At 68.0% G+C, this 109819-nt stretch carries 108 protein-coding genes and 2 riboswitches (2 of these 110 only partly in view); of the genes, 41 read left to right on the plus strand and 67 right to left on the minus strand.

Features of this window, described 5'->3' with window-relative positions; all coding sequences use genetic code 11:
- The 4 genes in view from L3V85_RS22400 to L3V85_RS22415 are tightly spaced (at most 32 nt apart) and all read right to left on the minus strand, a layout consistent with a single transcriptional unit that may run on beyond the window.
- On the minus strand, positions 1-1045 hold the 5' portion of the coding sequence (locus L3V85_RS22400) for an enoyl-CoA hydratase/isomerase family protein (protein WP_237674898.1). The gene continues 71 nt to the left of window position 1, outside the view; the window shows 1045 of its 1116 coding nt (coding positions 1-1045); it begins with the start codon at positions 1043-1045; the stop codon falls past the left edge of the window.
- A 29-nt stretch (positions 1046-1074) separates the two neighbouring features.
- Positions 1075-2229 (minus strand): acyl-CoA dehydrogenase family protein, encoded by a 1155-nt coding sequence (locus L3V85_RS22405; RefSeq protein WP_237674899.1) that lies wholly within the window; start codon positions 2227-2229, stop codon positions 1075-1077.
- A complete protein-coding gene (locus L3V85_RS22410) occupies positions 2226-2588 on the minus strand; it encodes a lysozyme inhibitor LprI family protein (RefSeq protein ID WP_237674900.1) in 363 nt (120 codons plus the stop codon). The genes L3V85_RS22405 and L3V85_RS22410 overlap by 4 nt, the downstream gene beginning before the upstream one ends.
- Positions 2589-2620: 32 nt before the next feature.
- On the minus strand, positions 2621-4144 hold the full coding sequence (locus L3V85_RS22415; protein WP_237674901.1) for a CoA-acylating methylmalonate-semialdehyde dehydrogenase: 1524 nt from the start codon (positions 4142-4144) through the stop codon (positions 2621-2623).
- Between the two features lie 152 nt (positions 4145-4296).
- On the opposite strand from L3V85_RS22415, the gene L3V85_RS22420 reads away from it, so the two are divergent.
- Both L3V85_RS22420 and L3V85_RS22425 read left to right on the plus strand, forming a co-directional pair.
- Positions 4297-5208, plus strand: coding sequence for a LysR family transcriptional regulator (locus tag L3V85_RS22420; RefSeq protein ID WP_237674902.1), 912 nt, complete (start codon positions 4297-4299; stop codon positions 5206-5208).
- A 55-nt stretch (positions 5209-5263) separates the two neighbouring features.
- Positions 5264-6433 carry a pyridoxal phosphate-dependent aminotransferase gene (locus tag L3V85_RS22425; RefSeq protein ID WP_237674903.1) on the plus strand — a complete coding sequence of 390 codons (1170 nt, stop codon included), beginning with the start codon at positions 5264-5266 and terminating at the stop codon, positions 6431-6433.
- Between the two features lie 4 nt (positions 6434-6437).
- Here the strand turns inward: L3V85_RS22425 and L3V85_RS22430 are convergent, their stop codons facing one another.
- From L3V85_RS22430 to L3V85_RS22445, 4 genes are all read right to left on the minus strand, one after another.
- Positions 6438-7514 (minus strand): DUF4241 domain-containing protein, encoded by a 1077-nt coding sequence (locus L3V85_RS22430; protein WP_237674904.1) that lies wholly within the window; start codon positions 7512-7514, stop codon positions 6438-6440.
- A gap of 16 nt (positions 7515-7530) precedes the next feature.
- Entirely contained in the window at positions 7531-8922 is a 1392-nt protein-coding gene (locus tag L3V85_RS22435) for a CoA transferase (protein ID WP_237674905.1), read from the minus strand.
- A gap of 72 nt (positions 8923-8994) precedes the next feature.
- Positions 8995-9633, minus strand: a complete 639-nt coding sequence (locus tag L3V85_RS22440; protein WP_237674906.1) for a 3-oxoacid CoA-transferase subunit B — start codon at positions 9631-9633, stop codon at positions 8995-8997.
- 1 nt (position 9634) lies between these two features.
- A complete protein-coding gene (locus L3V85_RS22445; protein WP_237674907.1) occupies positions 9635-10447 on the minus strand; it encodes a CoA transferase subunit A in 813 nt (270 codons plus the stop codon).
- Positions 10448-10541: 94 nt separating this feature from the next.
- Here L3V85_RS22445 and L3V85_RS22450 point away from each other — a divergent pair, with 94 nt between their 5' ends.
- Positions 10542-11108: a LuxR C-terminal-related transcriptional regulator gene (locus L3V85_RS22450; protein WP_237674908.1), complete on the plus strand. Its 567-nt coding sequence runs from the start codon at positions 10542-10544 to the stop codon at positions 11106-11108.
- A gap of 55 nt (positions 11109-11163) precedes the next feature.
- Entirely contained in the window at positions 11164-12489 is a 1326-nt protein-coding gene (locus L3V85_RS22455; protein ID WP_237674909.1) for an IS1182 family transposase, read from the plus strand.
- Between the two features lie 129 nt (positions 12490-12618).
- Here L3V85_RS22455 and L3V85_RS22460 read toward each other — a convergent pair whose 3' ends face one another.
- Positions 12619-13146: a GNAT family N-acetyltransferase gene (locus L3V85_RS22460; protein ID WP_237674910.1), complete on the minus strand. Its 528-nt coding sequence runs from the start codon at positions 13144-13146 to the stop codon at positions 12619-12621.
- A gap of 239 nt (positions 13147-13385) precedes the next feature.
- Between L3V85_RS22460 and L3V85_RS22465 the strand changes: the two genes are divergently transcribed.
- Positions 13386-13532 carry a hypothetical protein gene (locus L3V85_RS22465; protein ID WP_237674911.1) on the plus strand — a complete coding sequence of 49 codons (147 nt, stop codon included), beginning with the start codon at positions 13386-13388 and terminating at the stop codon, positions 13530-13532.
- Positions 13533-13556: 24 nt separating this feature from the next.
- Here L3V85_RS22465 and L3V85_RS22470 read toward each other — a convergent pair whose 3' ends face one another.
- From L3V85_RS22470 to L3V85_RS22525, 12 genes are all read right to left on the minus strand, one after another.
- Positions 13557-14522 (minus strand): Bug family tripartite tricarboxylate transporter substrate binding protein, encoded by a 966-nt coding sequence (locus tag L3V85_RS22470; RefSeq protein WP_237674912.1) that lies wholly within the window; start codon positions 14520-14522, stop codon positions 13557-13559.
- Positions 14523-14570: 48 nt separating this feature from the next.
- Positions 14571-14951 (minus strand): VOC family protein, encoded by a 381-nt coding sequence (locus tag L3V85_RS22475; RefSeq protein ID WP_237674913.1) that lies wholly within the window; start codon positions 14949-14951, stop codon positions 14571-14573.
- On the minus strand, positions 14948-15931 hold the full coding sequence (locus tag L3V85_RS22480; protein WP_237674914.1) for a hydroxymethylglutaryl-CoA lyase: 984 nt from the start codon (positions 15929-15931) through the stop codon (positions 14948-14950). The genes L3V85_RS22475 and L3V85_RS22480 overlap by 4 nt, the downstream gene beginning before the upstream one ends.
- Positions 15928-17100, minus strand: a complete 1173-nt coding sequence (locus L3V85_RS22485; protein ID WP_237674915.1) for a CaiB/BaiF CoA transferase family protein — start codon at positions 17098-17100, stop codon at positions 15928-15930. Before L3V85_RS22485 ends, L3V85_RS22480 begins: the two co-directional genes overlap by 4 nt.
- 112 nt (positions 17101-17212) lie before the next feature.
- The gene (locus L3V85_RS22490; protein ID WP_237674916.1) at positions 17213-17989 is read right to left on the minus strand and encodes a hypothetical protein; all 777 of its coding nucleotides are present in this window, start codon (positions 17987-17989) and stop codon (positions 17213-17215) included.
- Positions 17986-18714: a phospholipase D-like domain-containing protein gene (locus L3V85_RS22495; protein ID WP_237674917.1), complete on the minus strand. Its 729-nt coding sequence runs from the start codon at positions 18712-18714 to the stop codon at positions 17986-17988. The genes L3V85_RS22490 and L3V85_RS22495 overlap by 4 nt, the downstream gene beginning before the upstream one ends.
- Position 18715: 1 nt before the next feature.
- The gene (locus tag L3V85_RS22500) at positions 18716-23980 is read right to left on the minus strand and encodes a DNA repair ATPase (RefSeq protein ID WP_237674918.1); all 5265 of its coding nucleotides are present in this window, start codon (positions 23978-23980) and stop codon (positions 18716-18718) included.
- A 71-nt stretch (positions 23981-24051) separates the two neighbouring features.
- On the minus strand, positions 24052-26238 hold the full coding sequence (locus tag L3V85_RS22505) for a hypothetical protein (protein ID WP_237674919.1): 2187 nt from the start codon (positions 26236-26238) through the stop codon (positions 24052-24054).
- Between the two features lie 76 nt (positions 26239-26314).
- Positions 26315-26968, minus strand: a complete 654-nt coding sequence (locus L3V85_RS22510) for an OB-fold-containig protein (RefSeq protein WP_237674920.1) — start codon at positions 26966-26968, stop codon at positions 26315-26317.
- 34 nt (positions 26969-27002) lie between these two features.
- A complete protein-coding gene (locus L3V85_RS22515; RefSeq protein WP_237674921.1) occupies positions 27003-27377 on the minus strand; it encodes a hypothetical protein in 375 nt (124 codons plus the stop codon).
- Between the two features lie 2 nt (positions 27378-27379).
- Positions 27380-28093, minus strand: coding sequence for a PspA/IM30 family protein (locus tag L3V85_RS22520; protein ID WP_237674922.1), 714 nt, complete (start codon positions 28091-28093; stop codon positions 27380-27382).
- Between the two features lie 11 nt (positions 28094-28104).
- Positions 28105-28521 carry a YjfI family protein gene (locus L3V85_RS22525; RefSeq protein WP_237674923.1) on the minus strand — a complete coding sequence of 139 codons (417 nt, stop codon included), beginning with the start codon at positions 28519-28521 and terminating at the stop codon, positions 28105-28107.
- Between the two features lie 153 nt (positions 28522-28674).
- On the opposite strand from L3V85_RS22525, the gene L3V85_RS22530 reads away from it, so the two are divergent.
- Positions 28675-29592 carry a LysR substrate-binding domain-containing protein gene (locus L3V85_RS22530; RefSeq protein WP_237674924.1) on the plus strand — a complete coding sequence of 306 codons (918 nt, stop codon included), beginning with the start codon at positions 28675-28677 and terminating at the stop codon, positions 29590-29592.
- A gap of 9 nt (positions 29593-29601) precedes the next feature.
- Here the strand turns inward: L3V85_RS22530 and L3V85_RS22535 are convergent, their stop codons facing one another.
- The 3 genes from L3V85_RS22535 to adh form a co-directional block, all read right to left on the minus strand.
- A complete protein-coding gene (locus L3V85_RS22535; RefSeq protein ID WP_237674925.1) occupies positions 29602-29811 on the minus strand; it encodes a TOBE domain-containing protein in 210 nt (69 codons plus the stop codon).
- A 66-nt stretch (positions 29812-29877) separates the two neighbouring features.
- A complete protein-coding gene (locus tag L3V85_RS22540; RefSeq protein ID WP_237674926.1) occupies positions 29878-30255 on the minus strand; it encodes a DUF779 domain-containing protein in 378 nt (125 codons plus the stop codon).
- Positions 30255-31775, minus strand: a complete 1521-nt coding sequence (gene adh, locus L3V85_RS22545) for an aldehyde dehydrogenase (protein WP_237674927.1) — start codon at positions 31773-31775, stop codon at positions 30255-30257. The genes L3V85_RS22540 and adh overlap by 1 nt, the downstream gene beginning before the upstream one ends.
- Before the next feature lie 228 nt (positions 31776-32003).
- On the opposite strand from adh, the gene L3V85_RS22550 reads away from it, so the two are divergent.
- The 5 genes from L3V85_RS22550 to L3V85_RS22575 all read left to right on the plus strand — a co-directional run bounded on the left by L3V85_RS22550 (position 32004) and on the right by L3V85_RS22575 (position 38649).
- Complete coding sequence (locus L3V85_RS22550; protein ID WP_237674928.1) at positions 32004-33899, plus strand: sigma-54-dependent Fis family transcriptional regulator; 1896 nt, start codon at positions 32004-32006, stop codon at positions 33897-33899.
- Between the two features lie 83 nt (positions 33900-33982).
- The gene (locus L3V85_RS22555) at positions 33983-34891 is read left to right on the plus strand and encodes a nitroreductase (protein ID WP_237674929.1); all 909 of its coding nucleotides are present in this window, start codon (positions 33983-33985) and stop codon (positions 34889-34891) included.
- Entirely contained in the window at positions 34878-35951 is a 1074-nt protein-coding gene (locus tag L3V85_RS37450) for a M24 family metallopeptidase (RefSeq protein WP_337250092.1), read from the plus strand. Before L3V85_RS22555 ends, L3V85_RS37450 begins: the two co-directional genes overlap by 14 nt.
- Positions 35952-36018: 67 nt before the next feature.
- Positions 36019-36855, plus strand: a complete 837-nt coding sequence (locus tag L3V85_RS22570; protein ID WP_237674930.1) for a class I SAM-dependent methyltransferase — start codon at positions 36019-36021, stop codon at positions 36853-36855.
- Between the two features lie 195 nt (positions 36856-37050).
- Complete coding sequence (locus L3V85_RS22575) at positions 37051-38649, plus strand: glucan biosynthesis protein (protein WP_237674931.1); 1599 nt, start codon at positions 37051-37053, stop codon at positions 38647-38649.
- Between the two features lie 13 nt (positions 38650-38662).
- Here L3V85_RS22575 and L3V85_RS22580 read toward each other — a convergent pair whose 3' ends face one another.
- Positions 38663-39073 carry an FKBP-type peptidyl-prolyl cis-trans isomerase gene (locus tag L3V85_RS22580; protein ID WP_237674932.1) on the minus strand — a complete coding sequence of 137 codons (411 nt, stop codon included), beginning with the start codon at positions 39071-39073 and terminating at the stop codon, positions 38663-38665.
- 137 nt (positions 39074-39210) lie between these two features.
- Here L3V85_RS22580 and L3V85_RS22585 point away from each other — a divergent pair, with 137 nt between their 5' ends.
- Together L3V85_RS22585 and eutC are read left to right on the plus strand one after the other, a co-directional pair.
- The gene (locus tag L3V85_RS22585; RefSeq protein WP_237674933.1) at positions 39211-40605 is read left to right on the plus strand and encodes an ethanolamine ammonia-lyase subunit EutB; all 1395 of its coding nucleotides are present in this window, start codon (positions 39211-39213) and stop codon (positions 40603-40605) included.
- Positions 40602-41357 carry an ethanolamine ammonia-lyase subunit EutC gene (eutC, locus tag L3V85_RS22590; RefSeq protein WP_237674934.1) on the plus strand — a complete coding sequence of 252 codons (756 nt, stop codon included), beginning with the start codon at positions 40602-40604 and terminating at the stop codon, positions 41355-41357. The genes L3V85_RS22585 and eutC overlap by 4 nt, the downstream gene beginning before the upstream one ends.
- An 11-nt stretch (positions 41358-41368) precedes the next feature.
- On the opposite strand, the gene L3V85_RS22595 is transcribed toward eutC, so the two are convergent.
- Genes L3V85_RS22595 through L3V85_RS22605 form a run of 3 tightly spaced genes read right to left on the minus strand, consistent with a single transcriptional unit; the run spans position 41369 to position 45296 of the window.
- Positions 41369-42763, minus strand: coding sequence for a c-type cytochrome (locus tag L3V85_RS22595; protein ID WP_237674935.1), 1395 nt, complete (start codon positions 42761-42763; stop codon positions 41369-41371).
- Positions 42760-44532 carry a GMC family oxidoreductase gene (locus tag L3V85_RS22600; RefSeq protein WP_237674936.1) on the minus strand — a complete coding sequence of 591 codons (1773 nt, stop codon included), beginning with the start codon at positions 44530-44532 and terminating at the stop codon, positions 42760-42762. The genes L3V85_RS22595 and L3V85_RS22600 overlap by 4 nt, the downstream gene beginning before the upstream one ends.
- Before the next feature lie 17 nt (positions 44533-44549).
- Positions 44550-45296 (minus strand): gluconate 2-dehydrogenase subunit 3 family protein, encoded by a 747-nt coding sequence (locus L3V85_RS22605; protein WP_237674937.1) that lies wholly within the window; start codon positions 45294-45296, stop codon positions 44550-44552.
- Between the two features lie 176 nt (positions 45297-45472).
- Between L3V85_RS22605 and L3V85_RS22610 the strand changes: the two genes are divergently transcribed.
- On the plus strand, positions 45473-46057 hold the full coding sequence (locus L3V85_RS22610; RefSeq protein ID WP_237674938.1) for a peroxidase-related enzyme: 585 nt from the start codon (positions 45473-45475) through the stop codon (positions 46055-46057).
- Between the two features lie 7 nt (positions 46058-46064).
- Here the strand turns inward: L3V85_RS22610 and L3V85_RS22615 are convergent, their stop codons facing one another.
- From L3V85_RS22615 to L3V85_RS22625, 3 genes are read right to left on the minus strand one after another with little or no spacing between them, the layout of a single operon-like run.
- Positions 46065-47816, minus strand: coding sequence for a phosphoethanolamine transferase (locus L3V85_RS22615; RefSeq protein ID WP_237674939.1), 1752 nt, complete (start codon positions 47814-47816; stop codon positions 46065-46067).
- Positions 47817-47873: 57 nt separating this feature from the next.
- Positions 47874-48455: a phosphatase PAP2 family protein gene (locus L3V85_RS22620; protein ID WP_237674940.1), complete on the minus strand. Its 582-nt coding sequence runs from the start codon at positions 48453-48455 to the stop codon at positions 47874-47876.
- Positions 48442-48987: a phosphatase PAP2 family protein gene (locus L3V85_RS22625; RefSeq protein ID WP_237674941.1), complete on the minus strand. Its 546-nt coding sequence runs from the start codon at positions 48985-48987 to the stop codon at positions 48442-48444. The genes L3V85_RS22620 and L3V85_RS22625 overlap by 14 nt, the downstream gene beginning before the upstream one ends.
- 301 nt (positions 48988-49288) lie before the next feature.
- On the opposite strand from L3V85_RS22625, the gene L3V85_RS22630 reads away from it, so the two are divergent.
- Both L3V85_RS22630 and L3V85_RS22635 read left to right on the plus strand, forming a co-directional pair.
- Complete coding sequence (locus tag L3V85_RS22630; protein ID WP_237674942.1) at positions 49289-49963, plus strand: winged helix-turn-helix domain-containing protein; 675 nt, start codon at positions 49289-49291, stop codon at positions 49961-49963.
- Positions 49960-51315, plus strand: coding sequence for a sensor histidine kinase (locus tag L3V85_RS22635; protein WP_237674943.1), 1356 nt, complete (start codon positions 49960-49962; stop codon positions 51313-51315). Before L3V85_RS22630 ends, L3V85_RS22635 begins: the two co-directional genes overlap by 4 nt.
- 14 nt (positions 51316-51329) lie before the next feature.
- Here L3V85_RS22635 and L3V85_RS22640 read toward each other — a convergent pair whose 3' ends face one another.
- The 3 genes from L3V85_RS22640 to L3V85_RS22650 are packed head-to-tail and all read right to left on the minus strand — an operon-like array spanning position 51330 to position 53442.
- Positions 51330-51752, minus strand: coding sequence for an acyl-CoA thioesterase (locus L3V85_RS22640; RefSeq protein WP_237674944.1), 423 nt, complete (start codon positions 51750-51752; stop codon positions 51330-51332).
- The gene (locus tag L3V85_RS22645) at positions 51749-52639 is read right to left on the minus strand and encodes a DMT family transporter (protein WP_272934813.1); all 891 of its coding nucleotides are present in this window, start codon (positions 52637-52639) and stop codon (positions 51749-51751) included. Before L3V85_RS22645 ends, L3V85_RS22640 begins: the two co-directional genes overlap by 4 nt.
- 20 nt (positions 52640-52659) lie before the next feature.
- Positions 52660-53442: an SDR family oxidoreductase gene (locus L3V85_RS22650; RefSeq protein ID WP_237674945.1), complete on the minus strand. Its 783-nt coding sequence runs from the start codon at positions 53440-53442 to the stop codon at positions 52660-52662.
- 141 nt (positions 53443-53583) lie between these two features.
- On the opposite strand from L3V85_RS22650, the gene L3V85_RS22655 reads away from it, so the two are divergent.
- Complete coding sequence (locus tag L3V85_RS22655; RefSeq protein WP_237674946.1) at positions 53584-55281, plus strand: electron transfer flavoprotein-ubiquinone oxidoreductase; 1698 nt, start codon at positions 53584-53586, stop codon at positions 55279-55281.
- Positions 55282-55341: 60 nt separating this feature from the next.
- Here the strand turns inward: L3V85_RS22655 and L3V85_RS22660 are convergent, their stop codons facing one another.
- Positions 55342-56421, minus strand: a complete 1080-nt coding sequence (locus L3V85_RS22660; RefSeq protein ID WP_237674947.1) for a hypothetical protein — start codon at positions 56419-56421, stop codon at positions 55342-55344.
- 27 nt (positions 56422-56448) lie between these two features.
- Positions 56449-56685 (minus strand): hypothetical protein, encoded by a 237-nt coding sequence (locus L3V85_RS22665; protein WP_237674948.1) that lies wholly within the window; start codon positions 56683-56685, stop codon positions 56449-56451.
- 95 nt (positions 56686-56780) lie between these two features.
- On the opposite strand from L3V85_RS22665, the gene denD reads away from it, so the two are divergent.
- From denD to L3V85_RS22685, 4 genes are read left to right on the plus strand one after another with little or no spacing between them, the layout of a single operon-like run.
- On the plus strand, positions 56781-57800 hold the full coding sequence (denD, locus tag L3V85_RS22670; RefSeq protein WP_237674949.1) for a D-erythronate dehydrogenase: 1020 nt from the start codon (positions 56781-56783) through the stop codon (positions 57798-57800).
- A gap of 44 nt (positions 57801-57844) precedes the next feature.
- Positions 57845-58813: a TRAP transporter substrate-binding protein gene (locus L3V85_RS22675; protein ID WP_237674950.1), complete on the plus strand. Its 969-nt coding sequence runs from the start codon at positions 57845-57847 to the stop codon at positions 58811-58813.
- Entirely contained in the window at positions 58810-59304 is a 495-nt protein-coding gene (locus L3V85_RS22680; RefSeq protein WP_237674951.1) for a TRAP transporter small permease, read from the plus strand. Before L3V85_RS22675 ends, L3V85_RS22680 begins: the two co-directional genes overlap by 4 nt.
- A complete protein-coding gene (locus tag L3V85_RS22685) occupies positions 59301-60578 on the plus strand; it encodes a TRAP transporter large permease (RefSeq protein ID WP_237674952.1) in 1278 nt (425 codons plus the stop codon). Before L3V85_RS22680 ends, L3V85_RS22685 begins: the two co-directional genes overlap by 4 nt.
- Here the strand turns inward: L3V85_RS22685 and L3V85_RS22690 are convergent.
- Positions 60566-61354 carry an AraC family transcriptional regulator gene (locus L3V85_RS22690; RefSeq protein ID WP_237674953.1) on the minus strand — a complete coding sequence of 263 codons (789 nt, stop codon included), beginning with the start codon at positions 61352-61354 and terminating at the stop codon, positions 60566-60568. The genes L3V85_RS22685 and L3V85_RS22690 overlap by 13 nt on opposite strands.
- 91 nt (positions 61355-61445) lie before the next feature.
- Here L3V85_RS22690 and L3V85_RS22695 point away from each other — a divergent pair, with 91 nt between their 5' ends.
- Positions 61446-62639 carry an MFS transporter gene (locus L3V85_RS22695; protein WP_237674954.1) on the plus strand — a complete coding sequence of 398 codons (1194 nt, stop codon included), beginning with the start codon at positions 61446-61448 and terminating at the stop codon, positions 62637-62639.
- 102 nt (positions 62640-62741) lie between these two features.
- Positions 62742-63230, plus strand: coding sequence for a L,D-transpeptidase Cds6 family protein (locus L3V85_RS22700; RefSeq protein ID WP_237674955.1), 489 nt, complete (start codon positions 62742-62744; stop codon positions 63228-63230).
- 6 nt (positions 63231-63236) lie between these two features.
- Here the strand turns inward: L3V85_RS22700 and L3V85_RS22705 are convergent, their stop codons facing one another.
- On the minus strand, positions 63237-63656 hold the full coding sequence (locus tag L3V85_RS22705) for a hypothetical protein (protein WP_237674956.1): 420 nt from the start codon (positions 63654-63656) through the stop codon (positions 63237-63239).
- Positions 63657-63820: 164 nt separating this feature from the next.
- On the opposite strand from L3V85_RS22705, the gene L3V85_RS22710 reads away from it, so the two are divergent.
- The 5 genes from L3V85_RS22710 (at position 63821) to L3V85_RS22730 (ending at position 70004) form a co-directional block, all read left to right on the plus strand.
- On the plus strand, positions 63821-64366 hold the full coding sequence (locus tag L3V85_RS22710) for a hypothetical protein (protein ID WP_237674957.1): 546 nt from the start codon (positions 63821-63823) through the stop codon (positions 64364-64366).
- A 50-nt stretch (positions 64367-64416) separates the two neighbouring features.
- Positions 64417-64507, plus strand: a riboswitch (glycine riboswitch).
- Between the two features lie 12 nt (positions 64508-64519).
- A riboswitch (glycine riboswitch) is annotated at positions 64520-64626 on the plus strand.
- Positions 64627-64671: 45 nt separating this feature from the next.
- Positions 64672-65844 (plus strand): glycine cleavage system aminomethyltransferase GcvT, encoded by a 1173-nt coding sequence (gene gcvT, locus L3V85_RS22715; protein WP_237674958.1) that lies wholly within the window; start codon positions 64672-64674, stop codon positions 65842-65844.
- Positions 65845-65907: 63 nt separating this feature from the next.
- Positions 65908-66279: a glycine cleavage system protein GcvH gene (gene gcvH / locus L3V85_RS22720; RefSeq protein ID WP_237674959.1), complete on the plus strand. Its 372-nt coding sequence runs from the start codon at positions 65908-65910 to the stop codon at positions 66277-66279.
- A 54-nt stretch (positions 66280-66333) separates the two neighbouring features.
- Positions 66334-69243 (plus strand): aminomethyl-transferring glycine dehydrogenase, encoded by a 2910-nt coding sequence (gene gcvP, locus L3V85_RS22725; RefSeq protein ID WP_237674960.1) that lies wholly within the window; start codon positions 66334-66336, stop codon positions 69241-69243.
- Between the two features lie 29 nt (positions 69244-69272).
- On the plus strand, positions 69273-70004 hold the full coding sequence (locus L3V85_RS22730; protein WP_237674961.1) for a Crp/Fnr family transcriptional regulator: 732 nt from the start codon (positions 69273-69275) through the stop codon (positions 70002-70004).
- Here L3V85_RS22730 and L3V85_RS22735 read toward each other — a convergent pair.
- From L3V85_RS22735 to L3V85_RS22745, 3 genes are all read right to left on the minus strand, one after another.
- A complete protein-coding gene (locus L3V85_RS22735; protein ID WP_237674962.1) occupies positions 69947-71530 on the minus strand; it encodes an alpha/beta fold hydrolase in 1584 nt (527 codons plus the stop codon). The genes L3V85_RS22730 and L3V85_RS22735 overlap by 58 nt on opposite strands.
- A 123-nt stretch (positions 71531-71653) precedes the next feature.
- Entirely contained in the window at positions 71654-72565 is a 912-nt protein-coding gene (locus L3V85_RS22740; protein ID WP_237674963.1) for a DUF3014 domain-containing protein, read from the minus strand.
- A 135-nt stretch (positions 72566-72700) separates the two neighbouring features.
- Positions 72701-73813, minus strand: a complete 1113-nt coding sequence (locus tag L3V85_RS22745; protein WP_237674964.1) for a DUF2855 family protein — start codon at positions 73811-73813, stop codon at positions 72701-72703.
- Positions 73814-73862: 49 nt separating this feature from the next.
- Here L3V85_RS22745 and L3V85_RS22750 point away from each other — a divergent pair, with 49 nt between their 5' ends.
- The gene (locus L3V85_RS22750; RefSeq protein WP_237674965.1) at positions 73863-74486 is read left to right on the plus strand and encodes a TetR/AcrR family transcriptional regulator; all 624 of its coding nucleotides are present in this window, start codon (positions 73863-73865) and stop codon (positions 74484-74486) included.
- Here the strand turns inward: L3V85_RS22750 and L3V85_RS22755 are convergent.
- Together L3V85_RS22755 and L3V85_RS22760 are read right to left on the minus strand one after the other, a co-directional pair.
- The gene (locus L3V85_RS22755; protein WP_237674966.1) at positions 74461-75138 is read right to left on the minus strand and encodes an alpha/beta hydrolase; all 678 of its coding nucleotides are present in this window, start codon (positions 75136-75138) and stop codon (positions 74461-74463) included. The two genes, L3V85_RS22750 and L3V85_RS22755, sit on opposite strands and share 26 nt — an antisense overlap.
- 26 nt (positions 75139-75164) lie before the next feature.
- Positions 75165-76217 carry an NAD(P)H-dependent flavin oxidoreductase gene (locus tag L3V85_RS22760; RefSeq protein WP_237674967.1) on the minus strand — a complete coding sequence of 351 codons (1053 nt, stop codon included), beginning with the start codon at positions 76215-76217 and terminating at the stop codon, positions 75165-75167.
- Between the two features lie 102 nt (positions 76218-76319).
- On the opposite strand from L3V85_RS22760, the gene L3V85_RS22765 reads away from it, so the two are divergent.
- Positions 76320-77294, plus strand: coding sequence for a hypothetical protein (locus tag L3V85_RS22765; protein ID WP_237674968.1), 975 nt, complete (start codon positions 76320-76322; stop codon positions 77292-77294).
- A gap of 28 nt (positions 77295-77322) precedes the next feature.
- Here L3V85_RS22765 and L3V85_RS22770 read toward each other — a convergent pair whose 3' ends face one another.
- Positions 77323-78624 (minus strand): UDP-N-acetylglucosamine 1-carboxyvinyltransferase, encoded by a 1302-nt coding sequence (locus L3V85_RS22770; protein WP_237674969.1) that lies wholly within the window; start codon positions 78622-78624, stop codon positions 77323-77325.
- A 264-nt stretch (positions 78625-78888) separates the two neighbouring features.
- On the opposite strand from L3V85_RS22770, the gene L3V85_RS22775 reads away from it, so the two are divergent.
- Positions 78889-79302, plus strand: a complete 414-nt coding sequence (locus L3V85_RS22775; RefSeq protein WP_237674970.1) for a GFA family protein — start codon at positions 78889-78891, stop codon at positions 79300-79302.
- Positions 79303-79475: 173 nt separating this feature from the next.
- Here the strand turns inward: L3V85_RS22775 and L3V85_RS22780 are convergent, their stop codons facing one another.
- From L3V85_RS22780 to L3V85_RS22800, 5 genes are read right to left on the minus strand one after another with little or no spacing between them, the layout of a single operon-like run.
- On the minus strand, positions 79476-79955 hold the full coding sequence (locus L3V85_RS22780) for a hypothetical protein (protein ID WP_237674971.1): 480 nt from the start codon (positions 79953-79955) through the stop codon (positions 79476-79478).
- A gap of 40 nt (positions 79956-79995) precedes the next feature.
- Positions 79996-80439, minus strand: a complete 444-nt coding sequence (locus tag L3V85_RS22785) for a gamma-glutamylcyclotransferase family protein (protein ID WP_237674972.1) — start codon at positions 80437-80439, stop codon at positions 79996-79998.
- A complete protein-coding gene (locus L3V85_RS22790; protein WP_237680628.1) occupies positions 80436-81203 on the minus strand; it encodes a tRNA-uridine aminocarboxypropyltransferase in 768 nt (255 codons plus the stop codon). Before L3V85_RS22790 ends, L3V85_RS22785 begins: the two co-directional genes overlap by 4 nt.
- Positions 81204-81208: 5 nt before the next feature.
- Positions 81209-81898 carry a class I SAM-dependent methyltransferase gene (locus tag L3V85_RS22795; protein ID WP_237674973.1) on the minus strand — a complete coding sequence of 230 codons (690 nt, stop codon included), beginning with the start codon at positions 81896-81898 and terminating at the stop codon, positions 81209-81211.
- A gap of 22 nt (positions 81899-81920) precedes the next feature.
- On the minus strand, positions 81921-82259 hold the full coding sequence (locus L3V85_RS22800) for a hypothetical protein (RefSeq protein ID WP_237674974.1): 339 nt from the start codon (positions 82257-82259) through the stop codon (positions 81921-81923).
- Between the two features lie 369 nt (positions 82260-82628).
- Between L3V85_RS22800 and L3V85_RS22805 the strand changes: the two genes are divergently transcribed.
- From L3V85_RS22805 to arr, 3 genes are all read left to right on the plus strand, one after another.
- Positions 82629-83132: a GNAT family N-acetyltransferase gene (locus L3V85_RS22805; RefSeq protein WP_237674975.1), complete on the plus strand. Its 504-nt coding sequence runs from the start codon at positions 82629-82631 to the stop codon at positions 83130-83132.
- Positions 83133-83215: 83 nt separating this feature from the next.
- Complete coding sequence (locus L3V85_RS22810; RefSeq protein ID WP_237674976.1) at positions 83216-83608, plus strand: YkvA family protein; 393 nt, start codon at positions 83216-83218, stop codon at positions 83606-83608.
- 93 nt (positions 83609-83701) lie between these two features.
- Positions 83702-84097 carry an NAD(+)--rifampin ADP-ribosyltransferase gene (gene arr / locus L3V85_RS22815; RefSeq protein ID WP_237674977.1) on the plus strand — a complete coding sequence of 132 codons (396 nt, stop codon included), beginning with the start codon at positions 83702-83704 and terminating at the stop codon, positions 84095-84097.
- Positions 84098-84099: 2 nt separating this feature from the next.
- Here arr and L3V85_RS22820 read toward each other — a convergent pair whose 3' ends face one another.
- The 13 genes from L3V85_RS22820 to L3V85_RS22880 form a co-directional block, all read right to left on the minus strand.
- Complete coding sequence (locus L3V85_RS22820) at positions 84100-85818, minus strand: tannase/feruloyl esterase family alpha/beta hydrolase (RefSeq protein ID WP_237674978.1); 1719 nt, start codon at positions 85816-85818, stop codon at positions 84100-84102.
- Positions 85819-86001: 183 nt separating this feature from the next.
- Entirely contained in the window at positions 86002-87213 is a 1212-nt protein-coding gene (locus L3V85_RS22825) for a DUF1501 domain-containing protein (protein ID WP_237674979.1), read from the minus strand.
- A gap of 140 nt (positions 87214-87353) precedes the next feature.
- Positions 87354-88919, minus strand: a complete 1566-nt coding sequence (locus tag L3V85_RS22830; RefSeq protein ID WP_237680629.1) for a DUF1800 domain-containing protein — start codon at positions 88917-88919, stop codon at positions 87354-87356.
- A 32-nt stretch (positions 88920-88951) separates the two neighbouring features.
- Complete coding sequence (locus tag L3V85_RS22835) at positions 88952-89431, minus strand: hypothetical protein (RefSeq protein WP_237674980.1); 480 nt, start codon at positions 89429-89431, stop codon at positions 88952-88954.
- A 122-nt stretch (positions 89432-89553) separates the two neighbouring features.
- Positions 89554-90240 carry a DsbA family oxidoreductase gene (locus L3V85_RS22840; RefSeq protein ID WP_237674981.1) on the minus strand — a complete coding sequence of 229 codons (687 nt, stop codon included), beginning with the start codon at positions 90238-90240 and terminating at the stop codon, positions 89554-89556.
- Positions 90241-90292: 52 nt separating this feature from the next.
- Positions 90293-91702 (minus strand): MFS transporter, encoded by a 1410-nt coding sequence (locus L3V85_RS22845; protein WP_237674982.1) that lies wholly within the window; start codon positions 91700-91702, stop codon positions 90293-90295.
- 32 nt (positions 91703-91734) lie between these two features.
- The gene (locus L3V85_RS22850) at positions 91735-93615 is read right to left on the minus strand and encodes a bifunctional sugar phosphate isomerase/epimerase/4-hydroxyphenylpyruvate dioxygenase family protein (protein ID WP_237674983.1); all 1881 of its coding nucleotides are present in this window, start codon (positions 93613-93615) and stop codon (positions 91735-91737) included.
- 133 nt (positions 93616-93748) lie between these two features.
- Positions 93749-94513: an alpha/beta fold hydrolase gene (locus L3V85_RS22855; RefSeq protein WP_237674984.1), complete on the minus strand. Its 765-nt coding sequence runs from the start codon at positions 94511-94513 to the stop codon at positions 93749-93751.
- Positions 94510-95730, minus strand: a complete 1221-nt coding sequence (locus L3V85_RS22860; RefSeq protein WP_237674985.1) for a multidrug effflux MFS transporter — start codon at positions 95728-95730, stop codon at positions 94510-94512. The genes L3V85_RS22855 and L3V85_RS22860 overlap by 4 nt, the downstream gene beginning before the upstream one ends.
- Positions 95727-96161, minus strand: coding sequence for a carboxymuconolactone decarboxylase family protein (locus L3V85_RS22865; RefSeq protein ID WP_237674986.1), 435 nt, complete (start codon positions 96159-96161; stop codon positions 95727-95729). Before L3V85_RS22865 ends, L3V85_RS22860 begins: the two co-directional genes overlap by 4 nt.
- Positions 96158-97372: a 3-carboxy-cis,cis-muconate cycloisomerase gene (pcaB, locus tag L3V85_RS22870; protein ID WP_237674987.1), complete on the minus strand. Its 1215-nt coding sequence runs from the start codon at positions 97370-97372 to the stop codon at positions 96158-96160. Before pcaB ends, L3V85_RS22865 begins: the two co-directional genes overlap by 4 nt.
- A 16-nt stretch (positions 97373-97388) precedes the next feature.
- Positions 97389-98222 (minus strand): shikimate dehydrogenase family protein, encoded by an 834-nt coding sequence (locus L3V85_RS22875; RefSeq protein ID WP_237674988.1) that lies wholly within the window; start codon positions 98220-98222, stop codon positions 97389-97391.
- Between the two features lie 28 nt (positions 98223-98250).
- The gene (locus L3V85_RS22880; protein WP_237674989.1) at positions 98251-99174 is read right to left on the minus strand and encodes a shikimate dehydrogenase family protein; all 924 of its coding nucleotides are present in this window, start codon (positions 99172-99174) and stop codon (positions 98251-98253) included.
- A gap of 199 nt (positions 99175-99373) precedes the next feature.
- Here L3V85_RS22880 and L3V85_RS22885 point away from each other — a divergent pair, with 199 nt between their 5' ends.
- From L3V85_RS22885 to L3V85_RS22915, 7 genes are all read left to right on the plus strand, one after another.
- Positions 99374-100159, plus strand: a complete 786-nt coding sequence (locus tag L3V85_RS22885) for an IclR family transcriptional regulator domain-containing protein (protein WP_237674990.1) — start codon at positions 99374-99376, stop codon at positions 100157-100159.
- Positions 100160-100167: 8 nt separating this feature from the next.
- Complete coding sequence (locus L3V85_RS22890; protein ID WP_237674991.1) at positions 100168-100833, plus strand: hypothetical protein; 666 nt, start codon at positions 100168-100170, stop codon at positions 100831-100833.
- 69 nt (positions 100834-100902) lie between these two features.
- Positions 100903-101913 carry a Bug family tripartite tricarboxylate transporter substrate binding protein gene (locus tag L3V85_RS22895; protein ID WP_237674992.1) on the plus strand — a complete coding sequence of 337 codons (1011 nt, stop codon included), beginning with the start codon at positions 100903-100905 and terminating at the stop codon, positions 101911-101913.
- Positions 101914-101939: 26 nt separating this feature from the next.
- Positions 101940-102605, plus strand: a complete 666-nt coding sequence (locus tag L3V85_RS22900) for a response regulator (protein ID WP_237674993.1) — start codon at positions 101940-101942, stop codon at positions 102603-102605.
- 6 nt (positions 102606-102611) lie between these two features.
- The gene (locus L3V85_RS22905) at positions 102612-104027 is read left to right on the plus strand and encodes a sensor histidine kinase (protein ID WP_237674994.1); all 1416 of its coding nucleotides are present in this window, start codon (positions 102612-102614) and stop codon (positions 104025-104027) included.
- Between the two features lie 18 nt (positions 104028-104045).
- Positions 104046-105062, plus strand: a complete 1017-nt coding sequence (locus L3V85_RS22910; RefSeq protein ID WP_237674995.1) for a Bug family tripartite tricarboxylate transporter substrate binding protein — start codon at positions 104046-104048, stop codon at positions 105060-105062.
- Between the two features lie 19 nt (positions 105063-105081).
- A complete protein-coding gene (locus L3V85_RS22915; RefSeq protein WP_237674996.1) occupies positions 105082-105483 on the plus strand; it encodes a DUF6194 family protein in 402 nt (133 codons plus the stop codon).
- On the opposite strand, the gene L3V85_RS22920 is transcribed toward L3V85_RS22915, so the two are convergent.
- The 5 genes from L3V85_RS22920 to L3V85_RS22940 form a co-directional block, all read right to left on the minus strand.
- Positions 105480-106703, minus strand: coding sequence for an ROK family transcriptional regulator (locus tag L3V85_RS22920; protein ID WP_237674997.1), 1224 nt, complete (start codon positions 106701-106703; stop codon positions 105480-105482). The genes L3V85_RS22915 and L3V85_RS22920 overlap by 4 nt on opposite strands.
- Positions 106696-107493, minus strand: a complete 798-nt coding sequence (locus L3V85_RS22925) for an ATP-binding cassette domain-containing protein (protein ID WP_237674998.1) — start codon at positions 107491-107493, stop codon at positions 106696-106698. Before L3V85_RS22925 ends, L3V85_RS22920 begins: the two co-directional genes overlap by 8 nt.
- On the minus strand, positions 107493-108452 hold the full coding sequence (locus L3V85_RS22930) for an ABC transporter permease (protein WP_237674999.1): 960 nt from the start codon (positions 108450-108452) through the stop codon (positions 107493-107495). Before L3V85_RS22930 ends, L3V85_RS22925 begins: the two co-directional genes overlap by 1 nt.
- Before the next feature lie 33 nt (positions 108453-108485).
- On the minus strand, positions 108486-109493 hold the full coding sequence (locus tag L3V85_RS22935) for a sugar ABC transporter substrate-binding protein (protein WP_237675000.1): 1008 nt from the start codon (positions 109491-109493) through the stop codon (positions 108486-108488).
- A gap of 211 nt (positions 109494-109704) precedes the next feature.
- A protein-coding gene (locus tag L3V85_RS22940) for a pentapeptide repeat-containing protein (RefSeq protein ID WP_237675001.1) crosses the window boundary here: on the minus strand, positions 109705-109819 show its end. It continues 383 nt past the right edge of the window; the window shows 115 of its 498 coding nt (coding positions 384-498); its start codon lies beyond the right edge, outside the window — the gene reads right to left on this strand; the stop codon is at positions 109705-109707.

A 109819-nucleotide genomic window follows, 5' to 3' on the forward strand; every position in this document is an offset into this window, starting at 1 on the left:
TGATTTCTTCGAGCGTGGCCGGGTTCCAGCGCGGATTGCGGTCCTTGTCGACCAGCACGGCACGGATGCCCTCCGCAAAATCCTTGTTCGCGCAAAAGCCCAGCGACGCCCAATACTCGAGCCGGAACACCTCGGCCAGCGACATGCGGTGTACGCGCTGCCACAGCTCGAAGCTCAGGGCCGCCGAGCTGGGCGCGCCCTTGGTGAAAGTCTTGGCGGCAGTCTGCAGCCAGGCATCGTCGCTCTGCAGTTCGCGCAGGCGCTTCGCAATGTCGAGCAAGTCTTCACCTGCCATCAGCGCGTTGATGGTGTCGTAGTGCTCACGCACCTTCGATGCGGGCATTTCCGCGCCCTCGCCCGCCTTGGCAAGAATGCGCGACAGCGTCGCGCGGTCGGCCTTGCCCTCGCCAGCCCACTGGGTCGAAGCGATTGCCTCGATCACATCGCCCTTGCGTTCCTGCGGCACCAGCACGTCGGCCAGTCCGCAGAAGATGGTGTCGGCAGCGTTGATGTTCGCGGCGGTGAGCGCCAGGAACAACCCCGTGCGGCCCGGCGTGCGGCGCAGGAACCAGCTGCCGCCCACGTCGGGGTAGAGGCCGATGTTGATCTCTGGCATGGCAATGCGGCTTTGCAGCGTCATCACCCGGTGCGACGCGCCCGCCAGCAGGCCGACGCCACCGCCCATCACGATGCCGTGGCCCCAGCACAGGAAGGGCTTGGGGAAGGTGTGGATCAGGTAGTCGAGCTCGTACTCCTCGCGGAAGAAGTCCTCGGCGTAGGTGTTGCGCGCGGGGCCGCAGTCCAGCAGCGTCTGATAGAGCTGGCGCAGATCGCCGCCGGCGCAGAAGGCCTTTTCGCCCGCCGCCTGCAGCAGCACGCCGACGACTCCGGCGTCCTGTGCCCATTCGCGCAGCTTGGGCGTCAGCAGGCGCACCATGTCCACGGACAGCGCATTGAGCGACGCCGGCGCATTGAGCGTGGCCACGGCAAAGCGCTGGCCGCCGGCGGTCTTGATTTCGTCGAAGAGAACTACGTTGTCGGTCATTGTTTTTTCAGGTCCTGGATGTTGCGCGCTCAGCGGATATCGCTGTCGCCCTCCAGCAATTTTCGCGCAACGATCACGCGCATGATCTCGTTCGTGCCTTCGAGGATCTGGTGCACTCGCGCGTCGCGCACCAGGCGCTCCAGCGGGAATTCGCTCAAATAGCCGTAGCCGCCGTGCAGTTGCAGCGCGTCGTTGCAGACGTTGAATCCCGCATCGGTCGCGAAGCGCTTTGCCATCGCGCAATAGGTGCTCGCGTCGGCATGCCCCGCGTCGAGCTTCGATGCCGCCAGCCGCACCATCTGCCGCGCGGCGACCAGTTCCGTCGCCATGTCGGCCAGCTTGAACTGGAGTGCCTGGAAGCTCGCGAGCGGCTTGCCGAACTGCTGGCGCTCGTGCAGATAGCGCCGCGCCGCGTCGAGCGCGCCCTGCGCCGCGCCCACCGAGCAGGTCGCGATGTTGATGCGCCCGCCGTCCAGCCCCTTCATGGCAATGCGAAAGCCCTCGCCCTCCTTGCCCAGCAGGTTCTGCGCCGGAATGCGCACGTTGTCGAAGTTGATGGTGCGCGTGGGCTGGCTGTTCCAGCCCATCTTGTGCTCCTTCTTGCCGTAGCTGATGCCCGGCGCGTCGGCCGGCACCGCAAAGGCAGAGATGCCGCTCGCGCCTGCGCCGCCCGTGCGGGCCATCAGCACCAGCACGTCGGTCGAGCCGGCGCCCGAAATGAAAGCCTTGCCGCCGTTGATGACATATTCGGCGCCCTGCAACTCCGCGCGCGTCTTCAGCGAGCCGGCGTCCGAGCCGGCGCCCGGTTCGGTGAGGCAATACGACGCGAGCTTGCGCCCGCTCGTCAGCTCTTCGCCCCATTGCTGCGCCACCGCGTCGGTCGCCCAGGTGCCGAGCATCCACGTCGCCATGTTGTGGATCGTGATGAAGGCCGTGGTCGACGGATCGACCGCGGCCATCTCCTCAAACACCAGCGCGGAATCGAGCCGCGGCAGGCCCAGGCCGCCGATGCGCTCGGGTGCATACAGGCCGCAGAAGCCCAGCTCGCCAGCCTTGGCAATGGCCTCTTTCGGGAAGAAGGCTTCCGCGTCCCACTGCGCCGCATGCGGCGCGAACTCGGCCTGCGCAAAGTCGCGCGCGGTCTGCGCAAAGGCGTTCTGTTCTTCAGACAGTTCGAAGTTCATTGTTCGCGCCCCTTCCAGCGGTCCAGTTCGGCGGTCCGTTTTCGGGTCGATTTCTCCAGGCATGAGTTGAACACCAGCGGCCAGATTGAACCGCCTTCGTTCGCCCTCGAAGCACGCTTGCAACCGGGGTCGCGCCCCTTGAGCCACACCCGCTGCTCGTTGCGCAGCGCGACGCGCATCTGGGGCGAAAGCGTCTTCATCACCTCGCCATACCGGATGTTGAGCGCGGCATCGGCCGCGCGAAAGTCGCGCACCGCGCAGTCGTTCATCTGCTGCTGGTTTCCGTTGGGATTGCAGTCGAGCGGCTCGTCATAGCCGGCCGCTTGAGCCGCACCGGCAATCAACGCAACCGCCGCCACCGCGCCCCAGGCCGCGACACGAAGCCCGTGCCTCATTTAAGACTGATCGTGGTGTTGACGCCGTGCGAGACGGTGCTGTCGTCGAACCAGCGCGCAGTCACCGTCTTGGTCTGCGTGTAGAACATGATGACCTGCTTGCCGTACGGGCCCAGGTCGCCGAGCTTGGAAGCGCGCGAACCGGTGAACGAGAACATCGGCACCGGCACCGGGATCGGCACGTTGATGCCGACCTGGCCCACGTCGATGTCTTCCTGGAAGCGGCGCGCCGCGGCGCCCGACTGCGTGAAGATCGCCGTGCCGTTGCCGTTCGGGTTGCTGTTGATCAGGTCGATGGCCTCGTCGATGGTCTCGGCGTCGGCGATGCACAGCACCGGGCCGAACACTTCCTGCTCGTAGATGGTCATGCCGGGCTTCACGCCGGTGAAGATCGTCGGGCCGACGAAGTTGCCCTTCTCGTAGCCGGGCACGGTGGGCTTGCGGCCGTCGAGCACCAGCTTGGCGCCATCGGCCTCGCCGCGTTCGATCAGCCCATTCACGCGGTCGTAGGCGGCGCACGAGACCAGCGGTCCCACGTCCACGCCCTTCTCGGTGCCCGCGCCGATCTTCAGCGTCTTCGCCTTTTCGATGAGTTCGGGCACCCAGTTGCGCGCCTCGCCCACCAGCACCGCCACCGACACCGCCATGCAGCGCTGACCGGCAGCGCCGAAGCTCGCGCCGGCCAGCGCGTTGAGCGTCTGCTCCTTGTTGGCGTCGGGCATGACGATGGCGTGGTTCTTCGCGCCCATCATGCATTGCGCGCGCTTGCCGGCCAGCGTGGCGCGGTTGTAGACGTGCGTGCCGACCTTGGTCGAGCCGACGAAGCTGATCGCCTTGATGTCCTTGTGGTCGCAGATGCCGTTGACGATGGCTTCGCCGCCATGCACCACGTTCAGCACGCCGGGCGGAATGCCGGCTTCGAGCGCCAGTTCGCACAGGCGCATGGTGACCATAGGGTCCTGCTCGGAGGGCTTCAGCACGAAGGTGTTGCCGGTGACGATCGCCATCGGGAACATCCACAGCGGGATCATGGCCGGGAAGTTGAACGGCGTGATGCCGGCGCACACGCCCAGCGGCTGCAGCAGCGTGTAGGTGTCGACACCGTTGGCCACGTTGTTGGCCAGTTCGCCGAGCTGCAGGTTGCCGATGTTCGACGCATGCTCGACCACTTCGAGCCCGCGGAACACGTCGCCCTCGGCGTCCGGCAGCGTCTTGCCCTGCTCGGCGGTGAGGATGGCGGCCAACTCGCCCATGTTCTCGCGAATGAGTTGCTGCAGCTTCAGGAAGATGCGGGCACGGGTGCCGATGGGCGTCTTGCGCCACGTCTTGAAGGCTTCCTTGGCGGAGGCCACTGCGGCGTCCAGCTCGGCCGGGGTCGCGAAGGGCACGCGGGCCAGCACCTGCTGCGTGGCCGGGTTGACGACGTCGCGCCATTCGGTGGTCTTCGATTCGACCAGCTTGCCGCCGATCAGCAGCTTGACGGTGGCGACCTGGGTCGACGGGGTGGTGGTGGCGTCCATGGGGGTTTTGTCTCCTGTGATCCTGTGAATTCGGTGCCGGCCCGGCCGGTGCAGAGCGACATCCTAGCTTTGCAGATTTGCCATGACAATAGACAAATATGCGCCACGGCTTTGCAAATTTGCAGAGCCGCAACCGGAGGGCAGGCAAGCACATGGACTGGGACAACCTTCGCTATTTCCTGGAGCTCGCGCGCTCGGGCACGCTCATGAGCGCAGCGCGCCGGCTCGAGGTCGACCACACCACCGTGGCGCGCCGCATCCAGGCGCTCGAAAAGGAAGTCGGCGCCCCGCTTTTCTCGCGTGAGGCAGGCGGCCACCGGCTCACCGAGGCGGGCCGGCGGCTGCAGCCGCAGGTCGAGGCGATGGAGAGCGCCTTCCAGGCGGTGGAAAGCACCGCGCCGGCCTCGCAGGAAGGCCTGTCGGGGCTGGTGCGCATCGGCGCGACCGAGGGCTTCGGCACCGTGGTGCTGGCGCCGCGGCTCGCGCTGTTCGCGGTGCAGCACCCGCGCCTGACCATCGACCTGCTGGCCATGCCGCGGCTGGTGCACCTGTCGCGGCGCGAGGCCGACATCGTCATCTCGCTCGAACGGCCCGCGCGCGGCCCGGTGGTCGTCACCAAGCTCACCGACTACACGCTGCGGCTCTACGCATCGAAGCAATATCTCTCGGCGCACAAGCCGATCAAGACGCGCGAAGACCTGCGCGGCCACACCTTCATCAGCTACGTGGACGACCTGCTGTTCAGCAAGGAGTTGCAATACCTCGACGAACTCCACCGCCCCGACAGCTTCGCACTGCGCAGCACCAGTGTGCTCGCGCAGCACAGCGCGGTGGCGGCCAGCGCGGGCATCGCGGTGCTGCCCGCCTTCATCGCCGAGAAAGACAGCGCGCTGCAACCCGTACTGCCCGGGCAGGCGAACTTCACGCGGACCTTCTGGATGTCGATGCCGGCGGAGACCAAGCACCTGGTGCGGATGCAGGCGACTTGGGAATTCCTGTGGCAGACCGCCGAGGCGCACCGCGACCAACTGCTTCTCGACAGCCCGGCCGCCTCGGTGGGCTGACGACAGGTTTCGTGCCATGCTGGCGCTCCCCGCCACGAGCAACGAGGAGACCGGAATGCCACGCCATCGCCCCGCCCGCCTGACCCACATCGCCGGCATCGGCGTGGACCGCATGGGCGCCATCGCCGACGACGCCGACGGGCCGCCGTTCCTGCGCCTGGAGAACCTGGACGTCGACATCCCGCCCGACCCCGAGGCCGTCGCGCGCACCGTGCGCGCGGCTTCCGAGGATGCGGACAACAGCTACCTGCCTTTCGTCGGCCAGTCGCGGTTGCGCGACGTGGCGGCGCGGCATGTGTCGGCGCTGTCGGGCGTGGCGTACAGCGGCGCGCGCAACTGCGTGATCTCGGCCGGCGGGCTCTCCGGCATCCTGAATGCGCTGCTGGCCACCGTCGAGGTCGGCGACGAGGTGCTGGTGACCGACCCGACGTACGCCGGGCTGCTCAACCGCATCCGCCTCGCCGGCGGCACACCGAAGTACGTGCCCTTCCGCTTCACCCCCGGTGGCGAATGGAAGCTGGACCGCGACGCCCTTAAGGCCGCCGTTGGCCCGCGCGTACGAGCGATGCTGCTGATGTCGCCCTCGATGCCCACCGGTGGCTACTTCGACGAGGAAGACTGGCGCGCAATCGCCGCCCTGTGCGTGCGGCACGACCTGACGCTGATCCTCGACACGGCCATGGAACGGCTGCTCTACGACGGCCGCAAGGTGATCCACCCCGCCGGCCTGCCGGGCATGGCCGAGCGCACCATCACCGTCGGTTCGTCGGCCAAGGAACTGCGCATGATCGGCTGGCGCGTGGGCTGGACCGTCGCGCCCGAGAGCTACATGCCCGACCTCGTGGCCGTGTCGCTCGCGAACGTGGTGGTGCCGGTGGGCATCGCACAGGATGCGGTGGCGACGGCGCTGGAGCAATCGCCACGCACGCTCGCGCCCTATGTGAGCGAACTGGAGCGCCGGCGCGACACGGTGCTCGACGAGTTGAAGGGCCTGCCGGTCGGCGTTCCGGCCGGCGGCTGGTCGCTGCTGCTGCGCACCAGCGACTTCGGCATCGACGGGCAAACGCTGTCCGAGCGGCTGTTGAAGTCGCGCGTCTGCGCCACGGCGATGCAGGGCTGGGGCGAGACGCATGGCGCGCAGTACCTGCGCTTCGTCTTCTCCAACGAACCCGTGGAGCGACTGCGTGGACTGGGCGACAAGGTCCGCGCCGCGCTGGGCGCCTGACGGCTCAGGAGAACAGGCGCTTCCAGAGGCTCTTGCCCGCAGCCGGTTCGGCGGCAGTTGCGGCGGCGGCTTCGGAGTTTTCGAGCAGTTCCATCAGCCCCGGCACGCGCGGTTTCTTGAGCCGGCGCGCGTAGACAAGGTAGCTTTCTTCCTCGTCCCCGGTATAGAACAGCGGCGGCATCGGCAGCGATGGCATCGAGCCCAGCAGCACGCGCAACGCTTCGAGCTGGTTCGTGCGGATGGTGCTGGTGATGGCGGTTTCGCCCAGCGACGGAATGATCTCGTTGGCGCCTGCGAGCCCTTCGTCGAGCAACGACCGGACGAGAGACGAGTCGCCTGCCACGGCCGCCGCGCCCAGCGCGTCGAGGGCCGCCAGCTTCTCCGGCGACAGGCTGGCCTTGTAGGCATCGCCGCGCTTGTCGTTCTCGTCGCGCGCATCGCCGCCGGTCATCGTCATGAAGTCGGTCACCAACGCCACGGGCTCGCCGGCCGCATCGAGCGCCCAGAAACTCGGGTAGCTGCCGTCGCCCCAGCCCGAGCTGAAGATCAGGATGTTGTTCGCAGTGCCGGCCCCCTGCGGGTAATGGTCGGCGATGTCGGCCGAGCCCAGTTCCTCCGCGAGCACGTCGTCGTAGTAGTTGAAATGGGCAGACTTTTCGGATTCGCGCGCCTCGCGCTCGGCCATGGCCTTTGCGGCATCGGCATCCATGAAGCAGCCCACGCCGGCATCGACGGGGTAGCCGAAAAACTCGTCGTCTCCGAGCCCCTCCAGCGATTGCCCTTCGAGAAGCGCCGGTTCCCAACGCAGATCGGACACCCGGTGCCCAGCGCGTTCGCTCAGCCAGAGCACCGCCAGCGCATGGCGGCCCTTGTCGTGCAGCACCTCGACGGGGAACGCGCCACGCCGGTTCACGCCGCGCACGAACGCTTCGCGCTCGGGCTGCACCAGGGGGTCACACGCCACGATCCGGCCGCTCGTGATGTTCAGCAAGCCGCAGGGCTGACGATGCAGATGACGCGCGCCGAGTGCGTCATCGTCGAGGAAAACGGATTGAAGGTTGTCGATATCGAGATAGGCCATGCACCCAGTTTCGCACTCATTCCATGACAGCCGGCCAGAGCGCCACATGGCTGCCCGGTGGCATCGAGGGACGCGGCCACGCGGCGGGCGTTCGCTGAAGCATCGCGCTATGGCGCAACGCCGCCAGTTCGCCGAAGCCCGAGGCGGTGGTCTCGATGTAGGGCGCAAGGCTGGGCTTGGCGATGGAAAGCCCTCCTGGCACACGCCCCAGGCCGCGCAGCCAATGCCCCGTCTGCGCCAGCGACACCCGCACATGCCAGCTGCCGCCTTCGCGCTGCTGCCGCCACAGCGCCGCGGCGGCGCCGAAAGCGATCAGGTAACCGGTCGCCTCGTCGAGGATCTGCATGGGCAGCGGCTTCGGCTTGCCGTCCCCGGCGGCCTCGCCTTCGGCGTGGTTGAACCCCATCGCGGTCTGCACCAGCGAATCGAAACCCCGCCGGCTCGCCCATGGCCCCTGCGTGCCGTAAGCGCTCAGCGACACGCACACGATGCCCGGTCGCTGCTCTGCCAACGCCGCCGGTCCGAAGCCCAGGGACTCGATCCCGCCCGGCCGATAGCCCTGAACGAATACATGCGCATCGGCAACCAGCCGTTGAAGCGCCGCCCGGCCTTCTTCGGTCCGCAGGTCGGCATGCGCCGACAGCTTGCCGCGGCTGGTATCGGCGATCGCGGCGATGTTCGGCAACTGCGGTGAATTCACGAGCATCACGTCGGCGCCGTAGGCCGCGAGCGCGCGTCCGCCCACCGGACCGGCCAGCACGCGCGTCAGGTCGAGCACGCGCAGGCCAGACAGCGGCCGCTGGTCTTCGCGCAGCGGCGCCAGCACGAGCGGCGGCGCGTCGCCGATGCGCTCGATGGTGAAAAGGGGCTGCGCCGCGACAGCCTGCCCTTGCGGCGTGGCGTCCCACTCGTCGAAGCGCCGCAGTGCCGTCGCGACCAGCCCTGCTGCGGCAGCCGCGTCCTCGAACTCGCGGGCGCGCCAAGTGGCCATGACGGCCTCGGCATCAGCGCGCGTGGCCGTTGCCGGATCGAGCTTCATCAGCCGCAGCGCGCCGTCGCGGTGATGCGCGAAATTCGCATGCACGCGCACCCATCCGTCGACGCAGCGATAGAGCCCCGAGAACGCATCCCATTGATCCGGTACCTGTCCGTCGAGGCTGAACCAGCCGATGCATTCCAGCGCCGCGTGCAGCATGTCGACACCGACCTGCTGCCGCCCGGTGCCGCGCAGGTGCCCCAGCTCGCAGGCGGCCAGCGCCGCCGCCGCGACGGTGCTCTGCGCCGCGGTGCCGACCGCGAAGGACGACGGCAGCACCGGATCGGCGCCGGTGAGCCGCGCAAAAGACAAGGCTTCCTCGGGCAGGCCCGCGTGCCGCCAGATGCCGGCCAGAGCTTCGCTCGCATTCATTTCGGTTCTCCAATGCAAAAAGGCAGGGCCCGCTTTCGCTGCCCTGCCCTTGTCGTCGTTGCGCCAGTCGCCTTACTGGATCAGCTTGGCGCCCGTCTTGGCCTGCAGCGCGTCGAAGGTGACGCCCGGCGCCAGCTCGACGACCTTCAGGCCTTCGGGCACCACGTCCATCACGGCCAGGTCGGTGATGATGCGGTCGACCACGCCCACGCCGGTCAGCGGCAGGGTGCACTTCTCGAGGATCTTCAGGTCCTCGGTGCCGTCCTTCTTCTTGGCGACATGTTCCATCAGCACGATCACGCGCTTCACGCCGGCCACGAGGTCCATCGCGCCGCCCATGCCCTTGACCATCTTGCCGGGGATCATCCAGTTGGCCAGATCGCCCTTGGTGCTGACCTGCATGGCGCCCAGGATCGACAGGTTGATCTTGCCGCCGCGGATCATCGCGAAGCTGTCATGGCTGCCGAAGATGGCCGAGCCGGGCAGCGTGGTCACGGTCTGCTTGCCGGCGTTGATCAGGTCGGCGTCGACGTTCTCTTCGGTCGGGAACGGGCCGATGCCGAGCATGCCGTTCTCGCTCTGCAGCCACACTTCCTTGGTGCCGGTGTGGTTGGCCACGAGCGTAGGGATGCCGATGCCGAGGTTGACGTAGAAGCCGTCCTCGAGTTCTTGGGCGGCACGGGCCGCCATCTGGTCTTGGGTCCAGGGCATCTCAGGCTCCTTCTTTCTTGTTGGCGGGCACGGTGGGCACGGGCACTTCGCTGCCGGCTGCCGCCTGCGCGATGACGGTCTGGGCCTCGACCTTGGCGGCCGCTGCGTCCACCGGCGCGGCGGCGCTCACGGTGCGCTTCTCGATGCGCTTCTCGGGGTTGGCGTTGAGCACGATGCGGTGCACGTAGATGCCCGGCAGGTGGATGTCGTCGGGGGCCAGTTCGCCCACTTCCACGATCTTCTCGACCTCGACGATGCAGATCTTGCCGGCCATGGCCGCGGCCGGGTTGAAGTTGCGCGCCGTCAGGCGGAAACGCAGGTTGCCCGACTTGTCGGCCACGTCGGCCTTCACCAGCGCCACGTCGGGCACCAGCGAATGTTCCATGACGTAGGTCTCGCCGCCGAACTCGCGCAGTTCCTTGCCCTCGGCCACTTGCGTGCCGACGCCGGTCTTGGTGAAGAAGGCCGGGATGCCCGCGCCGCCGGCGCGCAGCTTCTCGGCCAGCGTGCCCTGGGGCGTGAATTCGAGGGCCAGTTCGCCCGCGAGGTACTGGCGCTCGAACTCCTTGTTCTCGCCGACGTAGGACGCGATCATTTTCTTGATCTGGCGCGTCTCGAGCAGCTTGCCGAGGCCGAAGCCGTCGACGCCCGCGTTGTTGGAAACGACGGTGAGGTTCTGCACGCCGGAATCCTTCAGCGCGTCGATCAGCGCTTCAGGAATGCCGCACAGGCCGAAGCCGCCGACCGCGAGCATCTGCCCGTCTGCGACGACCCCCTTGAGTGCCGCGTCCGCGGAGGGATAAATCTTGTTCACTCGGGCTCCTTGATGGATGAATGGAGAGTGGGTGGGAAAGCCTTGAACGATACTACCTACCCGCATACGTAGTATTTCGTAATGGTGACACCCGATGCCCGAGATCGATTACCGGCTGGCCTTTGAACACGCGCCCGTCGGCATGGTGGTTTCGAGCAACCGCACCATCGTGGCCTGCAATGTGCGCGTGTGCGAGATTTTTGGCGCAACGCCCTCCGCACTGGTCGGGCATTCGTTCAGCATCCTGTACCCCAGCGTGGCCGAGTTCGAGCGCATCGGCAAGCGCATGGAGCCATTCCTGAACGCCAGCGGGCACTACGCCGACAACCGCATGATGAAGCGGCTGGGCGGCCTGCACGGCTCCATTGCCGGCGAGACCTTCTGGTGCCACGTGACGGGCCACGCGCTGAACCGCGCGGCGCCGCACGAAGCCGGCATCTGGACCTTCGAAGATTTGGGCTCGCGCCGCGCGGTGAAGGCCGAACTGACGCCACGCGAACGCGAAGTGGCCGCACAGGTGATGCGCGGACTGACCTCGAAGGAAATCGGCAAGGCACTCGGCATCAGCCACCGCACGGTCGAGCTGCACCGGGCACGGCTGATGCGCAAGTACGCGGCCTCGACCACGGCGGAGCTGGTTCAGAAGCTCATTGCAGGCTAGGAGCGTGCGCGGCAGAAGGCGTGACGAGTGCGCGAAGGCTTGATAGATTTGGCGCATGCCCGTGAGCTACCTGCCCTATGAACCGCAGCAGCAAAGACTGCTTCCCGACGCCCTTCAAGACTGGCTGCCCGAAGGGCATCTGGCGTACTTCATCAGCGACAGCGTCGACAGCCTGGATCTGAGCGCCTTCCACGCCCGGTATGCCAAGGGCGGGCCGCGCAACCAGCCGTTCCACCCGGCCATGATGGTCAAGGTGCTGATTTACGGTTACGCCACCGGCACCTTCAGCTCGCGCAAGCTGGCGGCCAAGCTGCACGAGGACGTTGCCCTGCGGGTGCTGGCCGCGGAGAACTACCCGGCGCACCGCACGCTCTCGGACTTCCGGGCGCTGCACCTGCAGGAGCTGGCGGCGCTGTTCGTGCAGGTGGTGCGCCTGGCGCGTGAGTGCGGCCTGGTCAAGCTCGGCACGGTGGCGGTGGACGGCACCAAGCTCAAGGCGAATGCGAGCCGCCACAAGGCCATGAGCTATGACCGGATGGTCAAGGCCGAGGGCGAGCTCAAGGCGCAGATCGACGGCCTGCTCAACCGAGCGCGTGCCGCCGACGATCTGGAGAAGAACGAACCCGACCTGGACGTTCCCGGGGAGATCAAGCGCCGGGAGGACCGGCTCAAGGCGATCACTGAGGCCAAGCTGCGCCTGGAGCAGCGCCAGCGCGAGGCCGATGCGGCCCGCGGGCGCAGCGCCGACGACGAACGCAAACCCCGCGACAAGGACGGCAAGCCCAAGGGCGGGCGCTACAAGCGCGACTTCGGTGTTCCCAAGGACAGCGCCCAGGAGAGCTTCACCGACACGGACAGTCGGATCATGAAGCGCTCGGGCGGGGGCTACGACTATGGCTACAACGCCCACACGGCGGTGGACGAGAGCGCGCAGCTCGTGGTGGCAGCGGAACTCAGCAACAACGCCGCCGACAGCGACCGCCTGCCGGTGCTGTTGGCCGCGGTGAAGGCCAACCTGGGCGAGGATGCCCGACAGGTGCTGGCGGATGCGGGCTTCCGCTCGGAGGCCGTGTTCGAGCAGCTCAAGGACAGCCCGAGCGAGCTGATCGTGGCGCTGGGCCGAGAGGGCAAGCAGGCGCTGGACATCGACGCCGAACAATACCCGCGCACCGCAGCGATGGATGCCAGGCTGAAGACGCCCCAAGGCCGAGCGGCCTACCGCAAGAGGAAGTGGATCGTGGAGGCGCCCAACGGGTGGATCAAGAGCGTGCTGGGCTTCAGGCAGTTCAGCCTGCGGGGATTGAAGAAGGTCCAGGCCGAGTTCAAGCTCGTGTGTCTGGCGCTGAACCTGCGGCGCATGAGCGCATTGATGGCCAGATGAGGCCCGTGGCCGGGGGTGAATCCGCGCGCCGCTCGCCTGCGGCAGGCCGAGTAGGCGCCCTTGTGGTCGTTCGAGAACAGCCAACGCGCCGCGCGAGTGCTTGCGAGGCGCGCACAACTCAACGTGGGGTCACAGCGGCGCAGAAAAACTTCTGCCGCGCGGACTCCTAGGCGCCGGCAGCTCCAGCGCCAGGCGCACCATGTCGCGCAGCACGATGCCGTCCTGCTTCTGCACCCTCTTCGAGCGGCGTTCGAAGAAACCCACATCGACCCCGACGATGCGAAAACCGAAGCGTTGGTAGAAGGCCAGCTCGCGCAGGCTGCTGTTGCCCGTGCCCACCTCAAGCCGCTGCGCGCCCCGTTCGGCGGCCAGCGCCTTCGCCTTGCGCAGCAGCGCGGTGCCCACGCCCCGCCCGTGCAGTTCGTCGCTCACCGCGATGTTCATCACCTCCCAGATGTCGACGCGGGTCTGCATCAGCACCATCTGGCCCACGACGAGGCCGTCTATTTCCGCGAGCCACTGCTCGCCGCGCGAGAGGTATTTCTCGATCTCCGCGCGCGGGCCGTCGGCGGCGAACAGCAGCTTCCAGGGCGGGGCATCGGCGGGGTTGGCGCGGCGCATCTTCGGCCGCGCTGCGGGTTCTTTCTTCTTCGTCATCCGTTGGTTGGGGTCTGTGTTTCGTCTGTAATCCGCGCCGCTTCATTTGCATCGCGGCCTGGCCGGATGCAATCCGCGCGGAACCCGAGCGGCCGAGAGTACAGCGTGTGCCAGCCCCGACAAGGATCGTTGCGAAAACGGAAACGCCGTGTCGCCGAAAGCGCCGCGCCGGAGCATGCCACGAGGTCTATCGTTGAATCCACGCATGCATCCAGCCCGCAATCACCCAGGAGCCTGAAATGTCCACACGCATCCATTCCGAACAAAGCCTCTTGCTGCAAACCCAGGCCTCCGCCATGCGAGCCCATGTGCTCGTCGTGCAGAAGCTGCCGGTCGCACTGACGCTCTCCGCCATCATCCTGTCGATCATCGGCGTGAAGCTGTAGCCGCGCCAAAGGGCCAGCGCCGCTTCAATCAGGCTTGATGTCAGCCGACTTGATGACCTTCGACCAGGTTGCCAGTTCCTGGTCGACGAATTTCGCGAGCGTCGGCGAATCCATGTAGGTCGCGAAGGCGCCCTGCTCGTCGACCTTCTTGCGGAAGGCCTCGCTCTCCACGATCTTCTTGATCTCGGCGCTCAGCCTCGCCACCACCTCGGGCGGCGTCTTCGCGGGCGCGAACACCGCGAACCACGATTCCACCTCGTAGCCCGGCAAACCTGCCTCGGCCGATGTAGGCACGTCGGGCATCGACGGATGGCGCTTGCTGCCGGTATACGCCAGCGCCTTGATGCGCCCGGTCGCGAAATGCCCGATGACCGAGGGCGGCGTGGTGATGAACATGTCGACATTGCCGGCGATCAGGTCGTTGATGGCCGGCCCCGAGCCCTTGTACGGCACGTGCGTCATGGCCTGCTTCGACTGCCGCGACAACAGCTCGCCCGCGATGTGCTGGATCGAGCCATTGCCCGAAGAGGCGTAGAACAGCCCGCCCTCCTTCTTCTTGCCGTACTCGATGAGTTCCTTCATCGATTTCACCGGCAGCTTGCCGCTGACGGCGACCACGTGCGGCGCGCGCATCACCATCGCCACCGGCACGAAGTCCTTCGTCGGGCTCCACTTGAGATTCGGGTAGAGCGAAGGGTTGCCGACGTGATAGCCCGAGTACTGCATGAGCAGCGTGTAGCCGTCGGGAGCGGCGCGCGCCACGAACTCGGCGCCGATGTTGCCGCTGGCGCCGGGTTTGTTGTCGACCACCACGGGCTGGCCCAGCGCACGCTGAAGCGGCTCGCCAACCAGCCGCGCCATGATGTCGGTGGAACCCGCGGGTGCGGTGGGCACGACGAAGGTGATCGGTTTGGAAGGCCAGGTGTCGGCGCTGGCGGCCGACGCGGCCAGCACGAGGCCGGCCGCGAGCAGGCGGCGAATGGTTTGCATGGTTTGTCTCCGGTGGTTTTTTGTTTGCTGTCTTCGAAACCCGCGCCTTCAGGCCGCGAGTTCCGATATCTCGATCAGGTTCAGGTCGGGGTCGCGCACATAGACCGAGCGGATGCGCGAGGTGGCGCCCGTGCGCATCACCGGCCCTTCGAGAATCGGCACGCCCTTTTCCTCGAGCTGCGCGATCACCGCTTCGAGCGGCATGCTGGCGATGAAGCACAGGTCCAGCGCGCCCGGCGTCGGCAGTTGCGCCTTGGGCTCGAACTCGTGCCCCTTCACATGCAGGTTGATCTTCTGGTTGCCGAAACGAAAGGCCTTGCGCCCGGCGCCGAAGCTCTCGAGCGTCATGCTCATCACGTCGACGTAGAAGCGGATGCAGTCTTCTTCGTGGGCGGTGGTCAGTACCAGGTGGTCCAGGTGATCGATCATGGGTAAAGCTCCTTCCGTGCGCGGGCGTCGGCCCTGGCCGCGATGTCGTTGAAATCCGGGGGTGGTGCGTGCCGCGTCAGGCGATGGCCCGCGCGGGACACCTGGCTCGGCAGTTCGTGCTGCACGAGCACCGCCAGTTCGGCCGACGCAGCGATGAGCCCGCCCAGGTCCATGCCCGTCTCGTAACCCATGCACTGCAGCATGTGGACCACGTCTTCGGTCGCGACATTGCCGGTCGCGCCGGGCGCATAGGGGCAGCCGCCGATGCCGCCGAGCGACATGTCGAGCCGGCGGATGCCCGCCTCGACGGCAGCCACCGTGTTCGCCAGGCCCATGCCGCGCGTGTTGTGGAAGTGGGCGGTCCAGTCCAGCGCCGGGTAGACCGCGATGACCCGCTCGCAGACAGCCTGCACCTGTGTCGGATAGGCCATGCCCGTCGTATCGCACAGCGTCACGCCCTGCACACCGAGCGCAGCAAAGCGCTCGATCCAGCCGAGCACCGTCAGCACCGGCACATCGCCCTCCATCGGGCAGCCGAACACGCAGGACAGCGACACGTTCACCGGCACGTCGGCCTGCCCGGCGAGCGCGAGCACCTCGGCCAGCTGCGCGAACGACTGCTCCCGCGTCATGCGCAGGTTCGACAGGTTGTGCGTCTCGCTCACCGACATCACGATGTTGAACTCGTCGATGCGGCTTTCCAGCGCCCGCTGCGCGCCGCGCACGTTCGGCACCAGCGCCGTGTAGACCACGCCGGGCCGGCGCGCGATGCGATGCATCACCTCTTCGCCATCGCGCAGCGCGGGAATCGCCGTCGCCGACGTGAACGATGTCACCTCGATCTTCGCGTAGCCCAGCCCGCTCAGCCGGTCGATCAGCGCGACCTTGTCGTCGGTGGGAATGAATCGGCTCTCCATCTGGAAGCCGTCGCGCGTGGCCACCTCGTTGATGTGCAGCCGGGTGCCGTTGCCGGTCTTCATGCGGCCTCGCTTTCCGAGCGGCGCGCAGGCCAGCCGCCTTCACGCAAGTCGCCGTTGTGCTGGCCCAGCCGTGGCGCGGGATGCGCGATACGCCCCGGTGTCGCGCTGAGCTTGGGCACCACGCCGGGCACCTTCAGCGTGCCGCCGTTCGACGTGGGCGACTCCACGATCATCCCGCGCGCCAGGTACTGCGGGTCGCTCGCGATGTCGGCCACGGTGTATATGCGGCCGACCGGCACGCCGGCTGCGTCGAGCGCCGCCAGCACCTCGTCGCGGCTGCGCTGCAGCGTCCACGCCTCGATGGCGGCGTCGATCTCTTCCACCCGCCGCACGCGCCCGTCGTTGTGGGCGAGTTGCGGGTCGCCCTCAAGATCCGCCCTGCCGATGGCGCGCATCAGCCGGCGGAAGATGCTGTCGCCGTTGCCGGCCACCAGCACGTAATGCCCGTCGTTGCAGCGGTAGGCGTTGGTCGGCGCGATGCCGGGCAGCGCGCTGCCGGCGCGTTCCCGCACCGCGCCGAAGGCGTCGTACTCCGGCAGCAGGCTTTCCATCACGTTGAACACCGATTCGTACAGCGCCACGTCGATGAACTGCCCCTGCCCGCCATGCGCCGTGCGGTGGTGCAGCGCGGTGAGCACGCCGATCACGCCGTGCAGCGCGGCTAGCGTGTCGCCCAGCGAGACGCCCACGCGCACCGGCACCCGGCCAGGCTCGCCGCTGAGGTAGCGCAGGCCGCCCATCGATTCGCCAAGCACGCCGAAGCCGGGCTTGTCGCGGTACGGCCCCGTCTGCCCATAGCCGGAGATGCGCAGCATGATGAGCCGGGGGTTCAGCGCATGCAGTTGCTCCCAGCCCAGGCCCCAGCCTTCGAGCGTGCCGGGCTTGAAGTTCTCGATCAGCACATCGGCCTCGCTCGCCAGCGCACGCACGGCTTCCTGCCCCTCGGTGCTGCGCAGGTCGAGGCACACCGAGCGCTTGTTGCGCGACTGCACTTCCCACCAGACCGAGCCGCCGTCGCGCAGCAGCCGCCACTTGCGCAGCGGATCGCCGACGCCTTCGGGCTCGACCTTGATCACGTCGGCGCCGAACTCCGCCAGCGTCTTGCCGGCGAAGGGGCCGGCAATCAGCTGGCCCAGCTCCAGCACCTTCAGGCCTTCGAGTGCATTCATGTCCGCGTCTGTCTCCAAGTGGGTATGACCCGACTCTAGGAACAGATCGCGCCGTGCGGAATTGCCGTGATGGCAGCAGGCCTTCGCGAAACGCGAAGGCCCAGGGCGGCGGCTACTTCTTTCGGGCGATGCCGGGGGAAGCAGGGTCGACTGGCGGCGCTGCCTCCGGCGCCTTCACCCATCCGCGCAGCAGCACGCCCATGAAGAGCCCCGCGCCGAAGATCGCCCAGTACACCCAGGCAGGCAGGTTCTCGGCCCCGCTGTGCAGGTTCATGCCGAAGACCGCGCCGATCGCCATCAGCGGAAAGGTCAGCGCCGCGATGGTGTTGAGCTTGTGCTGCGCACGGCTCGCTTCCATGGCCGCGCGCGCCTGCTGCTCGGCCGCGTGCGCGAGGCGGTAGTCGAGCGACATGCGGGTGTCCGCCAGCAGCAGTTCGAGGCCGCGAGCGATCTCGACGGCGCGGTCGCGCAAGTCGGTGACCAGCGAGTCCTGCGGCGCGGCCTCGCGTGCCGCCTGCAGCGCGGCCTGCATGTTCGAGGCGGCGCGCGACAGCGGAATCAGCGGCCCCAGCACCTGGAACAGCGCCTGCGCCGTCTCGGCCGCCTCGTGCCGGATCTCGAAGGTGCTCAATGCCGCGCGATAGCTCTCGAGCAGCTTCGACAACGCCTTCTCGCCCGGGTTGTTGCCCTTGTGCAGCCACGCGCCATCGGGCTTGCGCAGGAACACGGCGGCCTTGCGCTCGGCGCCCGAGCCGGCGGGCGGCTCGTGCAGGATCAGCATCAGATGCTCCTGCTCGTGGATGACGCGCTGCGCGCCGTAGCTGGAGCTGCCCAGCCGCTGGCGCATCTCGGGCGGCAGCTCCCAGTCGTAGTCGATGCGTCTCGTCATCGCGGGGCCTGCAGTTCTTTCCACAAGGTGTCGAATTCGTCCGCGAAGCGGCGCACCAGGGACGGGTCGTTGCTCAGCACCAGGTTCTCCTCGTTGAATTCGCAGGCGCTGCGCGTCCAGTTGTAGCTGCCGTTGAGCAGCCGCGCACCGTCGAAGATCGCGAACTTGTGATGCATGTGGGCATCGGTGCGGTCCACGGCGACCGGGATGCCGGCGGCGCGCAACTGGCCGACGTCGCTGCCGCGGTCGAACTCCTTGTCGTTGTCGGAGATGAAGCGCAGCGACACGCCCCGCCTGTGCGCGGCCAGCACTTCGGCGGTGATGCGGTCGTCCGACAGCGTGAACACGCACAGGTCGACCGAGCGCCTGGCGGCCCGCAATTGCTGGTTGATGGCCTGCAGGCAGGCGGTGCCGGGGCTGAAGAAGGCCTGCGAGCGCACCGCCACGTTGTCGGGCGAGCGCCCGGTGTCGATGGCGCGCACCACGCCTTCGAGCCATTTCAGCAAGGCCAGCTGCTCCGGGTCGGCGGTGCGCGCGCGCACCAGGTCGAAGGCGCGGTTGCGCAACTGGCGCAGGCCATCTTCCGGCGGCGAGGCTTCGCGCAGCGTGTGCACCAGCACCCGGCGCTCGTCGTCGCTCAGGCGGTCGTCGGCCAGCGTGGCGTCGAGTTGGGCGAGCAGTTCGGGCAACGCCGGCTGCGGATCGGCCACGGGGTGTGCGGACATGTCACTCCTCCTTGCCGTTCTTGGGCGTGCGCTTCGGCACGGCCTGGGCAGCCTGCATTTCCGCGGACAGCCGCTTCATGTCGTGCGTGATCGAGCGGTCGAGCTCCAGGCGGCGCTCAGTCGCCGTCACCAGCGGCAGGATCAGCTCGCGGTAGGTCACGGCGATCTGCAGCATGGCGTCGGCCAGGCGCTGGCTGTCGCTCGGCCCTTCGGCGGGCGGCACGGGCACCGGCTTGAGCCCGTCGACCGCGCGCGCCACGTCGAGCATGCTGCTGGCAATGCGCTGGCTGCCGTCCACGTCTGCGCCGCCGAGCTTGCGCTGGCGCACGAACTCCTCGCAGATGACCTGCCAACGCGCGCTCTCTTCCGGCGTGGGGCTGCCGAGCAGCTGCGCGAGGCGCAGCAGGTTTTCCTCGGCGCCGGTGGTCAGCGTCTGGGCCTCGCCGCGGTAGTGGTCGCGCAGCAGCGCGTCGAGCTCGTCGTCGCGCATCAACGCGGTGATCTTGCCCGCCAGCTTGGTCATGTTGCGGTAGCTGCCCTGCAGCTTGAACGGCGGCGCGGTGCGGTAGGCCTCCTGCTGCGCGGCCGACTCGATGTAGGCAAGGTTGACCTTCAGCAAAAGGTCGCGTGCGCGGAAGAGGCGCTGCAGCAGCGTCTTGATCTCTTCCAGCTCGACCGCGCTGTAGGCATGCGACAGTGCGCTGCTGGGCACCTCGTGTCCCTGCGCCATCTGCACCAGCAACTGCACGTCCTTCGGGTCGCGCGAGGCCAGCGGCATCAGCGTCGGGTTCGACGTGAGGCTGTTCTCGATGTAGGACAGCGCAAATGCTGCTTCGCGCCCCGAGAGCACGTCGCCCAGGTTGTAGATGTCGGCGCGGTTGGCCAGCATGTCCGGGATCTTGAACACGTCGCCCGACTCGGTGTACGGGTTGCCCGCCATCACGATGGCGAAGCGCTTGCCCCGCATGTCGTAGCTGCGCGGCTCGCCGTTCCAAACGCCTTCGATGCGGCGCGTGCCGTCGGCCAGCGCGATGAACTTCTGCAGGAACTCCGGGCTCGTGTGCTGGATGTCGTCGAGGTACAGCATCACGTTGCTGCCCATCGCCAGGCCGAGGTTGAGTTTCTCCAGCTCCTGCCGCGCCGCGCTGTTGGGCGCATTGGCGGGGTCGATGGCCGAGACGCCGTGGCCCAGCGCCGGGCAGTTGATGCGCACGAAGATCAGGCCCAGCCGGTCGGCCACGTATTCCATCAGCGTGGTCTTGCCGTAGCCGGGTGGCGAAATCAGCAGCAGCAGGCCCATGCGGTCGGTGCGGCTGCCCTCGCCCGCGGAGCCGATCTGCTTGGCCAGGTTGTCGCCGATGATGGGCAGGTAAAGCTCGTCGATCAGCCGGTTGCGAACGAAGGTCGACAGCGGCTTGGCCTGGAACTGGCTGAGTTTCAGGCGCGCTTTCTCGCGCTCCAGCAGCTCGTGGCGCAGGCTGCCCAGCGCCTCGAAACCCGGCACCACATGCGTGGCATGGAACAGGAAGCGCCGCCAGAAGTCGTTGAGGTTCAGCGTCATGCGGCCGTCGGCCACGCGCGGATGCTCCCCGCGCAGCCCCTCGACCGTGCGGTCGAGCGCCACGTTCACGCGCGTGCGCTGCAGCGGCATCGCCAGCACGCTGGCTGCGTCGTCCACCCAGTCGATCGACTCGGGTGACTGATGCAGCGCATAGGCATGCACCCAGTCGCGCGCAAGGCGCCAGCGCTCGGCAGGCGGGGCGGCATCGAGGTCCGCCTGCCATGCATCGCGGCGACCACCGCGCTCCAGTTCGCGCAGCAGCGTCGCGGCCAGGTCTTCGCCGGCGCCCGACACCACCCAGGTTTCGCCGGCATGCGCCGCCAGCTCGCGCGCAAGGTATGCCGCCGCCTGCTCGCAAAGCGTGGCGACGCGGCCGTCGTGCGTGTCGCGCTCTTGCTGCGTGGCGTTGCCGGCCAACGGCAGCAGATCGGGCAGCACGTCGCGCACGAAGTTGTTGAGCGAGCGCGCCGTGTCGGCTTCGAGTTGCTCGAGCGCGTCGCGCCGCCCGAACATCTCGCTCATCTGCATCGCCGCGCGGGCGCGCCGCAGCAGCGACTCGCGATGCGCGATCAGGTGGCCGTGCTGCCAGTAGAGCAGCGCCAGCGCGCGCTCGGTCGGACCCCAGGCCAGCAGGCCGGCCTGGTCCTGCATGGCGACCAGCGCACCGAGCAGGCGCAGCGCGTCGTCGTCGTGAATGCCCTTCTGGTAGCCCTCCTGGTAGCGCGCGGCGGCAAAGCGCCGCACCATCTCCAGCAGTTGCGGATGCTGCGGGTCTTCGGCCAGCAGCGTGCGCACGTCGGTCCAGCTGCGCTCGGCCTTGCCGTCCAGCAGCGATTCGAGCAATCGGCCCGCCAGGTATTCGGCGCGCGAGAGCTCCGGCGTCTCGGACACGAGCGACTGGTTCCAGTAACCGTGCAGCTCGCGCAGCCGCTCGTCGTCGACCGGGCTCTGGTAGTCGGTGCCGGTGACCTGGTAGGCCATGCCGTCTTCGCGTGCCACCAGCGTCAGGTCGACCGGCTGGCGGTGCACCGTGAAGGCATGGCGACCCAGCCGCAGCGTGTCGCCGCCCTCGCTCACCAGCTCGCGTTTGTCGCGCACCGCGCGCAGGGCCTGGTCGCGCGCGGTCTTCAAGCGCGTGTCCAATTCGTCGGCAGGTACCGCCGCGCCCAGCGTGCGCAGGTCGGCAATCAGCGTGTGCAGCTTGCCGATCATCGGGTCGGCCGCGAAATAGCTGTGGACCTGCGTCAGCTCACCGAACTGCGCGATGCGGCGCGGAATGCCGTCGAGGATGCGGCCGGCCGCGTCGACCACGCCCTGCGCGCGGCGCTGGCGGGCATCGACCAGGCTCTGCCGGCGCGCGGAGAGCGCCTCGTACACGTTCTCGCGCTTCTCGGCGATGTCGCGCAGGAAGTCTTCCTGCTCGGCGAAGCGGCCTTCGATTTCTTCCAGCTGCGCCAGCAGGCGCGTGAGCGCGTCGTCGCACTTCTCCGGCGTGTCGGCGAACTCCAGCGCGTTTTCCACCGCCTGGCTGAACAGCTTGAACTGCGCGCCGAACTCGGCCCGCGCCTCGGTCGCGCCAAGCGACTTGCGCCGCGCGCGCGCATCGGCGCGCATGCGGTTGATGTCAGCGTAGATCAGCGAGATGCGGTCCAGGATCGACGTGCGGATCACAGCGTCGCCGCCCGGCAGGCTGCCGAGCTGTTCGGTCAGCAAATCGAGGCCGGCCGCCTGTTCGTCGAGCGTGGCGAGAAGCTGGCCCAGCGCCGGCGAGGTCGCCAGGTTCGGCAGCTCGAGCGCCAGCTTGTCCAGTGCCTGGCGCTGACCGGCGAAGGCCGTGTCGGCCGCCAGGAACTGCATCGCGCGCTCGCCGATGCGCTGCTGCTCGGTGGCCAGCGCTGCGTCCATGGCGGCGATGCGCGGCAGGTCGGCATAACGCAGTTCCTTGAGCATCTGCAGCGCGCCGCGCCGCTCGCGCAGCCGCGCCAGCGCCTTCACGAAATCGTCAGGGGCACGCCAGATCGTGCTGGCGATGTCGACCAGCAACGCATGCTGCTCGTCTTCCGCGCGGGCCAGTGCGCGCGCTGTCTCGCGGCGGATGGTATCGACCTTCTCGAACTCGGCCAGCGTGCTGCGCGCCACCTCGGCGATGCTGCGCAGTTCGCCCATCAGGCCCGCAGCCTCCGGCGCGTCGAGCCAGAAGTAGGCGTCGCTCACGCGGGTGCATTGGCGGATCAGGTCTTCGTATGCGGCCTTGGTCGGCGCCTGTTCGCGCACCGCGCGGGCGATGCCCATCAGGTCGCTCACCCCGCGCACCAGCTCGGCGTTGCCGATCTTGCCGAAGAAGCCCGTGGCGGGCGGCTGCGCGCTCACGTGCTCTTCGCTGGCGAACGGGGTTTGCCACAGCTGCATCGGATGCACGCGCGAAGGCTCCCCCGAGTTGTCGTGGAACACCAGGATGCGGCCGTCGGCAAAGCGCGCGTAGCCGTTGGCGATGATCGGCGTCGCGAGCTTCTTGTCGATCAGGTTGTAGTTGAAGAGCGCGTAGCGGCCCGGCTTGGGGTCGTAGAAGATGTAGGCCACGTCTTCGCCGTTGGGCGAGCGCAGCATGCGCTTGAAGCGCAGGTTTTCCACCGTCTCGGCCGGCAGGTCGAAGCGCTTGTGCTCGCCCGACTGCAGGTAGTAGCCGCCCGGGAAGATGATGCCGTGGTCTTCCGGCAGCTGCACGCACGAGCCGCCGATGGCGTCGATGCGCTCCACCTGCTGCGTGCGGATGTTGAACACCAGGTAGCGCGTGACCTGCTCGCGGTACGGCTTCACGCGCAGGAGGATCAGCATGCCGAGCTTGGCCCAGGCAATCTCGGCGTCGGTCAGCGACTGGCTCCGGTCTTCCACGGGCTCGCTGTAGATGCCCAGGCCGGTCTCGGTGTTGTTCTCTATCTTGACGGTGAGGTCGCCGCCCAGCGTCTCGACGAACACCGTGTCCAGCACGTTCACGTGCGGATGCTTGCCGCCCACGTGGTCTTCGCGCGTGGCCACGGTCCACTCGAAGTCGTGGCTCGCGGGCAAGGCGATGTCGCGCTCGCCCCGGTTGTCGATATAGCTGATGCGGCCATCGCGCTCGATGGCCCAGCGGAACACGCGCACGTCGGTGATCTGCTGGCCGATCTGGAAAGCCGCGAGCAGCTTGTCCTGCGTCACGCGCAGCTGCACCAGCGTGGCCTGCTTGTAGTAGGCATACAGCTCACGGAAGTCGGACGCGAAGCGCGCGTCTTCCAGGAACGTACCGGCCAGCGGCACGGGCTGCAGTTCGTCGCTCTCGGCACCGGCCTCGTCCGGCGACACCAGCCGGTACAGGCCGAACACGTCGCCGACGGCGGTCTCCTTGCGCAGGCCGATGAACACGTTGTAGCCCAGCAGCAGCAGGTCGCCGATGCGCACCAGGTCGCGCGCCACCGCGTTGTTCTCGGTACGCGCGCGGGTGCGCAGTATCAGGGTCTGGTCGGAGCGGCCGAACTCGGCCAGCCGCTGCTCGTTGAGCTCCTGCGTCTTCTCCTGCAGGCCCTCGCCCTGTGTTTCCAGCCGCTTCTTCAGCAGCTCGTAGCTGCCGCTGCCGGAGACCAGGGCCTCGGTCTGGGCCGACGGGTCGGAGGCGGCCGGTTGCGCTGGAGCGCCGGGCGGTGCGCCCGTTTCATCCGTTGGGTGCATAGGTCGGCGCGGTCAGTCCGCGCGCAGCAGTGACAGCGATTCACTCTGGCGGGAATGGGTCGGGCTCCGGCTCATCGCGCGTCTCCGTTCAGCGGACGGAAACTGGAGATCAGGTTGTGCAGCGCGGCCTTCTGGCTCTCGCTGCCGTCGCTGGAAATCTTCTTCATGAGCGCTGCCACGCTGAGGTTCTGGATTTCGCCCGACGAGCTGCCGAGCGCGCCGACGATGTCGCGCAGGTCCTTCACCACGTCGCGCTCGCCCGAGAGCTGGTCCTTGAATGCAACCTGCAGCGCATTGCTCTTGGAGATGACGCCGTCGATGCCTTTGCCCACCGAGAGCGAGCGCACGAAGCTGTCGAAGTAGTCGCCCTGCCCGCCCACGATGTCGATCTTGGCGTTGGCCAGCGCGGTGCCCAGCACCTCGGCCTGTTCCTTGGCGATGGCGGTCTGCGCGTCGATGCCCTTGAGGGTCTCGATGTGCGACTTTTCCAGGCGCATGCGGAATTCTTCGTGGTCGCGGGTCTCGGGGCTCATGGACTTCATGGCCTCGAACTTCTCGTGCAGGCCCTTGGCCTCGGCACCGAAGCGCGCCTCGATGACCTGTGCATCGGCCTGGCCTGACTTGAGCGTGGCCTCGGCGTCGGCCGTGCGCACATTGACTTCGGCAAGGCCCAGCTTTTCCTTGCCTGAGGCTTCGGCCTCGAACTTGGCGCGCATGCCGGCGGCCTCGGCCTGCGAACGGGCCTCGATGACTTGCGCGTCGGCCTGACCTGCCTTGAGGATGGCGTCCGCATCGGCCTGGCGCACATGCACGTCGGCCAGGCCCAGCTTCTCCTTGCCCGAGGCCTCGGCCTCGAAGCTCGCGAGCTTGGCCTGCGCGGTCGCGATCTCGACCTTGGCGGCCGCCAGGCCCGGCGCCGCCGTGATGGCTTCCACGCCTTCGGCTTCGCGCTTCTTCGATTCGGCGTCGCGCTCGGCGATCTTGAGCTTGGCGTCGGCCAGCGTGAGCTCTTCCGCCGCCTTGTGGCGGGCGCGCTTTTCCTGCGTCTCGGCCTGCTTCAGGTCGATGACCATCTTTTCCTCGGCCTGCCCCTCGGCCATGATCACGACCGACTTCTTGGTGCGCTCGGCCTCGGCCACCACGCGCAGTTCCTTGATGGCTTCTTCCTGCTCGGCCACCGTGCGCTCGACCACGATGCGCTCGCGGATCACGTCGGCAATGGCCTTCTTCTGCACTTCGACGGCCTTGTCCTTCTCGATGCGCTGCAGCGTCACTTCCTTCTCGCGGTCGACGATCTCGAGATCGCGTGCGCGGATGACCTTTTCTTCTTCCACGGCCACGGCGCGCTTGCGGTTGTTCTCGGCCACTTCCTTTTCGCGCTGCACGTTTTCCTGCTGCACCGACACGGACTGTTCGGCCACGAGACGCGCTGTTTCGGACTTGGTGCGCTCCTCGGCCTGGATCTTGGCGGTCTCGGCTTCTTCACGGGCACGCACGCTGGCGATCTCGCGCTGCTGGCGCGCGGTGGCGTCGGCCTGCTGGCGCTCGAGTTCGAGCAGCGCTTCCTGCGTCTCGACGTTCTTCTTCTTGATCTGCATTTCCTCGTTGCGGCGCAGCTCGTTGGTGCGAACGTGTTCCACGGCCGTCAACTCGGTGATCTTCTTGATGCCCTGCGCATCGAGGATGTTGTTGGAATCCAGTTCCGACAGCGGCGTCTGCTCGAGGAAGTCGATGGCCGCGTCTTCGAGCACATAGCCCGAGAGGTCGTTGCCGATCTGGCTGATGATCTGGTCGCGAAACCCGTCGCGCGCCTGGTAGAGGTCGACGAACTCCATCGACTTGCCCACCGTCTTCAGCGCTTCGGAGAACTTGGCGGAGAACAGCTCTTCGAGCGTCTCGTGGTTCGACGCGCGCGCGCAGCCGATGCCCTGGGCCACCTTCAGCACGTCGTCGGCGGTCTTGTTCACGCGCACGAAGAACTTCACCTTGATGTCCGCGCGGATGTTGTCGCGGCAGATCAGGCCCTCGTTGCCGGAGCGGTCGATCTCGATGGTCTTGACCGAGATGTCCATCAGCTCGGCCTTGTGGATGATGGGGTACACCATCCGCCCGGTGAAAGTCACCTCGGGCTCCGCGCGCAGCGTGTTCACGATGAGTGCGTGGCCCTGTTCGATCTTGCGATAGAACTTGGCGAACATCGCGAACAGGCCGAGGATGACCACGGCCAGTATGACGATGGCAAAGATGATGGGCTCCATTTTTTCTCCAGGTGTGCTTTGAGAGCGAAAGAAACAGGTGAAAGGCACGCGGCGCGATGCGGCGCCGCGAAGGCGCTCAGACGGTGGCGTCGTCTTGCGCGGCAATGAGGTAGCGGCCGGCCACCTCGTCGTATTCGAGGATCAGCGCCTGCGAACCGCGCTTGAGGGAGTTGGGCGCGGTGGCCCAGACGCGGATGTTGAGGCTGGCGCCGCGGCGCGCGACTTCCGCGCGGCCGTCTTTCTCGTTCACCACGCCGGTGACGACGCGGCAGAGCTGGCCGACCAGCGCGGCGTTGCTCACGGCCGTGTGGCTCACGAACAAACCGCGCAGCGGACGGATCGCCACCGCGGTGACGGGAATGGCGATCACGGCGCTGGCTACCAGCAGCACGGTACCGGCCAGCAACTGAAGCGGCAATGTCGGTACCAGCGGCAGCAGCCACTCGCCGCCCAGGCAGCAGACCGTCCACGAGACCAGCACCAGCAGGCTCACGGCCACCGAGAACGGAACGCCGTTCAGGCCGAAGGCCACCACGTAGCTCGCAAGATGGCCGACGTCGTTGGCATCGCCGTCCGCGTGCGTGTGCACGCCGACATCGACATCGAGCCCGCTGTGTTCGATGTCGACCATGCCGAGCATCGCGAGCACCCAGTAGATCACCACGACGCCCAGCAGCACCGTGTAGATCGCGGTGGGGTACCCCGTCACCGCTCCCATGAAATCGCCCATTGATCCTCCCGCGTGCGGGTTGTTGTTCGTTGTTCTATTTGCGGCCCGGCCTTCCCGTGCCGGTGCTCTTCTTCTCTGTCACTGTGCCAGAGCCAGCCTTGCTGGCGAATGCGATCAGGTCGCGCGTGGCTTTCTCCTTGATGGCCAGGCGGTCGTCCGTTGCCAGGCCGTAGCGCTTGGCAAGGAATTCGTAGTCGGCCGCGCTCAGCGACACCGTGAGGCGCGGGCGCTTGGGCTTCGACGTGGTGGCAAGGCCCAGCACCTGCCGGATCTGGTCCGAGGTGGACACATGCTGCTCGAAGGCCGCGGTGCGCACGGCTTCGAGCACGGCCTCTTCCACGTCGAACGCCACCTGCACGGCGCGTATCGCCTCGTCGGAGCCCTGCCAGCGAACCGGCTTGGCGCGCATGCTTATTGCGCTCCGGTCCCCGAGGGGTTGGCCTGGCGGGCGCGGATGCGGTCCATCACCTTGCCGGTGCGGTCTGCCTCGTTGCCGATGCCCGCGGCGGCGAGCTTCTTCTCGAGCGCGCCGTGGCCGAACTCGTTCTCGAGCTGCTGGCTGGCCGTCATGCGGTCGGACAGGTCTTCGTGGCGCGCGCGGATGCGCTCCAGCGATTCGCGCGCATTGGCCAGCCGCGAGCCGCCGCTGCCGATGTTCTCGGAGATGGACTGCGTGGCGCGGTAGACGCTCTCGGTGGTCTTGGCGATGCCGATCTCGCGCTCGTGCTCGCGAATGCGCGCTTCGGCCGACTTGATGAGCTCCTTCAGCCGGGACACCTGCAGCGCATACGAGGCATGCGCCTTGGCCTGTTCCTCGAGTTCCTGCTCCAGCAGGCCCACCTTGGCCGCCACGTCGAGCGCCAGGCCTTCCTGCGTCTTGTTGAGGGCTTCGAGCGCCAGGCCTTCGTAGCGTGCGGCTTCGTTCTTGAGCCGCTCGATCTCGCGGGCCGACTGCATCTCCTTGGCCATCACGCCGGTGAGATCGCCCTTGGCCTTCTCGATGCTGTGCTTGGCGTCGATGATTTCCTGCTCGTAGATGCGCGTCGCATTGCTGTCGACCACGCTCTCGCCGATTTCGCGCGCGCTGCCGCGCAGCAGGGTGACGAGCTTCTTGATGACTGTCATGGGACCTCCGCTTAGTTCAGGAATTCGGACAGTGCGTCGAGTGCATCGAGCGCGTTGTCGCTGAGCACGGCCACTTCGCGTGCGATGTCTTCCACGCTCGCATTGCGGCCCAGCGCACCGGTGAGCACGTAGCGTCCGTCGACCCGGCCGAACGAGGACAACGGCACCGACGGGTTCAGGTCGAGCAGCGATTCGAGCAGCTCGGTGCGGCGCGCGGGCTTCACTTCTTCTTCGGTCCAGAGGTAGCAGATGCAGATGATCTGCATGTCCGAACTCGTGACGAAGATCGGAAGTTCGTCACGCCCCTCGATGCTCACCTGGACCACCGGCGTGTGACCCGGAATGGGCTGCAGCTGAACGGGCAGTCCCCCCATCGCGGCACCGGCCAGCGCGTCGAGCCCCTTGAGTTGATCGAGCAGTGATTGCATACCTCTCCTTATGGTTGTGATACCGATGGAAGCGAGCTTTGCTTCGACGGATTCACTATAGGTTTTCCGACATATCATGTCAAATGAGCCCTTTGGTTCTCAGCACGAATGCATGGTGACTTTCGGCACTTGCGCGCTCCCTAGAATCCGCTGATGGCCAACCCGATCAATCCCGCGCGCGTCGACTTCGTCACGCTGCGGCTGTTCTGCGCGGTGGCGCAGTCGGGCAGCATCACCAAGGGCGCGGAGGCCTGCCACCTTGCGTTGTCCGCCGCGAGCCGCAGGCTCTCAGACTTCGAGGCGGCCACCGGTTCGAAGCTGCTCGAACGCAGTGCGCAGGGCATCGCGCTCACGCCCGCCGGCCATGTGGCGATGCAACATGCGATGCGCCTCTTCCAGGGCTTCGAGCAGTTCAGCAGCGAGATCAACGACTACTCCAGCGGCGTGCGCGGCCATGTCCGGCTGTGGGCCAACATGTCGGCGCTCACCGAGTTCCTGCCCACCACGCTCGCGACCTTCCTCTCGCAGCATCCCGACATCCGCGTGGAAGTGGAGGAGCAGCTCAGCGGCGACATCGTGCGCGCGCTGGTCGACGGCCTCGCCGACGTCGGCGTCTTCGCGGAGAACACGCCCGCCTACGGCCTCGACGTCGCGCCGTTCCAGACCGACGAGCTGGTGGTGCTGTGCGCCAGGCAGCATCCGCTGGCACGCACGCGAGCGAAGCAGGTCGATTTCAAGACCTGTCTCGCGCATGAATTCGTGGGGCTGAACCGCAGCAGCTCGCTGCTGGAGCTCACTTCACGCGCGGCCGAGCAGGCCGGCGTTCCGATGCGGCTGCGCGTGCAGGTGCGCAGCTTCGACGCCATGTGCCACATGATCGCGGCCAACCTCGGCATCGGCGTGGTGCCGCTCGCGGCGTGCAAGGCGCAGGTGGCGGCACTCGATCTGAAAGTCGTGCGGCTCAGGGATGCGTGGGCCACGCGGCGATTGCTGATGGCGACGAAGACGGGAGCCATCCTGTCGCCGGCGACACAGCTGCTGGTGAAGCAGTTGTTCGCCTCGTCGAACTAGGCGAGGCCTTCAGTCGGTGCCCACCATCACGCTCGAAGCCTTGATCACCGCATAGGCGTTCGCCCCTTCGCTGAGCTTCAGCGAATCGGCCGAATTGCTGGTGATCGTCGAGACGATCTGCACGCCCGGTGCGATCTCCAGGGTGACTTCGGTCGTCACCGGGCCGCGGACGATGGCGATGACCTTGCCGGACAGGACGTTGCGTGCGCTGATCTTCATGGGGTGCTCCTTGGGAGTGGGTCAAAAAACACCCCAGTCTATCGGCGCCGCAGCGCCCTCTCCGGCTTACTTAGCTTCTTCGGCCTCCAGCACGGCCCATTCCTCGTCCGTGAAGAGCCGCGAGCGCGTCAGGAAACGCACGCCCTCCGGCCCTTCCAGCGAGAACATGCCGCCACGTCCCGGCACCACGTCGATGATCAGCTGCGTGTGCTGCCAGTACTCGAACTGCGGCCCGCTGATGTAGAACGGCATGCCGCCGATGTGCCCCAGCAGGCGGTCGTAGTCGCCGACGATGAACTCGCCTTGGCCGTAACACATCGGCGCGCTGCCGTCGCAGCAGCCGCCCGACTGATGGAACATCAGCGGGCCGTGCTTGGCGGCGAGCCTGTCGATCAACGCGAGCGCGGCATCGGTCGCGGTGACGCGCAGGACTTCGCCGGTCATCAGAAGAAGCCCAGCTTGTTCTCGCTGTAGCTCACCAGGAGGTTCTTGGTCTGCTGGTAGTGGTCGAGCATCATCTTGTGGTTCTCGCGTCCGATGCCCGACTGCTTGTAGCCGCCGAAGGCCGCATGCGCCGGATAGTGGTGGTAGCAGTTGGTCCACACGCGGCCCGCCTGGATGCCCTTGCCCATGCGGAAGGCACGGTTCATGTCGCGGCTCCACACGCCGGCGCCCAGGCCGTAGAGCGTGTCGTTGGCGATGGAGAGGGCTTCTTCCTCGTCCTTGAAGGTCGTCACCGACACCACGGGGCCGAAGATTTCTTCCTGGAAGATGCGCATCTTGTTGTGGCCCTGGAACACGGTCGGCTTCACGTAGTAGCCGTCGGCCAGGTCGCCTTCGAGCTTCTGGCGCTCGCCGCCGATCAGCACCTTCGCGCCCTCCTGCTTGCCGATGTCGAGGTACGACAGGATCTTCTCGAGCTGTTCGCTGGAGGCCTGCGCGCCGATCATCGTGGCCATGTCGAGCGGACTGCCCTGCTTGATGGCCGCCACGCGCTTGAGCGCGCGCTCCATGAAGCGGTCGTAGATCGACTCCTGGATCAGCGCGCGCGACGGGCAGGTGCAGACTTCGCCCTGGTTCAGCGCGAACATCGCGAAGCCTTCGAGCGCCTTGTCGAAGAAGCTGTCGTCGCGGTCCATCACGTCGGCGAAGAAGATGTTGGGCGACTTGCCGCCCAGCTCCAGCGTGACCGGAATCAGGTTCTGGCTCGCGTACTGCGAGATCAGCCGGCCGGTGGTGGTCTCGCCGGTGAAGGCGATCTTGCCGATGCGGTTGCTCGACGCCAGTGGCTTGCCCGCCTCCACGCCGAAGCCGTTCACCACGTTCAGCACGCCCGGCGGCAGCAGGTCGCCGATGAGTTCCACCAGCACCAGGATCGACACCGGCGTCTGCTCCGCGGGCTTCAGCACCACGCAGTTGCCGGCGGCCAGCGCGGGCGCCAGCTTCCACACGGCCATGAGAATCGGGAAGTTCCACGGAATGATCTGGCCGACCACGCCGATGGGCTCATGGAAGTGGTACGCAAAGGTTTCGTGGTCGATCTCGCTGATGCCGCCTTCCTGCGCGCGGATGCACGAGGCGAAGTAGCGGAAATGGTCCACCGCCAGCGGCAGGTCGGCCGCCATGGTTTCGCGGATCGGCTTGCCGTTGTCCCAGGTCTCGGCGGCCGCGAGCATGGGCAGGTTTTCCTGGATGCGGTCGGCGATCTTGTTCAGGATGTTCGCGCGCTCGGTGGTCGAGGTGCGGCCCCAGGCGGCCTTGGCCTTGTGCGCGGCGTCGAGCGCGCGGTCGATGTCGGCCGCGGTGGAGCGCGGCACTTCGCAGAAGACCTTGCCGGTGACGGGCGTGATGTTCTCGAAGTACTGGTTGTCCACCGGCGAGACCCATTCGCCGCCGATGTAGTTGCCGTAGCGCTTCTTGAACGGCACCGCGGTACCGAATTTGCCCGGTTCGAGCATGTCCATGACTTGTCTCCATTTGCTGGTGGTGGCGCCGCGACATGCGGCGACCCGCACGGACAACCGCAAGCCACGTACCCGCCGGGATCGGGACATTCCCTGAGTACTTCCTCTTGGCAAAGGCACCGTGCAGCGGGTTTTCATTCGCAATCTGCGACATGTCCGCGCGAACATAGCGACTAGGATGTCGCACAAGGCGAATGCACCGCGAACGGCAGACAACCGGAGACATGCATGAGTGAAGCGCAGTGGCCATCGGTCAGGGTCGAACAGGCCCGTGAAATGTTCTTCGTGCAGGGCCGCGACCCCGCACCGTGGATCGCGCCGCACATCTCGCGCTCCTGGCAGCGCAGCCGCCCGGTCGACCACCAGTACATCGACCCGGCACCGATGGCGCTGGCCCTCTTGCGCGAGCGGCGCGAGCAGTCGATGCGGCTGCTGGACTGCGCCCAGCCCGAACTCGACGGGCTGGCCGAGCACGCCATAGGCAACGGCTGCGTGGTGATCCTGTCGGACGCCAGCGGGCTGATCCTCGAGGAAATAGGCAGCCCCGACTTCCTGCCCAAGGCCGAGCGCATCGCGCTGCAGCCCGGCGTGGAATGGTCGGAAAACAACCGCGGCACCAACGCCATCGGCACCGCGCTGGCCGAGCGCGAGGCGCTGATGGTGCTGGGCGGCGAGCACTACCTGGCGCAGAACGGCGCGCTGGGCTGCGCGGCGGCCCCCATCTTCACCGGCCGGGGCGAACTGGCGGGCGCGCTCGACATCTCGGGCGAGACGGTGCGCGTGAACACGCATGCGCTGGGACTGGTTCGCATGGCCGCGCAGCAGGTGGAGCACCGCATGCTGCTGGCCGAGGCACAGGGCCATGTGCTGCGCTTCCATGCGCGGCCGGCACTGATCGGCACCGCGCGCGAGGGGCTGATGGTGATCGAGGGCGGCCGCATCGTCGCCGCCAACCGCGTGGCGCTGGAACTGTTCGGCCGCTCGTGGGACGGCCTGCTCGACCTGGAGGCCAGGGACTTTCTCGGCCCGAACTGGCCCCGCATGGAACACCGCCGCAGCCTGCTGACACTGCCGGGCGGGCGGCAGATCGCCACGGTGATGGAGCGCACGAGCACGCGCGGCGGCGCACGGCCGATGGCGCGGCGCGCCGACGCACCGGCGGCTACTGGAGCCGCTCGACCAGAGGCCGACGACATCCTGCCGCTGCTCGACAAGGCCGTGCGCGTGCTGAACGAAGGCGTGTCGGTGCTGGTCAACGGCGAGACCGGCAGCGGCAAGGAAGTGTTCTCGCGCCGCCTGCATGCCGCGAGCCGCCGCGCCGCGGGCCCGTTCGTGGCGGTCGACTGTGCCTCGCTGCCGGAGACGCTGATCGAGTCGGAGCTGTTCGGCTACGACGAAGGCGCCTTCACCGGCGCACGGCGCAAGGGCATGGCGGGCCGAATCCGCGAAGCGCACGGCGGCGTGCTGTTCCTCGACGAGATCGCGGAGATTCCGCTGGCGCTGCAGACCAGGCTGCTGCGGGTGCTGGAAGAGCGCGTGGTCACGCCGCTGGGCGGCGGCCAGGGCGTGGCAGTGGACTTCGACCTGGTCTGCGCCACCCACGGCGACCTGCCGGCGCTGGTAAAGGCCGGCCGTTTCCGCGCCGACCTGATGTATCGCGTGGCGGGCTTCACCGTCGCCCTGCCTCCGCTGAGCCGGCGCGCCGACCGGCACACGCTGATCGCGCGGCTGTTCCTCGAATCGGGCGGCGCGGCCAAGCATCTGCGGCTGGAGAGCGACGCGCTCGAGGCACTGGCCGCCTACCGCTGGCCGGGCAATGTGCGGGAGCTGCGCAGCACGCTGCGCGCGGTGGTCGCGCTGGCCGACACCGGCGATTCGGTGACGGCTGCGGCGCTGCCCGCGCACTTGCTCGGCACGCATGCCGCGCCGACGACCGACGCAGCCACCGAAGCCGCACTGGCACCCCAGGCCGGCCCGCTGCAGGCCATCACCCGCCACGCCATCGACGAGGCGCTCAAGGCCTGCGACCACGACGTGTCCAAGGCCGCGCGGCGCCTGGGCGTGCATCGCAGCACCGTCTACCGCCATATCGCGCGCCAGCGCGGCAAGCCATCCGCCGTCTAGAAACCCGACTCCGGCTTGCGTTTCGCTATGCTTCATAAAATACAGCGAAGCATTGCCGGCACGCCGGCTCGGATACGCACGCCATGGTCAACAGTCAACTTCGCTGCCTCATCGCACTCGGCCAGGAGCAGCACCTCGGCCGCGCCGCGCAGGCCAGCCAGGTTTCCCAGCTCGAACTCTCGGAAGCCATCCGCCAGCTCGAACACGAGTACGGCCGGCCGCTGATCAAGCCCGGCCCGCGCTTCGAGGGCTTCACGCCGCAGGGCGAGCAGGTGCTGGCGTGGGCGCGCAACTTCCTGCGCGACAGCGAGGCGCTGCGCCGCGACCTGCTGGCCGGTCGCAACGAAAGCGCGATCGCCCCGCTGCTGGAGCGCCGCTCCGTCTCGCCGAAGCGGCTGCGTGCGCCCGGCCCGGGGCCGGAGCACATCGACCTGATCCTGCAGGCCGCCCTGCGCGCGCCCGACCACGGCGGGCTGCACCCCTGGCGCGTGCTCGAGTTCCGCGAAGGCCAGCGCGCCGCCCTGGCCGACCGCTTCGAGGAAGAAAAGCGCCGCCGCGACCCGCTCGCCTCGCCCGCCGACCTGCGCCGCGCGCGCGAGCACGCCACGCGCCCGCCCGTGCTGCTGGCCTTCGTCGTCACGCCGCGCGCCCGCAGCAAGGTGCCGGCGCGCGAGCAGTGGCTGGCCGCCGGCGCGGCGCTGGGCAACCTGCTCAATGCGGCGCACCAGCTCGGCTTCGGCGCCATCATGCTCAGCGGCGAACGCTGCTTCGACCCCGTGCTGTCCGCCGAACTGGGCGTGAAGCCCGAGGAGTTCCTGGCCGGTTTCGTGAGCCTGGGCAGCGTGGCCGAGGTGCCGCCGGCGCGCAGCCATGCGCTGCCCGGCCAGGTGTGGTCGGCCTGGATGCCACAGCCGACCCAAGAAACCCGAGACGCGCCGACCCGGCCGCCCGTTGCCCCACTGAACCTGGACATTGCCGATGACAAAACCTGAAGCCGGACGCACCGAAGCCACCGGCGCGAAGTTCTCACTGCGCTCGATGCAGCACGCACGCAGCCTCTCGCAACGCGCGGTGCGGCAGATCGCCTCGGGCATCCGCCCCGGCATGACCCACGCCCAGGCGCACGACCTGGCCCTGGCCACGCTGCACAAGCTGGAGATGGAGCGCAACTGGCACCCCATCGTCATCCGCTTCGGCACGGACACGCTCAAGATCTTCAGGGAGCAATCGGACCCGGCCAGCGTGCTGGGTGCGCAGGACATCTTCTTCGTCGACATCGGCCCGGTCTGGGAAGGCCACGAAGGCGACGCCGGCGACACCTTCGTGACCGGCGACGACCCGCAGATGCACGCCTGCGCCGAGGCCGCGCGCACGCTGTGGCATGACGTGGCCGCGCGCTGGCGCGCCGACCGCCTGAGCGGCGCCGCGCTCTATGCCTACGCCGCCGAGCGCGCCGAGGCCATGGGCTGGCGGCTGAACCTCGACATCAAGGGCCACCGCGTGTGCGACTTTCCGCATGCCATCTACCAGGCCGGCCGGCTCGGCGACTTCGGCCTGTGCCCGGCCACCGGCATCTGGATCCTGGAAATCCAGATCGCCCACCCGACGCGCCCCTTCGGCGCCTTCTACGAAGACCTGCTGATGGACGACGACGTGCAGGCCGAAGCCGCCGCGCCGGGTGCGGCCAACGCAGAGGCCGCCACGGAGCAGCTTTTCTCCTACGGCACGCTGCAGCTGCAATCGGTGCAGCTCGCCACCTTCGGCCGCCGACTGAATGGCCGCCTCGACAGCCTGCCGGGCTACCGGCTGGAGCAGCTCGAAATCAAGGACGCGGCGGTGGTCGCGACCAGCGGCGAGACGCACCACCCCATCGTCGCCCCGAGCGGCGCGGGGGCGGACCGGGTCGAGGGCTCGGTCTTTGCCGTCACCCCGGCCGAGCTGGCCCACGCGGATGCCTACGAGGTCGACGACTACCGGCGCGAACGCGTCACGCTGGCCTCGGGCCTCACGGCCTGGGCCTACGTGGACGCGCGCTCGTCGCCGGGCGGCTGAACAAAAGACTGACTTGCCCATCGATGCCGGAGCGGCCAGACTGATGTCTGGTCTTTCTCCAGCATTCATGACACACAGCAAACCCGCGCGGCGCCTGTCGGCCGTGCCTTCCACCTTGCGGATTCCCCTGGCCGCGCGGGCCTCGGGCGACGCGATGTTTCCGCAGGTGGCCGTGCGGGACGCCTATGCCGCCGGCATCCTCGAGCAGATCCGAGACGACGGCAGCGCGCTGCCCGAAGACCGGGCGACCATCTACGGCATCCTCTCGCGCACGCGCCGCTTCCGCAGCCTCGCGCAGGACTTCCTGAAGGAGCACCCCGGCGCCCGCGTGGTCAACATGGGCTGCGGCCTGAGCCATTACTTCCAGTGGCTGGACGACGACAAATCGCGCATGACCGACGCCGACCTGCCTGAAGTGCTGGAGCTGCGCCGCGAACTCATCCCCGAGACCCACGAGCGCCACGACCTGCGCACGCTCGACCTGACCGCGCCCGACTGGTGGGAGCAACTGGGGCTGCCGCGCAAGCGCAATGCGCGGCCGGTCTTCCTGTTCACCGAAGGCGTGCTGATGTATCTGCAGCCTGAGCAGGTGCAGGCGGTGTTTGCCACCTTCGGCGAACGCGCGCCCGCGGGGTCGGTGCTGGCCTTCGACGCCATGTGCTGGCTGGCCGTGGGCCGCGCGAAGCAGCATCCCTCGGTGCGCACCACGGGTGCCGAGTTCCACTGGGGCATTCGCCGCGAATCCGAATTGACGCAGTCGCACCCCCGGCTGCGGCTGGACGGCACCTACCGGGTGATGGAGGGCATCGGCCTGCCCTACATGCTGTTCGCGCCGATGGTGATGATGCTGCTCGGTGTGCCGCTGTATGCGGTGTATGCGCTGAAGGCCACCGACCCCGCCTAGGGCGCGGCGCCGATACATAAAAGCACAATTTTTCCGATTCCCGGCCTTGTCCGGCCCGCTTTGCGCGGAATGGCTGACGTGGCCCCGCCGCGAGCCGGGTCAAGCTCGGGGTTGTTCCCGGTCGCGGAAAATGCCTGATTCGTTTCCGCCGCTTTTCTTTCTTTTCCCCAGAGATTCGCAACCCTCAAGAACCACATGCTTGATCGCCGATCCTTCCTTGCCGCCGGTGGCGCCGCCGCCGCACTCGCCGCCCTGGGCCTGCCCACCGAGGCACTCGCCGCCAACGGCCTGCAACTGAGCCAGCCTTCCCCCTTCTCTTTCGACGCCCTGGTCGCGCAGGCCAAGGCGCTCGCCGCCCAGCCCTACGTGGCCGCGGCGCCGCTGGCTCCCGAAGTGCTCGACCGCATCGACTACGACGCGCACGGAAAGATCAAGTTCGACCCCGCCAACGCCCTCTTTCGCGACGGACCCGGGGCCTTTCCCGTCACCTTCTTCCACCTGGGCCGCTTCTTCCAGACGCCGGTGCGCATGCACGTGCTCGAAAACGCTGGCGGCGACGCCTTCGCGCGCGAAGTGCTCTACAGCCCCGACTACTTCTCGATGCCGGCCGACAGCCCCGCGCACCAGCTGCCGCCGGGCGCCGGCTTCGCGGGCTTTCGCCTGCAGGAAAGCCGCCTGGGCGACCAGGCCAAGCTCGACTGGCAGAAGAACGACTGGGTCGCCTTCCTGGGCGCTTCCTACTTCCGCGCGATCGGCGAGCTGTACCAGTACGGCCTGTCGGCACGCGGCATCGCGCTCGACGTGGCGGTGCCCGACAAGCCCGAGGAGTTCCCGAACTTCACGCGCTTCTACTTCGAGACGCCCGCCGCGGGCAACACCACCTCGATGACGGTCTACGCGCTGCTGGAAGGCCCGAGCGTCACCGGCGTGTTCAAGTTCGTCATGCAGCGCACCAAGGCCGTCATCATGGACATCGACGCGCGCCTCTTCATGCGCCGCGACGTGTCCCGCCTGGGCCTGGTGCCGCTCACCTCGATGTACTGGTACTCGGAAACCAACAAACCCACCGCCATCGACTGGCGCCCCGAAGTGCACGACTCCGACGGCCTGGCCATCTGGAACGGCGCGGGCGAGCGCATCTGGCGCCCGCTCAACAACCCTACGCAGACGCGCGCCTCGGCCTTTGCCGACACCCGGCCGCGCGGCTTCGGCCTGCTGCAGCGCGACCGCAACTTCGACCACTACCAGGACGGCGTGAACTACGAAAAGCGCCCGAGCCTGTGGATCGAGCCGATGGGCGACTGGGGCGAGGGCTCGGTGCAGCTCATCGAGATCCCGACCGACGACGAGATCCACGACAACATCGTCGCCTTCTGGGTGCCCAAGGCCGACGCCAAGGCGGGCTCTTCCTACAGCCTGCAGTACCGCCTGCACTGGACCGACCAGGAGCCGTTCCCCTCGCCGCTCGCGCACTGCGTGGCCACGCGCATCGGACGCGGCGGCCAGCCGGGGCAGCCGCGCCCGCAGGGGGTGCGCAAGTTCATGGTCGAATTCATCGGCCAGCCGCTGACCACCGTGCCCTTCGGCGTGAAGCCGGAAGTGGTGCTGACGGCGGCGCGCGGCAAGTTCTCTTACGTCTTTGCCGAAGCCGTGCCCAATGGCGTGCCGGGCCACTGGCGCGCGCAGTTCGACTTCACGCCCGAAGGCAACGAGCCGATCGACATGCGGCTCTACCTGAAGAACGGCGACCAGACGCTCACCGAGACCTGGCTGTACCAGTACCAGCCGGGGTGAGCGCCCGCGGGCCTCAGCGCTTGGTGACGGAAACCAGCTCGACTTCGAAGTTGAGCGTGGCGTTCGGCGGGATCACGCCGCCGGCGCCGCGCGCGCCGTAGGCGATCGACGGCGGGCAGGTCAGCTTGGCCTTGCCGCCCGGCTTCATCTTCTGCACGCCTTCGGTCCAGCAGGGAATCACGCCGTTGAGCGGGAACTCGGTGGGTTCGCCGCGCTTGTAGGAGCTGTCGAACTCCTTGCCGGTGTCGGGGAAGGTGCCGCGGTAGTGCACCTTGACCACGTCGGTGGCCGCGGGCGAGGCGCCGGTGCCTTCCTTGAGCGACTGGTAGATCAGGCCGCTGGGCGTGGTCACGGGCGCGGACTGCGCGAACGCGGCGGGAATGGCAAGGACGGACACGAGAGCGGCACAGAAAAAGGACTTCACGAAACACCTCGGAGATTGAGAGGCCCCGATTATGGCCAGCGCCCGTGTCGGCGCCGTTGGAACGGCCCTTGCTTTGCCAGGTGCGCACTGTCACCATCCGCCCTGCATCGATGCCCGATGCACTCCGACGAGAACTCATGCGCTACAGCACCTCCATCGCCGGGCAGGTCTTCCGCTTCGACGACCTGAAGCAGGTCATGGCATTCGCGAGCCCGGCGCGCTCGGGCGACTACCTCGCAGGCATCGGCGCGGCCACCGCGCAGCAGCGCATGGCGGCGCGCCACGTGCTGGCCGACACGCCGCTCAAGCAGTTCCTGACCGAGGCGCTGATTCCCTACGAGAGCGACAACATCACGCGCCTGATCATCGACGGCCATGACGCGGGCGCCTTCGCGCCCGTATCGCACCTCACGGTCGGCGACTTCCGCAACTGGCTGCTGTCCGACGCGGCCACAACCGACGCGCTCGGCGCGCTGGCGCCGGGCCTCACGCCCGAGATGGTGGCGGCCGTGTCCAAGCTCATGCGCAACCAGGACCTGGTGTCGGTCGCCAGAAAGTGTCGCGTGGTCACGCGCTTTCGCGACACCATCGGCCTGCCCGGCCACCTTGCCGTGCGCCTGCAGCCCAACCACCCGACCGACGACCTGCGCGGCGTGGCCGCCTCCACGCTCGACGGGCTGCTCTACGGCGCGGGAGACGCGGTGATCGGGCTCAACCCCGCGTCCGACAGCACGCCGGTGCTCGGCCAGTTGCTGCGCATGCTCGACGAGGTGATCCAGCGCTTCGAGATCCCCACGCAGAGCTGCGTGCTCACGCACGTGACCAACACGCTCAAGCTCATGGAGGCCGGCGCGCCGGTCGACCTGGTGTTCCAGTCGATCGCGGGCACCGAGAAGGCCAACCTCTCGTTCGGCGTGACGCCCGAGCTGCTCGACGAGGCGCATGCGGCGGCGCTGTCGCTCGGGCGCGGCACCGTGGGCGACAACGTCATGTACTTCGAGACCGGCCAGGGCAGCGCCCTCTCGGCCAACGCCAATTTCGGCGTCGACCAACAGACCTGCGAGGTGCGCGCCTATGCGCTGGCGCGGCGCTACAGGCCGCTGCTCATCAACACTGTCGTCGGCTTCATCGGGCCGGAGTACCTGTACGACGGCAAGCAGATCATCCGCGCCGGGCTCGAAGACCATTTCAGCGGCAAGCTGCTGGGCCTGCCCATCGGCTGCGACATCTGCTACACCAACCATGCCGAGGCCGACCAGGACGACATGGACACGCTGCTCGTGCTGTTGGGCACGGCGGGCATCAACTTCATCATGGGCATCCCCGGTGCCGACGACGTGATGCTCAACTACCAGAGCACCTCGTTCCACGACGCGCTGTTCCTGCGCCAGACGCTGGGCCTGAAGCGCGCGCCCGAGTTCGAGGCCTGGCTGCAGCGCATGCGGATCACCGACACCGCCGGGCGGCTCGCCCCGCCCTCCTCCAACCGGCTGCTGGCCGACATGGGCGGCCTCGCCGCGCTGGCCCGATGAGCGATTCGCCCGTCACACCCAACCCCTGGGCGCAATGGCGCGCCGCCACGCCCGCACGGCTGGCGCTGGGCCGCGCCGGCGCCGGCATGCCGACCGACGAAACGCTGCGCTTCGGCTGGGCGCACGCAATGGCGCGCGATGCCATTCACGCCGCGCTCGACGTCGATGCGCTCGATGGCCAACTGCGCAGCCAGCGCTGGGAAGTGGCCCGCGCGCGCAGCCGCGCCGCCGACCGCACCACCTATCTGCGCCGCCCAGACCTCGGCCGCCAGCTAGACGAGGACGACGCCACGCGCCTGCGCGGCGACCGGCGCTATGGCTGCGATGTCTGCATCGTGATCGGCGACGGCCTCTCGTCCCTCGCGGCCGCGCGGCATGCTGTGCCGCTGCTCGCGTCGTTGCGCGCGCAGCTGCCGCCGGACACGCGTTTCTCGCCCGTGGTGATCGCCACGCAGGCACGCGTCGCCCTGGCCGATGAAATAGGCGAGTTGTTCGGCGCGGCGCTGTCGGTGATGCTGATCGGCGAGCGGCCGGGCCTGAGTTCGCCCGACAGCCTCGGCATCTACCTGACGCACTCGCCCCGGCGCGGCCGGCACGACGCCGAGCGCAACTGCATCTCGAACGTACGGCCCGAAGGCCTGACCTACGAGGCAGCGGCGTTCAGGCTCGCATGGCTGATGCGCGAGTCATTGCGGCGCGGTCTGACAGGCGTCGAGCTGAAAGACGAGAGCGACCTTCCCTCGCTCGAGTAGGCAGGCCCCCGTCATTTCTGCTGCTGCGCGTTGGCGGTCGCCACCGGCTTGATTGAGTCGCGCACCTTGGCCACCTGCGCCGCCGTCACGGCTTCGCCCTGGTTGCCCCAGCTCGACCGCGCGAAGCTCAGCACGCTGGCCACGTCGGCGTCGCTCAGGCGCCAGCCGAAGTCGGGCATGGCGATGGGCGATGGTGCCTGGGTCGTGCTCGGCATGGCCGAGCCTGCAAGCACGAGGCGGATCAGCGAAGTCGGGTCCTTGGCATTCACCACGCTGTTGCCGGCCAGCGCGGGGAAGGTCTTGTCGGCGCCCGTGCCGTCGGAGCGATGGCAGGCGTTGCAGTTGTTCAGGTAGACCATCGCGCCGCTGTTGCCCTCGACCGTGCCGTTGCGCAGTGCGAGCGCGGTCGGGTGCTGCGGCGCCGCCGCCACCAGCGAGGTGGGCGACGGCGCGTTCTGCGCGCCGCCCTCCGCGCCGAGCGACTGCAGATAGCTGGCCACCGCCTGCAAGTCTTGCGTCGACAGGTGCTGCGTGCTGTTCTGCACCACGTCGACCATGGCGCCGAACGCGGCCGTGTGGCCGGTGCGCCCCGTCTGCAGGTACTGCACGATGTCCTGCGCCGGCCACTGCGCCATGGTCGGCCGGCCGGTGTGGCGCAGCGGCTGCGCGTACCAGCCGTCGATGACCGCGCCAGACAGGAACACGTCACCCTTGCCGTCGCTGGCCGCCTTGACGCCGCCGAGCATGCTGCGCGGCGTATGGCAGTCGCCGCAATGGCCCAGGCCCTGCACCAGGTACGCGCCGCGGTTCCACTCGGCGCTGCGGGCCGTGTCGGGCTGGTAGACGCCCTTGTCGAGGTAGATCCAGTTCCAGCCGATCATCAGCCCGCGCATGCTGAAGGGCCACGGCAGGTCTGTGGCCGGCGGCTTCTGCGCCACGGGCTGCACGCCGTTGCGGAAGAAGGTGAAGAGCGCATGCATGTCCTCGTCGTTCACGCGAGCGAACGACGGGTACGGCATGGCCGGGTACAGGTGATGGCCGTCCTTGGCGACGCCTTCGCGCAGCGCGCGGGCGAACTCGGCCTCGGTGTAGGCGCCGATGCCGGCCTCGGGGTCGGGCGTGATGTTGGTCGAGACGATGGTGCCGAACGGCGTCTTCATCGGCAGGCCGCCGCCGAAGGCCGGCTTGCCGGGGGCAGTGTGGCAACTTACGCAGTCGCCGGCGCGGGCCAGGTAGCGGCCGCGCTCGAGCACGGGGTCGGATGATGCGGCAGGTGCAGCGGTGGTCACCGGAGCAGCGGCGGGCGCGGCCGGCGGTGCCTCCGCCTTCTGCGCCACGGCCCAGGCCCCGGCGCACAGCAAGGCGGCGGCCACCGCAACGCCGCCATACATGCGACGCGCGTTCATGCCAGTGCTCCCGGGTTCTTCAGGTACTGCTCGCGAATCGCCTTGGCCGACCAGTAGGCCAGCGCGCCCACCATGCCGGTCGGGTTGTAGCCGAAGTTCTGCGGGAAGGCGCTGGCGCCCATCACGAAGACATTGGGCACGTCCCACACCTGCAGGAAGCGGTTCACGGCGCTGGTCGCGGGGTCGGTGCCCATCGGCGCGCCGCCGGTGTTGTGGGTCGACTGGTAGTAGCGCACGTCGTAGTGCGCGCCTGCCTTCTGGAAGTTCATCTTCATCTGCTTCGGCCCCATGGCTCTGGCGATCTGCTCGACCTTGGTGCCGATGAACTGCGTCATCGCCAGGTCGTTGGCCTTCCAGTCGAAGGTCATGCGCAGCAGCGGCTGGCCGTGCACGTCCTTGTAGGTCGGGTCCAGGTCGAGGTAGTTGTCGCGGTAGGCCATCACCGAGCCCTGGCTGCCCACGCCGGCCTGGTAGAGGTAGTTTTCCCGCGCGGCCTTCTTCCAGCCCGCGCCCCAGCTCGGCGTGCCGGGCGGCAGGCTCAGCTGCTGGATAGGCCGGCCGCCGGTGTTGATGCAGTTGATGCTCGCGCCGCCCACGAAGCCGAGCGGGCCGTGGTCGAAGTTGTCGCCGTCGAAGTCATCGATCACGCTGCCGCTGGCACCCGCGCCGACGAAGGGGTTCATCGGCTGGTCCTTGTCGAAGAACAGGCTGGCGCCGCCATTGAGCTGGTAGGCGTAGTTGCGCCCCACCACGCCCTCGCCGGTGGCCGGGTCGTACTTCTTGCCGATGTTCGACAGCAGCAGCAGCCGCACGTTGTGGAACTGGTAGGCGCACAGCACCACCAGGTCGGCCGGCTGCTCGACCTCGTTGCCCTGGGCGTCGACATAGGTCACGCCGGTGGCGCGCTTGCCGTCGGGCGACATGTTCACGCGCAGCACATGCGAGCGGGTGCGCAGCTCAAAGTTGGGCCGCTTCATCAGCACCGGCAGCAGCGTGGTCTGCGGCGACGCCTTCGAATACATGTAGCAGCCGTAGCGCTCGCAGAAGCCGCAGAAGTTGCAGGGACCGAGCTGCGCGCCATGCGGGTTGGTGTAGGCGCGCGAGGCGTTGGCGGCCGCCTGCGGAAACGGGTGGTAGCCGAGCTCGCGCGCGGCCTTCTCGAACAGCTTCGCGCTGTTGACCGAAGCCAGCGGCGGCAGCGGGAATTCGTTGGCGCGTGCGCCTTCGAAAGGATTGCCGCCGGGCTGGATCTTGCCGCCGATGTTGCCGGCCTTGCCGGAGGTTCCGCAGATCTTCTCGAACTGGTCGAAGTGCGGCTCCAGCTCTTCGTAGCTCACGCCGAAGTCCTGGATCGTCATGCCTTCGGGAATGAATTTCTTGCCGTAGCGCTCTTCGTAGTTGCTGCGGATGCGCAGGTCGCTGGGCAGCGGCCGCCAGTGGTGACCGTTCCAGTGCACGCCCGCGCCGCCCACGCCGTCGCCGGGCAGGAAGGACGCGAGCTGGCGGTACGGCACCGCCACCTCGGCCGGCGTGTGGCGGATGGTCACGGTCTCGCGCGAAAGGTTCTGGAACAGCTTGCCGCGGATGCCGTAGCTCAGCTCGTCGGTGATGCGCGGGTAGGCGAAGTCGGGCTGCGTGTCGCGGTTCTCGCCGCGCTCCAGCGCCAGCACTTTCAGGCCGGCGGCGGTGAGTTCCATGCCCATGATCGCGCCGGTCCAGCCGAAGCCGACCAGCACGGCGTCGACACTCGGCTTCTTGATGTTTGCCATGGTGTTGCCGCTCCCCTTCAACCCTGCGGGCCGGCGATGCTCACCGGCGGCAGGTTGTACTTGACGCCGGGCCGGTCGACCCAGTCGGCGTAGTCGGCGCGCGCGCCGGGGAAGCCGATCATCTTCCAGGCCGCGGCGTTCTTGTTGCCGCCGTGGATCGGGTCGCTGAAGTAGCCCTCCTTCGTGTTCTGCAGCAAAAAGCCGAAGAAATCGGTCGCGCCCACGCCGTCGAGCGTGATGGTGCCGCCCTCCAGGCCCTTGAGCACCTCGTCCTGCCGCGCGGGCTCGAGTTGCGCGAAGGTCTTGCCGGAAAACTGCTTGCGGCTGTAGTCATCGGTGGCCGCGATGCCCGCGCGGTACACCTCGCGCGGCGGCATCTTCTTCTGGTAGCCGAAGAGCGGCGACACCTCGACGAACGGCCCCTGCATGTACCAGGTGGCGGCATGGCCGAAGGCGCCTTCCATCTGCCGGTCGATGAACTCCGGCACGCCGGCTTCGATGGCGCCGGGGCCGGCGTCGTCGGAGGGAATGAGCCGGGCCACCGCGGCCTGGACGAAGGCCCATTCGGCGGCGTTGAAGTAGACGGGGGTGTAGGGAGTGGCGGGCGGTGCCGCTGCAGCGGGGGTGGTTGCGGGAGCCGGCGTTGCGGGTTGCGCCAGTGCCGCGCCGGTGAGGCCACCGGCACCGAAGGCCGTGGCGGCCGGCACGATGGCGATGGACCGGCGCAGGAAGCCACGCCGGTCTGGATACGACTCGTCTTTCATCGCGTTATGTGCGGCGCTGGCCGCGTGTTGTTGTGCGAACCTTCATCATGGCGGTGGTGCGCACCCCGCCATGTAGGAAAGCGGCTTGCCTATGATGGAAGCGGCGCGGCGCCTTTCAGAGCGCTTTCAGAAAAGCTTCCGAGGCGCCGCAAACCGACGACCACAACGGAGACGACATGACCCCGAACAACCGCTACCCGCTCGCCGAACTGAAAGACCTGCCGGAGGACATCCGCGCCGCCATCCTCGCGGTGCAGGAAAAGGCGGGCTTCGTGCCCAACGTGTTCCTGGCCCTCGCGCGCCGCCCGGCCGAATGGCGCGCCTTTTTCGCGTACCACGACGCGCTCATGCTCAAGGAAGAAGGCTCGCTCACCAAGGGCGACCGCGAGATGATCGTCACCACCACCAGCGCGGCCAACCAGTGCCTGTACTGCGTGGTGGCGCACGGCGCGCTGCTGCGCATCTACGAGAAGAAGCCGCTGGTGGCCGACCAGGTGGCGGTGAACTACCGCAAGGCCGACATCACGCCGCGCCAGCGCGCGATGCTCGACTTCGCGATGAAGGTCTGCGACCGCTCGCACGAGATCGACGACAACGACTTCCCGCCCCTGCACGCCCACGGCTTCGACGACGAGGACATCTGGGACATCGCGGCCATCACCGCCTTCTTCGGGCTGAGCAACCGCATGGCCAGCTTCAGCGGCATGCAGCCGAACAACGAGTTCTTCCTCATGGGGCGGCTGCCCCGCGAGAAGAAGTAAGGCGGCCTCAGCCCTTTGCCCGGCAGGACGCGAGGGCGTCCAGTGCCGGCTTGTAGGTCGGCGTGGTCACGTCCATCACGCCGAGCACCGTGTGATAGAGGTTGTCGTGCGTGAGCGGCGCGTCCAGCCCCGCTTCCATGCACGAACGCGAGAGCTTGCGCCGCTCGCTCATGCCGTCGCTGAACCAGGTAACCATGGGCACGTGCTTCTGCGCGTCGGGTGCGAAGCTGTAGGGCACGCCGTGCAGGAACAGGCCGTATTCGCCGAGCGACTCGCCGTGGTCGCTCACGTAAAGCAGCGCCGGGTCGTACTGCTTCGTCTGCCCTTTGAGCCAGTCGATGGTCTCGCCCAGGAAGCGGTCGGTCTGCAGGATCGAGTTGTCGTAGACGTTCATCAGCTCGGCATGGCCGCACTCCGCCAATGCGTTGGTTTTGCACTCGGGCACGAAGCGCTTCACGTCGGGCGCGGAACGCTTGTAGTAGGCCGGGCCGTGGCTGCCCATCTGGTGCATGACCAGCACGATGCCCTTGGCGCGGCGCTCGGCCGGCAGCGCGGCAATGCGCTCGTCCAGGCCCTTGAGCATCACGTCGTCGAGGCATTCGTCGCCGTCGCACAGCGCCTTCTTGGTGGCCGCGTCGAGCCCGGCGAACGCGGATGCGTTCGGAATGCGCTCGCAAACGCCCTTGCAGCCGGCCTGGTTGTCGAGCCAGAACACGGCAAGGCCGGCCGCCTGCAACACGTCGACCAGGGTCTCGTAGTCGTCCTTGCGCGATTCGTAGCCCTGCTTGCCCAGCGGCGAGAACATGCACGGCACCGAGGCCAGCGTGTTGGTGCCGCAGGAGCGCACCTCGCGGTAGCTCAGCACGCCGCGCTTGGCGAGCTCGGGGTTGGTGTCGCGGGCGTAGCCGTTGAGCGAGAAGTGATCGGCCCGCGCGGTCTCGCCCACCACCACCACGAACAGCGGCGGCTTGGTCTGCGCGGCGTAGCTCGTGCCCAGCGCCGTGCCGGCGGTGATCGAGATCAGCTTGCCGCTGTGCTTGAACAAGGGCTTGATGACCAGCGCGCCGGCCGAATAGAGGCTGGCGATCGGATTCATCATGTAGCGCAGGTGCACGTTGTTGCGCATCAGCGGCGCCAGCTCGCGGTTCATGGACACCACCGCGCCCAGCGCCAGGATCACCGACAGCAGCAGCAACGCGACGTTGCGCCAGAGCTTCGACAGAAAACGCATCGGCGGGATGCGAACGCGCCAGAGCAGATAAGCCGCGGGCAGCGTGACCACCAGCACGTTGAAGGCCATGCGCCAGCTCATCAGGTCGCGTGCCTCGTTGGGGTCGGTCTGCATCGCGTTGGCGACCATGGTCGGGTCCATGACCACGCGGTACGCGAGCATGTAGTGCTGGACCACCGCGGCCAGCACGACCACCACGAGCCACAGCGGCTTCATCCAGCGCGACCAGGCGGTGAACGACAGGATCGCCAGCGAGCCGCAGAAAGTGAGCAGGCTCATGACCGCGATGGTCGGCATGTAGGTGCTGGGCGCACCGCCGATGCGGGCCAGCTCGCTCCAGAGCGGCCAGTTGGTGGTCAGTACGAGATAAAGGCTGAGCCAGACGACGACCGCGCCAGCGGAACGTGGGCGGCCGAGCCAATGGTTGAAACGTGTCCAGGGCGCTGCCGGCGATGCGGCGGCGAGTGGGTCGGGTTCGGGGAAGCTACCTTGCGGTGCAGATGCCGGGTCGATACGCAAAACAGACATCCAACTAATGTAGGAAGGGGGGCTGAAGATAGCCTGAATCCCCCATTCATGTCATGTTCAGGCTCGCCTTGCGCGTGACCGCAGCCTTGTCATCATGGCCTGCACTGGGGCAGGCGAAATACGGATGCGCGGAATCAGGCGAAGGCCACGCTCCACCAAGATAGAGACCAGAGCTCCGAGCATCGCCGCCGCCACCACGTCGGACGGAAAGTGCAGCCCCAGGTACAGGCGGCTCCAGGCCACCGTGGCCGCCACCGCCAGCGCGGCCAGCATCGGCCAGCGCCTCGGCAGGCACCAGAGCGAGAACGCGGCGGTGAAGGTGCCCGCCGCATGCATGCTCGGGAAACCGGGTCGAACGCCCTGCGGCACCCACTGGATGCCCAGGCCGTAGAAAGCGGGCCGGGGCATCGGAAACAGCCCGCGGAACACGTGCACGATCAGCCAGACGGCCAGCAGGCTGACCATCGCGGTGAAGAAGGCGTGGCGCCAGCGCCGGTCGAGCAGCGCGCCGATGGCCAGCGCCAGCGCCAGCAGGGCCGGCAGGAAATCGGAGGCGAAGCTGGCGAAAGGAAGGCTCCATGCAGGCACCGAAGGGCCCGCATTGACCAGCTCGAACAGGGCGGCGTCAATACCCTGCATGGACGGGTACTGCCGGTTCGAGAACTTTCGGATTGAAGCGTCCGAACACCACTTCGATGGCAAAACCCACCGTCCAGCAGATCCAGGCAGTCCAGAGGGTATGGCTCATGTAGTGCGCGCCGCGCACCTGCTGCGACAGCCCCAGCGCCAACCCGGCCACCACCGCCACCGCCAGCCAGATGCCCGCCGCCCGGGCCGAGACCCGGCGCAGCACGAAGTAGCCACCCATGTAGGCGAACGCCGCGGAGGCATGGCCGGCCGGGAAGCACCCGCCCGGGCCGCCGTCGGACACGTCCCAGGTCCAATGCGACACGTAGCGCGCCACGCCGCCGAACTCCTTCAGGTCCCAGGGGCAGCTGGTGTCGCTGGCGTGCTTGATGAGGCTGACGGCGACCACCGCGGCCAGCGTGGCCAGCGCCAGTTGCACCCGGTCGCCGGTGCCCAGGCGCCGAAGCACGCCGACCGGCCAGCGGATGGCAATGAACAGCGCGGTAAGGAGCGCCCAGCTGAGGTCGCGGGCGCCGTTATGCATGACGTGAACCAGAAAGGGGTTTTCCCGCCATACGAAACCGAACGGGGAGCCGGAAAGGCGCGCCAGCGCCAAGTCCCAGCCGGTTGCGTCCCACGCCAGCACGGCGGCCAGCGCAAAAAGGGTCAGCAACCCCAGGCGAAAATTCGAAGCACGCGTCATGAACGAAGGCAAGACCGAAAAACAGCCGCGAGCCTACGTTTGCGGAATGAACCCAGCCTGAAGACACCTGAACAGAGTCTGACTGGCGGTATGGCCGGAATTCGACGGCGCTAGACTTCTTTTTTTGTTGAAAGGACATGGCGTGCGCATATTGCTGGTCGAAGATGACACCTCGCTGGCAGATGCCGTCTGCAGCTACCTGATCGCCAAGGCTTTCGTGGTCGACGTGGCGCCCAGCCTTGCCGACGCACGCGGCGCGCTGCTCTCGGTCCAGTACGCGGCGGTGTTGCTCGACCTGCACCTGGGCGACGGCGACGGGCTCTCGCTGCTGCCGCAGGTGCGCGCCCTGCCCGAGCGGCCCATCGTCATCGTGCTGACCGCGCGCGACCAGGTCACCGACCGCATCCGCGGGCTGGACGCCGGCGCCGACGACTACCTCATCAAGCCCTACGACCCGGCCGAACTGCTGGCCCGCCTGCGCGCCGTCGAGCGGCGGCGCAGCGCCAGCAGCTCGCCGGTGCTGCAGCTGGGCACGCTGGAGATCGACCTGGCGCACGACATGGTCCGCAAGAACGGCGCGCCCATCACGCTGACCCAGAAGGAATGGGCGCTGCTTCGCGTGATGGCGACCCGGCCCGAGCGCATCCACACGCGCGAGAACCTGGCCGACGCGCTCTACGGCTTCGGCGACGAGGCCGACAGCAACACGCTCGAAGTCTTCATCAGCCGCCTGCGCCGCAAGCTCGGGCGCAGCCACATCCAGACACTGCGCGGCCTCGGCTACCGCCTGTCGTTCTCCGCGGACGACGACGAATGAAGTTCGGCAGCAAGCCCGGCGAAGGCCGCGACTCCCTGGCCGGGCGGCTCACGCGGACGCTGATCGTCTGGGTCGGCGGCGTGTGGCTGATGTGCGTGCTCGCGGTGGTCTGGTACGTGGACCGCGAGATCAACCACAACTTCGACAACGAACTGGTCGAGGTGTCCCACCGCATGTTCGACATGGCGGTGCAGGAACTAGACAAACTCCAGCACACGAGCGGCACCGCCCCCACGGAGCCGCTGATCGCGCCCAAGCAGCTGTTCTCCGAAGACGCGGTGATGTACCAGGTGGTCGACACCCACGAGCATGTGCTGCTGCGCTCGGCCGAAACCCCCGCCGGCACCTTCGACGTGCCGCTGGCCGCCGGCTTCGCCAACAACCAGACCTGGCGCATCTACACCGTGCGGCACCCCACGCTGGGGCTGTACTTCCAGGTGGCCGACCCGCTCGACGAGCGGCGCCGCGCGCTGAACCGCACGCTGTTCGGCCTGATCATCCCGCTGGGCGCGGTGCTGCCGCTGCTTGCGCTGGTGCTGCGCAACGTGGCGCGCGCCGAACTGCGCGTGCTGCAGCAACTGGCCGGAGAAATCGCCAAGCGCAACGGCGCCGACCTGCGGCCCATCACCCTGCCCGGCCTGCCGCAGGAGCTGCGCTCGGTCGGCGACCACGTCAACCGGCTGCTGGAGCGGCTGTCGCAGTCGCTCGACGTGGAGCGCGCGCTCGCGGCCAATGCCGCGCACGAGCTGCGTACCCCGCTGGCCGCCGCGCGGCTGCGCCTGCAAACCGCGCTGGAGCACGACCTGCGGCGCAACGACGTGCAGGCCGCGCTCGACGCGCTTCAGATGCTGAGCCATCGCGCCGAGAAGCTGCTGCAGCTGTCGCGCGCCGAATCCGGGGCCTCGCTGGCGCGCGCGCGGGTCGACCTGGTGCAGCTCGTGGGCACCGTGGCACAGGAGATGTGGCAAGACCCGCAGGTCAACGAGCGCCTGGTGCTCAAGGTGCCCGACAGCGCCGCGCCGGTGGCGCTGGGCGATGTCGACGCGCTGGCCATCGCGCTGCGCAACCTGGTGGAAAACGCCCTGCGCTACGGCGGCGAACGCGTGACCGTCGAAGTGATGGCGCCCTGCACGCTGGTGGTGCGCGACTTCGGCGCCGGCGTCGGTGCCGAGCAACTGCAGACGCTGCGGCAGCGCCACGTGCGGCACGCCTCCGACCGCGCGGGCTACGGGCTGGGCCTGTCGATCGTCGGGACCATCGTCGAGAAGCACAACGCGCGGCTCGAACTGGCGTCGCCGCCGCCCGGCGCGGCGCACGGCTTCGAGGCCCGCATCGTGCTGCAGCCGGCCTGAGCTTCAGCGCCCGGCTACTCGCTCACCAGCGTGCGCAGCCAGTCGGGCAGCGCCAGCGCCTTCTGCTTCGGAAAGTCGACCCAGATGGTGGTCGCGCCGCCGGCCGCGCAGATCTCGTCGGGCGCTTCCTCGCGGGCCATGGTGCCCCAGCTCTCGAAGGTGGTGCGGCCGGGGTCGCTCACGTACATCTTCAGCAGCACCTTGCCGGGGTATTCGATCTGCCGGTAGAAATTGCAGAAGGCGTTGACGATCACCATGCCTTCGCCGCTCGGCTCGGGCTCGAAGCCGATGGAATGCATCCAGTCGATGCGCGCGGTCTCGAGGTAGCGGAAGTAGGTGCCGTTGTTCAGGTGGCCCATGGCGTCCATGTCTCCCCAGCGGATGGGGATCAGGGTTTCGTACACGAGCTTCTTCTTTTCGGGGATTTCGATTCTCATCGGTGTGCCTTGATGGATGCGAGGATGCCCAGCACGAACAGCAGTGCCGCGGCCCACTCGGTGGCCTGCGGCCAGCGGCCGTCCCAGACGAAGGAATAGAACAGCGCGAACAGCGTCTCGCTCACGATCAGCTGGCCGCACAGGCTCGCGGAGAGCCGCTGGCTCGCGATGTTCCAGAGAATGGTGGCCAGCCACGAAGAGCCGAAGCCGCTGGCGAGCGCGATCCAGACGAAGAGCATGCCGTCGGGCCGCGCCTGCAGCGTGGCCACGTCGCTGCCCGCGACCACCCACAACAGCAAGGCGCCCAGTCCGGTCGCCACGCCGAGCCAGTTGGCCCAGTCGGTCGCGTTGAGTTCGGTGTGGCGTTGCAGCCAGGCGGCGTTGAGCAGGCCGTAGACCGTCCAGCTCGCCATTGCGCACAGCGCCAGCGCGATGCCCCAGCCGAAACGCGCGCCGCCGGCGTCGCCCGCGCCATGCTGCGCCGACCAAGCGCCCCAGATCATCAGCGCGATGCCCGCGCCCGTGAGCACGAGCCCCGGCAACAGCGCGCTCAGCCGAAGGCCAGCGGGCCTGCCGAGCAGCATCATCCAGACCGGAATCGTGCCGATGATGAGGCTGGGCACTTCGGTGCCGGCGGCCTCGATGCCGAACGCCAGCAGCAGGTAGTAGCCGCTGAAGCCCAGCACGCTGAGCCCCAGTGCCGCCACCGCCTGCCGGCCGTTCGGCCAGCGCGCGGCGGCCGGCCGCGCGAACACCGCGAGCCCCGAGATGGCGCCGAACACCAGGAAGCGCGCGGCGGTGATGTCGACCATGCCGAAGTGCCCCACCATGCGCGGCGCCACGAACACCAGCCCCCAGAGCGCACCGGCACCCAGGCCGGCGGCAATGCCGACCAAGGCCCGCGGGCTCAGAGCGCGAACCCGTCGTCGGCCGCGATGACGGCGCCGTTCACGAAGTGGCTCTGGCCGCTGGCCAGCAGCACGATCAGGCCGTCCAGGTCTTCGGGCTTGCCCACGCGCTTGCGCGGCAGCATGTTGACCAGCTTGGCGCCGCCCTCGGTGGTCCAGTGCTCCTCGTTGAGCTCGGTCGTGATGTAGCCCGGGCACAGCGCGTTCACGTTGATGCCGAAGCGGCCCCACTCGAGCGCCATGGCCTTGGTCATCTGCACCACGGCGATCTTGCTCATGCAGTAAGTGCCGATCTGCGGCATGACCTTCAGCGCCGCCGCAGACGCGATATTGATGATGCGCCCGCCGATGTAGGTGCCCGGCGCCGTGCCGCGGGCGCGCGCCAGCATGCGCTTGCCGACTTCCTGCGCGACGAAGAAGGAGCCCTTGACGTTGGTGTCGAAGATGTAGTCGTAGTCGTCGGGTGTCACGTCCTGCAGGCGCTGGGTGGTGCTCACGCCCGAGTTGTTGACCAGGACATCGATGGGACCGACCTCGGTCTCGGCGCGCGCGACGGCGGCCTTGATGCTGCCGATGTCGGTCACGTCGAGCTCGACCACGTGGGCGTCGCCGCCCTCGCCTTCGATGCGTGCGCGCAGCTCCTTGAGCTTCTCGACGCGGCGGCTTGCGAGCACCACCGCGGCGCCCGCGCGCGCCAGCGTTTTTGCGAACTGGGCGCCAAGCCCGCTGGAGGCGCCTGTGACAAAGGCGACGCGGCCCGAGAGATCGATGCTGTATGCCATGAACTGAATCCTGTGGAGTCGCGCAGGCGACGCGAGAGAGCCGCGCCCGCAAGTGACGCAGGCCGTCCGCGGACGCCGCATAAAATGCCCCGCAACCCGGGATGCCCCGCGCCTCGAAAAATCATTATCGATCCAACCCAGATGACCCACGACGAAATCCTCGCCCAGTTCGGCCCTCGCGAAGCCATGGAATACGACGTGGTCGTGGTCGGTGGCGGCCCGGCCGGCCTCTCGACCGCGATCCGGCTCAAGCAGCTCGCAGCGCAGCACGAGAAAGAGATCTCGGTCGTGGTGCTCGAGAAGGGTTCGGAGCCCGGCGCGCACATCCTGTCGGGCGCCATCATGGACCCGCGCGCGCTCAACGAACTGCTGCCCGACTGGAAGGAGCTGGGCGCGCCGCTGAACCAGCCGGTCACCGACGACGCGATGGTGTTCCTGGGCGAAAAGGGCAGCCTGCGCACGCCCAACGCCTTCCTGCCGGCGTGCTTCCAGAACCACGGCAACTACATCATCAGCCTGGGCGCCTTCACCAAGTGGCTGGCGCAGCAGGCCGAGAATCTCGGCGTCGAGATCTTCCCCGGCTTCCCGGCCGCCGAGGTGCTCTACAACGAGGACGGCTCGGTGCGCGGCGTGGCCACCGGCAACATGGGCATCGGCAAGGACGGCGAGCCGACCGAGAACTTCCAGCTCGGCATGGAGCTGCTGGGCAAGTACACCGTGTTCGCCGAAGGCGCGCGCGGCCACCTGGGCCGCCAGCTCATCGCCAAGTACAAGCTCGACGCCGGCAAGGACCCGCAGACCTACGGCCTGGGCGTGAAGGAAGTCTGGGAAATCGACCCCAAGCGCCATCAGCCCGGCTTCGTGCTGCACACCGCCGGCTGGCCCATGAAGAGCGACACCTACGGCGGCGCGTTCCTCTATCACATGGAGGACAACAAGGTCACCATGGGCTTCATCACGGGCCTGGACTACAGCAACCCTTATCTGAGCCCGTTCGAGGAAATGCAGCGCTGGAAGCTGCACCCCAACATCCGCTGGTACCTGGAAGGCGACGAGGCCAAGGGGATCAAGCCCGCCAAGCGCATCGGCTACGGCGCGCGCGCCATCACCGCGGGCGGCCTCATGTCGCTGCCCAAGACGGTGTTCCCCGGCGGCGCGCTGGTCGGCTGCGAGGCCGGCTACCTCAACGTGAGCCGCATCAAGGGCAGCCACGCCGCCATCAAGACCGGCATGCTGTGCGCCGAGGCGGCCTTCGAGGCCGTGCAGGCCGGCCGCCAGCACGACGAACTCACCGCATACCCGGAAGCCTTCGAAAAGAGCTGGCTGCACACCGAGCTGAAGAAGGCGCGCAACTTCAAGGCGTGGTTCAAGAAGGGCCTGGGCGTCGCCACGCTCATGAACGGCATCGAGCAATGGCTGCTCAAGGGCAACATCCCCTGGACGCTGCGCCGCAACAAGGCCGACCACCTGTACCTGAAGCCTGCGTCCGAGTGCAAGCCCATCGTGTACCCCAAGCCCGACGGCAAGCTCACCTTCGACCGCCTCTCCAGCGTGTTCATCAGCAACACCAACCATGAAGAGCAGCAGCCGGCCCACCTGACGCTGAAAGACCCGACGGTGCCGGTGAACATCAACCTCGAGAAGTTCGCCGGCCCCGAAAGCCGCTACTGCCCGGCCGGCGTGTACGAGTTCGTCGGCACCGACGACGGCAAGCAGCGCCTGCAGATCAACGCGCAGAACTGCGTGCACTGCAAGACCTGCGACATCAAGGACCCGACGCAGAACATCGTGTGGGTCACGCCCGAGGGCGGTGGCGGCCCGAACTACGTCGGCATGTAAGAACGCCGCACAGGCCATCGGAAAGCCCTCTTCGGAGGGCTTTTTTCTTGCGGCGTCCGCTCAGGCAAGGTAGGCAGCCACCTCGCCCGGTGTGAGGAAGCGCACGAGCGACACGTGCGCGTTCTGCTCCGAGTGGAGCACCTGGTCGAAGCCGTTCCAGCTGCGGCCGGGCTTGTCTGGCGTGTCCAGCGCCACGAGCACCAGGCGCCCCTGCCTGCGGGCGTTCTCGCGCAGCGTGCCCTCGCCCCAGGACCACGCCATGCGGTCGACCAGTTCGCCGTTCTTGAAGGCATGGGCCTGCAGCCAGAGGTATTCGGCGGCATCGCTGTCGCGAGGCTCTCCTTCTTCGTCCGCGTCCGCCTCGCCCGTGGCCGGCTGGATGCCAAGCGCATCCGCATGCTCCCGCATCAGCGCCTGCAGGAGCGAGAACGCATGGAAGTTGTTGTTGACGGCATGCGCCTTCACCAGCATGCCGGCACGCGACGTGGGCAGCAGCACCACCAGTTCGTCCTCGTAGGCCAACTGGGCGGCGCTGCGAATGAAGTGCAGGCCGTCGAACGGCAGGGAGTCGTTCACGGCCATCGCATCGATGCGCGCCACCAGCTCGCCGTCGGCCAGCAGCGCACGGTGGTTGCGCACGTCGCGCATGAGCATGGCCATCAGCGGAAGCACCAACAGATCGACCGCCGCCTGGCGCGCCTCGACCTCGAAGCGCCGGGGCGCGGGCAGTGCGCCGAGCGCCGCATTGGCCGCCTCCCATTCGGCGAGGTCGGGGTCTTCTTCCTCGGAATCCTCTTCTTCCTGCGGCTCCGCCGCGCAGAAGGGTTCGAGCGACACGAGCAGTTCGTCCATGAGCCTGAGGGCGGCGCCGAAAAGCAGGCGCGGATCGGCCCCGTCCTCCACGAGCGCGCCGCAGAACAAGGCCAGCAGCGCGGCCCGGTGCGGATGCAGGACGGGCAGTTGCTCGGCGGCCAGCCGCAGCACCTCGTCCTTGGCGGGGCCCTTCTCATTCACCACGGAGAGGTAGAAACCCCTGACCTCCTCGCGCGAGAAGAAAGAGGACTGGGTATCGAGGTCGGCATCGCCGAGCACCGGCTGCCGCAGCGTTTCCAGGAAATCGGATGGGAGCGTTGTCGTCATGGCCGCCGTTTTTACAGGACTTCCATTTCACGGCCGAACGAACTTGCGCGCGATCAGCCCGGCGACGAGCGCTCCGGCGATGGCGCCCGGCAGCGAGAAAGCCGGTCCGGCCAGCCCCGCAAGGGCTCCCACACATCCGCCCAGGAAGATCCAGGTCAACAGGGCCCGCCTGCGCCGGTAATGCGGCAAAGGCTTCTGGGCGAACATGCCGTTCGCCACGAGCCACGCAATGGCGATGAGCCACAAAACCACGACCGTGAACATCCGGCGTCTCCTGTCGATGAAAGCCGCGTACCCGTCATCGAGCATGCCACATGCCCGGCCGCGCTTATTCTTGGATCTCAAAGGAGACAAGACCCATGCACATCGTCATCACCGGCGGCGCCGGCTTTCTGGGCGCACGCCTCGCCCGCACGCTGTTGAAGCAAGGCAGCCTCGCGCTGGCCGGCGCACCGGCTCGCCCCATCGAACGCGTCACGCTGGTCGACCGCGCTGCCCCGCCGGCCGACCTCGCATCCGATGCTCGCATCAGCGCCATCACCGGCGACCTGAACGCGCAGCTCGCCGCCGATGCCGACGCCACGCCCTGGCGCGAGGCCGATGCCATCTTCCACCTGGCCGCCGCGGTGAGCGGCGAATGCGAGGCCGACTTCGACCTCGGCATGCGCAGCAACTTCGCGGCCACGCATGCACTGCTCGAAAAGGTGCGCACGCTCGGCACGAAGCCGGTGCTGGTGTTCTCCAGCTCGCTCGCCGTGTTCGGCGATTCGCCCGAGCAGCCGTTGCCCAAGGTCATCGAAGACCACACGCTGCCCACGCCGCAGACCAGCTACGGCATCCAGAAGTTCATCGGCGAACAGCTGGTGGCCGATTTCACGCGCAAGGGTTTCGTGCGCGGGCGCAGCGTGCGGCTCATGACGGTGAGCGTGCGGCCGGGCAAGCCGAACGGCGCGGCTTCGGGTTTCTTCAGCGGCATGGTGCGCGAGCCGCTGGCTGGCCTGCGCGCCGCCTGCCCGGTGCCCGACGCCACGCCTGTCGCCATCGCGTCACCCGCACGCACGGTCGAGGGAATCATCCGCGCCGCCGAGGCAAGCGACGCCGAATGGGGACCGCGCACCGCGCTCAACCTGCCCTCGCTCGCCACCACCGTGGGCGACATGGCGGCTGCGCTGGAGCGCGTGGCTGGCAAGGCGGCCACGGCCCTGCTCGACCGCACGCCCGATCCGGCCATCCAGCGCATCGTGAAGACCTGGCCCGGCCACTTCGAGACGGCGCGCGCGCGGGCGTTGGGGCTCACGGCCGACGAGAGCTTCGAGGCGGTGATTCGCGAATACGTCCGTGAAAATCCCGACGCCGTGAAGCTCCCGGTTGCTGCATAGTCCTTTGCGCCTGACGCATTCCTGACCAAACTCCCGGAGACAACATGAAATTCGGCCCCATCGCCGCCGCCTGCCTTTCGCTCGCCCTGAGCTCGGTCGCCTTTGCACAGACGACCATGAAGATCAGCATTTCGACTGCGCAGAACTCGCATCAGGGCGTCGCCATCGACACCTTCGCCAAGGAAGTCGAGAAGCGCACGGGGGGCCGCTACAAGGTGCAGACCTTCTACAACGGCTCGCTCGGCGGCGAGCGCGAGTCGATCGAGGCCGTGCAACTGGGCACGCAGGAGCTCGCGTTCTCGTCGACCGGCCCCGTTCCCAACTTCGTGCCCGAGACCAAGATCCTCGACGTGCCCTTCCTGTTTCGCGACAAGGCCCACGCGCGCGCGGTGCTCGACGGCCCGATCGGACAGGACATGCTGACCAAGTTCGACGCCAAGGGCTTCAAGGCGCTGGCATGGGCCGAGAACGGCTTTCGCCACATGACCAACAGCAAGCGCGACGTGAAGGCGCCCGAGGACCTGAAGGGCCTGAAGATGCGCACGATGGAAAACCCGGTGCACATCGCGGCCTACAAGGGCTTCGGCATCATCACGACGCCCATGGCCTTCCCTGAAGTGTTCACCGCGCTGCAGCAAGGCACGGTCGACGGCCAGGAGAACCCGTTGCCGGTCATCATCTCGGCCAAGTTCGACCAGGTGCAGAAGCACCTTTCGCTCACCGGCCACGTCTACTCGCCTTGCATCTTCGTGATGAACAAGGCCACGTTCGACAAGCTCAGCGCGGCCGACAAGCAGGCCTTCCTCGACGCAGCCAAGGAAGGCACCAAGGCCAACCGCGCACGCGTCGACGAAGACGACGCCAAGGGCGTGGCCGACCTGCGCGCCAAAGGCATGACCGTGGTCGACAACGTCGACAAGGCCAGGTTCGTCGCCGCGCTCGCGCCGGTCAACGCCCAGTTCGAGAAGGACTTCGGCAAGGCCAACCTCGACAAGATCCGCGACTACAAGTGAAAGAAAAGTTCCTTGGCATCGAGCGCTGGACCACCGGCGCCTCGATGGTGGGGGCGTGCCTGATGCTCGTCATCGCGTCCGCCCTCGGTGTGTTCCAGATCGTGACGCGCTTCGTGCTGGAGCAGCCGGCCGAATGGAGCGAGATCCTGATCCGCGTGAGCCTCATCTGGATGGTATTCCTCGGCATCCCCATGGCGTTTCGCCAGGGCGCGATGGTGAGCGTGGACGTTCTCTACCGCTGGAGCCCGCCACGCGTGCGCCGCGTGCTCGACGCGGTGGTGAGCGTCGCCGCGCTCACGCTGATGCTGATCGTGCTGTGGTGGGGCTGGGACTACGCCATGCGCGGACGCGTGCAGTCGATGGCCGGCCTTGAAAGCATCTCGATGGTGTGGGCTTACCTGGCGCTGCCGGTCGGCTCCGTTTTCTGCCTCTTCGGCATTGCCGGCAATTACCTCGACCCGAAGCGGCTCGAATTGGAGACCGCGCAATGAGCGTCGTGATGGTTGCGACGATGGTGCTCTGCTTTGCACTGTCGATCTCGGTGGCTGTTTCCATCGGGCTGGCGTCGATCCTGGGCATTCAGGTCACGAACGCCAACATGCTGATCTCCGTGAAGGAGATGTTCAACTCGATCAACAAGTTTCCGCTGGCGGCCATTCCGTTCTTCATACTGGCCGGCAACCTGATGGAAACCGGCGGCATCTCGCGGCGGCTGGTGGAGTTCGCCAAGAGCATCGTGGGCGGCGTGCAGGGCGGCCTGCCGATGACCTGCGTGCTCACCTGCATGATCTTCGCGGCGGTGTCGGGCTCGTCGGTGGCAACCACCTTCGCGATCGGCGCCATCCTGATCCCGGCGCTCATCAAGCACGGCTACCCCACCTCGTACGCGGCGGCCCTGCAGGCTACCAGCGCGGAGCTGGGCGTGATCATTCCGCCGTCGATCCCGATGATCCTGTACGGCGTGAGCGCCGAAGTCTCCATCGGCGAGCTGTTCATCGCGGGCTTCGGCCCCGGCATCCTGATCAGCCTGGCGCTGATGCTCTTCGTGTGGGTCTACTGCAAGTGGAAGGGCTGGGGCAAGAACGACGGCGAAGGCCGCATGCCCTTCGGCCGCGCCCTCTGGCAGGCGGGCTGGGCGCTGCTGATGCCGGTGATCATCCTCGGCGGCATCTACGGCGGCGTCTTCACGCCCACGGAGGCCTCTGCGGTGGCGGTGTTCTATGCGCTGGTGGTGGGCATGGTGATCTACCGCGAGATCAAGCTGAAGGACCTGTACGTCATCTTGCGCAAGTCGGTGATGTCGTCGGCGGTGATCATGTTCATCATCGCCAACGCGGGGCTGTTCGCGTTCCTGATCACCCGCGCGGGCGTACCCGACGCCATCGGGCACTGGCTGCAGCAGGTGCTGCAATCGCCAGCGATGTTCCTGCTGGGCGTGAACGCGGCGCTGTTCGTGATCGGCATGTTCATCGAGACCAGCGCGGCCATCATCGTGCTGGCGCCGATCCTGGCGCCGGTGGCGGTGCATTTCGGCATCGACCCGGTGCACTTCGGACTGATCATGGTGGTGAACCTTGCCCTGGGCATGATCACCCCGCCCTTCGGCGTGAACCTGTTCGCGGCCTGCACGGTGGCGCGAATATCGCTGGACCGCATCGTGCGGCACCTGGTGCCCTTCGTGCTGGTGATCATGGCGTGCCTGATGGTGATCACCTACGTGCCCTGGGTCTCGCTGGCGCTGCGGGACCTGGTCTACGCCAGGTAGTCCCGTCCAAGGTACTGGCTGGGCGGCACGCCCAGCGTGCGGCGGAACATGGCGGTGAAGGCGCTCGGGCTCTCGTAGCCGTGCGCCAGCGCCACCTCCAGGATCGACGCGCCCGCCGCCAGCTGCGGCAGGCTCAGCAGCAGCCTTGCCTGTCGGCACCAGGCGCCGAAATTCATGCCCGTCTCGCGCTGGAACAGGCGCGCGAGGGTGCGGGTGTTCATGTGCAGGCGCAGCGCCCAGTCGTCCAGCGTGGCGGGCAGAGACGGGTCGCGCACCAGCTCTTCGCACAGCACGGCCAGGCGGGCATGGCGCGGCATCGGCACATGCAGCGAGAGCACGGGCGCGGCCTGGATCTCGTCGAGGATCAGCTCCATCACCCGCTCGTCGCGCCCGCCCGGCGCGTAGTCCAGCGGCAGCGCCACGGCGGTGACGATCAGCTCCCGCAGCAGCGCGCCGACATGAATGACGCGGCATTCGGCGCCCAGGTCCGCGCGCGTGCCGGGCTCGACGAACACGGTGCGCATCTTCACCTCGCCGGCCATGCGGATCTGGTGCTCCATGCCGGCCGGCACCCACACGCCGCGCCCGGTCGGCACCACCCAGCTGCCGGCCACGGCGCTCACCAGCATCACGCCCGAAATCGCATGGATCAGCTGCCCGCGCCGGTGCGTGTGCGGCGGTATGAAGGCGTCGCCGGCGGGGTCGGTCGCCAGCACCGCCACGGCGCGCGGGGTCGACTCGCCCTCTTCGGGGCGCAGGTTGATTGCTTTGTCCATTTCTCGACGATGCTTGTTGATTCGTAGCCAGAACATCTTCTCATGGCTTCCTACGATGCTTTTTTCTCAAGGAAACGAAAGAAGCGATCGAATGAACAAGCGCCGACTCGGGTTGCTCACCGGCACCCATGCCGTCAATGACCTCTACCAGGGCCTCGTGCCCGCCCTGCTGCCGTTCATGGTGCTGGAACGCGGCTACAGCTACACCGCGGTAGCCGGCCTGATGCTCGCAGCCACCGGCCTGTCGAGCGTGGTGCAGCCGCTGTTCGGCCTGTATGCCGACCGCCATCCGCGCGGCTGGCTGGTGCCCACCGGCTTCCTGGTGGCCGCGCTGGGCGTGGTGCTGGCGGGCCTGAGCCAGAGCTATCTGCTGACCTGGATCGCGATGGTGCTGTGCGGGCTGGGCATCGCGGCCTACCACCCGCCGGCCACCGTGGCGGCACGCGCGGCGGGCGGTGCGTCGCAGAAGGCGATGAGCGTGTTTTCCGTGGGCGGCACCATCGGCGCGTCGTTCGCGCCGGTGCTGGCGGCCACCGTGGTGGGCGGCGGCAGCCTGTCGCGCAGCTACCTGCTGGGCGTGCCCGCGCTGGCGATGGGCGTCGTGTGGATGGTCGCGAACGCCGGCAGCGGCGCGGCCTCCGCCGCCAGCGCTGCAGCCGCTGCGCGCAAGGCCGGCGGCCAGGTGCTGAAGCCGCACAACGACTGGCGCGCCTTCAGCCTGCTGGTCTTGACCATCATCGGCTGGTCGATCCCGTACGTGACGGTGCTGTCGATGCTGTCGCTGCGCATCACCCGCGACCTGCACGGCACCGCCTTCCAGGGCGCCGCGGCACTGACCTCGTTCACCGCCGCGGGCGCCGTGGGCACGCTGCTCGGCGGCTGGCTCGGCGACCGCATCGGCCGCATGGGCACGATCCGCGCCGGCTACCTGTTCGCCCTGCCTTCGCTCGCGGGCGTGGTGCTTGCGCCGAACGCAGGCTGGGCGCTCGCCTGCACCGCGCTGCTCGGCATGTGCATGTTCCTGCCCTTCGCCGCGCAGGTGACGCTGGCGCAGGACTACCTGCCGCGCAACCCGGCCACGGCCAGCGGCATCACGCTGGGGTTGGCGCTGTCGGTGGGCGGGCTGGTGTCGCCGCTGTTCGGCATGCTGTCGGATGCGCGGGGCCTCGGCGTCACGCTCACGGCGGTGCTGTGCGTGCTCTGCGTCGCGACGGTGCTGGCACTGAGGCTGCGCAACCGGTCGATGCAGGCAATGCCCGCTGAAGTGGAAGGCGCAGCCGCCTGAGCGGTGGTCTGTGCGGCGGTCTGCGCGGCGCGGGTTCGTTCACTGCCAGAATCGGCGTCGGATTCGACCGACGCCTAAAACTGACAAAGAGGGAACCGCGCCATGAACCGATCCTTGACCTGCCTGCTCGCCAGCGGCCTGCTGACCACGGCCGCTTTCGCGGCTTCGCCACCGGCACCGGCTGCCCCTACGGCCACCACGACGCCTGCCGCCGTGGAGACCCCCGCCGCATCGGCACCTCCCGCCGCGAGCGGCATCGCGGAAGTCGAGGCCGCCGTACGCGCCTGGGCCGCCGCCTGGTCGGCCCGCGACGCGGACCGCTACCTCGCCGCCTACGCGCCCGACTTCACGCCGCCGCGCAACAAGGACCGCAAGCGCTGGGAAAGCGACCGCCGCGCGCGCATCGCTGACAAGTCGAGCATCAGCGTGGGCATCGAAGACCTGGTCATCAGCATCAACGGACAGGCCGCGAGCGCCAGGTTCAAGCAGGTCTACCGCGCCGACAAGGTGAAGGAAACCGGCCGCAAGACGCTGGAACTGCAGCGCGTGGGCAGCCAGTGGCTGATCCGCAAGGAAAGCGCGGGCGGCTGACCGCGCTCACAGCCCCAGCTTCGTCAACGCCCAGGCCACGGTGCCGAGCTGCACCACGTTGAGCGTCATGCCGGCGATGTGAAGGCGGCGGAACTGGCGGGCCGAGACATCGACCGCCGGGATCGTGCCGCGCAGCAGGTCCATGCGCGGAATGATCAGCCAGCGGCGCAGCGAGAACGCCAGGCCCGCAATGAAGGCCATGCCCACGGAAAAAACCGGCCGGCCCGACCAGGCATAGCAAAGCGCCGCCGCGCTCCCCGTGAACATCACCGCAAGGTAGTAGACGTTGAACAGGCCGCGGATGAAGCGCGAGTCCAGCGGCGTGTCGTGCTTGAGGCTCAGCAGCGGCAGCGAGCCCATCATGAAAAAGCCCATCCAGACGAGCAGCAAGACTGTCGCCATGAGTGCAAAAACGATGGGAAGCATGTGGTGGACCTTCCGCGGTGCCGGAGCATAGCGCCGGGCAATGCGGTTGCGGTATCGGGAAATCGACCGGGGCAATCGCCATTTCCTTAAGCGAAAAGGGTTCATGAAGGTGTCACCACATGCAACGATGCTGCAGCCCTCGATCTCCGAAAGCTGTGGCTGCCATGTTTCCCACCAAGACCGACAAGGCGCGCGACGAACTCCAGGGCGGACAGCGCACGCTCAGCCAGCGTGAACGGGCACTGCTGCTCATGGCCGACGGGCGGCGCTCGCTGACCGACTTCAGCCCGCTCTTCAGCAGCCGCGACGAGGCCGAGCGGGCCATCCAGGCGCTGGTGCAGCGCGGCTACCTGCAAGCCCCGACGGCCGCGGTCGCGCCCCCCGCCCCGGCGCCCGTGCAGCCCGCGCCCATTCCCGCCGCCGAACCGATCCAGGTCGCCACTTCGGCCGACACCTTCGACGGCAAGCGCTCGCTGGCCACCACGCGCATGTTCCTGTTCGACATCTGCGAGCGCATGTTCGTGCGCCGCGATCCCAAGTTCGCGACGCAGATGCGCGACGCCCTCCGCGAAGCCCGCGACCGCGAGGCCATGCTGACCATCGCCGCGCTGATGCTCACCGAAATCGAGAAGACCGCCGGCCCCGAACGCGCCGAATCGCTGCGCGAGCGCATCGACAAGCTGCTGCCGCCGGCTGAAGTCGTTCACTGACTCGAATCGCACTCCACGGATACGGCCACCCCTTTCCGTATCAACTACACTCGCCCAGGTCAGGAGAGAGCCCCGCGAGCCGGGGCCGCCGAAGGCGCAGGGGTTTCCCGAACGCTCAGGCAAAAGGACTGACAAGGCGCCGGTGAACACCGGCGTTTCCTTGCTGGAGAGAGGCCATCGCCCACGCGCGGCGGCCCACCGAAGGAGCAAACCCCGATCGTGGGGCGAATCTCTCAGGTAAAGCGGACAGCAGGGGTGGCCCATGGCTTGCGTCATGGATTTTGTCTGCCCCTTTGGAGTGCCCCGTGGCCGCTTCCTCCGCACCCGCTACCGAACTTCTCAAGACGCCGCTTCACGACCTTCACGTGGAGCTCGGCGCCCGCATGGTGCCCTTTGCCGGCTACTCGATGCCGGTGCAGTACCCTGCCGGCCTGATGGCCGAACACAAGCACACGCGCGACGCGGCCGGCCTGTTCGACATCTCCCACATGGGCCAGTTGCGCCTCGTCGGCCCCGACGCCGCGGCAGCCTTCGAGACCCTGATGCCCGTCGACGTGATCGACCTGCCCGCCGGCAAGCAGCGCTACGGCCTGCTGCTGAACGACGAGGGCGGCATCCTCGACGACCTGATGTTCTTCAACGAAGGCAACGGCTCGCTATTCGTGATCGTCAACGGCGCCTGCAAGGTGGCCGACATCGCCCACATCCAGCAGAAGATCGGCGCCCGCTGCGAAGTGCAGCCCCTGCCCGACCACGCCCTGCTCGCGCTGCAGGGCCCGCAGGCCGCCGCCACGCTGGCGCGGCTGTCGCCCGGCATCGAGCGCTTCATTTTCATGACCGGCGGCGCGGTGCGGATCGGCGACATTGCCGCCTTCGTCACCCGCAGCGGCTACACCGGCGAAGACGGCTTCGAGATCTCGGTGGCCGCCAAGGACGCCGAGGCCCTGGCCCGCCTGCTGCTGGCCCAGCCCGAGGTCAAGCCCATCGGCCTGGGCGCGCGCAATTCGCTGCGGCTCGAAGCCGGCCTTTGCCTGTACGGCAACGACATCGACACCACCACCACGCCGGTCGAGGCCTCGCTCAACTGGGCGATGCAGAAGGTGCGCCGTGCGGGCGGCGCGCGCGAAGGTGGCTTTCCCGGCGCCGCGAAGATCCTCGCGCAGCTTGCCGCCGCCACGGCGGGCGCCGCCGGCCACACCGACCACGACACCCTCAAGCGCAAGCGCGTCGGCCTCGTCGCGCTCGAGCGCATTCCGGTGCGCGACGGCACGCTGCTGCAATCCTTCGAAGGCCAGGACATCGGCATCGTCACCAGCGGCCTGCTCGGCCCGACTGCCGACCGCTGCATCGCCATGGGCTACGTGGCCACCGCATTCGCCGAGCCCGGCACCCGCGTGCAGGCCATCGTGCGCGGCAAGCCGGTGCCGATGGAAGTCTCGACCATGCCTTTCGTGCCGACCCGCTACTACCGCGGCTGAACCCGCCGGACCCGGCTAGGCTCTGCACCCCTATCCACTTTTTCCACGAGGAGTTTTTTCACCATGAGCATCAAGTACACCAAGGACCACGAATGGGTGTCGGCCGAAGGCGACGCGGCCACCGTCGGCATCACCGTGCACGCGCAGGACGCGCTGGGCGACGTGGTGTTCGTCGACCTGCCCGAAGTCGGCAAGACCTTCGCCCAGGGCGAGGTTGCCGGCGTCGTCGAATCGGTCAAGGCCGCCGCCGACGTGTTCATGCCCGTGTCGGGCGAGATCACCGAAGTGAACGAAGCCCTGCGCGCCGACCCGTCGCTCGCCAACAGCGACCCGCTGGCCACCGGCTGGTTCTTCAAGGTCAAGCTGAGCGAGCCCGCGCAGCTCGACGCCCTGCTGGACGCCGCCAGCTACGACAAGTTCGCGGCCGAATCCTGATCCGCTGAATTTTTCAGCAGCACCTTTGTTCTTTCCCTCCGAGCCTTCACCGCCATGCCGACGCCCGCCCTTCCTTCTTTGCAAGAACTAGAGAACGCCGAAGAATTCCTTGCCCGCCACATCGGCATCGATGCGGCGGACGAGGCGCGCATGCTGCCGGTGATCGGCTCGGAAACGCGCTCGGAGCTCATCGACGGCATCGTGCCCGCGGCCATCCGTCGCGCTCGGCCGATGCGGCTGCCGGCCCCGGTAACGGAAGCCGACGCGCTGGCCGAGCTGAAGGCGATGGCGTCGAAGAACAAGGTGTTCAGGAATTTCATCGGCCAGGGCTACTACGGCACGCACACGCCGGGCGTCATCCTGCGCAACATCCTGGAGAACCCCGCCTGGTACACCGCGTACACGCCCTACCAGGCCGAGATCTCGCAGGGCCGCATGGAAGCCCTGCTCAACTTCCAGACGATGGTGTGCGACCTCACGGGCATGGCCATCGCCAATGCGTCGATGCTCGACGAGGCCACGGCCGCCGCCGAGGCCATGACGCTCGCCAAGCGCAGCGTGAAGAGCAAGAGCAACGTGTTCCTGGTCTCGGGCGACTGCCATCCGCAGACCATCGAAGTCATCAAGACGCGCGCCGCGCCGCTGGGCATCGAAGTGAAGGTGAGCACGGTGTCGGAAACGCTGCCGCACCTGATGGTGAGCGGCGCCTTCTTCGGCGTGCTCGCGCAGTACCCCGCCACCACCGGCCACGTGCACGACCTGCGCCCGCTCGCGGGCCATGCGCACCAGTGCGACGCGGCTTTCATCGTCGCGGCCGACCTGCTGGCGCTCACGCTGCTGGTCGCGCCCGGCGAGTTCGACGCCGACATCGTGTGCGGCACCACGCAGCGCTTCGGCATGCCGCTGTGCAACGGCGGCCCGCACGCCGCCTACCTGGCCTGCCGCGACGAGTTCAAGCGCTCGCTGCCGGGCCGCCTGGTGGGCGTGAGCGTCGACACGCACGGCCAGCCCGCCTACCGCCTCGCGCTGCAGACGCGCGAGCAGCACATCCGCCGCGAAAAGGCCACCTCCAACATCTGCACCGCGCAGGTGCTGCCGGCCGTGGTGGCCAGCATGTACGCCGTGTACCACGGCCCCGACGGCCTCACGCGCATCGCGCAGCGCGTGGCCGCGCTCACGGCCATCCTGTCGGCGGGCCTGTCGCAGATGGGCCGCGAGCCGGTCAACACCACCGCCTTCGACTCGCTGACCATCCGCACCGGCGACGACACGCCCGCCATCATCGAGCGCGCGCAGGCTGCCGGCGTCAACCTGCGCCAGCGGCTGCAGCAGCACCTGGGCATCTCGCTCGACGAGACCACCACGCGCGCCGACGTCGAAACGCTGTGGACCCTGTTCGCACCGGTCGGCAAGGCGTTGCCGCGCTTCGACGACCTGGCCGCCAGCGCCGCGCCGCTGATCCCCGAAGACCTGCGCCGCGCCAGCGCCTTCCTCTCGCATCCGGTGTTCAACACCCACAAGAGCGAGACCGCCATGCTGCGCTACATCCGCAGCCTGTCGGACAAAGATCTGGCGCTCGACCGCAGCATGATCCCGCTGGGCAGCTGCACCATGAAGCTCAACGCGACCAGCGAGATGATCCCCATCACCTGGCCCGAGTTCGCCAACATCCACCCCTTCGCGCCGGCCGACCAGCAACTCGGCTATGCCCAGCTCGACGCGCAGCTGCGCGCCTGGCTGTGCGAGGCCACCGGCTACGCTGGCATCAGCCTGCAGCCCAACGCGGGCTCGCAGGGCGAGTACGCGGGCCTGCTGGCCATCAAGTCCTTCCATGAAGCCAAGGGCCAGGGCCACCGCAACATCTGCCTGATCCCGTCTTCCGCCCACGGCACCAACCCCGCGAGCGCGCAGATGGTCGGCCTGCAGGTGGTGGTGACGGCCTGCGACGCGCAGGGCAACGTCGACATGGACGACCTGAAGCGCGCCTGCGAGAAGCACAGCGACAAGCTGGCCGCGGTGATGATCACCTACCCCAGCACGCACGGCGTGTTCGAAACCCGCGTGAAGGAGCTCTGCGAGCTGGTGCATGCGCACGGCGGCCGGGTGTACGTGGACGGCGCCAACATGAACGCGCTGGTCGGCGTGGCCGCGCCGGGCGAGTTCGGCGGCGACGTGAGCCACCTGAACCTGCACAAGACCTTCTGCATTCCGCACGGCGGTGGCGGCCCCGGCGTGGGTCCGGTCTGCGTGGTCGAAGACCTCGTGCCCTACCTGCCGGGCCATGCGACCGCCGGCGTGCCCTCGCACGGCGTGGGCGCCGTGTCCGCGGCGCCGCTGGGCAACGCGGCCGTGCTGCCGATCAGCTGGATGTACTGCCGCATGATGGGCGCCAAGGGCCTGCAGGCCGCGACCGAGACGGCCATCCTGAGCGCCAACTACATCAGCGCGCGCCTGAAGGACCACTATCCCACGCTGTACGCGAGCCCCAACGGCCACGTGGCGCACGAGTGCATTCTCGATCTGCGTCCGCTCAAGGACACCAGCGGCGTCACCGCCGAGGACGTGGCCAAGCGTCTGATCGACTACGGCTTCCACGCGCCCACGCTGAGCTTCCCGGTGCCCGGCACGCTGATGGTCGAGCCGACCGAGAGCGAGCCGCTGGCCGAGCTGGACCGCTTCATCGACGCGATGATCGCCATCCGCGGCGAGATCCGCCGCATCGAGGAAGGCGTCTGGCCGAAGGAAGACAACCCGCTCAAGCACGCGCCGCACACCGCCGCGAGCCTGCTGGGCACCGAGTGGAGCCACCCCTACTCGCGCGAACTCGGCGCCTATCCGCTGGCCACGCTCAAGAACGCCAAGTACTGGCCGCCCATCGGCCGCGTCGACAACGTCTACGGCGACCGCAACCTGTTCTGCAGCTGCGTGCCCGTGGGCGACTACAAGGAAACCGAAGAGGCCTGAGCCACGGTGGCCAGCGCGCGCGGTCCGGCATGAACGCGGACGAGGTCGAGTCGCTCAAGTCGCGCTGGCGCGGCTGCGTGTGGGCCTACACGCTCAGCGACGACGAGGCGGCTGCCCTGCTGCCGCAGCTTCGCTTCGTCGAGCTGGCGGCGGGCCAGGCCATCTGGCACCGCGGCGACGCGGCCGAGCACTGGGTCGGCATGGGGCGCGGCAGCATGAAGCTGTGCACCACCTCGGCCTCGGGCAAGCCCGTGACCTTCATGGGCCAGGCCTTCAGCTGGGTCGGAGAAGTGGAGCTGATCCGTGACCAGCCGCGCTTGTGCGACGCGGTGGCGCTGTCGGACGCGGTCATCATCAAGATGCCCAAGGCCGCCTTCTTCCATCTGCTGGAAACCAACCCGGCCTTCAACCGCTTCGTGATGCTGCTGCTGAGCGAGCGGGTGACGCAATCGATGGCGCTCACGCTGTCCGACCGCACGCTGGACCCGGTTGCCAAGGTGGCGCAGAGCCTGGCCTCGCTCTTCAGCCCCTCGGCCTTTCCGCCGCGTTCGCTGGAGCTGCAGGTGTCGCAGGCGGAACTGGCGATCTACTGCAACATGTCTCGGCCCCGGTTGAACGCGGCGCTGCGGCAGCTGGAAGCCGAAGGACTGCTGGAGCTGGGCTACCAGATCGTCACGCTGAAGCAGCTCGATGCGCTGCGCGCCTACCGCGGTGCAGCGTCGGTGGACAGCGGCAGCCAGACGCGCCCCGACACCGCATAGGCGTTACTGCCCGCGACGCCGGCCACCGGCGCGCCCGAAGCCGGCGCCCAGACGTATTGCGGATGCGTCGAGAACAGCGCCACGCCCAGTTCGTCACCCGGCTGCATGCGCGCCGCCACGCCGCCCAGCGCAACGCGATGCCGGCCCGTCGGCACCGGCACCACCTGGTCCGACAGCACCAGCACCTCGCCGCCCTTGCGGCGCAGCGCCAGTCCCAGCAGCGCCACGCCCGGGCCAGCCTTGCCCTTCACCTCGATCTCTGCTTTCGGCACCCCGGCCAGCACGGCACCGGCCCCCTGCCGCGCAAGCACATCCGCCGGGAAAGCGACGAACAACGGTCCCTTCGATCCAGCCGCCACCTCGGTGGCAGGCAGCGCCGCGCCCACCTGTGCGGACACAGGCGCCGCGCCCTGGTAGGCCGTGCCATCGTCCAGCGCGATGCACAGCGAGGGCACCGAAGACAGCCCCGTGTCCGCATCGCGCAGCTTGGCGTCGAGCCACGCCAGCATCGCGTCCATCGCATCGACGCCGCCGCAGCGTGCCGGCTTGTCGCGCTGCTCCGCGCGCGGATTCACGTGGCCCGAGCGCAGCACCATCAGCCGAACGTCCCCGCCGCCCGACTTCAGGTAGCGCCAGTTGCGCAGGCCGTCGCCCATGTCGAACAGCACGTCTTCGCTGGCCTGCACGACCAGCGCATCGACGCGCCGCGCCGGCTGCCCGGCCCAGCTCGCGCCCGAGGGGCCGTGCGCCTGGTAGGCATCGCGCAGCCGGGGCGCGTCGGCCCCGAGGTCGGACCATGCCCAGGCGCCCGGTTTGGGTGCCGTGTCGCACAAGGGCGCCAGCAGGCCGCCGTCGCGCACCTTGCCGCGCTGTGCCATGAAGCATTCGAACTGCACGAAGCCCTGCTTGAGCACGCCCTGCGGCGCGAGCGAGTGCTGCAGGTCGTACCAGGTCATTGACGGAATCACGGTGGTGATGCGCGGCTCCAGCTGCGCGAGCTGCATCTGATAGCCGCCGCCATACGAGCCCCCGATGCTGCCGATGCGCGGCTTGCCGTCGGCGCCCTTGCGCAGCGGCAGTTCGCGTTCGGCCCAGTCGATCAGGCCGCGGATGTCGGCGATCTCGGCCTGCGGGTCCATGATGCGGCTGTCGCCACCGCTGTCGCCATGGCCCCGATGGTCGAAGCTGATGACCGCGAAGCCGCGCTCCACCAGCGTGGGCACCAGCCGGTCGACGCGCGACCAGTAGCTGGCGGCAGGGTCGGTGTCGCGCGGCGGCATCGCCTGCAAGCGCCCGAGGCCGAAGCCGCTCGCATGCAGTACCAGTGGATAGCCGCCTTCCGGCTTGGTGTCGGGCAGAAAGAGCGTGAACGCGACCTTGGTGCCCTTGGCATCGCTGGCGCCCGCCAGCGGGTCGGGCACCACGGATTGCACCGAGAGCTGCTGCACTGTGGCGGCCTGCGCGCAGGGCGCGGCGCCGAGAATCGCCGCCGCGCTGAGCGCCGCGGCACGGAGGATTGCCTTCATTTTTTCTGTTCCTGGTTGCGTGTCGTGTCGACGCACGCGACTCTAGGAACGAAGGCGGCGGCGGATTGTCCCGACGGGAACAATGAACGGCCGCCGCGTCGGAAAGCTGTGGCCTGCTGCGGCTTACTGCGACTTCTTCTTCGCGATGTCCGCGGTCGCGACCTGCTGGCGCAGCGCGCGCAGGCTGGCCTTCATCTTGCGCTCGTTCTCCGGGCCCATGCGCACCATGATCTTCTGGCCGGCGGACGCCTTCTCCAGCTCCTGGTCAACGTATTCGTAACGCACCCAGGGCCGCTGCGAAGGCACGTCGCCCTTCACCTCGACCAGCCGCACCTGCACCGGGCCCTTGGGCTCGGGCGCCTGCAGCAGGTTGTCGATCACCGCGATGAGCCGGTCGTTGAAGTAGCGCCCCGGATAGCCCAGCTCTTCATACGCCTGCTGGAACAGCGGATAGAGCTTGGCGTACACCGCGGCCGCCTTGGCCGGGTCGACCGATTGCACCAGCAGCACGAAGCCGTTGTAGCGCGCCGCGTTGTTGGCGGAAATGGTCTGCGCCTCGCCCTGCCCCTCGGTGATGAAGCGCTGGCCCGTGGGCTGCACCGGCCATGCGCTGGCGGGCGCCTGCTCGCGCGCGAGGTTGTCGACCGTGGCCACGAAGCGCCGCACGATGCCGTCGGAACGCAGAAAGGCTTCGGCGTTCTTGGCGCCCAGCAACTCGGCCAGCGCCTTCATCACGCGCGAATCGGAGTCGGCGAGCTTGGGCAGCGCGGCGTCGGGCGGCGCGAGCGCATCGACGGGGTTCTGCGGGCCGGTGGGCTCGGCCCGGGCGGGGGGCGGCGGTGGCGGTGCATCGGCCGGCGCGGCGGCCACGGGGGCGGGCTCCGGCGGCGTCTGCTGTTGCTGGTACCAGCGCCAGCCGAAGAAGGCGGCGGCCAGCAGCACCAGCACGATGACGATGATCGTGCCCACGGGCGTCTCGCGGCGGGGTCGGAATTCGGGTGCGTCGCGTGTGTCGCGAATGTCGCTTTCGGACATGGGTCGGTTTCCTTTGGCTGGCGTGAAAGGCACTGGGAGACGAAGGCTATGGTGCACCAATAAAGGCCGCGCCACGCCCGCATCGTCGCCCATCGTCGTAACGCCCTGTGACGTGCCGACCCGCCGGAAGTTCAGTCAACCTGCAAGCCGCACCACATGCGCGAGCCTCGGATCGACCTTGCCCGCGTGCAGGTCGGCGATCACCGCCTGCGCATGCGCGAAGCCCTCGCCCTGCGCCAGCGCCATCCAGCGGTTGCCGGGCCTGCTGAGCTCGGCAATGAACCGGCCCTGCGCTTCGTTGAAGCGGCGGTTGACCTCCTGCGGGCCCCAGTCGGCATTGCGCTTGCGGATCTGCACAGGCGCGAAGTAAAGCTGCGGCGTGGGGCCGGGCAGCGAGGTGGTGTCGCCAAGAAACTCCGTTTTCTGCGCGGAGCCCGCATAGCAGTCGTAGACCAGCGATGCGCCGAAGTGGTGGTGCACCGTCGCGCGCAGTTCGTCGTTGCCGGAGAAGTCGACATACAGCGTGGGCACGTCGGCAGGCGTGGCGATTTCTTCATAGGCCAGCGTGCGGTCGTAGCAGCCCAGGCCCTCCACGAAGGCGCGATTGCCGTTGGACGTTGCGGCGATCAGCGTCAGCCCTTCGCGCTTGCCGAGGCAGAAGGCCGTGCCGAATGCCGTCTTGCTCGACGCGCTGGACACCACCACCTGCTTCGCGCCGAAGAAGCCGTTGTCTTCCAGGAAGTCGGCCAGCATGAACGAGGTGATGAACAGCGGCCGCACCAGCATCTGGTAGTCCTCCAGCGCGGCGACATAGCCCGCGTCGTTGCTGCAGCGCATGTACTGGTTGTAGGCCGACACCAGTTCGCCGCGGTGCGCGGCGCCGTCGTAGAAGCCGCGCGGCGTCACGCGCACCGGCTGCATGCGCAGGTGGCTCGCGATCGGAAAGTAACCGTAGAAGCGCTCGCCCACCGCCACGCCCTCCACGTTCGAGGCCGCCACGTCGGCGAAGCCCCAGGCCGGCATGTGGCCCCAGTCGGCGTCGCCGGTCGGAAAGAACTGCCAGTACTTCATGACCGCGTCGCCGAAGGCCGCGTAGGTGATGTTGTTGGTGGTCAGCGAGAAGCGGCCGATCTTCATCAGCACTTCGCCGGGCTGCAGCGCGCCGGTGTCCTGCGCGCTCACCACGCGGGTGGTGCCGAGGGCGTTCTTGCGCGTCTGGAGGCGGGTTAAAGTGAATGCGTTGTTCATTCGCAAACTGTATGGCGGCCCGCTTCGCGGCGGGTTCGGAAACCCGTCGATGCCGCACGCCCCTGCCTCCAAGCCCCTGAAACGCCCCACGCAGGCGCGTGGGAAGTTCACCGTGCAGGCGATCTACGACGCCTTTGTTCGGATTTGGAACGCGCACGGCTGGGACGGCGTGACCACCCGCGCGGTGGCGCTGGAAACCGGCATCGCGGTCGGCACGCTGTACGACTACTTTCCCGACAAGGAAGCCCTGCTCTCGGGCTACGTGCGCCACTGCATCGAGACACTGCTCGCGCGGCTCGATGCCGACGTGATCGCGCCCGCTGGCATCGGCTGGCGGGAGCGGGTGCCGCGCCTGGTGCGCGTCACCTGCGACACGCAGCTGGAAGGGCTGCCCGCCTTCGACCACGAGATGCTGATGCTCGAACACCGCGTGGCGGAGCCCAAGCACCACCGGCGGGTGTACGACGAACTCGCGGCGCGCTGGCTGCGGGCCTTCGAGGCATGCGCCGACCTGCAGCCCCAACCCGCGCCCGCCACCATCCACGCGTTGCTGACCGCCTGCTGGGGCGCGCGCCGCTACCGGCTGCTGGTGCAGCCGGGCGCAGCCAGCGACAACGGCGCTTGGCTCGCGGAGATGGAAGCGATGGTCATGGCGCGTCTGACTGCGCGCTGAGCGCCTGCAGCCACGCCAGCGTGGCCTGCAGCTCGGCCGGCCGGATCTCGTGCGCGCCCGGAAAGTCGCCGCCCGACAGCGTCAGCGGCAAGGTGCTCGCCAGCTCGCGCGTGGTCTGGGCCGCGCTCGGCGGAATCACGTTGTCGGCGCTGCCGTGGCTCACCCACAGCGCCTTGCCCTCGAAGGCCTCGGCCGGCGCGACGTGCGGCACCACCTGCGACAGCAGCCGGCTGTGCCACACCATCGCGGCGCGCACGCTCTCGGGCTTGGTCAGCAGCAGCGACAGCGCCATGATCCCGCCCTGGCTGAAGCCGCCGACGATCACGCGCTCCGGCGGCACGCCGAGCTGCTGGCCGGCCGAGGCGATCATTTCGCCGACGAGGAAGCGGCTCTCGCGCTCCTGCTCTTCGTTGATCAGGCGCTCGCCATTCGGCAGGAACTGGAACTCGAACCACGCATAGGCATCGGGCGACAGCACGTACGGCGCGCGCAGGCTCAGCACATGGAAGTGCGGCGGCATCATGCGCGCGAGGCCGAACAGGTCCTGCTCGTTGCTGCCGACGCCGTGCATCAGCACCAGCAGCCAGGGCTCGGCCGTGCCCGGCTTGGCCGTGTGTTCGAGGAATTTGAGGGGCAGGTGAAGTTGGGTCATGAGAGTGGAAGCAGTGGGAGCAGTGCTTATCGGATTGCCTGGAAGCCGCGCGCCAGCTCGCGCGTGAGCTCGGCCGCCGGCACCTCGCGGCAACCGGTCGCGTTCTGGCCCGACCAGAGCGGAGAGAAGTCGCCGCTGCCCTGGGCCTCGGCCTTGGCGCGCAGCGGCGCGATGCCCGATGTGGCCAGCGGAAACTCCGGCGCAGCCGCGCCGATGGGGCCCAGCTCGCGCATCACGCGGTTCACGATGCCGCGCGCGGGCCGGCCGGTGAAGAGATTGGTCAGCGCCGTGTGGCGCGCGGCTTCGCTCTTGAGCGCGGCGCGGTGCAGCGCGCTGGTGGTCGCCTCGGGAGTCAGCATGTAGGCGGTGCCGATCTGCACGCCCGCCGCGCCCAGCGCCATCGCGGCGGCCACGCCGTTCGCGTCGGCAATGCCGCCAGCGGCGATCACCGGCCGCTTGACGGCGCGCACCAGCTGCGGCAGCAGCGCGAAGGTGCCGAGCTGCTCCGTCAGGTCATGCGACAGGAAATGCCCGCGATGCCCGCCGGCCTCCAAGCCCTGGGCGATGACGGCGTCCACGCCGCGCGCCTCCAGCCACAGCGCCTCGTCGACCGTGGTGGCCGAAGCCAGCACCTTGGCGCCCCAGCCGCGCACCCGCGCCAGCAGCGCCTCGGAAGGCAGCCCGAAATGAAAACTCACCACCGGCGGACGGAACTCCGCGATCAGGTCGGCCACCTCGGGGCTGAAAGGGTTGCGCCCCGGGCCGGCGGGAATGCTCGCGGCATCGATGCCGTGCTCCGCGTAGTACGGCGCCAACGCCGCGCGCCATGTGGCTTCGCGTTCCGGGCTCGGCGCCGGCGGGGTGTGACAGAAGAAATTGACGTTGAAGGGCTTGTCCGTGCCCGCGCGGATGGCCGTGAGCTCGCTGCGCATGACGTCGGGGCTCAGCATGGCGCCCGGCAGCGAGCCGAGCCCGCCCGCATTGCTGACCGCGACCACCATCGCGCTGCCTTGCACGCCGGCCATCGGCGCCTGGATGAGAGGAAGTTCGGTGCCGAGGATCTGCTGCAGCGTCGTCATTCGAAAGAGTCCTGGAGTGTCGGGAGCGGCCATTGTCCGGCCTGCGCGGAAGCGGCATCGGCGGCGGGGTCATCGACATTCGGCTTCGGCACAATCGCGGGCATGCAGCACACCCCCCGTCCCGACAGGCCACGCGCCGCCCTGGCCACGGCAGCCGTTGTCGCAGCGCTCCTCGCGCTGGCCGGCTGCTCGCAGGAAGACAGCAGCAACGGCACCGCCAGCGCCGCCGATGTTCCGGCCGCCACCGAGGAAGCGCTGTCCCCGGCCGCCGAACTCTCCGCCCCCGCTTTTTCGGCCACGCTCAAGCGCGGCGACCTCATGCCGCTGATCTTTCCCGGCTGGGAAGACAAGGATTCCAGCCGCGCCGGCACCGTGAAGCTGCTCGACATCGGCAACGACGGCAAACCCGTGCCCGACAGCGAAGGCGAGCAGCAGGCCGACGTGTCGCCGCGCGAGGTGGTGCGCCTGGACGACACCCACGCGGTGATGCTGACCGAGACCGTGCCGCTCGACGACCAGGGCCAGCCCATGAACGCCCACGTTGCCGGCGCCTGGATCGGTGCCTACTTCTTCGAGCAGGGCAGCGACGGCTGGGCCCTGTCCAAGCGCAGCGACGCCGTGGCTTACCAGGGCTTCATGGGCAGCATCGGCAAGACCGCCATCGAGCGCATCGCGCCCCAGCGCTTCGTGCTCACCGCCACCAGCGGCAGCTGCTGGCAGGGCTACTGCGGCAGCTGGCTGTCGGTGTACGAACTGGGCGCGAGCGAAGTGCGGGAAATGGTGAGCGGCATTCCGATGTCGGCCAGCAACGGCGGCGCCGACGGCGCCTGCGAGCAGGTGCTGGCCAACGAACGCCCCGAGACACCACCGCGCGGCAGCTGCTTCGATGTAGAAGGCTCGGCGCAATTCGCCCTGGGCACCGACGACGAGCCCGGAGAAATGCGCCTGGTGTTCAGCGGCACGCGCACCTCCGGCGCCGGCACGCGCGCCGAGTCGGTCGACAGCACCGTGGTGTACGCCTACCGCAAGGGCAGCTACGTGCCGGGCAGCGGGCGCAACCCGGTGCCGTCGTTCTGACGCGCGGGCCGCCGCTGCGCTTTCAGAGTCACTCTTCGCTGGTCCACTCCACCTGCACGCCCAGGCTGCGCAGGTTTTCCACGAAGCGCGGGTGTGCGCGGCGGATCGGCGTGGCGTTGCGGATTTCCGAGCGGCCTTCGATGCTCGCCGCCACCATGAACAGCGCAATCGCCACGCGGATGATGTAGGGGCTCTCGACCACCGCCGGCGTCAGCGGATTGCCGCCGAAGGTAATGAGCCGGTGCGGGTCCGACGAGAACACATGCGCGCCGAATTTGGACAGCTCGCCGGTCCAGCCCAGCGCGCCGTCGTACACCTTGTTCCAGAACATCGCATTGCCCTGGGCACGCACGCCCAGCGCGATGAAGATCGGCAGCAGGTCGACCGGAAAGTACGGCCACGGCGCCGCCTCGACCTTGGTCAGCACATTGCTCGTGAACGGCGTCTGCACCTTCAGCGGGCCGCTGCGCAGGGCGCGCGACCAGCCGTCTTCATGCACGATCTGCACGCCGAACTTCGCGAAGGTGCGGTCCAGCAGCGGGAAGTTTTCGGGCGCGCTGTTGCGCACCACCACGTCGCCGCCGGTGATGGCGCCGAGCGCCAGGAAGGTGGTGATCTCGTGGAAGTCTTCGTCGAAGCGGAACTCCCCGCCCTTGAGCGTGCCGCCGCCATGCACCGTGAGCCGCGAAGTGCCCATGCCCTCGATGCGCACGCCGATCATCGCCATGAAGCGGCAGAACTCCTGCACGTGCGGCTCCGACGCGGCGTTGGTCAGCGTCGAGGTGCCGCCCGCGGCGGCGGCGCACAGCACGAAGTTCTCGGTGGTCGTGACCGAGGCGTAGTCCAGCCAGTGGTCGGTGGGCGTGAGCCGGCTCTTGCTGTACACCAGCAGCGAGCCTTCGGTGCGCTCCACTTCGCCGCCGAAGCGCTGGAACACCTCCACGTGCGGATCGATCTCGCGCACGCCCAGCGTGCAGCCCTTGACGTTGTCTTCCAGCCGCGCCACGCCGAAGCGCGCCAGCAGCGGCGGCACCAGCATGATCGACGAGCGCATTTCCTCGGGCAGGCGGTGCAGCGCGGCGTCGAACGTGGTCTCGCGGTGATGCAGCTCGAGCGTGCCCGTCTCGTGGTCCATGTGCACGTCGCTGCCCAGGGTGCGGAAGATTTCGAGGATCTTGCGCACGTCGGTGATGTCGGGCACCCCATGCAGCCGCAGCGGCTCCCAGGTGAGCAAGGTGGCGCAAAGCACCGGAAGCACGGCGTTCTTGTTGGCGGAGGGAGTGATGCGGCCACGCAGCGGCGTACCGCCATGCACGATGAGGTTGGACATGAAGAGGAAGAAACGGGGGAGCGGAAGGCGGTGAGAAATGGCGCGTAAACAATTCGCGCCCGAAGGCCAGAACTTTACCGTCTGAAAGCGGCATGAACGGCGCCGAAGTTGTAAGAACTTCAACGCAGAAGCCGCTGAAATAACAATTCTTTCGCGTTACATCCAGCTGATTTCAGTCCGGCTCGCGACGGACTTGTTACTCCCACCGCCCCGCCCTGCCCGGCTAGATTGGGTGCCTACCCTCCCCCAGAAAGGACAAACCCGATGACCCACGCCTATACCGGCGGCTGCGCATGCGGCGCCATCCGCTACGAAATCGCGACCGAGCCCGTCTTCCAGAACCACTGCCAATGCCGCGACTGCCAGCGCAAGAGCGGCACCGGCCACGGCTCGTACCTCACCTTCGCGCGCGCCGGCGTCAAGCACAGCGGCAACGCCACGCTGTGGGACATCGCTGGCGACAGCGGCAACATCAAGACCCGCGCGTTCTGCCCGGCCTGCGGCTCGCCCGTGTACATGACCTTTGCGGCGATGCCCGATGTCTTCACGGTGCACGCGGCGAGCCTGGATGATCCGGGGCGGTACAAGCCGCAGGCGGTCACGTATGCCGTGCGGGGGTACGAGTGGGATTTTCTGGATCCGGGGCTGGTGAAGTTCGAGAGGATGCCGCCGATGTGAGCGTGGAAACCGGCGAGCCCCTTCCTCGGCAAGAATCTTCGCGCCTTCTTCAGGCTAGTCGTCAGGCTGGCAGCGATCAGGAATTCTTTCCATAGGCCATTGGGGGAACGGCTTTTTTGAACTCGTGCACCGAAGATAAACCGCGCGAATATTCTTCCAATTGCCGCGCCGCATCAAGCGCGGCCCATTTCTTCATATGAGGCACCGGCGAACGCGAGACGCTCCCCCCAGGCGGCTTCAGCGACATGTCGAATAACTTCTGCAAGCGTCTCGATATCCACATCTTGAGCCCTGATGCATGCCAAGCGGCCAGGCGACCAATCGATGACATCGCACTGCGGGTACCTTGCCAGCACCAAAGACAGAGCCTCCTGAGGTGGCTCTTTGCGGGTGTACATGACATCAAAGTACGGGGCACTCCCGTCTTGGGAGCAATAGACCTGAACCCAAGCGTTCGCCGGATTGGAGAACCACACGGTGACGTAGCGATGCGCCCATTGAGGCCCACCATGCTTGATGCTTTGGAGCACTTCCAAGACTGATTGGCAACCGGAAATTCGGACCATGCAATTGGCGTCAAAACTCCGGACCGGCTCAAGCTGAGCGCTGGCCATGCGGGCCAGAAGTGCGGCTCTTCTTGCTTTCTTGTTCATCCCGCTGCATTGATCTTGATGTTTGGCAAGCAAGAGCGAATCAGCGGCGCTCCGCCGTTGCAGGTCGCGAACGATAGAGCCCGGCATGCTCCATCGTGTACTCCCCCAACGGCCCCGCCTTCACATCCGCCGCACGGAAGTGCTCCGGCGCCTTGACATACGCCTGCACCGAAAGCACCGAGCGCGATTCACCGTCGACCCTCTCGACCGCAATCGAAACGCGGCGATAGCCGTCAGCCTCGGTCACTCTTTCAAGCACGTCCATCGCATCCAGCGCCCCCTGGTCGACCTCGAAGACTTGCCCCGCCACGCGCTCGCCCTCTCCGGCCGAAAACACGAGCCACGGAGAAAAGCGCTCGCCGATCAGGTACAGCGGATATCGCTTCACCGTAGAGAACTCCCCCGCGACACGCTTGCCGCGATTGGTCGCGAAGTTGGGAAAGCCCTCTTTCAGGGTGCCGAAGACGAAGACAAGGTGGGTCATGAGAAAGAAACCGGGTGGGTCGTTTGCGGGCCGCGCGCTTCGCGCAGCTGCCGATGCGCGTCGCCATTCCATTCGATGGGCTGCTGGTTCTTCGCGCGCAGGTAGTGGTGGGTGAACACGGCGAGGTAGGCCTCCAGCGTCTGCTCCACGGCATGTTCGCCCGCCAGGCTCATGCACATGGCGGCCACTTCGCTGGTGCAGAAGTGATCTTCGCGGCCGGAGTTGCGCAGCTTGTATTGCGTGATCTGCTCCGGCTGCAGACTCAGCACCGGCAGCCGGTCGAGGTACGGGCTCCTGCGGAACATCTTTCGCGCCTCGGCCCAGGTGGCATCGAAGAGGATGAAGAGCGGGCGCTTGCCGCTGACGGCATAGGCTGGCTGCACCGCAGTCACCACGCGCTCCGGCGCGGCGTACTGGCCCGGGAACACCACGTAAGGCTGCCATTGCGGATCGGCCAGCAGGGCCAGCAGCGCGGGATCGACCGCGGTGCGCGACCAGCCGAAGGCGAAGGTGTCGGCCACCACGTCGGCGATCAGCCACCCGGTGTTGGTCGGCTTGAGGGGCTCGATGTCGGCCATCAGCAGGCACACACCCGCGCGCGTTGCCACCGTCGGGCGTAGGGCGCACATGCAGTGGCTGGGCCTCAGCCTGCAGCCCGCGCAGCGCTCGCTCTTGAAGCCGCCGTTCACAAGAAAAGGCTCGGTGCTTCGCGCCAGTCGCGCGGAGCGAAGAAGGGACACCGCGTGAGGCGGCAGGCTCGGCAGCTTCGTCACGCGTACGCGACCCAGCCCCTGAACGTGAAGCCCACGTAGAAGAGCCGCACATCGCTGAAGCCGGCTTCGCGCAGGATGGCTTCGTCCTGCGATGGCGAGAGGATCGTCAGTTCTTTCTCGACCTTCTCGCGCGTGGCCGCCGCCTGCCTCGGCTCGGAACCCGACGAGACGAGGAATGCCGCGTAGCGCTTCATCCACATGTCGCGCTCGCCCGCGCCGTCTTCCACGCTGAGGTGGGCAACGACGAAGGGCGCGCCCGGCTTCAGGCGGCGGTGGATTTCCTTTGCCGTGGGCAAGCGCTGCTCGGGCGGCACGAAGTGGAAAGTCAGCAGGCATGTGGCGCCGTCGAAAGGACCGTCCGGTGCGTCTTGAACATAGCCTTCATGCAGGGCCATGCGCGACATCAGCGGGCCCAGACGGCTCGCTGCGAGTTCGAGCATCGGGCCGCTGGGGTCGACGCCGTCGATCGTCCATTCCGGGTTGGCGAGCGCCAGGTCTTCCATCTCGAGGCCGCCGCCGGCGCCCACCACCAGCACCCGGCCTTGCGCGGGAACGCGCTCGCCGAGCAGGATTCGTGTCATGGGCAGGATGCCGCTGTAGCCGGGCACGTTCCGCTTCGGGCCTTCGGCGTATTTGGCGACCGCGCCGGAACTGTTGAATGCGCTGTGGGGTGTGCTGCTGGTCATCCGAAGATGATGGCACAGGCGCTCAGGCCGTCGTCAGCGCCTCGCACTGGCTTTCGATGCGGGCGTGAAGCAGGCTCAGCGACGCCGAAAGCAGCCGCTGCAGCGCGCCGCGCTGGCAGGCATCGAAAAGCGGAGCCGGGTCCGTGGCGGACAAGGCGGCGTCGCGGCGGTCTTCGTCCCAGGCGAGCAACTGGGCCAGCGTGCATGCGCCCTGGACCACGTCGCGCGCGTCGTTGAGGAATGCGGCCTGGGTCTGTTGGTGGGGGTCGAGTCTTTGGGACTCGATCCATTCGAAGGGCCTGAACTGGGCGGCGGGACGATGCGGCGCGCAAGGGCAACCAGTGTCTGAAGCAGAGGGCATGGGATTTCCAAGGATGTCGATTTGCAGAAACCGACGCCCTCGCTTCCAAACAAGGGCGGCAGCTCGAACGGGTTGGAAGACCGGGACATCCTTGCGGAAACCGGCAGGGCGCGAGCCCTCCCGTTCAAGCCGCCTAAAAAATAGGCGTAAACGAAAAAGCCGCAGACCATGTGCGGTGACTGCGGCTTTCGTCGCAGGATGTCAGCGGGCTTCCAAACCCGGCCCCGCTCATCACGGGGCGGGGGCAATGTACGCGGTCTTTGGAAAGCCAGTCAAGCCGAGGGGCGAAAAGCCGAGCTCTGCCGGTTGAAGGGCGCTTGTTCGGTCGGGCAAGATGTCGGCCCTCCTCAGATCTTGCCAACACCCCTCATGCGACAGCCTGTCTATCTTCGGCCTCCTGAGTCGTCCGACGAGCACGAGTTCTTGGCGTCGGTCAAGAAGAGCGCCGACCTCCACAGTCCTTGGACCTCGCCACCATCCACGCCTGAAAATTTTCGGGCTTACCTGGAAAAAATGTCCATGCCAGAAAACGCGGCATTCCTTGTTTGCCGGCGTGCCGACGATTGCCTTGTCGGGGTCTTCAACGTCACCAATATCGTCAGGGGCGCGTTCCAGAGCGGCTACCTCGGCTACTACGCCTTCGCCGGGCACGAGAGGCAAGGCCTGATGCGAAAGGGGTTGGAAGAGGTGGTTCGATGTGCGTTCCAAGACCTCGAGCTGCATCGGCTGGAGGCCAACATCCAACCAACCAACGTCGCCTCGATCGCGCTCGTGAAAGCCTGCGGCTTTCTGCGGGAAGGCTATTCACCTCGCTACTTGAAAATCAATGACCGTTGGTGCGATCACGAGCGATGGGCGATCCTCGCCGCATAGTCACCAGGACGGCAAAATTCGACCGCGAGGGGCCGTCACCAGCTTTCGCCGCTTGTACATGTGACCCTGTCATGCTTGCACCCATGAGAGTCAGCGACAAACTGAAGGCTTGGGCAAAGCGAATCAAACGCGACGGCGTGACGCTTTGGTTCGCGGGAAAAAATCCTCGTACGCCCTGGTACGCGAAGGCATTGGGTGTTTTTGTGGTGGCCTATGCGCTCAGCCCCATTGATTTGATTCCAGACTTCATCCCGGTGCTGGGCTACGTCGATGATGTTCTACTGCTTCCCGTCCTGATCTGGCTGGCGATCCGGTTGCTGCCGCCCGAGGTACTCGCGGAATGCCGCAGCCGGGCGGAAGAGTGGATGCAGGCGAACCGCTCCAAGCCAAGCAGCCGCGCTGGAGCACTCCTCGTCGTGATGCTCTGGCTGGGCTCCGGGGTCGCGGCTTGGCTCTGGTTCAAGCCGCATCTGTGAGGCGATGGCAGCGAAGCGGATGACGCTGTGCGCTGGCTGACACGGAGGCCTTAAACTCCGCGGCCCTTCCGTTGCGCAAAGGAGCAATCCTCGATGGTTTTCTTGCAACCCGGCCCTTACTTCCACGGCACGCGGGCAGACCTCCGGGTGGGCGACCTGCTCACCGCGGGCTTCTGCTCGAACTACGACGAGCGCGTCGTCATGAACCACATCTACTTCACCGCGTGGCCAAAGGGCGCGGGGCTGGCCGCTGAGATGGCGAAGGGCGACGGCCGTGGCCGCGTCTACATCGTCGAGCCTACCGGCGCCTTCGAGGACGACCCCAACGTCACCGACAAGAAGTTTCCGGGCAATCCCACGCGCTCTTACCGCAGCCGGGAGCCGCTGCGGATCGTCGGCGAACTGGAGACCTGGGAGCTCTTCGACGCGGAGTACATCCGGCAGCTCAAGGAACGCGTGCGCGTCGGCATGGGAGAAATCATCAACTGAACTCAGGGCGACGAGGCAACGCAGCGATAGCTTTCGGCCTTCGTCGTGTCGCCCGACACGTACGCCGGGTAGTTCGGGTAGCGGCACATGGGGCGCGTCGCGAGCGTGCCAAAGGGGGCCGTGGGCGAGTTGCGCACCTGCACGAGTGCATCGGCCGGCGCGCGGCCACCCGTCACCCAGCTGTCCAGCGTCGTGAGCAGATCGTGATTGGTGGGAATCTCGGCGCCTGTCGTGAGGCTTGCCGCCGTACCGTTGTGATTGGACGCGGGCGACACGTAGAGACGCACGAACTCGTCGACGACCGGCTGCGTCAGCTTGCCGACGACGCTCTGGTAGTACTGGATGCCCGCCATCGGGCTCTGCGCCCAGTCGCCCGCGTTCTCGCGGATGATGAGCTTGCCGCCCCGTGCGCGGAAGGCCGCAAGATCGGGGTTGGTCGCGTCCATCAGCGCCGACACCTCCTGGATGCGCGCCTGGAAGTTCCTCGCGTTCCATGTGCGGATGTCGAAGGCGGCATTCCTCGCGATCACGTAGCGGGCATAGCTGCTGCCGTAGATCACGCCGCGAGCGTCTGCCGCGGTCGGTGGCAGGTTGGGGGCCAGGCCCGTCGTCACCCAACGCCCCACGCCCTCACCCCCCAGCTGAATCTCGCCGCCATAGAGGCGGCCCGGATAGGTGGTGATGCCGTTGGCCAGCGGAAAGGGCATGACTGTCGGCTCGTACGAGGCCTTGAGCACGGCGAGCTGCGCGTCGGACAGGCAGGTGTCCCCCGTGTCGCGCCCCCCGGGGCAGCGCAGGCTCTGAAGGTTGATGCGAGACGGACAGGCGAGATAGTTGCTCACCACGCCGTCCGCGCTGTTGTCCAGCGCGTCGCACGCGGTGTTCACATGGTTGGCGAGCAAGCGCACCTTGTTGGCGTTGATCGCACCTCCGGAAAACTGCGGCAACTGGTAGTTGATGAAGCCATTGAAGAGCCCCGTCCAGTTGATCACCGGCACGACGGACACGATGCCGTCGAAATCCTGCGGGTAACGCTGCGCCATGACCAGGCCTTCGCGCCCGCCTTCGGAGCCGCCATAGAAGTACTGTTTGCGCGGCGAGCGCAGGTAGTACTGCCGCATCAACACGTGCGCGACGTCCTTGACCTTCTTGTACGACTGATGCGCGAAGTTCTGGAACATCTCGTCGTTCAACGCGAACCTGGCCGGATCGGTGGCGCCGTAAGTCGTGCCGTCGTGGCCGGAGTCGGTGCCAAAGGTCGCGAAACCCTGGGTGATCGGCTGCGCCTGGCCGGGCGCCGCATCGCGAAGTGGGGCGACGGCATCGACGACCGTGCCGTTGAAGCCCCCACCACCCACCATGACGGCTTTTTCGTTCCATGTGGTGGGCAGGTTGAGCTGGAAGCGTATCGGATCGGCTCCCGCCGAAAGGGGCGCGATCGAGCCCCGCACCCTGCAATATTCGGCAAAGGCTGGCGCGGTATTTACGGCAGGTACGACCACGGCCGACGAGACGGTTGCCACGCCGCTCGGCAGCCCGATCTGCCCCGGCGAAACGGTCTTGCCCACCATGCCGGCGCAAGCCTGGGCGAGCGAGGTCTTGTCCGGCACGGCCGAACCGGCGGCCCCGCCTCCGCCTGTCGCACATGCAGCGAGCAGCGTCGAAAAAGCGATGAGGCCGACGATGCCGATCCAGCGGCTTGGATGATTTGCTCTTGTCATGCGTGTCTCGGGTTCTGCTTCGTGGAGTACTGGCCGGCTCGGAAACCTCCACCCCAAAACTGCACTTTATTGCTTTATTTTGACTTCACCGGCCAGGCACATGAAGTACTTTGCCTGCGCATCACCGAGACTTGCTCGGGATAAACCCGCATCGCGCCGCAGCGGGCGCAAGCCACCTCCCGCTCAGACCAGCCGCAAATCCTTCGGCGCCACCCCGTCGAATACCTTCGCCAACTGCGCGGGCGACAGCCCGTACATCCGCTTGAACAAGCCGCCGAACACCGCCCGGTACTCGTTGAGCACCGGATAGTCCCGGTTCTGGAACAGCGTCGCCTGCGTCAGCGCCTGCTGCTCGCCCACCACGCGCCCGCCGGCCTGCGCCGACAGGCCGCCGCCGAGCACCCAGTACACGGTGCCATGCCCATGGTCCGTGCCGCGGTTGCCGTTCTCGCGAAAGGTTCGGCCGAATTCGCTGATGACGACGACCACGGTCTGACGCCATGCGTCGTCGCCCATCTCCTGGGCGAAGCCGGCCACGCCGCGGCCCAGCTCCTCGAAGCGGTTGGCCAGGTATCCAGTGGCTGCGCCCTGCCCCACGTGGGTGTCCCAGCCGCCGACATCGACGAAGCCCAGGTCGAAGCGGTCGCGCATCAGCAGCGCCATGCGGCGCGCGACCAGCTCGAAGCCCTTGGCGGTCATGGCGTTGCGGCTGGCGGCGTCCATCTCGGCCTGCACCGCGCGCATCACTTCGTCGCGCACCTGGAAGCCTTCGGCCACCGGCTGGGCCAGCGATGTGTTGCGGTACATGTTGGCGATGACCTGGCTCTGCCGCGCGTCGAGTGCCGAGCGTGCGTTGCCCGCGAGCGCCATGTTGGCGGCCTTGGCGTTGCCGCGCAGCGAGATCGGCAGCTGGTCGGTGAAGGCGATGGGCGACACATCGGTGACGGGCCCGGCGCCGAGCACGCCGGCCAGCCGGTTGAGAAAGCCCGAGCGGTAGTCGCGGCGCTTGTCGAGTGCCTGGCCGAGTTCGATGGAGTCTTGCGTCTCGAAGTGGCTGCGCGTGAGGTCGTCGGTGCCGGCGAAGGCGATGAAGGAGGCCTGCTTCTGCTGGAACATCGGCATCACGCTCTGCGCGAGCGCGGGGTGCAGGCCCCAGTTGCCGTCGAGCGGCAGCGCGCCGTTGGGCGTGCCGGGGCGCGGGATGGCGATGTTGGGGCGCGAGGCGTAGTAGAAGTCGCTGCTCGTGGGCACCAGCAGGTTGCTGCAGTCGTAAGCGCCGCGCAGGAACACGACGAGCAGCTTGGCGCCTTCGGCAGCGGGCGCGGCCATGAGCTGGCCTGCGGCGCCGAAGGCGGGCGCGGCGGCGATGAGCTTCAGGAGTTCTCGACGTTGCATGACGGTGTCCTTTCTTGTGCCTTGCTCCTTCCCCCTCTGGGGGAAGGTTGGGATGGGGGCAGGCAGGGCGCCCGATGGATGCGCCGCTTGCCCCCACCCCTGCCCTCCCCCAGCGGGGGAGGGAGAAATACCGAATACCTTCAGCGGCGCATCAGCTCCGGCGACGCCAGCAAGAAGGTGTTCCACTCCTGCGGATTCTTCGCCTGCGCCAGCGCCTCTCGCGTGTCCGCGCTCAGCCCGCCCTGCATTGCACGCACGGCGCGCGACTCGGCCAGTTGCGGGAACGCGGGCTTCTCCAGCGGCGCCTTGTCGTCCGCCCTGAACAGCACCGCGCCGTTCGCGCCGATGGCGCGCGCGATCTCGAAGCGGGTGTTCATCTGCCCGGCGCTCGCCCATGCCGCTTCGTTGAGCGGGTAGCCATCGGGCGTCTCGTGGCCGTACAGCGGCTCGCCCATGCGGTTGATCCAGTTGAGCATCGGGTTGACGTTCAGCGCCACGCGGTCGTCATACGCGAGCCGCACGCCGGCGATCACGTAGTGCACCGGGTCGCGGAACTTGCGGCCCAGCGACGCGGTGAACTCGGGCGACTCGAACAGCGCCTTCAGCGTGACGGCGATGTCGCCGCCGCTGCGCGTGAAGGCGGCGGCCACGCGGTCGACCAGTGCCTGCGGCGGATCGTCGGACACGAAGTACACGGCCAGCTTGCGCGAGATGAAGCGCGCGGTGGCCGGCGCGCGCGCCAGGCGGTCGAGCGCCTCGTCGGCTTCGGCCAGGCCGTGGCTTTGAATGGGCTGGCCCAGCAGCGTCTTCGGCCCGTAGTCATGCCGGTTCGGGTTGAACTCGAACAGGCCCTTGCGCACGTAGTCCGCGCGCACCGCGGGGCGGATGTTCGGCGGCGGCGCGTCGAGCGGCGCCGAGGTCACGCCCACGCCGGTGAGCACGCGCGCCAGCTCCTGCACGTCGCCCTGCGAATAGCCGCTGCCCACGCCCAGCGTGTGCAGTTCCATCAGCTCGCGCGCGTAGTTCTCGTTGATGCGGTTGGCGGCGTTCTGCGCGTTGTCCAGATAGCGCAGCATCGCGGGGTGATGCAGCGTGGCGCCGAGCAGGTCGCGGAACTTGCCGAGCGCATGCGGGCGGATGGCGTTCTCTTCGTAGTCGCCGACCATCGCGCGGATGTTGTCCTTGCGCAGGTTGACGTTGAAGTGGTTCATCCAGAACCAGGTCATCTGCTCCTGCAGCTGGTTCGGCGAATAAAGCGCGCGCAGCAAAAAGCGCGTCTGTGCCTCGCGCGCCAGCTGGTTGAGCTGCTGCTGGTAGGCCTGCTGCGCGGCCTTCTTCTGGTCTTCGTCGGGTATCGCGTCGGCGGCCTTGCGCTGCGCATCGAGCCCGAGCACGAGCTGGTCGAGTGGCGTGTGCGAGATGGCCATCGCGTCGATCTGCGCCTGCGCCGCGGGCGGCAGCGGCGCGGGGCGCGGGTTGAGCTGGTCGCGCATCCACAGCGCGAGGCCCCGCTGCGCAAGATGCGCGTCGCTGCTGGCGTTGGCGCCCCAGCTCACGCGTTCGAGCCAGCGCATGCGCGTGGCGTCATTGACTTGCGCCGAAGGCAGCGACAGCGACACCAGCGGCCGCTGGTTGCCCGGCGTGCTCGCGCAGGCCGCGAGCAGCGCCAGCACGCAGGCGCCGAGCGCCATCGATGCGCGGCGCATCGGCACGAACCCACCGGTGGCGGCCACCGGGCTCACTCCCTGCGCATGTCGTGGTGGCGCACGTCGCCGATGGCGTGCTGCGCGGCGTTGAGCGCCACGTCCACATGCGCCAGGCCGCGTTGCTGGAACGGACGCGAGCGCGGGTCGTCTTCTTCGCGCGCCACGTCGGAGCGCACCTTGCGCAGCAGGTCGATGGCCATGTGCAGGCGGCCTTCGCGCGGCAGCCATGCGTCGGTGGGCTCGCGCCATTCGACGGGCTTGCCGTCCAGCCATGCGGCGTGCTGCAGGTCGCCGATGGCGGCGTGGATCTCGTCGAGCACCACCATCTCGTCGCGCGAGACCTGGCCGTCTTCGGGTCGGCGGTGGTCGACCTGCCAGGCCGCGGTGCGCAGGTCGGACAGGGCATGGAGGTAGAAAGGATGCCTGCCGTATTCGTCGGCCAGTGCAGGCAGGGAGGCCGCTGCCACCAGCGTGAATGTGGCGAGTGCGGCGATTAGGCTTTTCTTCTTCATCTTCGGAGCTCCTGAGCGTGACAGTGATTGGAGACGTCTCCTCAACCACCGTGCCCTGCCCCGCGTTGACGCGCTTTACCCGTGCGACATCGCGCGAGGCCGGCGCCTAATCGCCAGCTAAGTCAGGCTGCGGACAGGCTCGCCGGCGCGGCGCCGGCAATCTGGCGCAAGGCGCGCTCGAACACTTCGACCGGCTGGCCGCCGGAGATCAGGTGCTGGTCGTTGATGATGATCGCGGGCACCGAGTGGATGCCGGCGTCGGTGTACATGCGCTCGCGTTCGCGGGTTTCCTGCGCGAACTCGTCGCTCGCCAGGATCTCGCGGGCGCGGGCCGCGTCAAGACCGGCTTCGGTGGCCGCGCGCACCAGCACGTCGGGGTCCGAGGGGTTCTGGCTGTCGGTGAAGTAGGCCTTCAGCAGCAGCTTCTTCAACGCCGCCTGCTTGGCCGGGCTTTCCAGCTCGGCCCAATGCAGCAGGCGGTGGGCATTGAAGGTGTTGTAGACGCGTGGACGGCCTTCGGCGCTGAATTCGAAGCCGACCGCCGCGCCGCGCTGGCGGATCATTTCGCGCGATTGCGCCTGCTGTTCGCGCGTGGAGCCGTACTTCTGGTTGAGGTGCTCGAAGGTGTCCTGGCCTTCGGGCGGCATCTGCGGATTCAGCTCGAAGGGCTGGAAGTGCAGTTCCGCCGTCACATCGGGCGCCACGTTCCTGAGCGCCGCCTCGAGCGAGCTCAGGCCAACGGCGCACCAGGGGCAGGACACATCGGAGACGAAGTCGATCTTGAGGTGGGAGGAAGAAGAAAGGGTCATGGCGCCATTCTTCACGGCGCCACAACCCTTGGCAGGCGAAAGGTCTTCAGCCTCAGGCGGCAGCCTTGGCCAGGCGCGCGTCCTGCAGCGTCTGTTCGCGCAGGCGGTCGTATTCCTGCTTGTCGACCGGCACCGCGTCGGGCTTGCCCAGGTCGTTCATGCGGATGCGGTAGGTTTCACGTGCGCTCAGTGCCGCCAGGGCCGCGAGCACGGTCACCGCGAAGGTGATGGCACCGACGGTGAACCACACGTTGGTCGAGCCTGGAGGCGCCACGGCGGCGAACAGCGCGGGCAGCAGCGCGGTGATGGTGGTGCCGATGTTCTGCGAGATGGCCATGGCCGACACGCGGTTGCGGGTGCGGAACAGCTCCGGATAGAAGCTCGGGAAGGTCGCGTTGTAGCCCTGGTACACGATGCCCCACATCAGCAGCGACATGGCGATGGCCAGCGGCACGTTGCGGATGCTGATGGCGTACAGGTACACGAACGACAGCAGCCCCGACAGCAGCGCACCGACGATGATCGGCGGGCGGCGGCCGATGCGGTCCGACAGGTTGCCCACGTAGGGAATCACCAGCACGGCCAGGATGTTGCCGAGCACGGGAATCCACAGGTACACGTCTTTCTGGAAGCCGATGCCGTAGGCGGCCTGCACGGCATAGGCCGCGCCGAACACCGTGGCCACCACCGGAATCACGTTCATCAGCGCCATGCACACCACGCGCAGCATGTCGGCCCAGCTGTCGGTGAAGGCCTGGATGATCGGCGCCTTGGCCACTTCGCCCTTCTTGTCGACTTCGGCGAAGGCCGGGGTCTCGTCGACTTCGCGGCGGATGATGTAGCCGGCCACGATCACCAGGAAGCTCAGCAGGAACGGAATGCGCCAGCCCCACGAGTTGAACGACTCTTCAGGCATGTAGTGCGCCAGCGGCAGGAACACGGCGGCCGCCAGGATCTGGCCGGCCTGCACGCCCTGCAGCGTGAAGCTCGCGAAGAAGCCGCGACGACCGAAGGGCGCGTGCTCCAGGATCATCGAGCTGGCGCCCGAGATCTCGCCCGCCACCGCGAAGCCCTGCACCAGGCGCAGCAGCACCAGCAGCACGGGAGCCAGCAGGCCGACCTGGTCGTAGGTCGGCAGCAGGCCGACGGCGACGGTGGAAAAGCCCATCAGGAACATGCACAGCACCAGCACCTGCTTGCGCCCGTGCGTGTCGCCCCAGTGGCCGAGCACGAAGGCGCCGATGGGGCGCGCGACGTAGCCCACGCCGTAGGTCGCGAGCGAGGCGATGATGGCCGTCTTCGGGTCGCCCTTGGGAAAGAAGATCTGCGGAAAGATCAACGCCGCGGCCGTGGCGTAGATGAAGAAGTCGTAGTACTCCAGCGCCGAGCCGATCCAGCCGCTCGCGGCGGCCTTCTTCGACTGGTGCCTGCCTTGCGGCTCATGGGCTGTGTTGGTTGCCATGTGTTGTCTCCAGTGTTGACGAAAAAACCAAATCAATCCTGCGCCTGGGAAGCCATGCGCGCCGGTGCGTTGAGGGCACCGTATGCGTCGTAGCTGCCCACGCGCTGTGCGACCTCGAAGAACAGTCCCCCCTCGAAACTCTCCGTGTAGATATGCAGGTAGTCGCCGGCCGGCGAGCGGTCGAACAGCACGCCCGCCTCGCGCATGCGCGCCAGCAGCTCGGGCGCCAGGTCGATGCGCGTCGCCAGGTCGTCGTAGTAGTTGTCCGAGATGGGCACGAAGCGCGTGCCGTTGGCGCGCAGCTTCGCGGCGGTGTCGAAGATGTCCGCGCAGCTCAGCGCGATGTGATGCACCGCGCCGCCGCCGGTCACGCTCAGCGTGCGGGCGGTGCGGGTGCGCTGGCTGAGCGACACGTTGAGCACCAGGCGCAGGCTGCGGTCGGCATTGGCGACGCCGCGGCTGCGGATGAGGCCGAAGGGGTCGGCCAGCTCCAGGCTCTCGCCGGGCTCCAGGCCGAGCACCGCGCGCGTGAAGAGCACCCAGGTATCCAGCTGGTCGACCGCCAGGCCCAGCGCCACATGGTCGATGCGCTGCAGGCCGGCATCGGATTCGTCGGCGCCGCCGTCTTCGAGGATGAAGTCGGCTTCGTACAGGCCGTTGGCGCCCAGCGCTTCCGGCACGAAATGAATGAGGTTGCCGCCGGGCGCGACCACGGCCGGCACGCGCAGCTCGTTCGGCCCGACCGGACTGTCGTGCCGCTGCGAGCGCATGGCGGTGGCGCGGCCCACGGCGGCGAGCGGGTCGGCGCAGCGCACGCCCAGCGCGCAGACAGAGGTGCCATGCGCGTCGAAGCGGCTGCGCGCGAAGGAATCGGGCTGGGCGTTGACGATCAGGTTGACCTCGCCCTGGCGGTACAGCGTGACGGCCTTGGAGCGGTGCTTGCCCACGCGCCTAAAGCCCAGTTGCTTCACCAGCGCGGCCAGCGTGAGGGCCGAGGCCTCGTCGGCCGCGAACTCGATGAACGACAGGCCCGACAGCGCGGGCGCCGGCGGCGGGTTGAACAGCTCCACGCGCTGCGGCTGCACGGGCGCGTCGGCCATGCGCTGGCGCGCTTCGCTCTCGAGGTAGAGCAGCGAGCGCATCGCGTCCACCGCGGTGCGGCGGTTCGGCGTCTCGCGGAAGATGTCGTTGAAGATCTCGAGCGACAGCGGTCCGGTGTAGCCCGCGCGCAGCACCTGCGTGAAGAAGCCGACCACGTCGAAGTCGCCCTGCCCCGGGAACGAGCGGTGGTGGCGCGCCCACTGGAGCACGTCCATCGACAGCAGCGGCGCGTCGGCCATCTGCAGGAAGAAGATCTTGTCGCCTGGAATGTCGGCGATGCCGGCCGGATCGTCCTTCAGCGACAGCGTGTGGAAGCTGTCGAGGATCAGGCCCAGATGCGGGTGATTTGCGCGCCGCACGATGTCCCAGGCCTGCCCGTACAGCGATGTATGGCGGCCCCAGGCCAGCGCCTCGAAGCCCACGCGCAGGTTGCGGCGCGCGGCGCGCTCGGCCAGTTCGTGCAGTTGGGCGGCGGCCAGCGCCGGGTCGTTCACGGCCAGCGCAGAGGTGTTGGAGCAGCACAGCACCAGCGGCGCGCCCATGGCCTCCATCAGGTCGAACTTGCGCTCGGCGCGCTCCAGGCTGCGGCGGAACTGCGGCTCGGGCATGCCTTCGAAGTCGCGGAACGGCTGGTACAGGTCGATCGACAGGCCCAGGTCGGCGGTAATGCCGCGCAGCTCGGTGGCGGTGCCCTTGAAGTTGATGAAGTCGGCCTCGAACAGTTCGATGCCGTCGAAACCGGCGGCCGCGACGGCTTCGAGCTTCTGGCGAAGCGTGCCGCTGAGCGAGACGGTGGCGATGGAGCGATGCATGGGTGCGACTTTAGAAACACCCAGCCCCCGCCACAATCTATTCAGAGGCCTATTGATCGATCATCGATCACATGCGTCCATTATTCGCACGAAATACGGGATACACCTAGGCCGCCGGCGTCGCTTTGAGCCGTCAAAGACTGCGCCAGAAATCGATCAGCAGTTGTGCGAACTCCACCGGGCGCTCCACGGCGCTGACGTGCGCGGCGTCGATGGTGGCCAGCCGGGCGTTCGGAATCGCGCCGGCGATGGCCTGCGACATGGCCAGGGGCGTGGCTTCGTCGCGCAGGCCGCCGATGACCAGCGTGGGCACGGCGATGCGGTGGTTGCTCTCGCGGAAGTCGATGGCGGCCACGGCGTTGCAGCTCGCGATGTAGGCCTGCGGGTCTGTGCGCACCAGCACGTCGTGCAGCGCCTTGGCGGCGGCCGCGCCTTCGGAGGTGGTCACGAAGTCCGGCGTGAGCCAGCGCGACACCGCGCCGGGCGCGATGGCGGCCACGCCCTGGGCGTTGACCGTCTCGGCGCGCGCGCGCCACGGGGCCTGGTCGGGGTAGTGCGCGGACGAATTGGCGATCACCACCGTCTTGAGCAGCTCTGGGTGGCGCACGGCCAGCGCCTGCGCGGTCATGCCGCCCATCGACAGGCCGACGAAATGCACCGGCTCGCCGCCCGCTTCGCGCTGGATGAGCTCGGCCGCGTCCTGCGCGAGCGTCTCGATGCGCAAGGGGCCCGGCACCACTTCGGAGGCGCCGTGGTTGCGGTGGTCGTAGCGGATCACCGTGTGGGCGCGCGCCAGTTGCGCGGCCACGCCGTCCCACATGCTCAGGTCGCAGCCGAGCGCATGGCTGAGCACGACGATCGGACCGTCGCCTTCGCGAACGACATTCAAACGGGTCATGGTGTGGTTTCCTTTGTCGGATGTTGAAGACGTGGCAGCCAGAAAAACGCGATGGCCATCAGCGAGATGCCGGCCAGCAGCATCGGCACGACCATCGGCCAGGCGCCGTAGCTGTAGTCGGCGTCGACGAAGCGCGCGGCCAACTGCCCCACGCAGAACGCGACCATCATCATGCCGAAGCCCGACCACGACACGGCCCGGCCCGCGAGATGCGGCAAATCGCCCACCGCGCCGGCCTGGCCGCAGGGCTGGTGGATGCCGTGGCCGAGGCAGTACACCGCATGCCCGAAGAGCAGCGGCACCGCGCTGAGCGGCATCAACCAGCAGCCGAGGGCCTGGATCACGGCGCCGGTGATGCTGAGCGAGGCGCCGAGCCGCACGGTGCGCACCGGCCCATAGCGCCGCAGCAGCGTGCGGCACATGGTGGTGCTGAAGATGTAGACCAGCGAGCCGCCGGCCGGGATCCAGCCGTACCAGGCGGGCGACCAGCCGAGATAGCCGATGTAGACCATCGGCGACAGCAGCAGGAAGCAGAAGAGCCCGCCGTAGGTCGACGCGGCCACCGAAGCCCAGGCACGGAACGAGCGGCTCGCGAACACGGTGCGGGTGCTGCCGCGCGGGGCGGAGAGGCCGTCTTCGCCCATCGGCTTGCGCGTTTCCGCGAACGAGTACCAGCACATCGCGAACAGCACCGAGGCGTAGACCGCCATCGCCACCATCACCCAGCGCCAGCCCGCGCCCTGCACCAGCCATGCGCCCAGCAGCGGCGCCAGCAGCCCCACCACGCCCAGCCCGGTGAGGCCGCGCGCCATGACGTGCGGCCCTTCGTGCGCCGGGTACAGGTCGCGCACCGCGGCGCGCGAGCACACGAGGATGGCGGCCATCGAAAAGCCCTGCAGCGCGCGCCAGCCCGCGAGCAGCGCCACGCTGTCCGCGAACGCGCCGCCCAGCGCCGCGAGCACGTAGCAGCCCAGCCCCGCCAGCAGCACCGGCCGCCGGCCGAAGCGGTCGGCCAGCGGGCCGCACAGCAGTTGCGCGAAGCCGAAAGCCAGCACGAACAGCGTGAGGCTGGTGCTGGCGGAGCCGAGCTCCTTGGCGATGGCGGGCAGCGCCGGCAGGTAGCTGTCGGTGGCCACGGGCTGCGCCGCCAGCAGCAGCGGCAGCAGCAGCGCGAAACTGATGTCGAACCGGCCCTTGCGGGCGCCCGGCGCGCTCACTGCGCGGCGGACGCCGGCGTCGCGGGCAACAGGCCCTTCTCGCGCAGGATGCCGGTCGCGATGCCGAAGGCATGGTTGGCCACCGGCACGCCGCAGTAGATGGCGGCCATCATGATCACTTCCTTGATGTCTTCCGGCGTGAGGCGCGACTCGGGCGGGCCGTCGAGCGCGGCGCGCACGTGCATGGCGAATTCTTCGTAGGCGTGGATGCCCAGCATCATCGACAGCACCATGTAGCGGCGCGTCTTGTCGCCCAGCGCGGGGCGGCCCCAGATGTCGTTCCACGCATGGCGCGTGATCAGCTCCTGGAACTCGGCATTGAAGCCGTTGCGGTTGGCGAGCGACTTGTCGACCCAGGCGTCGCCGAGCACACGGCGGCGGTTGACGAGGCCGGCTTCGTAGTCGTTGACGGGCGTTTCAGGGGTGGTCATTGAGAGAGTTCCTTGTCTGCGTCGAGCCGGGCCTGCAGCGCCTTCACTTCGGCGAGGGCCGTCTGTCCGGCGTTGTGTGCGAGCGCGGGGTCGAACCATTCGTCGGCCGCGTCGCGCGGGAGTTCGGCGCGCAGCCGGTCGATGTTGGCGCGCATGCGCGCGGCATCGACCTGCAGGCCGGGCAGCGCGCCGGCCATGGCGCGCACGCTGCCGTGCGCCGACATCAGCAGCTGCGGCCACTCGGCCAGCTCCGCCTGCCAGGCGCCGAGCGCGCGTTCGTGCTGTTGCGGCATGGCGCCGAGCAAGGCGGCCACGCGTTGCGGCGCGCGGTGCGCGGCGGCGATGGCCACCATCGAGGCCACCGGGTTGCGCTTGTGCGGCATGGCCGACGAGCCGCCCCGGCCCGGCTCGCTGGGCTCGGAGACCTCGGCCACCTCGTACTGGCCGAGCAGCGCGATGTCGACCGCGATCTTGCCCAGGCTGCCGGTCACGAGCCCCAACTCGCAGCCCAGCGCCACCCATTCGTCGCGCTGCGTGTGCCACGTTGCGCCGGGGTCGCCCAGGCCCAGTTCCTTGGCCATGCGCTGGCGCACGGCGGCGCCCTGCCCCTTCATCTGCGCGAGCGTGCCGACGGCGCCGCCCAGTTGCAGCTGCAGCGCATGCTTCGCGGCCTCGCGCAGGCGCAGGCGGCTGCGCACCAGCGGCGCGGCCCAGCCGGCGCACTTGAAGCCGAAGCTGGTAACGGAAGCCGGCTGCATCAGCGTGCGGGCGAGCATGGGTGTTTCCGCATGCTGCGTGGCCAGGCGCAGCAGCGCGTCGGCGGCCTTGGCCAGGTCGGTCTCGATGAGCGCGACCGCCTCGCGCGTGACCAGCGCCATCGCGCTGTCGATCACGTCCTGGCTGGTGCTGCCGAAATGCACATACGGCGCGGCGTCGGCGTTGAAAAGGCTCACGGCCTCGCGCAGCGCCTTGACCAGCGGAATGGCAACGCTGCCCGCGCGGCCGCTCTCGCGCACGATCTTGGCAACGTCGAACAGCTCGACCTTGCAGCTGCTCACGATGGAATGCGCGGCGCTCTCGGGGATCAGCCCCTCGGCCGCCTGGGCACGCGCCAGCGCGGCCTCGAAGCGCAGCATCGCGTCGACGAACGCGCGGTCGCTGAAGGCGCCCAGCGTTTCGGATGTGGAAAGAAAACCCTCGAAGATACTCATGCGGTGACTCGGCCTTTCAATATTTCAATTGGGCCACGGCACGTAATTCCTCTGGGGACGCTGTGCCAAAACCGAAGAACTCGAGGTAGGCAGGAATCATCTCGAACAGCATGTCGGTGCCGACCTGCACCTGGCAGCCCTTGGCCTTGGCGGCCTCGAGCAGCGGCGTGTACTCGGTCTTCATCACGACTTCGCCCACGAAGGTGCCGGGGTCGATGCGGTCCACGTCGAACGGCAGCGGGTCGCCCTCCTTCATGCCGAGCGGCGTGGCGTTGACGACCACGTCGTAGCCGGCCGGGTCCTTCGAGCCCGTCGCCACCTTCATTTGCGGATAGTGCTCGCGCAGACGCGCGGCCAGCGCGCCGGCCGAAGCCTCGCTCATGTCGAACAACATCAGCTCCGCGGCGCCTGCGGCGGCAATCGATGCCGCGATGGCGGAGCCGACACCGCCCGTGCCGGACACCAGCACCCGCGTGCCCTTGAAGAGCCGCCCCTTGCGCTCCACGCCGCGCACGAAGCCGGCGCCGTCGAACTGGTCGCCCAGCAGCGTGCCGTCGGGCCGCTTGAGAATGGCGTTGCAGGCGCCGGCCACGCGGGCGGTGGGCGTCACCTCGTCCACCAGCGACATCGTCGTCACCTTGTGCGGCATCGTCACCAGCGCGCCGCGCAGGTTGCTGAACTTGAAGATCTGCGGCAGCGAGGCCGCGTAGTCCTCGGGCTTCACGCCCATCGGCACCACCACCGCGTCGATGCCCTGCTTGTCGAACCAGGGGTTGTAGATCATCGGCGCCTTGAAGGCCTCGGTCGGAAAACCCAGGTGGGCGATGAGCGTTGTCTTGCCGGAAATCATGTCGGTCTCTTCAATGGAAAGGCGCGGCTCAAGCCACGCTCGGGGAGTGATAGCGCAGGGGCTGCTTGATTTCGCCGTGCATGGCCGGCGGGTAGATGATTTCGCGCAGGAAGTCGGCGTCGGCGCGCAGCGCTTCTGCCGCGTCCGCGTGGCCGAAGTAGCGCATGTAGTGCGGCATCTGCTGGATCAGCATCTCGAAGCCGGCCTGCGCGTTGAGCCCGCGCGCGCGGGCCGCGCGCACCAGCGGCGTGGGCTGGTTGCGCAAAAGGATGTCGAACAGCGCGGCATGGTCGTCCATGCGCGCCACGTCGACCGGCAGCGCGTCGCCCTCGACCAGGCCGAGCGGCGTGGCGTTGACGACCAGGTCGTAGCCCTCGGGCGCGTTGCTGTCGACCGCCACCACCGTGGCGTCGAAGAAGGCGTCGAGCTTGGCGGCCACGCCCGCCGCCTTGCCGGCGGCCTTGTCGTAGAAGGCGATGTGCGTCGCACCGTTCACCACGCCGCCCTCGGCCAGCGCCACGCCGATGGCCGCGGCGCTCACGCCCGCGCCGACGATCAGCACGCGCTTGCCGCGAAAGGGGATGTTGCAGTGGTCGAGCGCGCCGATCAGGCCTTCGCCGTCGAACAGGTCGCCTTCGAGCTGGTCGCCTTCGGTGCGGCGCACCACGTTCACCGAACCCGCCACGCGCCCGAAGAGCCCGCAGCCGTCGAGCAGGTCGACCACCAGCGGCTTGTGCGGCGGCGCGATCACCATGCCGCGCACGTTGCGCGCCAGGAACGCCGACTTGAAGAACACCGCGAAATCGCGCACCGGCACCTGCATGGGCAGCAGCACCGCGTCGATGCCGAAGCGCTCGAAGACCGCGTTGAACATGCGCGGCAGCCGCACATTTCGGACCGGGTCGCCCGGAATCAGGTACGCCTGGGTGCTGCCGCTGATGGAATGGCTCATGTGCTTGCTTCCGTTCGTCAATCGCTCTTTTCGAGGCCGGATGCCGAGCTTTATAGTCTCTTCGCGCGGTTCATGCAGGCCTACGTCCGATAAAACGTTCGATAATCGATCTGCAAAAATCGTTAATCGTTCAAATCAAGGGTTTTCACCTGCACCGAATGCCTACGCCGACTGCCTTGGCGCAGGCACACTTCCGGCCATGAGCAAGGACGACTCGACACCTCCCGCGGGCCTGGACAAGCGCGACTGGATTGCCGGCCTGGAGCGCGGCGTGAGCATCATCGAGGCCTTCGACGATGCCAACCCGCGCCTCACCGCCAGCCAGGCGGGCCAGCGCACGAACATGACCCGCACCGCCGCGCGGCGCTACCTGCTCACGCTGCAGCACATGGGCTACGTGGCCAGCGACGGCAAGCTGTTCTGGCTCACGCCGCGCGTGCTGCGGCTGGGCCGCTCGTACCTGGAATCGGCCCGCCTGCCGCGCGTGGTGCAGCCCTTCCTGCAGCGCGTGGCCGCCGGCACCAACGAAATCGCCTATCTCAGCGTGATGGACGGCGACGAGGTGGTCTACATCGCGCGCAACGGCCCGAACCGCAGCATGAGCACCGGTTATGTGCTGGGCGCGCGCGTGCCGGCCCAGGTAACCGCATCAGGCATGCTGATGCTGGCGCTGCGCAGCGACGCCGAACTGAACGAATGGCTGGCGACCAGGCAGCTGACGGTTTTCACCTCGCACACCATCGCGAGCATGGAGCGCATGAAGCTCGAGCTGGCGCGCATCAGGGCCCAGGGATGGGCGCTGTCGGAACAGCAGCTCGACCTGAACTCGCGCGGCATCGCGGCGCCCCTGCGCGACCGACACGGCACGCTGGTGGGCGCGCTGAACATCACCATGCCGATGGGGCACGAAAGCTCGGAAGACGCGGTGGCGCGGGTGCTGCCGGTGCTGCGGGAGACGGCGCAGGCGATGCGCAACCTGATCTGAGAGTCACCGTGAACGCCAACACGCCGGCTTCCACGGCCCAGACGGCGTTGCCCGACTGGGCGTTGCAGTCGGAGCCCGTGGAAGGCGTGCGCATCGACATCGCCTTCATCGTGGAGCCCTCGTTCTACTACGGCCCCTCGTCGCACATCTCGCCCGAACAATGGCGGAACCTGCGCGAGCCGCTTTACCAGCCGGCCATACCGGGGGCGGAACAGGGCTTCGTGCTGTCGGCCGACTGCGTTGGCCACGAGGAAGAACTCCACCGCCACTACCGCGACCTGCTCGCCAAAGCCGCGCAACGCGGCAAGAACATCGCCGACACCATCCATTTCTGGAACAGGCCGGTCGTCCACGCACCGGGGAGCTTTTTGCTGAGCTTTCCGTGGCACGACCGCTTCAGCGAGGGGCGAGCCTTCATCGAATCGTTGACGGCAGGCATGCCGGGCGAGGTCTTCTCCGATTACGAGCAAGGCTGGTTCTTCGACCTGAGGCTGCACGACGGCATGCTGTACTTGCGCGACGACGATCCCGACGAAGGCAAGACCTTCCACAACCTGCGCTTCGCCTACGCGCCCGTGCGCGCACAGGTCGAGACCGTGCTTGCGCGCGTCGAGCGCTTGATTGCCAGGCTGGCGGACGAATTCGGCCGCGACTACTGGACGGACGGCAACTGACAGCATTCCGACAGCATCCGCCGGGCAGGATGCGCGCTTTCAATTCCAAAGCGCTGGAGACACAAGCCCATGTCCGACTTCCTTTCCCCCGACGCCGCCCGCCTGAACCGCCGCCACTGGCTCCAGGCCGGCGGCGCCCTCGGCCTTGGCGGCCTGCTGCCTTCACTGGCGCGCGCGGAAGACGCCTGGCCCAGCAAGTCGGTCCGCTTCGTCGTGCCCTTCGCGCCCGGCGGCAGCTCGGAGATCGTCGCGCGCTCGACCGCCGCCGAGCTTTCGCGCACGCTGGGCCAAAGCGTGTTCGTCGACAACAAGCCCGGCGCGGCCGGCAACATCGCGATGAGCGAGGTGGCGCGCAGCACCGACCAGCACACGATCATCCTCGGCCACATCGGCACGCTGGCGGTCAACCCGTACATCTTCGCCAAGCTGCCCTACGACGCGAACAAGGACTTCAAGCCCGTGAGCCTGCTGGCCAAGGTGCCCAGCCTCTACGTGGTGCACCCGGACGTGCCGGCGAAGAACCTCAAGGAGTTCATCGCGTATGCCAAGTCGAAGCCGGGCAAGCTCAGCTACGGCTCGGCCGGCAACGGCAGCGCGGGGCACCTGGCCTTCGAGTACCTGAAGATGACGGCCGATGTGTTCATGCTGCACGTGCCCTACCGCGGCACCGGGCCGATGGTGACCGACCTGCTCTCGGGCCGGCTCGACGCGTCGGCCATCGGCGCGGCGGCGATCATTCCGTTCATCAAGGCGGGCAAGGTGCGCTGCATCGCGACCGGCTCGGCCAAGCGCCTGGCGCAGTTGCCCGACGTGCCCACGGTGGCCGAGCAGGGCTTCCCCGGCTTCGAGATGACGCAGTGGTACGGCATGCTGGCGCCGGCCAATTTCGCGCCGGCCAACCTGGCCAAGCTCTCGGCCGAGACGATGAAGGCGGTGAAGTCGCCCGACTCGATGCAGCGGCTGACGGCCGATGCGGCCGAGGCCATCGGCGGCACGCCCGAGCAGTTCACGCAGTTCATCGCGGCGGAGCAGGCGCGCTGGCAGAAGGTGATCGCAAGGGCAAACATCAAGCCGGATTGAGCGTTTCACGCTCTAGCATCGGCGCCATGCGCATCCTGCTGGCCGAAGACGAACACACCCTGGGCACCTGGCTCTGCAAGGCGCTGGAGCATGCGGGCATCCAAGTCGAATGGGTGGACGACGGGCGCCTGGCCGACCGGGCGCTGCAGCAGCGCGACCATGACGCGCTGGTGCTCGACCTGGGCCTGCCCGGGCTCGACGGGCACACGGTGCTGCAACGCCTGCGCGAGCGCGACCAGCGGCTGCCCGCGCTGATCCTCACGGCGCGCGATTCGCTCAACGAACGCGTGGCCTCGCTCAACGCGGGCGCGGACGACTTCCTCGCCAAGCCCTTCGCGCTGGCCGAACTCGAGGCGCGGCTGCATGCCCTGGTGCGCCGCGCGCGCGGCGTGGAGCATCCGCGGCTGGCCTGCGGGCCGCTGGTGTACGACGGCGCGCGCCGGCACTTCACGCTGGGCGGCGAAACGCTGGCGCTGTCGCCGCGCGAGCTGGCGGTGCTGCGCGTGCTGGTGCAGCGCAGCGGCGAACCGCTGTCGAAGCAGCAGATCCTGGAGCGCGTGTTCTCCGACGACGAGGAAGTGCACCCGGAGGCGGTGGAAGTCTTCGTCTACCGGCTGCGCAAGCGGCTGGACGGCAGCGGCGTGCGCATCGTCACGCTGCGCGGGCTGGGTTATGTGCTGGAAGCGGACTAGGTGGGCATGCCGTCGTTGCGGCTGAATGCACGCTTGCGGCGCGCCAGCCTGTGGCAGCGCCTGGCGCTTTTGCTGTTTCCCGCGCTGCTGGTCGTGACCGGGCTCGAACTGTGGATGACGCGGCACGACGCACTGGCCGCAGCCAACGCCGCCTACGACCGCTCGCTGCTGGGCGCGCTCAAGTCCATCGACGCCAACATCTCGACCGCCTCGGGCGGCCTGTCGGTGGAGTTGCCGTACACGATGTTCGAGTTCTTCGAGCTCACGGCGAGCGGGCAGGTTTTCTTCAGGGTATCGACCTCCGACGGGCTGGTCGAGCTGGGCAGCGCCGACCTGCCCGCGCCGCCGGCCGAACTGAAGATGGGCACGCCGGCCTTCTACGACGCGACCTACTTCGGCGAACCGGTACGCCTCGCCGCCTACCGCCGCGACCTCGACCGCGCGCCGGCCGGCAGCACCGGGCGCAGCGTGCTGGTGCAGGTGGGGGAAAGCACGCGCTCGCGGCAGGAGTTCACCGCGCGGCTGGTGCGCAGCGCGGCGCTGCGCGACGGGCTGGTGCTGGCGATGCTGCTGTGCGGCACCGCCGTGGCGCTGGCCGCGGCGCTGCGCCCGCTGTCGAGGCTGGCGCGCGAGGTACAGGCGCGCACGCCCGAAGACCTCACGCGCATCGCCGAGGCCGACCTGCCCGCCGAGGTGCGCCCGCTGGTCGCGGCGGTCAACCAGCAGATGACGCGCACGCAAGACCTGGTGACGCAGCAGCGCCAGTTCCTGGACGACGCCTCGCACCAGCTGCGCACCCACCTCACCACGCTGCAGATGCAGGCCGACTACGCCCGGCGCGAGCAGGATCCGGCGCAGATCCAGCTCGCGCTCGACGCGCTGGGCACCGAGATCGGCCGCGCGACACGCAGCGCGCAGCAGTTGCTCGCGCTCGGGCGCAGCGACACGGTGTCGGTCGAGCCCGCCGGCTTCGACATGGCGGCGCTGCTGCGCGAAGTGGCGGTCGACCTGCTGCCGCTGGCGCGCGCCAAGCGCATCGACCTGGGCATTCACTCGCCCACACCGGAATTCATCGCCATCGCCGACCGGGGGCTGATGCGCGAGGCGCTGAGCAACCTCGTGACCAATGCCATCGCCTACACGCCCGCCGAAGGCACGATCACGCTGTTCGCCGCCGGCGACGCGGCGGGCTGGAGCCTCAACGTCGAGGATGACGGGCCGGGCCTGTCCGACGAGGAGCGCGCCGCGCTGGGCCAGCGCTTTCGACGTGGCGCGCGCGCCGGCAAGGGCGGCTTCGGGCTCGGGCTGGCCATTGCGCGCTCGATCGCGCAGCGGCACCAAGGCGAGCTGCGGCTCGAATCACGCGAAGCCGAGCCAGGGCTGCATGCGATCATCTGGTGGCCCCGTCCGGCGGCGCACTGAACCGCCCGCCACAACCCCATGCCCGCGCCCCTTCACGCCAACCGCCGCCACGCCTTGCGCGCGCTGTCCGCGCTGCTCGTGCCAGCAAGCCTGCGCGCGGCAGCGGCCGACGATCCATCCATGGACGCCGCCGATTGCGTGATCCCCGCCAAGGCCGGCGGCGGCTTCGCGCTGACCTGCGCGCTCGCCCGCGACGCGCTGCAGGCCGTGCGCCCCGGCCGTCCGCCGCTCGCGCAGCGCTACCTGCCGGGCGGCATCGGTGCCGTCGCGTTCGACCGCATCGCCACCGGCAAGCTCGGCGGGCCGGGCACGCTGGTCGCGTTTTCCAGCGGCTCGCTGCTCAACCTGGCACAGGGCCGCTTCGGTCCGCACCCGCCTTCGGCCGTGCGCTGGATCGCCACGCTGGGCACCGACTACGGCGTGATCGCCGTGCACCGCGACTCCCCCTTCAAACGCCTGCAGGACCTGGTCGCCGCGCTGCGGCAAGACCCGTCGCGCATCGCCTTCGGCGCGGGCGGCACGGTCGGCAGCCAGGACTGGGTGAAGGCCGCGCTGCTGGTGCGCGCCGCGGGGCGCGACCACAAGGCAATGCGCTTCGTGTCTTTCGAGGGCGGCGGCGATGCGCTTTCGGCACTGCAGGGCAAGCATGTCGACGCCTTCCCCGGCGACGCGGCAGAAGCACTGCAGGCCATTGCGGGCGGTGCCGCCGTGCGGCTGCTCGCGGTGCTGTCGGACGAACGGCTGGGCGGCGGGCTCACCGGCGTGCCGACCGCGCGCGAGCAAGGCGTGGACCTGGTCTGGCCGACCGTGCGCGGCCTCTACCTGAGCGCGGACGTGCCGGAGGCAGCCGTGCGTGCCTGGACCGCCGCCTTCCGCGAAGCGAGCGCCGCGCCGGGCTACGCCGCCCTGCTCGAGCGGCACGGGCTGTATCCCTTCGCGCTCACCGGCACCGCGCTCGACGACTACGTGCAGGCGCAGATCGCGGCCTACCGGAAGCTGGCCGACGGGCTGGGCCTGCGCCGCTGGCCGTCCTGAACGCAGGCAAGATGGCGCCATGACCGAAGACGCCATCACTGACTACCTGATCGACATGCTGGCCGGCGGCCACTTCCAGATCGCCGACGACAACACCTTCTTCTTCCACGACGCGGACAACAAGTTTCCCTTTGCCACGATCGTGACCAAGGACAGCGAGTTCGACAACGCCTCGAAGCTGGACCGCCCGGGCGCGTTTCGCCTGAACATCGGCGTGGGCAAGGAGAGCTTCCGCGCGTTGTTCGGCGAAGCGCCGGCGGCAGCCGCCGACCCGGCCGCACTGGACACGCTGATGCCCCACCCCGTGTACGGGAAGATGTACTGGGTGAGCGTGATCTCCCCCAGCACACAGACCTTCGACAAGGTGAAGCCCCTGCTCGCCGAGGCTCTGGCCTTGGCACGAGCGCGCAAGCCGGGCTAGGCAGCCTTCAGGAACACGTCGTGGTCCGGCGCGAAGTTCGCGTGCAGCGGCAGCATCGCGCCGCCCAGCGCGCAGGCTTGCGCACCGGCCCTGCCGCCATGCAGCTGCGGACGCCACAGGCCTTCCCAGTTGCAGCGGTCGAGCGCGGCGCGGGTGTGCTCCAGCAGGGCCTGCAGCAGCAGGCGCGACATCGATCCGTCCACCACCACGTCGGCCAGGTCGAGCATGGCGGCGCCGTTCACGATGGCATGCGCGAGCGCCTGCGATGCGCTTTCCAGCCAGGCCTGGGTGGAGGCCGCGAAAGGCGCCTGCAATGCGCGGTCGTCATAGGCGGCCATCGCGTCGAGGCCCTCGCCCGCCAGGCGCTGCTCCAGCTCCCAGAGCGAGGCCTGCGCGACGAGCTGCGCCGGCAGCGCGCCGCCGCGGCCGGGCGGCTGCATGGGCAGCGACGCCAGTGCGCCCGCGTTGCCGTGCGCGCCGGTGTGCAGGTGCGAGTTGATGACCAGCCCGCCGCCCACGAAGGTATCGACGAAGATGTACAGGAAGCTCTTCAGGTCATGCCCGCGCCCGCCCACCAGCTCGGCCACGCAGGCGGCCACGGTGTCGCGCGCGAAGCTCACCGGCACGTCGGTGCGCGCGCGCACCTCGGCCGCCAGGTCCATCTGGTTCCACAGGTCGGCTTGCGCCTTCGACAGCCCCAGCGTGCGATGCCAGCCGCCGAGCTGGAACGGCGCCGCGAGCCCCACGCCCACGTTGCGCGCGGCCAGCGGCCCCAGGCCGTCGCGCAGCCGGTGGATGTGCTGCGCGATGGCGGGCAGCAGCTCGTCCACGTCGGGAAAGTCGTAATGCACGATGTGACGATCACGCACCCGCGTGGTGAAGTCGATCAGCAGCCACTCGGCGCCGCGCCGGCCCACCTTGATGCCGATGGAGAACGCGCCGTCGGGGTTCAGCGCCAACGGCACCGAAGGCTGGCCGATGCGCCCGCGCACGCGGTTCTGCTTGACGATGAGCCCGTCTTCCTCGAGCCGCGCGGTGATGAGCCCGATGGTCTGCGCGCTCAGCCCGGTGAGCCGCGCGAGGTCGGCCTTGGGCAGGCTCGTGTGAACGCGCAGCGCCTGCAGCACCGTGCGTTCGTTGAACTGGCGCATGCCGACCTGGTTGGAGCCGCGAAGCCGCAGCAGGTCGGGCGTGCGCGCGGCGGTGTCCGCATTAGGCATGCGCCTCCGCGGGCAACTGCTCGGCGGTCATGGCGCCGGTCATCACGGCCACCGTGTCGCTCATGCTGATTTTCTTCGGGTCGAGCACGGCCGCGCGCCTGCCCAGCCGCGCCACGTGGATGCGGTCGGCCACCTCGAACACGTGCGGCATGTTGTGGCTGATGAGCACCACCGGCAGGCCCCGGTCGCGCACGCGGCGGATCAGCTCGAGCACCATGTTGCCCTCCTTCACGCCGAGCGCGGCGGTGGGCTCGTCCATGATGACCACGTGCCGCGCGAAGGCCGCGCTGCGCGCCACAGCCACGCATTGGCGCTGGCCGCCCGAAAGCGTTTCGACCGCCTGCGTCATCGACTGGATGCCGACCTTCAGGTCGGCCATGCGCGCGGTGCTTTCGCTCAGCATCTTCTTCTTGTCGAGCATGCGCAGCACATTGCCCATGAAACCGGGGCGTCGCAGCTCGCGGCCGAGGAACAGGTTCTCGTAGATGGTCATGGCCGGGGCCACGGCCAGGTCTTGATAGACCGTCTCGATGCCGGCGCGGCGCGCGTCCAGCGGATTGCGGAAGTTCACCGGCTTGCCGTCGAGCAGGATCTGCCCTTCGTCGGGCACCACCGCGCCCGACAGCGCCTTGATGAGCGAGGACTTGCCCGCGCCGTTGTCGCCGATCACCGCGAGGATTTCTCCTTCGCGCAGTTCGAAGTCGACGCCGTCGAGCGCCGTGACCTGCCCGTAGCGCTTCACCAGGCCCTTGGCCTGCATCACGATCTTGGGGTTTGCAACGACGTTCATCAGCGGGCTCCCCGGCGCGAGAGTTGATCGGCCGTGACCGCAAGAATCACCAGCACGCCGGTCACCAGCACCTGGTAGATCGACGACACGCCCATCAGCGTGAGCCCGTTGCGGAACACGCCCACGATCAGCACGCCGATCAGCGAACCCAGCACGATGCCGCGTCCGCCGAAGAGGCTGGTGCCGCCGAGCACCACCGCCGTGATGGCGTCGAGGTTCTCGGTCTGGCCCGCGTTCGGGTCGCCCACGCCGGTGCGCGCCACCGACAGCAGCGACGCAATGCCGTACAGCACGCCCGCCGCCACGTACACGCCCAGCAGCACGCGCTGCGTCGGAATGCCGACCAGCCGCGTGGCCTCGGCGTTGTTGCCCACCGCGTAGATGTGGCGTCCCGCCGCCGTCTCGCGCAGCACGAACCATGCAAGGCCGTAGAGCACCAGCATCAGCACCGCGCCCCACGCCACCTCGGCGTTGCCGATGCTGAAGGTGGTGCCCAGGCCCGTGAGGCCGCCCGGCAGGTCGGTGATGGTCTGCGACGACGAATACAGCTGCGTGATCGCGAAGGCGATGTTCAGCGTGCCCAGCGTCACGATGAAGGGCGGCAGCTTGATGCGCGTGACCAGCAGGCCGTTGAGCAGGCCGAACAGCGTCGTCACGCCGATGCCGCAAAGGATGGCCACCGGCGCCGGCAGCCCCAGTTCGGTGGCGAACTTGCTCATGATGATGCCGCCCAGCGCCATCACCATGCCGCACGACAGGTCGATGCCCGCCGTGAGGATGATCAGCGTCTGGCCGATGGCGATGACGCCGACCACCATCACCTGCTGCAGGATCAGCGAGAGATTGCCGCCGGTGAGAAAGCGGTCCGACTGGGTCGCAAAGAAGATGCAGGCGCCGAGCAGGGCCAGCCACGGCCCGAGGGCGCCCCACGGAATGTGGTGCGTTGGAGACTTCGCCATGGCTTCGTCGTGAATCGGTTCGTCAGCAGCGGATTACTTCTTGCCCCAGCACAGCTCGGCGCCTGTCTTGGTGTCCTTGCTGTCGACGCCCGCCACGCTCTTGCCGGCGATCAGCGTGACGCCGGTGTCCACATAGCCCGAGGCCTTCTTGCCGGTCTTGGCGAACTCCACGCCCGCGGCCACGCCCATCGCGGCCATCTTCAGCGGGTACTGCTGCGAGGTCGCGGCGATGATGCCCGCGGCCGTGTCCTTGATGCCCTGGCAGCCGCCATCGACCGACACGATCATCACGCCCTTTTCCTTGCCCGCGCGCTTGAGCGCGTTGTACGCACCGGCCGCCGCGGGTTCGTTGATGGTGTAGACCAGGTTCACGTCGGGCGCCTTCTGCAGGCAGTTTTCCATCACCGTCTGCGCCTTTGCCTGGTCGCCGTAGCTGTCGGCCATGCAGACGATCTCGGGTGCCTTCGACAGTTCGTTCGACTTCGGGTCGTTGGCCGGCAGGCCGAAGCCCTTCATGAAGCCGTTGTGGCGCTGCGCGCCCACCGGGTGGCCCGGCAGCAGGTCGAGCGCGACGATCTTCGCGGGCTTGCCCGCCATCGCGGCCTTGGCGTATTCGCCGATCAGCACGCCGGCCGTGTAGTTGTTGGTGGCGAACAGCGCGTCGGTGGCGTCCGGCGGATCGGCCGGGCTGTCGAGCGCGATCACCATCACGCCCTTGTCGCGCGCCTTCTTGATCGCGGGCACGATGGCCTTCGCATCGCTCGGCGTGATCAGGATGGTCTTGGCGCCGGCCGCGATCATGTTCTCCATCGCCGTGATCTGGCCCGCGTTGTCGCCGTCGGCCTTGCCCGCGCCCGAGAGCAGCTTGGCGCCCTGCTTCTTCGCCTCTTCCTGCGCGCCTTCCTTCATCTTGACGAAGAAGGGATTGGTTTCGGTCTTGGTGACGAGACCGATGATGGGCTGGTCGGCGGCGAAGGCGCCGCTGGCCGCAACGAGGGACATGGCCGCCACGGCCAGGATGGAGCGGGAGCTGCTGAGCATGGTGTGTCTCCTTGGACAGGCGGCGTAGCGCCTGCGGTCTTTTGGAACCGGATCGCTCGGGCTTTCTTGAAGTGAAAGGCTCGGCGTCCGGGCGCAGGGCGACTATCGGCCAGGAGATGGACTAAATCAAGCTGATTTAGTTATCGGAAACCCGGAGGTGGGTGCATCAGCGTAGGGGGGGTCTTCTCTGGGGGTCTCGTCTGGATCGCTGTCAGCTGTTGATCCGGGCGTTCTCGAAATTCATGTCCTCGAACTCGCTTCCCGTGAAGTTCACGCGCTCCCCTTGCAGGTTGCTGGCCTGGATCCGGTTGCCGCGGCAGTCGAGC

Source organism: Variovorax paradoxus, assembly GCF_022009635.1.
Classification (GTDB): Bacteria; Pseudomonadota; Gammaproteobacteria; order Burkholderiales; family Burkholderiaceae_C; genus Variovorax.

What these genes read in the sequence shown, in the direction of transcription:
- L3V85_RS22405 (WP_237674899.1), bottom strand. Translation starts at nt 2,229, where the DNA reads ATGAACTTCGAACTGTCTGAAGAACAGAACGCCTTTGCGCAGACCGCG.
- L3V85_RS22415 (WP_237674901.1), bottom strand. Translation starts at nt 4,144, where the DNA reads ATGGACGCCACCACCACCCCGTCGACCCAGGTCGCCACCGTCAAGCTG.
- L3V85_RS22420 (WP_237674902.1), top strand. Translation starts at nt 4,297, where the DNA reads ATGGACTGGGACAACCTTCGCTATTTCCTGGAGCTCGCGCGCTCGGGC.
- L3V85_RS22425 (WP_237674903.1), top strand. Translation starts at nt 5,264, where the DNA reads ATGCCACGCCATCGCCCCGCCCGCCTGACCCACATCGCCGGCATCGGC.
- L3V85_RS22430 (WP_237674904.1), bottom strand. Translation starts at nt 7,514, where the DNA reads ATGGCCTATCTCGATATCGACAACCTTCAATCCGTTTTCCTCGACGAT.
- L3V85_RS22435 (WP_237674905.1), bottom strand. Translation starts at nt 8,922, where the DNA reads ATGAATGCGAGCGAAGCTCTGGCCGGCATCTGGCGGCACGCGGGCCTG.
- L3V85_RS22440 (WP_237674906.1), bottom strand. Translation starts at nt 9,633, where the DNA reads ATGCCCTGGACCCAAGACCAGATGGCGGCCCGTGCCGCCCAAGAACTC.
- L3V85_RS22450 (WP_237674908.1), top strand. Translation starts at nt 10,542, where the DNA reads ATGCCCGAGATCGATTACCGGCTGGCCTTTGAACACGCGCCCGTCGGC.
- L3V85_RS22455 (WP_237674909.1), top strand. Translation starts at nt 11,164, where the DNA reads ATGCCCGTGAGCTACCTGCCCTATGAACCGCAGCAGCAAAGACTGCTT.
- L3V85_RS22460 (WP_237674910.1), bottom strand. Translation starts at nt 13,146, where the DNA reads ATGACGAAGAAGAAAGAACCCGCAGCGCGGCCGAAGATGCGCCGCGCC.
- L3V85_RS22465 (WP_237674911.1), top strand. Translation starts at nt 13,386, where the DNA reads ATGTCCACACGCATCCATTCCGAACAAAGCCTCTTGCTGCAAACCCAG.
- L3V85_RS22470 (WP_237674912.1), bottom strand. Translation starts at nt 14,522, where the DNA reads ATGCAAACCATTCGCCGCCTGCTCGCGGCCGGCCTCGTGCTGGCCGCG.
- L3V85_RS22475 (WP_237674913.1), bottom strand. Translation starts at nt 14,951, where the DNA reads ATGATCGATCACCTGGACCACCTGGTACTGACCACCGCCCACGAAGAA.
- L3V85_RS22480 (WP_237674914.1), bottom strand. Translation starts at nt 15,931, where the DNA reads ATGAAGACCGGCAACGGCACCCGGCTGCACATCAACGAGGTGGCCACG.
- L3V85_RS22485 (WP_237674915.1), bottom strand. Translation starts at nt 17,100, where the DNA reads ATGAATGCACTCGAAGGCCTGAAGGTGCTGGAGCTGGGCCAGCTGATT.
- L3V85_RS22490 (WP_237674916.1), bottom strand. Translation starts at nt 17,989, where the DNA reads ATGACGAGACGCATCGACTACGACTGGGAGCTGCCGCCCGAGATGCGC.
- L3V85_RS22495 (WP_237674917.1), bottom strand. Translation starts at nt 18,714, where the DNA reads ATGTCCGCACACCCCGTGGCCGATCCGCAGCCGGCGTTGCCCGAACTG.
- L3V85_RS22500 (WP_237674918.1), bottom strand. Translation starts at nt 23,980, where the DNA reads ATGCACCCAACGGATGAAACGGGCGCACCGCCCGGCGCTCCAGCGCAA.
- L3V85_RS22505 (WP_237674919.1), bottom strand. Translation starts at nt 26,238, where the DNA reads ATGGAGCCCATCATCTTTGCCATCGTCATACTGGCCGTGGTCATCCTC.
- L3V85_RS22510 (WP_237674920.1), bottom strand. Translation starts at nt 26,968, where the DNA reads ATGGGCGATTTCATGGGAGCGGTGACGGGGTACCCCACCGCGATCTAC.
- L3V85_RS22515 (WP_237674921.1), bottom strand. Translation starts at nt 27,377, where the DNA reads ATGCGCGCCAAGCCGGTTCGCTGGCAGGGCTCCGACGAGGCGATACGC.
- L3V85_RS22520 (WP_237674922.1), bottom strand. Translation starts at nt 28,093, where the DNA reads ATGACAGTCATCAAGAAGCTCGTCACCCTGCTGCGCGGCAGCGCGCGC.
- L3V85_RS22525 (WP_237674923.1), bottom strand. Translation starts at nt 28,521, where the DNA reads ATGCAATCACTGCTCGATCAACTCAAGGGGCTCGACGCGCTGGCCGGT.
- L3V85_RS22530 (WP_237674924.1), top strand. Translation starts at nt 28,675, where the DNA reads ATGGCCAACCCGATCAATCCCGCGCGCGTCGACTTCGTCACGCTGCGG.
- L3V85_RS22535 (WP_237674925.1), bottom strand. Translation starts at nt 29,811, where the DNA reads ATGAAGATCAGCGCACGCAACGTCCTGTCCGGCAAGGTCATCGCCATC.
- L3V85_RS22540 (WP_237674926.1), bottom strand. Translation starts at nt 30,255, where the DNA reads ATGACCGGCGAAGTCCTGCGCGTCACCGCGACCGATGCCGCGCTCGCG.
- adh (WP_237674927.1), bottom strand. Translation starts at nt 31,775, where the DNA reads ATGGACATGCTCGAACCGGGCAAATTCGGTACCGCGGTGCCGTTCAAG.
- L3V85_RS22550 (WP_237674928.1), top strand. Translation starts at nt 32,004, where the DNA reads ATGAGTGAAGCGCAGTGGCCATCGGTCAGGGTCGAACAGGCCCGTGAA.
- L3V85_RS22555 (WP_237674929.1), top strand. Translation starts at nt 33,983, where the DNA reads ATGGTCAACAGTCAACTTCGCTGCCTCATCGCACTCGGCCAGGAGCAG.
- L3V85_RS37450 (WP_337250092.1), top strand. Translation starts at nt 34,878, where the DNA reads ATGACAAAACCTGAAGCCGGACGCACCGAAGCCACCGGCGCGAAGTTC.
- L3V85_RS22570 (WP_237674930.1), top strand. Translation starts at nt 36,019, where the DNA reads ATGACACACAGCAAACCCGCGCGGCGCCTGTCGGCCGTGCCTTCCACC.
- L3V85_RS22575 (WP_237674931.1), top strand. Translation starts at nt 37,051, where the DNA reads ATGCTTGATCGCCGATCCTTCCTTGCCGCCGGTGGCGCCGCCGCCGCA.
- L3V85_RS22585 (WP_237674933.1), top strand. Translation starts at nt 39,211, where the DNA reads ATGCGCTACAGCACCTCCATCGCCGGGCAGGTCTTCCGCTTCGACGAC.
- eutC (WP_237674934.1), top strand. Translation starts at nt 40,602, where the DNA reads ATGAGCGATTCGCCCGTCACACCCAACCCCTGGGCGCAATGGCGCGCC.
- L3V85_RS22595 (WP_237674935.1), bottom strand. Translation starts at nt 42,763, where the DNA reads ATGAACGCGCGTCGCATGTATGGCGGCGTTGCGGTGGCCGCCGCCTTG.
- L3V85_RS22600 (WP_237674936.1), bottom strand. Translation starts at nt 44,532, where the DNA reads ATGGCAAACATCAAGAAGCCGAGTGTCGACGCCGTGCTGGTCGGCTTC.
- L3V85_RS22605 (WP_237674937.1), bottom strand. Translation starts at nt 45,296, where the DNA reads ATGAAAGACGAGTCGTATCCAGACCGGCGTGGCTTCCTGCGCCGGTCC.
- L3V85_RS22610 (WP_237674938.1), top strand. Translation starts at nt 45,473, where the DNA reads ATGACCCCGAACAACCGCTACCCGCTCGCCGAACTGAAAGACCTGCCG.
- L3V85_RS22615 (WP_237674939.1), bottom strand. Translation starts at nt 47,816, where the DNA reads ATGTCTGTTTTGCGTATCGACCCGGCATCTGCACCGCAAGGTAGCTTC.
- L3V85_RS22620 (WP_237674940.1), bottom strand. Translation starts at nt 48,455, where the DNA reads ATGCAGGGTATTGACGCCGCCCTGTTCGAGCTGGTCAATGCGGGCCCT.
- L3V85_RS22625 (WP_237674941.1), bottom strand. Translation starts at nt 48,987, where the DNA reads ATGCATAACGGCGCCCGCGACCTCAGCTGGGCGCTCCTTACCGCGCTG.
- L3V85_RS22635 (WP_237674943.1), top strand. Translation starts at nt 49,960, where the DNA reads ATGAAGTTCGGCAGCAAGCCCGGCGAAGGCCGCGACTCCCTGGCCGGG.
- L3V85_RS22640 (WP_237674944.1), bottom strand. Translation starts at nt 51,752, where the DNA reads ATGAGAATCGAAATCCCCGAAAAGAAGAAGCTCGTGTACGAAACCCTG.
- L3V85_RS22650 (WP_237674945.1), bottom strand. Translation starts at nt 53,442, where the DNA reads ATGGCATACAGCATCGATCTCTCGGGCCGCGTCGCCTTTGTCACAGGC.
- L3V85_RS22655 (WP_237674946.1), top strand. Translation starts at nt 53,584, where the DNA reads ATGACCCACGACGAAATCCTCGCCCAGTTCGGCCCTCGCGAAGCCATG.
- L3V85_RS22660 (WP_237674947.1), bottom strand. Translation starts at nt 56,421, where the DNA reads ATGACGACAACGCTCCCATCCGATTTCCTGGAAACGCTGCGGCAGCCG.
- L3V85_RS22665 (WP_237674948.1), bottom strand. Translation starts at nt 56,685, where the DNA reads ATGTTCACGGTCGTGGTTTTGTGGCTCATCGCCATTGCGTGGCTCGTG.
- denD (WP_237674949.1), top strand. Translation starts at nt 56,781, where the DNA reads ATGCACATCGTCATCACCGGCGGCGCCGGCTTTCTGGGCGCACGCCTC.
- L3V85_RS22675 (WP_237674950.1), top strand. Translation starts at nt 57,845, where the DNA reads ATGAAATTCGGCCCCATCGCCGCCGCCTGCCTTTCGCTCGCCCTGAGC.
- L3V85_RS22685 (WP_237674952.1), top strand. Translation starts at nt 59,301, where the DNA reads ATGAGCGTCGTGATGGTTGCGACGATGGTGCTCTGCTTTGCACTGTCG.
- L3V85_RS22690 (WP_237674953.1), bottom strand. Translation starts at nt 61,354, where the DNA reads ATGGACAAAGCAATCAACCTGCGCCCCGAAGAGGGCGAGTCGACCCCG.
- L3V85_RS22695 (WP_237674954.1), top strand. Translation starts at nt 61,446, where the DNA reads ATGAACAAGCGCCGACTCGGGTTGCTCACCGGCACCCATGCCGTCAAT.
- L3V85_RS22700 (WP_237674955.1), top strand. Translation starts at nt 62,742, where the DNA reads ATGAACCGATCCTTGACCTGCCTGCTCGCCAGCGGCCTGCTGACCACG.
- L3V85_RS22705 (WP_237674956.1), bottom strand. Translation starts at nt 63,656, where the DNA reads ATGCTTCCCATCGTTTTTGCACTCATGGCGACAGTCTTGCTGCTCGTC.
- L3V85_RS22710 (WP_237674957.1), top strand. Translation starts at nt 63,821, where the DNA reads ATGTTTCCCACCAAGACCGACAAGGCGCGCGACGAACTCCAGGGCGGA.
- gcvH (WP_237674959.1), top strand. Translation starts at nt 65,908, where the DNA reads ATGAGCATCAAGTACACCAAGGACCACGAATGGGTGTCGGCCGAAGGC.
- gcvP (WP_237674960.1), top strand. Translation starts at nt 66,334, where the DNA reads ATGCCGACGCCCGCCCTTCCTTCTTTGCAAGAACTAGAGAACGCCGAA.
- L3V85_RS22730 (WP_237674961.1), top strand. Translation starts at nt 69,273, where the DNA reads ATGAACGCGGACGAGGTCGAGTCGCTCAAGTCGCGCTGGCGCGGCTGC.
- L3V85_RS22735 (WP_237674962.1), bottom strand. Translation starts at nt 71,530, where the DNA reads ATGAAGGCAATCCTCCGTGCCGCGGCGCTCAGCGCGGCGGCGATTCTC.
- L3V85_RS22740 (WP_237674963.1), bottom strand. Translation starts at nt 72,565, where the DNA reads ATGTCCGAAAGCGACATTCGCGACACACGCGACGCACCCGAATTCCGA.
- L3V85_RS22745 (WP_237674964.1), bottom strand. Translation starts at nt 73,813, where the DNA reads ATGAACAACGCATTCACTTTAACCCGCCTCCAGACGCGCAAGAACGCC.
- L3V85_RS22750 (WP_237674965.1), top strand. Translation starts at nt 73,863, where the DNA reads ATGCCGCACGCCCCTGCCTCCAAGCCCCTGAAACGCCCCACGCAGGCG.
- L3V85_RS22755 (WP_237674966.1), bottom strand. Translation starts at nt 75,138, where the DNA reads ATGACCCAACTTCACCTGCCCCTCAAATTCCTCGAACACACGGCCAAG.
- L3V85_RS22760 (WP_237674967.1), bottom strand. Translation starts at nt 76,217, where the DNA reads ATGACGACGCTGCAGCAGATCCTCGGCACCGAACTTCCTCTCATCCAG.
- L3V85_RS22765 (WP_237674968.1), top strand. Translation starts at nt 76,320, where the DNA reads ATGCAGCACACCCCCCGTCCCGACAGGCCACGCGCCGCCCTGGCCACG.
- L3V85_RS22770 (WP_237674969.1), bottom strand. Translation starts at nt 78,624, where the DNA reads ATGTCCAACCTCATCGTGCATGGCGGTACGCCGCTGCGTGGCCGCATC.
- L3V85_RS22775 (WP_237674970.1), top strand. Translation starts at nt 78,889, where the DNA reads ATGACCCACGCCTATACCGGCGGCTGCGCATGCGGCGCCATCCGCTAC.
- L3V85_RS22780 (WP_237674971.1), bottom strand. Translation starts at nt 79,955, where the DNA reads ATGAACAAGAAAGCAAGAAGAGCCGCACTTCTGGCCCGCATGGCCAGC.
- L3V85_RS22785 (WP_237674972.1), bottom strand. Translation starts at nt 80,439, where the DNA reads ATGACCCACCTTGTCTTCGTCTTCGGCACCCTGAAAGAGGGCTTTCCC.
- L3V85_RS22795 (WP_237674973.1), bottom strand. Translation starts at nt 81,898, where the DNA reads ATGACCAGCAGCACACCCCACAGCGCATTCAACAGTTCCGGCGCGGTC.
- L3V85_RS22800 (WP_237674974.1), bottom strand. Translation starts at nt 82,259, where the DNA reads ATGCCCTCTGCTTCAGACACTGGTTGCCCTTGCGCGCCGCATCGTCCC.
- L3V85_RS22805 (WP_237674975.1), top strand. Translation starts at nt 82,629, where the DNA reads ATGCGACAGCCTGTCTATCTTCGGCCTCCTGAGTCGTCCGACGAGCAC.
- L3V85_RS22810 (WP_237674976.1), top strand. Translation starts at nt 83,216, where the DNA reads ATGAGAGTCAGCGACAAACTGAAGGCTTGGGCAAAGCGAATCAAACGC.
- arr (WP_237674977.1), top strand. Translation starts at nt 83,702, where the DNA reads ATGGTTTTCTTGCAACCCGGCCCTTACTTCCACGGCACGCGGGCAGAC.
- L3V85_RS22820 (WP_237674978.1), bottom strand. Translation starts at nt 85,818, where the DNA reads ATGACAAGAGCAAATCATCCAAGCCGCTGGATCGGCATCGTCGGCCTC.
- L3V85_RS22825 (WP_237674979.1), bottom strand. Translation starts at nt 87,213, where the DNA reads ATGCAACGTCGAGAACTCCTGAAGCTCATCGCCGCCGCGCCCGCCTTC.
- L3V85_RS22830 (WP_237680629.1), bottom strand. Translation starts at nt 88,919, where the DNA reads ATGCGCCGCGCATCGATGGCGCTCGGCGCCTGCGTGCTGGCGCTGCTC.
- L3V85_RS22835 (WP_237674980.1), bottom strand. Translation starts at nt 89,431, where the DNA reads ATGAAGAAGAAAAGCCTAATCGCCGCACTCGCCACATTCACGCTGGTG.
- L3V85_RS22840 (WP_237674981.1), bottom strand. Translation starts at nt 90,240, where the DNA reads ATGACCCTTTCTTCTTCCTCCCACCTCAAGATCGACTTCGTCTCCGAT.
- L3V85_RS22845 (WP_237674982.1), bottom strand. Translation starts at nt 91,702, where the DNA reads ATGGCAACCAACACAGCCCATGAGCCGCAAGGCAGGCACCAGTCGAAG.
- L3V85_RS22850 (WP_237674983.1), bottom strand. Translation starts at nt 93,615, where the DNA reads ATGCATCGCTCCATCGCCACCGTCTCGCTCAGCGGCACGCTTCGCCAG.
- L3V85_RS22855 (WP_237674984.1), bottom strand. Translation starts at nt 94,513, where the DNA reads ATGACCCGTTTGAATGTCGTTCGCGAAGGCGACGGTCCGATCGTCGTG.
- L3V85_RS22865 (WP_237674986.1), bottom strand. Translation starts at nt 96,161, where the DNA reads ATGACCACCCCTGAAACGCCCGTCAACGACTACGAAGCCGGCCTCGTC.
- pcaB (WP_237674987.1), bottom strand. Translation starts at nt 97,372, where the DNA reads ATGAGTATCTTCGAGGGTTTTCTTTCCACATCCGAAACGCTGGGCGCC.
- L3V85_RS22875 (WP_237674988.1), bottom strand. Translation starts at nt 98,222, where the DNA reads ATGATTTCCGGCAAGACAACGCTCATCGCCCACCTGGGTTTTCCGACC.
- L3V85_RS22880 (WP_237674989.1), bottom strand. Translation starts at nt 99,174, where the DNA reads ATGAGCCATTCCATCAGCGGCAGCACCCAGGCGTACCTGATTCCGGGC.
- L3V85_RS22885 (WP_237674990.1), top strand. Translation starts at nt 99,374, where the DNA reads ATGAGCAAGGACGACTCGACACCTCCCGCGGGCCTGGACAAGCGCGAC.
- L3V85_RS22895 (WP_237674992.1), top strand. Translation starts at nt 100,903, where the DNA reads ATGTCCGACTTCCTTTCCCCCGACGCCGCCCGCCTGAACCGCCGCCAC.
- L3V85_RS22900 (WP_237674993.1), top strand. Translation starts at nt 101,940, where the DNA reads ATGCGCATCCTGCTGGCCGAAGACGAACACACCCTGGGCACCTGGCTC.
- L3V85_RS22905 (WP_237674994.1), top strand. Translation starts at nt 102,612, where the DNA reads ATGCCGTCGTTGCGGCTGAATGCACGCTTGCGGCGCGCCAGCCTGTGG.
- L3V85_RS22910 (WP_237674995.1), top strand. Translation starts at nt 104,046, where the DNA reads ATGCCCGCGCCCCTTCACGCCAACCGCCGCCACGCCTTGCGCGCGCTG.
- L3V85_RS22915 (WP_237674996.1), top strand. Translation starts at nt 105,082, where the DNA reads ATGACCGAAGACGCCATCACTGACTACCTGATCGACATGCTGGCCGGC.
- L3V85_RS22920 (WP_237674997.1), bottom strand. Translation starts at nt 106,703, where the DNA reads ATGCCTAATGCGGACACCGCCGCGCGCACGCCCGACCTGCTGCGGCTT.
- L3V85_RS22925 (WP_237674998.1), bottom strand. Translation starts at nt 107,493, where the DNA reads ATGAACGTCGTTGCAAACCCCAAGATCGTGATGCAGGCCAAGGGCCTG.
- L3V85_RS22930 (WP_237674999.1), bottom strand. Translation starts at nt 108,452, where the DNA reads ATGGCGAAGTCTCCAACGCACCACATTCCGTGGGGCGCCCTCGGGCCG.
- L3V85_RS22935 (WP_237675000.1), bottom strand. Translation starts at nt 109,493, where the DNA reads ATGCTCAGCAGCTCCCGCTCCATCCTGGCCGTGGCGGCCATGTCCCTC.